Origin of the sequence: Arthrobacter sp. 754 (genome assembly GCF_040548695.1) — a bacterium.
In the GTDB taxonomy this organism is placed as follows: Bacteria; Actinomycetota; Actinomycetes; order Actinomycetales; family Micrococcaceae; genus Arthrobacter.
In genome coordinates, this window is the sequence record NZ_JBEPSC010000006.1 from 171,113 (window position 1) to 286,455 (window position 115,343).

Annotated in this window: 100 protein-coding genes and 1 riboswitch (1 of these 101 cut by a window edge); of the genes, 57 read left to right on the forward strand and 43 right to left on the reverse strand. The window is 64.0% G+C overall.

Translation table 11 applies throughout. The features are described from left to right. Window positions 1-36: 36 nt before the first annotated feature. Window positions 37-1,458, reverse strand: coding sequence for a chromosomal replication initiator protein DnaA (gene dnaA, locus ABIA70_RS17545; protein WP_354148857.1), 1,422 nt, complete (start codon window positions 1,456-1,458; stop codon window positions 37-39). Window positions 1,459-1,925: 467 nt separating this feature from the next. On the opposite strand from dnaA, the gene rpmH reads away from it, so the two are divergent. The 8 genes from rpmH (at window position 1,926) to ABIA70_RS17585 (ending at window position 7,617) form a co-directional block, all read left to right on the forward strand. Beyond that, window positions 1,926-2,063 (forward strand): 50S ribosomal protein L34, encoded by a 138-nt coding sequence (gene rpmH / locus ABIA70_RS17550; RefSeq protein WP_003800212.1) that lies wholly within the window; start codon window positions 1,926-1,928, stop codon window positions 2,061-2,063. A gap of 90 nt (window positions 2,064-2,153) precedes the next feature. Then, window positions 2,154-2,513, forward strand: coding sequence for a ribonuclease P protein component (gene rnpA / locus ABIA70_RS17555; protein WP_502917228.1), 360 nt, complete (start codon window positions 2,154-2,156; stop codon window positions 2,511-2,513). Then, complete coding sequence (gene yidD / locus ABIA70_RS17560; RefSeq protein WP_354148859.1) at window positions 2,506-2,901, forward strand: membrane protein insertion efficiency factor YidD; 396 nt, start codon at window positions 2,506-2,508, stop codon at window positions 2,899-2,901. The genes rnpA and yidD overlap by 8 nt, the downstream gene beginning before the upstream one ends. Window positions 2,902-2,917: 16 nt before the next feature. Beyond that, on the forward strand, window positions 2,918-3,892 hold the full coding sequence (gene yidC, locus ABIA70_RS17565; protein ID WP_354148860.1) for a membrane protein insertase YidC: 975 nt from the start codon (window positions 2,918-2,920) through the stop codon (window positions 3,890-3,892). Continuing rightward, on the forward strand, window positions 3,892-4,455 hold the full coding sequence (locus ABIA70_RS17570; protein WP_354148861.1) for a Jag family protein: 564 nt from the start codon (window positions 3,892-3,894) through the stop codon (window positions 4,453-4,455). Before yidC ends, ABIA70_RS17570 begins: the two co-directional genes overlap by 1 nt. A gap of 21 nt (window positions 4,456-4,476) precedes the next feature. Further along, the gene (gene rsmG, locus ABIA70_RS17575) at window positions 4,477-5,127 is read left to right on the forward strand and encodes a 16S rRNA (guanine(527)-N(7))-methyltransferase RsmG (protein ID WP_354148862.1); all 651 of its coding nucleotides are present in this window, start codon (window positions 4,477-4,479) and stop codon (window positions 5,125-5,127) included. A gap of 87 nt (window positions 5,128-5,214) precedes the next feature. Continuing rightward, entirely contained in the window at window positions 5,215-6,282 is a 1,068-nt protein-coding gene (locus ABIA70_RS17580) for a ParA family protein (RefSeq protein ID WP_354148863.1), read from the forward strand. Between the two features lie 66 nt (window positions 6,283-6,348). Next, window positions 6,349-7,617 (forward strand): ParB/RepB/Spo0J family partition protein, encoded by a 1,269-nt coding sequence (locus ABIA70_RS17585; protein ID WP_354148864.1) that lies wholly within the window; start codon window positions 6,349-6,351, stop codon window positions 7,615-7,617. A 5,060-nt stretch (window positions 7,618-12,677) separates the two neighbouring features. Here the strand turns inward: ABIA70_RS17585 and trxA are convergent. From trxA to ABIA70_RS17610, 5 genes are all read right to left on the reverse strand, one after another. Further along, entirely contained in the window at window positions 12,678-13,004 is a 327-nt protein-coding gene (trxA, locus tag ABIA70_RS17590) for a thioredoxin (protein WP_354148865.1), read from the reverse strand. 38 nt (window positions 13,005-13,042) lie between these two features. After that, a complete protein-coding gene (gene trxB, locus ABIA70_RS17595) occupies window positions 13,043-13,999 on the reverse strand; it encodes a thioredoxin-disulfide reductase (RefSeq protein WP_354148866.1) in 957 nt (318 codons plus the stop codon). Between the two features lie 246 nt (window positions 14,000-14,245). Further along, window positions 14,246-15,838 carry an ABC transporter substrate-binding protein gene (locus ABIA70_RS17600; protein WP_354148867.1) on the reverse strand — a complete coding sequence of 531 codons (1,593 nt, stop codon included), beginning with the start codon at window positions 15,836-15,838 and terminating at the stop codon, window positions 14,246-14,248. A 181-nt stretch (window positions 15,839-16,019) separates the two neighbouring features. After that, the gene (gene murJ / locus ABIA70_RS17605) at window positions 16,020-18,209 is read right to left on the reverse strand and encodes a murein biosynthesis integral membrane protein MurJ (RefSeq protein ID WP_354148868.1); all 2,190 of its coding nucleotides are present in this window, start codon (window positions 18,207-18,209) and stop codon (window positions 16,020-16,022) included. Window positions 18,210-18,269: 60 nt separating this feature from the next. Then, window positions 18,270-18,770, reverse strand: a complete 501-nt coding sequence (locus ABIA70_RS17610; RefSeq protein ID WP_502917231.1) for an NUDIX hydrolase — start codon at window positions 18,768-18,770, stop codon at window positions 18,270-18,272. 207 nt (window positions 18,771-18,977) lie between these two features. On the opposite strand from ABIA70_RS17610, the gene ABIA70_RS17615 reads away from it, so the two are divergent. The 13 genes from ABIA70_RS17615 (at window position 18,978) to ABIA70_RS17675 (ending at window position 35,893) form a co-directional block, all read left to right on the forward strand. After that, the gene (locus ABIA70_RS17615; protein WP_354148870.1) at window positions 18,978-20,519 is read left to right on the forward strand and encodes a CCA tRNA nucleotidyltransferase; all 1,542 of its coding nucleotides are present in this window, start codon (window positions 18,978-18,980) and stop codon (window positions 20,517-20,519) included. Further along, complete coding sequence (locus ABIA70_RS17620) at window positions 20,516-21,100, forward strand: histidine phosphatase family protein (RefSeq protein ID WP_354148871.1); 585 nt, start codon at window positions 20,516-20,518, stop codon at window positions 21,098-21,100. Before ABIA70_RS17615 ends, ABIA70_RS17620 begins: the two co-directional genes overlap by 4 nt. A 135-nt stretch (window positions 21,101-21,235) precedes the next feature. Next, on the forward strand, window positions 21,236-22,702 hold the full coding sequence (locus ABIA70_RS17625; protein WP_354148872.1) for a glycosyltransferase family 87 protein: 1,467 nt from the start codon (window positions 21,236-21,238) through the stop codon (window positions 22,700-22,702). Continuing rightward, window positions 22,695-24,140 (forward strand): phytoene desaturase family protein, encoded by a 1,446-nt coding sequence (locus ABIA70_RS17630; protein WP_354148873.1) that lies wholly within the window; start codon window positions 22,695-22,697, stop codon window positions 24,138-24,140. Before ABIA70_RS17625 ends, ABIA70_RS17630 begins: the two co-directional genes overlap by 8 nt. Before the next feature lie 50 nt (window positions 24,141-24,190). Then, entirely contained in the window at window positions 24,191-26,179 is a 1,989-nt protein-coding gene (locus tag ABIA70_RS17635) for a penicillin-binding transpeptidase domain-containing protein (protein ID WP_354148874.1), read from the forward strand. A gap of 44 nt (window positions 26,180-26,223) precedes the next feature. Then, window positions 26,224-27,906 (forward strand): ABC-F family ATP-binding cassette domain-containing protein, encoded by a 1,683-nt coding sequence (locus ABIA70_RS17640; protein WP_354148875.1) that lies wholly within the window; start codon window positions 26,224-26,226, stop codon window positions 27,904-27,906. A gap of 184 nt (window positions 27,907-28,090) precedes the next feature. After that, window positions 28,091-28,864, forward strand: coding sequence for a DeoR/GlpR family DNA-binding transcription regulator (locus ABIA70_RS17645; protein ID WP_354148876.1), 774 nt, complete (start codon window positions 28,091-28,093; stop codon window positions 28,862-28,864). Continuing rightward, window positions 28,861-30,054 carry an MFS transporter gene (locus tag ABIA70_RS17650; protein ID WP_354148877.1) on the forward strand — a complete coding sequence of 398 codons (1,194 nt, stop codon included), beginning with the start codon at window positions 28,861-28,863 and terminating at the stop codon, window positions 30,052-30,054. The genes ABIA70_RS17645 and ABIA70_RS17650 overlap by 4 nt, the downstream gene beginning before the upstream one ends. Before the next feature lie 40 nt (window positions 30,055-30,094). Further along, window positions 30,095-31,591, forward strand: a complete 1,497-nt coding sequence (locus tag ABIA70_RS17655) for a bifunctional phosphatase PAP2/diacylglycerol kinase family protein (RefSeq protein WP_354148878.1) — start codon at window positions 30,095-30,097, stop codon at window positions 31,589-31,591. Between the two features lie 160 nt (window positions 31,592-31,751). Then, a complete protein-coding gene (locus ABIA70_RS17660) occupies window positions 31,752-32,696 on the forward strand; it encodes an ABC transporter ATP-binding protein (RefSeq protein ID WP_354148879.1) in 945 nt (314 codons plus the stop codon). A gap of 3 nt (window positions 32,697-32,699) precedes the next feature. Further along, window positions 32,700-33,602: an ABC transporter permease gene (locus ABIA70_RS17665; RefSeq protein WP_354148880.1), complete on the forward strand. Its 903-nt coding sequence runs from the start codon at window positions 32,700-32,702 to the stop codon at window positions 33,600-33,602. A 70-nt stretch (window positions 33,603-33,672) separates the two neighbouring features. Then, a complete protein-coding gene (locus tag ABIA70_RS17670) occupies window positions 33,673-34,572 on the forward strand; it encodes an intradiol ring-cleavage dioxygenase (protein WP_354148881.1) in 900 nt (299 codons plus the stop codon). Window positions 34,573-34,582: 10 nt separating this feature from the next. After that, entirely contained in the window at window positions 34,583-35,893 is a 1,311-nt protein-coding gene (locus ABIA70_RS17675; RefSeq protein WP_354148882.1) for a M18 family aminopeptidase, read from the forward strand. 24 nt (window positions 35,894-35,917) lie between these two features. Here the strand turns inward: ABIA70_RS17675 and ABIA70_RS17680 are convergent, their stop codons facing one another. Beyond that, window positions 35,918-37,897, reverse strand: a complete 1,980-nt coding sequence (locus tag ABIA70_RS17680; protein ID WP_354148883.1) for a hypothetical protein — start codon at window positions 37,895-37,897, stop codon at window positions 35,918-35,920. A gap of 467 nt (window positions 37,898-38,364) precedes the next feature. Between ABIA70_RS17680 and ABIA70_RS17685 the strand changes: the two genes are divergently transcribed. From ABIA70_RS17685 to ABIA70_RS17720, 8 genes are all read left to right on the forward strand, one after another. Next, on the forward strand, window positions 38,365-39,180 hold the full coding sequence (locus ABIA70_RS17685; RefSeq protein WP_354148884.1) for a glycosyltransferase family 2 protein: 816 nt from the start codon (window positions 38,365-38,367) through the stop codon (window positions 39,178-39,180). Between the two features lie 13 nt (window positions 39,181-39,193). After that, a complete protein-coding gene (locus tag ABIA70_RS17690) occupies window positions 39,194-40,180 on the forward strand; it encodes a glycosyltransferase family 2 protein (RefSeq protein WP_354148885.1) in 987 nt (328 codons plus the stop codon). Next, entirely contained in the window at window positions 40,177-41,475 is a 1,299-nt protein-coding gene (locus ABIA70_RS17695) for a glycosyltransferase family 2 protein (protein WP_354148886.1), read from the forward strand. Before ABIA70_RS17690 ends, ABIA70_RS17695 begins: the two co-directional genes overlap by 4 nt. A gap of 70 nt (window positions 41,476-41,545) precedes the next feature. Next, window positions 41,546-43,774 (forward strand): hypothetical protein, encoded by a 2,229-nt coding sequence (locus tag ABIA70_RS17700; RefSeq protein ID WP_354148887.1) that lies wholly within the window; start codon window positions 41,546-41,548, stop codon window positions 43,772-43,774. 196 nt (window positions 43,775-43,970) lie between these two features. Further along, window positions 43,971-44,582, forward strand: a complete 612-nt coding sequence (locus ABIA70_RS17705; protein WP_354149037.1) for a glycoside hydrolase family 16 protein — start codon at window positions 43,971-43,973, stop codon at window positions 44,580-44,582. 100 nt (window positions 44,583-44,682) lie between these two features. Then, window positions 44,683-45,993, forward strand: coding sequence for a hypothetical protein (locus ABIA70_RS17710; protein WP_354148888.1), 1,311 nt, complete (start codon window positions 44,683-44,685; stop codon window positions 45,991-45,993). Then, window positions 45,990-46,631, forward strand: coding sequence for a hypothetical protein (locus tag ABIA70_RS17715; protein WP_354148889.1), 642 nt, complete (start codon window positions 45,990-45,992; stop codon window positions 46,629-46,631). The genes ABIA70_RS17710 and ABIA70_RS17715 overlap by 4 nt, the downstream gene beginning before the upstream one ends. A gap of 119 nt (window positions 46,632-46,750) precedes the next feature. Next, a complete protein-coding gene (locus tag ABIA70_RS17720) occupies window positions 46,751-47,644 on the forward strand; it encodes an aminoglycoside phosphotransferase family protein (RefSeq protein WP_354149038.1) in 894 nt (297 codons plus the stop codon). Window positions 47,645-47,675: 31 nt separating this feature from the next. On the opposite strand, the gene ABIA70_RS17725 is transcribed toward ABIA70_RS17720, so the two are convergent. The 7 genes from ABIA70_RS17725 to ABIA70_RS17755 form a co-directional block, all read right to left on the reverse strand. Next, a complete protein-coding gene (locus tag ABIA70_RS17725) occupies window positions 47,676-49,175 on the reverse strand; it encodes a lipopolysaccharide biosynthesis protein (protein WP_354148890.1) in 1,500 nt (499 codons plus the stop codon). Further along, window positions 49,172-50,335: a glycosyltransferase gene (locus tag ABIA70_RS17730; RefSeq protein ID WP_354148891.1), complete on the reverse strand. Its 1,164-nt coding sequence runs from the start codon at window positions 50,333-50,335 to the stop codon at window positions 49,172-49,174. The genes ABIA70_RS17725 and ABIA70_RS17730 overlap by 4 nt, the downstream gene beginning before the upstream one ends. A gap of 123 nt (window positions 50,336-50,458) precedes the next feature. After that, window positions 50,459-51,532 (reverse strand): glycoside hydrolase family 16 protein, encoded by a 1,074-nt coding sequence (locus tag ABIA70_RS17735; protein ID WP_354148892.1) that lies wholly within the window; start codon window positions 51,530-51,532, stop codon window positions 50,459-50,461. 3 nt (window positions 51,533-51,535) lie between these two features. After that, window positions 51,536-51,707: riboswitch (cyclic di-AMP (ydaO/yuaA leader) on the reverse strand. A 131-nt stretch (window positions 51,708-51,838) separates the two neighbouring features. Continuing rightward, complete coding sequence (locus ABIA70_RS17740) at window positions 51,839-52,474, reverse strand: NeuD/PglB/VioB family sugar acetyltransferase (RefSeq protein WP_354148893.1); 636 nt, start codon at window positions 52,472-52,474, stop codon at window positions 51,839-51,841. After that, window positions 52,471-53,634 carry a DegT/DnrJ/EryC1/StrS family aminotransferase gene (locus tag ABIA70_RS17745; protein ID WP_354148894.1) on the reverse strand — a complete coding sequence of 388 codons (1,164 nt, stop codon included), beginning with the start codon at window positions 53,632-53,634 and terminating at the stop codon, window positions 52,471-52,473. Before ABIA70_RS17745 ends, ABIA70_RS17740 begins: the two co-directional genes overlap by 4 nt. 200 nt (window positions 53,635-53,834) lie before the next feature. Further along, window positions 53,835-56,528 carry an AAA family ATPase gene (locus ABIA70_RS17750; RefSeq protein WP_354148895.1) on the reverse strand — a complete coding sequence of 898 codons (2,694 nt, stop codon included), beginning with the start codon at window positions 56,526-56,528 and terminating at the stop codon, window positions 53,835-53,837. A gap of 249 nt (window positions 56,529-56,777) precedes the next feature. Then, window positions 56,778-57,443, reverse strand: coding sequence for a DUF1345 domain-containing protein (locus tag ABIA70_RS17755; RefSeq protein WP_354148896.1), 666 nt, complete (start codon window positions 57,441-57,443; stop codon window positions 56,778-56,780). Between the two features lie 252 nt (window positions 57,444-57,695). On the opposite strand from ABIA70_RS17755, the gene rpsF reads away from it, so the two are divergent. The 4 genes from rpsF (at window position 57,696) to rplI (ending at window position 59,487) form a co-directional block, all read left to right on the forward strand. Further along, on the forward strand, window positions 57,696-58,001 hold the full coding sequence (gene rpsF / locus ABIA70_RS17760; RefSeq protein WP_011693941.1) for a 30S ribosomal protein S6: 306 nt from the start codon (window positions 57,696-57,698) through the stop codon (window positions 57,999-58,001). 72 nt (window positions 58,002-58,073) lie between these two features. Beyond that, window positions 58,074-58,649 (forward strand): single-stranded DNA-binding protein, encoded by a 576-nt coding sequence (locus ABIA70_RS17765; protein ID WP_108597659.1) that lies wholly within the window; start codon window positions 58,074-58,076, stop codon window positions 58,647-58,649. Between the two features lie 128 nt (window positions 58,650-58,777). Beyond that, the gene (gene rpsR / locus ABIA70_RS17770) at window positions 58,778-59,017 is read left to right on the forward strand and encodes a 30S ribosomal protein S18 (protein WP_003800144.1); all 240 of its coding nucleotides are present in this window, start codon (window positions 58,778-58,780) and stop codon (window positions 59,015-59,017) included. Window positions 59,018-59,034: 17 nt separating this feature from the next. Beyond that, a complete protein-coding gene (rplI, locus tag ABIA70_RS17775; protein WP_050057159.1) occupies window positions 59,035-59,487 on the forward strand; it encodes a 50S ribosomal protein L9 in 453 nt (150 codons plus the stop codon). A gap of 185 nt (window positions 59,488-59,672) precedes the next feature. Here rplI and ABIA70_RS17780 read toward each other — a convergent pair whose 3' ends face one another. Next, a complete protein-coding gene (locus ABIA70_RS17780; protein ID WP_354148897.1) occupies window positions 59,673-60,095 on the reverse strand; it encodes a DUF1801 domain-containing protein in 423 nt (140 codons plus the stop codon). 50 nt (window positions 60,096-60,145) lie between these two features. Further along, on the reverse strand, window positions 60,146-61,132 hold the full coding sequence (locus tag ABIA70_RS17785; RefSeq protein WP_354148898.1) for a metallophosphoesterase family protein: 987 nt from the start codon (window positions 61,130-61,132) through the stop codon (window positions 60,146-60,148). A 260-nt stretch (window positions 61,133-61,392) separates the two neighbouring features. On the opposite strand from ABIA70_RS17785, the gene ABIA70_RS17790 reads away from it, so the two are divergent. Continuing rightward, window positions 61,393-62,019 (forward strand): CE1759 family FMN reductase, encoded by a 627-nt coding sequence (locus ABIA70_RS17790; RefSeq protein ID WP_354148899.1) that lies wholly within the window; start codon window positions 61,393-61,395, stop codon window positions 62,017-62,019. A gap of 12 nt (window positions 62,020-62,031) precedes the next feature. Here the strand turns inward: ABIA70_RS17790 and ABIA70_RS17795 are convergent, their stop codons facing one another. After that, a complete protein-coding gene (locus ABIA70_RS17795) occupies window positions 62,032-62,601 on the reverse strand; it encodes a hypothetical protein (protein ID WP_354148900.1) in 570 nt (189 codons plus the stop codon). Window positions 62,602-62,603: 2 nt separating this feature from the next. Continuing rightward, complete coding sequence (locus ABIA70_RS17800) at window positions 62,604-63,059, reverse strand: hypothetical protein (protein ID WP_354148901.1); 456 nt, start codon at window positions 63,057-63,059, stop codon at window positions 62,604-62,606. A gap of 688 nt (window positions 63,060-63,747) precedes the next feature. Here ABIA70_RS17800 and dnaB point away from each other — a divergent pair. Continuing rightward, window positions 63,748-65,130, forward strand: coding sequence for a replicative DNA helicase (dnaB, locus tag ABIA70_RS17805; protein ID WP_131683481.1), 1,383 nt, complete (start codon window positions 63,748-63,750; stop codon window positions 65,128-65,130). Window positions 65,131-65,157: 27 nt separating this feature from the next. On the opposite strand, the gene ABIA70_RS17810 is transcribed toward dnaB, so the two are convergent. After that, on the reverse strand, window positions 65,158-66,126 hold the full coding sequence (locus tag ABIA70_RS17810) for an acyl-CoA thioesterase (protein ID WP_354148902.1): 969 nt from the start codon (window positions 66,124-66,126) through the stop codon (window positions 65,158-65,160). Window positions 66,127-66,281: 155 nt separating this feature from the next. Further along, window positions 66,282-70,682 carry a rhamnogalacturonan lyase family protein gene (locus tag ABIA70_RS17815; protein WP_354148903.1) on the reverse strand — a complete coding sequence of 1,467 codons (4,401 nt, stop codon included), beginning with the start codon at window positions 70,680-70,682 and terminating at the stop codon, window positions 66,282-66,284. A 378-nt stretch (window positions 70,683-71,060) separates the two neighbouring features. On the opposite strand from ABIA70_RS17815, the gene aztD reads away from it, so the two are divergent. Then, the gene (gene aztD, locus ABIA70_RS17820; protein ID WP_354148904.1) at window positions 71,061-72,386 is read left to right on the forward strand and encodes a zinc metallochaperone AztD; all 1,326 of its coding nucleotides are present in this window, start codon (window positions 71,061-71,063) and stop codon (window positions 72,384-72,386) included. 112 nt (window positions 72,387-72,498) lie between these two features. On the opposite strand, the gene ABIA70_RS17825 is transcribed toward aztD, so the two are convergent. Continuing rightward, window positions 72,499-72,933: a DoxX family protein gene (locus ABIA70_RS17825; protein ID WP_354148905.1), complete on the reverse strand. Its 435-nt coding sequence runs from the start codon at window positions 72,931-72,933 to the stop codon at window positions 72,499-72,501. A 124-nt stretch (window positions 72,934-73,057) separates the two neighbouring features. Between ABIA70_RS17825 and ABIA70_RS17830 the strand changes: the two genes are divergently transcribed. The 3 genes from ABIA70_RS17830 (at window position 73,058) to ABIA70_RS17840 (ending at window position 75,519) form a co-directional block, all read left to right on the forward strand. Further along, window positions 73,058-74,410 (forward strand): MATE family efflux transporter, encoded by a 1,353-nt coding sequence (locus ABIA70_RS17830; protein ID WP_354148906.1) that lies wholly within the window; start codon window positions 73,058-73,060, stop codon window positions 74,408-74,410. A gap of 25 nt (window positions 74,411-74,435) precedes the next feature. Further along, window positions 74,436-75,026, forward strand: coding sequence for a hypothetical protein (locus ABIA70_RS17835; RefSeq protein WP_354148907.1), 591 nt, complete (start codon window positions 74,436-74,438; stop codon window positions 75,024-75,026). 121 nt (window positions 75,027-75,147) lie between these two features. After that, window positions 75,148-75,519 carry a hypothetical protein gene (locus tag ABIA70_RS17840; protein WP_354148908.1) on the forward strand — a complete coding sequence of 124 codons (372 nt, stop codon included), beginning with the start codon at window positions 75,148-75,150 and terminating at the stop codon, window positions 75,517-75,519. Between the two features lie 54 nt (window positions 75,520-75,573). Here ABIA70_RS17840 and ABIA70_RS17845 read toward each other — a convergent pair whose 3' ends face one another. Next, window positions 75,574-76,119: a CGNR zinc finger domain-containing protein gene (locus ABIA70_RS17845; RefSeq protein WP_354148909.1), complete on the reverse strand. Its 546-nt coding sequence runs from the start codon at window positions 76,117-76,119 to the stop codon at window positions 75,574-75,576. A 71-nt stretch (window positions 76,120-76,190) separates the two neighbouring features. Between ABIA70_RS17845 and ABIA70_RS17850 the strand changes: the two genes are divergently transcribed. Next, entirely contained in the window at window positions 76,191-77,195 is a 1,005-nt protein-coding gene (locus ABIA70_RS17850; protein ID WP_354148910.1) for an EamA family transporter, read from the forward strand. Between the two features lie 112 nt (window positions 77,196-77,307). On the opposite strand, the gene ABIA70_RS17855 is transcribed toward ABIA70_RS17850, so the two are convergent. After that, entirely contained in the window at window positions 77,308-77,571 is a 264-nt protein-coding gene (locus tag ABIA70_RS17855) for a WXG100 family type VII secretion target (protein ID WP_354147146.1), read from the reverse strand. A 243-nt stretch (window positions 77,572-77,814) separates the two neighbouring features. Between ABIA70_RS17855 and ABIA70_RS17860 the strand changes: the two genes are divergently transcribed. Next, window positions 77,815-78,087 carry a DUF2277 domain-containing protein gene (locus tag ABIA70_RS17860; RefSeq protein WP_354148911.1) on the forward strand — a complete coding sequence of 91 codons (273 nt, stop codon included), beginning with the start codon at window positions 77,815-77,817 and terminating at the stop codon, window positions 78,085-78,087. Between the two features lie 15 nt (window positions 78,088-78,102). On the opposite strand, the gene ABIA70_RS17865 is transcribed toward ABIA70_RS17860, so the two are convergent. From ABIA70_RS17865 to ABIA70_RS17890, 6 genes are all read right to left on the reverse strand, one after another. Next, on the reverse strand, window positions 78,103-80,442 hold the full coding sequence (locus tag ABIA70_RS17865) for a heavy metal translocating P-type ATPase (protein WP_502917232.1): 2,340 nt from the start codon (window positions 80,440-80,442) through the stop codon (window positions 78,103-78,105). A gap of 85 nt (window positions 80,443-80,527) precedes the next feature. Then, window positions 80,528-80,758, reverse strand: coding sequence for a heavy-metal-associated domain-containing protein (locus ABIA70_RS17870; RefSeq protein WP_354148913.1), 231 nt, complete (start codon window positions 80,756-80,758; stop codon window positions 80,528-80,530). A gap of 75 nt (window positions 80,759-80,833) precedes the next feature. Then, window positions 80,834-81,157 (reverse strand): metal-sensitive transcriptional regulator, encoded by a 324-nt coding sequence (locus tag ABIA70_RS17875; RefSeq protein ID WP_354148914.1) that lies wholly within the window; start codon window positions 81,155-81,157, stop codon window positions 80,834-80,836. Between the two features lie 350 nt (window positions 81,158-81,507). Continuing rightward, window positions 81,508-82,026 carry a universal stress protein gene (locus tag ABIA70_RS17880; protein ID WP_354148915.1) on the reverse strand — a complete coding sequence of 173 codons (519 nt, stop codon included), beginning with the start codon at window positions 82,024-82,026 and terminating at the stop codon, window positions 81,508-81,510. Window positions 82,027-82,120: 94 nt separating this feature from the next. Further along, window positions 82,121-82,903 carry a class F sortase gene (locus tag ABIA70_RS17885; protein ID WP_354148916.1) on the reverse strand — a complete coding sequence of 261 codons (783 nt, stop codon included), beginning with the start codon at window positions 82,901-82,903 and terminating at the stop codon, window positions 82,121-82,123. Between the two features lie 143 nt (window positions 82,904-83,046). Beyond that, the gene (locus ABIA70_RS17890; RefSeq protein ID WP_354148917.1) at window positions 83,047-83,715 is read right to left on the reverse strand and encodes an LPXTG cell wall anchor domain-containing protein; all 669 of its coding nucleotides are present in this window, start codon (window positions 83,713-83,715) and stop codon (window positions 83,047-83,049) included. Between the two features lie 277 nt (window positions 83,716-83,992). Here ABIA70_RS17890 and ABIA70_RS17895 point away from each other — a divergent pair, with 277 nt between their 5' ends. From ABIA70_RS17895 to ABIA70_RS17935, 9 genes are all read left to right on the forward strand, one after another. After that, a complete protein-coding gene (locus ABIA70_RS17895; protein WP_354148918.1) occupies window positions 83,993-84,193 on the forward strand; it encodes a hypothetical protein in 201 nt (66 codons plus the stop codon). A gap of 98 nt (window positions 84,194-84,291) precedes the next feature. Continuing rightward, window positions 84,292-85,410, forward strand: coding sequence for a WD40/YVTN/BNR-like repeat-containing protein (locus ABIA70_RS17900; RefSeq protein WP_354148919.1), 1,119 nt, complete (start codon window positions 84,292-84,294; stop codon window positions 85,408-85,410). After that, window positions 85,403-85,690 (forward strand): MoaD/ThiS family protein, encoded by a 288-nt coding sequence (locus ABIA70_RS17905; protein WP_354148920.1) that lies wholly within the window; start codon window positions 85,403-85,405, stop codon window positions 85,688-85,690. Before ABIA70_RS17900 ends, ABIA70_RS17905 begins: the two co-directional genes overlap by 8 nt. 55 nt (window positions 85,691-85,745) lie before the next feature. Continuing rightward, window positions 85,746-87,101 (forward strand): aminomethyl transferase family protein, encoded by a 1,356-nt coding sequence (locus tag ABIA70_RS17910; protein WP_354148921.1) that lies wholly within the window; start codon window positions 85,746-85,748, stop codon window positions 87,099-87,101. Between the two features lie 122 nt (window positions 87,102-87,223). Then, window positions 87,224-88,006 carry an ABC transporter ATP-binding protein gene (locus ABIA70_RS17915; RefSeq protein WP_354148922.1) on the forward strand — a complete coding sequence of 261 codons (783 nt, stop codon included), beginning with the start codon at window positions 87,224-87,226 and terminating at the stop codon, window positions 88,004-88,006. Then, window positions 87,993-88,703 (forward strand): ABC transporter ATP-binding protein, encoded by a 711-nt coding sequence (locus tag ABIA70_RS17920; protein WP_354148923.1) that lies wholly within the window; start codon window positions 87,993-87,995, stop codon window positions 88,701-88,703. The genes ABIA70_RS17915 and ABIA70_RS17920 overlap by 14 nt, the downstream gene beginning before the upstream one ends. A gap of 5 nt (window positions 88,704-88,708) precedes the next feature. Beyond that, window positions 88,709-89,590: a branched-chain amino acid ABC transporter permease gene (locus ABIA70_RS17925; RefSeq protein WP_354148924.1), complete on the forward strand. Its 882-nt coding sequence runs from the start codon at window positions 88,709-88,711 to the stop codon at window positions 89,588-89,590. Further along, window positions 89,590-90,663: a branched-chain amino acid ABC transporter permease gene (locus ABIA70_RS17930; protein WP_354148925.1), complete on the forward strand. Its 1,074-nt coding sequence runs from the start codon at window positions 89,590-89,592 to the stop codon at window positions 90,661-90,663. The genes ABIA70_RS17925 and ABIA70_RS17930 overlap by 1 nt, the downstream gene beginning before the upstream one ends. Continuing rightward, window positions 90,660-91,919 carry an ABC transporter substrate-binding protein gene (locus tag ABIA70_RS17935; protein ID WP_354148926.1) on the forward strand — a complete coding sequence of 420 codons (1,260 nt, stop codon included), beginning with the start codon at window positions 90,660-90,662 and terminating at the stop codon, window positions 91,917-91,919. Before ABIA70_RS17930 ends, ABIA70_RS17935 begins: the two co-directional genes overlap by 4 nt. Here the strand turns inward: ABIA70_RS17935 and ABIA70_RS17940 are convergent, their stop codons facing one another. The 7 genes from ABIA70_RS17940 to ABIA70_RS17970 all read right to left on the reverse strand — a co-directional run bounded on the left by ABIA70_RS17940 (window position 91,920) and on the right by ABIA70_RS17970 (window position 98,791). Next, on the reverse strand, window positions 91,920-92,555 hold the full coding sequence (locus tag ABIA70_RS17940; RefSeq protein ID WP_354148927.1) for a PadR family transcriptional regulator: 636 nt from the start codon (window positions 92,553-92,555) through the stop codon (window positions 91,920-91,922). Between the two features lie 71 nt (window positions 92,556-92,626). Then, complete coding sequence (gene ligM, locus ABIA70_RS17945) at window positions 92,627-94,039, reverse strand: vanillate/3-O-methylgallate O-demethylase (protein ID WP_354148928.1); 1,413 nt, start codon at window positions 94,037-94,039, stop codon at window positions 92,627-92,629. 91 nt (window positions 94,040-94,130) lie between these two features. Beyond that, the gene (gene purU / locus ABIA70_RS17950) at window positions 94,131-95,003 is read right to left on the reverse strand and encodes a formyltetrahydrofolate deformylase (RefSeq protein ID WP_354148929.1); all 873 of its coding nucleotides are present in this window, start codon (window positions 95,001-95,003) and stop codon (window positions 94,131-94,133) included. Between the two features lie 10 nt (window positions 95,004-95,013). Further along, window positions 95,014-95,907: a methylenetetrahydrofolate reductase gene (locus ABIA70_RS17955; RefSeq protein WP_354148930.1), complete on the reverse strand. Its 894-nt coding sequence runs from the start codon at window positions 95,905-95,907 to the stop codon at window positions 95,014-95,016. A 110-nt stretch (window positions 95,908-96,017) separates the two neighbouring features. Continuing rightward, entirely contained in the window at window positions 96,018-97,523 is a 1,506-nt protein-coding gene (locus ABIA70_RS17960; protein ID WP_354148931.1) for an aldehyde dehydrogenase family protein, read from the reverse strand. Between the two features lie 47 nt (window positions 97,524-97,570). Further along, a complete protein-coding gene (locus ABIA70_RS17965; protein ID WP_354148932.1) occupies window positions 97,571-98,536 on the reverse strand; it encodes a VOC family protein in 966 nt (321 codons plus the stop codon). Between the two features lie 45 nt (window positions 98,537-98,581). Next, window positions 98,582-98,791 carry a hypothetical protein gene (locus ABIA70_RS17970; RefSeq protein ID WP_354148933.1) on the reverse strand — a complete coding sequence of 70 codons (210 nt, stop codon included), beginning with the start codon at window positions 98,789-98,791 and terminating at the stop codon, window positions 98,582-98,584. A 231-nt stretch (window positions 98,792-99,022) separates the two neighbouring features. Here ABIA70_RS17970 and ABIA70_RS17975 point away from each other — a divergent pair, with 231 nt between their 5' ends. Together ABIA70_RS17975 and ligM (ABIA70_RS17980) are read left to right on the forward strand one after the other, a co-directional pair. Continuing rightward, on the forward strand, window positions 99,023-100,375 hold the full coding sequence (locus ABIA70_RS17975; protein WP_354148934.1) for an aminomethyl transferase family protein: 1,353 nt from the start codon (window positions 99,023-99,025) through the stop codon (window positions 100,373-100,375). Window positions 100,376-100,421: 46 nt separating this feature from the next. Beyond that, a complete protein-coding gene (ligM, locus tag ABIA70_RS17980) occupies window positions 100,422-101,834 on the forward strand; it encodes a vanillate/3-O-methylgallate O-demethylase (RefSeq protein ID WP_354148935.1) in 1,413 nt (470 codons plus the stop codon). 3 nt (window positions 101,835-101,837) lie between these two features. Here the strand turns inward: ligM (ABIA70_RS17980) and ABIA70_RS17985 are convergent, their stop codons facing one another. After that, window positions 101,838-102,539, reverse strand: a complete 702-nt coding sequence (locus ABIA70_RS17985) for a GntR family transcriptional regulator (protein ID WP_354148936.1) — start codon at window positions 102,537-102,539, stop codon at window positions 101,838-101,840. Between the two features lie 97 nt (window positions 102,540-102,636). Between ABIA70_RS17985 and ABIA70_RS17990 the strand changes: the two genes are divergently transcribed. Further along, window positions 102,637-103,410: an NAD(P)-dependent oxidoreductase gene (locus tag ABIA70_RS17990; protein ID WP_354148937.1), complete on the forward strand. Its 774-nt coding sequence runs from the start codon at window positions 102,637-102,639 to the stop codon at window positions 103,408-103,410. Window positions 103,411-103,519: 109 nt separating this feature from the next. On the opposite strand, the gene ABIA70_RS17995 is transcribed toward ABIA70_RS17990, so the two are convergent. From ABIA70_RS17995 to ABIA70_RS18010, 4 genes are all read right to left on the reverse strand, one after another. Next, on the reverse strand, window positions 103,520-103,756 hold the full coding sequence (locus ABIA70_RS17995) for a hypothetical protein (protein WP_354148938.1): 237 nt from the start codon (window positions 103,754-103,756) through the stop codon (window positions 103,520-103,522). A 133-nt stretch (window positions 103,757-103,889) separates the two neighbouring features. After that, entirely contained in the window at window positions 103,890-105,116 is a 1,227-nt protein-coding gene (locus tag ABIA70_RS18000; RefSeq protein ID WP_354148939.1) for a pyridoxal phosphate-dependent aminotransferase, read from the reverse strand. 104 nt (window positions 105,117-105,220) lie between these two features. After that, a complete protein-coding gene (locus ABIA70_RS18005; RefSeq protein ID WP_354148940.1) occupies window positions 105,221-106,912 on the reverse strand; it encodes an alpha-amylase family protein in 1,692 nt (563 codons plus the stop codon). Continuing rightward, window positions 106,909-107,937 (reverse strand): TIGR03885 family FMN-dependent LLM class oxidoreductase, encoded by a 1,029-nt coding sequence (locus tag ABIA70_RS18010; protein WP_354148941.1) that lies wholly within the window; start codon window positions 107,935-107,937, stop codon window positions 106,909-106,911. Before ABIA70_RS18010 ends, ABIA70_RS18005 begins: the two co-directional genes overlap by 4 nt. Before the next feature lie 103 nt (window positions 107,938-108,040). On the opposite strand from ABIA70_RS18010, the gene ABIA70_RS18015 reads away from it, so the two are divergent. After that, entirely contained in the window at window positions 108,041-109,117 is a 1,077-nt protein-coding gene (locus ABIA70_RS18015) for an ATP-dependent DNA ligase (protein ID WP_354148942.1), read from the forward strand. 130 nt (window positions 109,118-109,247) lie between these two features. Here the strand turns inward: ABIA70_RS18015 and ABIA70_RS18020 are convergent, their stop codons facing one another. Together ABIA70_RS18020 and ABIA70_RS18025 are read right to left on the reverse strand one after the other, a co-directional pair. Then, the gene (locus ABIA70_RS18020; protein WP_354148943.1) at window positions 109,248-110,834 is read right to left on the reverse strand and encodes an HNH endonuclease signature motif containing protein; all 1,587 of its coding nucleotides are present in this window, start codon (window positions 110,832-110,834) and stop codon (window positions 109,248-109,250) included. Window positions 110,835-111,284: 450 nt separating this feature from the next. Beyond that, entirely contained in the window at window positions 111,285-112,604 is a 1,320-nt protein-coding gene (locus tag ABIA70_RS18025) for an MFS transporter (RefSeq protein ID WP_354148944.1), read from the reverse strand. A 233-nt stretch (window positions 112,605-112,837) separates the two neighbouring features. On the opposite strand from ABIA70_RS18025, the gene ABIA70_RS18030 reads away from it, so the two are divergent. From ABIA70_RS18030 to ABIA70_RS18040, 3 genes are all read left to right on the forward strand, one after another. After that, the gene (locus tag ABIA70_RS18030) at window positions 112,838-113,713 is read left to right on the forward strand and encodes an IclR family transcriptional regulator (protein WP_354148945.1); all 876 of its coding nucleotides are present in this window, start codon (window positions 112,838-112,840) and stop codon (window positions 113,711-113,713) included. Between the two features lie 216 nt (window positions 113,714-113,929). Further along, window positions 113,930-114,811: a shikimate dehydrogenase gene (locus tag ABIA70_RS18035; protein WP_354148946.1), complete on the forward strand. Its 882-nt coding sequence runs from the start codon at window positions 113,930-113,932 to the stop codon at window positions 114,809-114,811. After that, a protein-coding gene (locus ABIA70_RS18040; protein ID WP_354148947.1) for a bifunctional sugar phosphate isomerase/epimerase/4-hydroxyphenylpyruvate dioxygenase family protein crosses the window boundary here: on the forward strand, window positions 114,811-115,343 show its start. It continues 1,417 nt past the right edge of the window; 533 of the gene's 1,950 nt are visible here — the first part of the coding sequence; the start codon lies at window positions 114,811-114,813; its stop codon lies beyond the right edge, outside the window. Before ABIA70_RS18035 ends, ABIA70_RS18040 begins: the two co-directional genes overlap by 1 nt.

Genomic DNA, 115,343 nt, shown 5'->3' on the forward strand with positions numbered 1-115,343 from the left:
CCACATGCACCTGTTAATAAGGTAGGAGAGCGGGGGTCAGGAGTCGCGCTGCTGCTGTTTGATCCTGTTCGTGAGCTCGGTGACCTGGTTGTAGATCACACGCCGCTCTGCCATCAGCTCACGGATCTTGCGGTCGGCGTGGATCACGGTGGTGTGGTCCCGGCCGCCCAGTTCCTGGCCGATCTTCGGCAGGGACATGTCCGTGAGTTCACGGCAGAGGTACATCGCAATCTGGCGGGCGGTCACCAGGGTCCGGGTGCGTGACTTACTGCAGAGTTCCTCCATGCTGAGCTTGAAGTAGTCAGCGGTCTGCGTGAGGATCTGGCTGGAGGTGATCTCCTGTGCACCGTCGTCGGTGATGAGGTCCTTGAGCACCATCTCCGCCAGCGCCACATCGACAGTCTGGCGGTTCAGGCTGGCGAACGCCGTGACGCGGATCAGCGCACCTTCGAGTTCCCGGATGTTGCTTGAGATCTTGGACGCGATGTATTCGAGGGCATCATCGGGTGCGGACAGGCCTTCACTGAGGGCCTTTTTGCGGAGGATGGCGATCCGTGTTTCAAGTTCCGGCGGCTGGATATCAGTGAGAAGGCCCCACTCGAACCGTGACTTCATCCGGTCCTCGAACCCTGCCAGCTGCTTGGGTGGCAGATCCGAGGTGATGACCACCTGCTTGTTGTTGTTGTGCAGCGAGTTGAAGGTGTGGAAGAACTCCTCCAGCGTCCGGTCCTTGCCGGCCAGGAACTGGATGTCGTCAATGAGCAGCACGTCCACGTTGCGGTACGTGGTCTTGAAACTGGCGCCTTCGTCGTCGCGGATGGAGTTGATGAAGTCGTTGGTGAACTCTTCGGAATTCACGTAGCGGACCCGGATTCCGCTGTAGAGCCGGCGGGCGTAATGACCGATCGCATGCAGGAGGTGGGTCTTGCCCAAGCCTGAATCACCATAGATGAACAGCGGGTTGTAGGCCTTGGCAGGTGCCTCGGCCACCGCAACGGCCGCAGCATGCGCGAAACGGTTGGACGAGCCAATCACGAAGGTGTCAAAAACATACTTGGGATTCAGCCGGCCGAACTCGTGCGAAGTGCTGGGCAGCATGGGCTGCGGCTTCTGTTCGATCAACTGGTCAGGTGAATAGGCAGGTACGACGACGGGTTCCGGCTCTTGGTAGATGGGAACCAGATCGGTGTCCACATCAATTGCGCAGCGGATGTCTTCGGAGAAGACGTTGTGGAGTGCGTCGTCCAGCGCATCCTTGACCTGGGTCTGGAGCACTTCGCGGGTCAGCTCATTGGGGACGGCGACCAGGAGGGTGGAACCGATCAGGCCCTGGGCCTGGGCCAGGATGACGAAGCCGCGCTGCCGCGGTGAAACGCGGTCGTCCTGCTCGAGAAGGTTCACCACGCGGCGCCAGGAACTTCCGACAGTATTGGCGTGGTTGGCTTCGTCTACTGTCATCAATCAGTTCCTCAAAACTTGCGTGCCTGCATTACGTGCAGCCCCAAGTCCCGAACCAGGATGCTGGTCCAGCTTCATCCACAGGGTTATGCACAGTCCGTGGATAATCGGCTACTGAGCCACTCTAGGGGATCAAAACGCCAGAAGATAGCTGGGAAGTAGCTTGTGGATAATTACATGGTTGTGGTTCTGAAACGGGCCCTGTGAGCCACTTCATCCACAGGCTGCGGGCCCGGGTTAACCACAGCAGGGGCGGGACCGGGAGGGCATCCCGGTTTGACTCAACGGTGCATTTTGCCCTAACGTTGTGAAGTCCTTTGTGTCCGCTTTTCTGCCTCATCTGAATCTCTCAAGCGCCCCGCGTTTGAGCAGTGGGGGAAGCGTGCATATACAAAACTTAGCGTCGGCCAGTTCTTCCCCTTTTACTGATCGGGTGGGCGCACCTTTGATCCACTGGAGTAACTAACGTGAGCAAGCGGACTTTTCAGCCGAATAACCGCCGTCGAGCCAAGAAGCACGGCTTCCGCCTTCGTATGCGTACCCGTGCCGGCCGTGCCATCCTGGCAGCCCGTCGTGGCAAGGGCCGCACCGAACTGTCGGCCTAGATTCTGACTCGTCGGTAGACATGTCTTTGCGAGTTTAAGGTGCTGGCCACCCGTAACCGTCTAAGGACTTCAACCGAATTTTCAACAACTGTGCGTTCCGGCGTCCGCAATGGACGCCGGAACGTAGTGTTATATGCGGCAGCTATTGCTGCCGACGAACCCAGCCGGATCGGGTTCATAGTTTCCAAAGGTGTCGGGAACGCTGTTGTCAGGAACCTCGTTAAGAGGAGACTGAGAGAAGCTGGTGCGGCCTCGCTTCGCGAGTACGGCACAGGGTTCGCTATCGTGGTCCGGGCGCTGCCTGCGTCTGCGGCTGCCAGCTGGGACCAACTGTTGGCGGACTATAACGCCGCATTGGAATCAACCATGAACCGGTTGGGCGGCCGCCTTCCAAAGGCTGCTGTAGACGGTTCAACCGGTACGACACAGGAAGGGACACAGCGTGCGTAAGGTAACTGCCGCCGTCGTCCGCTATCTTAAGCCTGTTGCCGTGACTGTGGCCCTGTTCATCTGGAACCTGCCCAAAAACATTCTCATTCTTTTGCTGACGGCCTATCGCAAGGTGATTTCCCCCTTGTACGGCCAGGTCTGCCGTTTCTTCCCTTCATGCTCGGCCTATGCCCTTGAAGCGGTTACCGTCCATGGCGCAGTGAAGGGCAGCTGGCTTGCCGTCCGCCGCCTGGCACGCTGCCATCCCTGGAATGCCGGCGGTGTGGACCATGTCCCCGCCGGCCACCGCGAATGGCCTGAAGACCGGACACCCACAATTGTTGTGCTGAACAACCCGGACAAGTACCTGGCTGCTCAGACTGATGGAGAAGGCCGCCTTGCGGCCTGACGAATAGGGATATCGTATGGACTTCTTTGAAACAATCATGTTTCCGTTCAAGTGGCTTGTGTCCATCATCATGGTGGGTTTTCATGAGGGCCTGAGCTCCATCGGCCTGCCGGAAGCGTCCGGCTGGACGTGGACGCTGTCCATCATCGGCCTGGTGCTGGTGATCCGGGCCGCGCTGATCCCGGTGTTCGTCAAGCAGATCAAGGCCCAGCGCGGGATGCAGCTGCTCCAACCTGACCTGAAAAAGCTCCAGGACAAGTACAAGGGCAAGACCGATCAGCTGTCCCGCCAGGCCATGGCGCAGGAACAGATGGCCATGTACAAGAAGCACGGAACCAACCCGTTCTCCGCCTGCTTGCCCATGCTCATCCAGATGCCGTTCTTTTTCGCTCTCTTCCAGGTCCTGTCCGGGATCAGTGCCGCCCGAGACAAGGGTCTTGGGATCGGGGCCATGAGCCACGATCAGGTGGTCCAGTTCGATGAGTCCACCATTTTCGGGGCTCCGCTTTCGGCCACCCTGCTGCACAACCCTGAGGGAAATGTAGTTGCGGTTTATGTCCTGTCGATCCTGATGATCCTGGCCATGACGGCTTCGCAGTTCATTACGCAGAAACAGATCATGGCCAAGAACATGTCTGAAGAAGCCATGGCCAGCCCGTTCATGCGCCAGCAGAAAATGATGCTTTACATCCTGCCCATCGTGTTCGGTGTGGGTGGCATAAACTTCCCCATCGGTGTCCTGATCTACTGGACCACCACCAACCTCTGGACCATGGCACAGCAGTTCTTCGTCATCCGCCGCATGCCGACGCCGGGATCCCCCGCAGCCAAGGCGCTGGCCGAACGCCGTGCCGCCAAGGGCCTGCCCGCCCTGCCCATCCTGGGTGGCAAAAAGGCCGACGCCGAAGCGGAGGCAGCTGCCGCGGCTGCGATCATCGAGCAAAAGGCACAGCGCGTCCAGCCCCAACGTAAGAACAGGAAGAAGAAGTAATGTCAGCCGAGAGCACCGAACACGCCCTTTCCGACGAGATCACTGAAGATCACGACGAATCCGTGAGTGATGCAGCTTCCCCGAAGGGCTCGGCCGCCAGCCGGCTCGAGGAAGAAGGCGACGTTGCTGCCGATTACCTTGAGGAACTCCTGGACATTGCTGACATCGATGGCGACATCGATATCGAAGTCAGGAACGGGCGCACCTACATTTCGATTGTCGCCGAGGAAGAGTCCGACAGCCTGGACAACCTTGTCGGCGAAGACGGTGAAGTCCTCGAAGCACTTCAGGAGCTGACCAGGCTGGCCGTGCTGTCCGCGACCGAGAACCGCTCACGCCTGGTGCTGGACATTAACGGCTACCGCCAGGAGCGCGCCGGTCATCTCCAGAAGATCGCCGAAGATGCGGCGGCTTCGGTCAAGGAGACCGGCAAGGCTATCGCACTGGAGCCAATGAGCGCCTACGAACGCAAGATTGTGCACGACGCCGTAGCTGACCTCGGTCTGGTCAGTGAATCCGAGGGCGAAGGTGCCGGTCGCCACATCGTCGTATCCGCCGACTAGAGAATTGCTGATTCGCTAATCATGGTTGACATCACGGCAGCAGAACTGCTCGCGGCTGAAAAGATCTTTGGGGACCGGCTGGATCTTGCCAAGCGGTACGTCGAGCACCTGGCCACGTCCGGAACGGAACGTGGACTCATTGGGCCCCGTGAAATTCCCCGGCTGTGGAGCCGGCACGTTCTCAACTGTGCGGTCATCGAAAGCGAGATCGCCCATGGCAGCCACGTTGCCGACGTCGGGAGCGGTGCGGGGCTTCCAGGACTTTGCCTGGCCATAGCCCGCCCCGACCTTGAGCTGACGCTGATTGAGCCGCTGGAGCGCAGGGTCATCTGGCTTCAGGAAGTCGTGGATGATCTGGGACTGACCAATGTCACCGTGATGAGAAGCCGGGCCGAACTTGCGGTGGGCCACGTCAACGCGGATGTGGTGACTGCCCGTGCCGTCTCTGCTCTGAGCAACCTGGCCGGCCTGACAATTCCGTTGCTCGCCGGCAAAGGTGAAGTGGTTGCCATCAAGGGCCGCAGTGCCGGTGAGGAAATCGAGAAGGCCGCGAAGGTGATCCGCAAGCTTGGGGGCATTCACACTTCGGTAGTAACAGTTGGTGAGAACCTGCTGGAGGAACCCACCACCGTGGTGCGCATCGTCGTAAACAAGTCCGGAAAGATTGCCTAGTCCGGGCCCGGTAACCTTGGTCTGCAGGGCGAAGCGGTTAGGCTAGACAACGGCAGCAACAAGCTGAACGAGAGTGAGTGTGTCCCAGTGACCAGTAGCGAAGCCTCCACACAACGGATCCCCCCGTTTGTGTCTTTGGGGTCAGCACGATCAGTTGCTGGCATGGGTTCCGCACCGGTCCGAACTGCGAATCACCCAAAGGTGGTTGCAGACGCAGCCTCCTTTACGGCTGTTTCACGTGAAACAACGGCTGGTGGTAAAGCCAACGTCATCGACACCATGGATGACTCCAGTCCCATCGCGCGCGAACTGGCACACGAAACGAAACGTCGGGAACGCCTGCTGGGACGTGAATTGCCCAAGCCGGAGAAGACACGCATCTTCACCGTTTCCAACCAAAAAGGTGGCGTAGGCAAGACCACCACCACCGTTAACATCGCCGCAGCCCTTGCAGCCGCCGGCTTGAACGTTCTGGTCATCGACATCGATCCGCAGGGAAACGCCTCCACCGCCTTGGGCGTGGAACACCATGCCGATGTGGACAGCATCTACGACGTCCTGATTAACGATTTTCCCTTGGCTGACGTGGTGGCTCCCTGCCCTGATATCAGCAATCTGATCTGTGCTCCCGCCACCATCCACCTGGCCGGTGCCGAGATTGAGCTGGTCTCGCTCGTCGCCCGCGAACAGCGGCTCCGCAGGGCCATCGACGTCTACGCCAAGACCAGGGCGAAGAACGGCGAGGAACGCCTGGACTACATCTTCATTGATTGCCCGCCGAGCCTTGGTTTGTTGACGGTCAATGCCTTTTGCGCCGCCGGTGAAGTGCTCATTCCCATTCAGTGCGAGTACTACGCATTGGAAGGACTGAGCCAGCTTCTGAAGAACATCGAGATGATCCAAAAGCACCTGAATGCGGATCTGGTGGTTTCAACCATTCTCCTCACCATGTACGACGGCCGGACCAACCTGGCTGCCCAGGTGGCTGCTGAGGTCCGTCAACACTTCCCGGATCAGGTTCTGGGGGCCGTGGTTCCGCGCTCGGTTCGGATATCCGAAGCGCCGAGCTACCAGCAGACCGTAATGACCTATGATCCTTCCTCCAGTGGAGCCCTGTCTTATCTGGAAGCCGCTGCTGAAATTGCTGAGCGCTAAAATCTTCAAGAACTGCAACAACCGGAGTCAGGCTGGGGCCGACTCTTCCATCGGAGGGATTTATCCATGAGCGAGAAGCGACGTGGCTTGGGACGCGGTCTTGGCGCACTGATTCCAAGTTCCCCAGCCGGGAGTGCATCGGGCAACGGTGCCGCTGTGTCGCGCCCAGTGGATCTCTTCTTTCCGGAGGGCCGGAAGAAAGTCTTCCCTCCGGATGACGTGAAGGACGGCGGCGAGGCAAGTTCGGTGACCGACGCTGCTGCCGCGGTAAAGCCGACTGCCAAGGTGCCGGCCGCAAAGGCGCAGGCCGCAAAGGCGCAGGCCGCAAAGGTGGAGGCCAAGAATTCCTCTGCTGCTTCTGCCACAGCTTTTACCAAGCCTTCGGCCAAGGGAACAGCAGTACCCACCGCCGAGGAGGAGGCTGTGGCACCGGAAGTCAAATCCGGTGATACTGAGGCGTCCGCCGTGGTTGACGAAGCAGATGAGCTCGTCGATAACGGCGTGGACCTTGTTGAAGTTCCCGGCGTGCGTTTTGCCGAAATCCCTGTGTCGGACATTCACCCTAACCGGAAACAGCCCCGCTCGGTCTTCGACGAAGACGATATGGCTGAGCTGATTCACTCCGTTCGTGAAATCGGTGTTCTTCAGCCAATTGTGGTGCGTACCTCAACCGAAAAGGGTGGAGAACCCTATGAGCTGGTTATGGGTGAACGCCGCTGGAGGGCGGTACAGGCCGCGGGCATGGAAACTATCCCGGCAATCGTGCGTGACACCACGGATGATGACCTTCTGCGGGATGCCCTTCTCGAGAACCTGCACCGCAGCCAGCTGAACCCACTGGAAGAGGCGGCCGCCTACCAGCAGCTTCTTGAAGATTTCGGGACCACCCACGAGCAGTTGGCCGATCGCATTGGCCGTTCCCGTCCCCAGGTCTCCAACACGCTCCGCTTGCTCAAGCTCCCACCGCTGGTTCAGCGGCGAGTGGCCGCAAGCGTCCTTTCGGCCGGTCATGCCCGTGCGCTCCTCGCTCTGCCGGATGCGGCTGCCATGGAGCGCCTCGCCCAGAAGATCGTTGCCGAGGGAATGTCGGTTCGGGCCACAGAAGAAGCTGTGACCCTGTACCAGGATCCTTCAAAGCCTGCCAAGAACAACATTCCACGCCCTGGCGCACGCCACGAGCGCTTGGATTATTTGGCCTCGTCGCTCTCGGACCGTCTGGATACTAACGTCAAGATCTCGCTGGGTGTCCGGAAGGGCCGCGTGAGTATTGAGTTTGCCAGCGTGGAAGATCTAAACCGCATTATGGATGTTTTGGCGCCAGGCGCCGATAACTAGTTTTCTGGAGGTTGGGGGGCATGTTTCACGTGAAACATGCCTCCCTTTTTCTTTCCGGCATTGAACCCGGGGATGATTCAATCCAGGGGTGCCCGGACTGTTGTGCACGTGCGAGGTGGAGGGTTTCCGCGCAGGATGGTGTGCTTCGGTGGAGCTAGGTCCTCCTCATCAAATGAGGAGCGTGCTGTGAGCAGACGCTGCGCGAAGCCTGCGAGCATTGAATATTGTCTTTCTCATAGCACCAGGTTTGGATGGCTATACGCAGCCTGACACAGTAAGTTGTCTTTGGTCCGCGCGGGGCGCAGGGGCAGTACCGTGCACCGGGCGATCATAGGCGAAATCTTTTCATAGCCACTTGCGTGTTTGCGCGGTGTCTATGACCGGCTCTGGAATGCCTCGAATGCCAAAGGTGCTGAGCTTGTTACCGTTTGAACCCCATGGCCCCGTTGTTTCACGTGAAACATGGAGGCCTGGCGTCTTCGGTCACCGCGGAGGGACTGCCGGCGCGATCGGGCCCCCCTCCCTATTTCCCCAATACGATGAGGGTTTATAGGGTCCGAACTTCTGACTTGCGTCGGGACTTTTCCTAATCCTCGGCACCCGATGCCAGGCTGATTGTAGTTTCACGTGAAACATGAACGGCGGCCTGCAGCTGCACCAACACTGTGTTCGACCGGAAGCTTACAGATGGCCCCAGGGACGGCACAACAGAAACAGGTTCCAGTAAGTCCGAAAACAGGGTGAAGAGCCAATCAACTTATCCAGGTCGGTGGCGGGGCGAAAGCAAAAGTGCCAATGCTGGTCAAAGAACAGCCAGTGGCGACTACCGTGACGTCTACGCAGTTGAACCAGGTTGCAAGGTCCATGGACCCCCTAACTCGGCCCGCAGCGTCGTCAAGGCATCGGTGTCGCCTCTCCGGCGGTGCGCGGTCCTGGAGCCGAGGTCCCCCGGGCTCAGTCGACGCTCAGGTCACGTTGACTACATCACGAACATGATCATCGGTCGCTTCTGTGTTCTGCCGCGACACCCCAATCAAACCTTTCTACGGGCGGCTGGCCGGTTCCTCGTCCATAAGCATTTGCGGGGCAGACATGACAGACAAGGCCCACTCCCGTGCTGTTCATCAGTCCAGGGCCCCTACCCACGTCCAGCCCATGCAGTTCCGTGAAGCTTCTGGCGCTCCTCAGCGTCCGCCTGCGGCTGCGCGGGCTAATGAGCCGGGATGCGGCGCTTTGACGCCCTGCGAGGGCTCAGGGGGTCCTGCAGGCCAGCGGAGTGACTCCCGATCTGCAGTCGCGGCGTCATCGGGGTACCCACCCACTCCCCCTGCAGGTCGCCTTGCCGACGCAGTAGTTGACGGTGCCGGCAGGCGCGGTACGCAGTGTAAAAGGCGATGTGAATCCTCCTGCCTAAAGAAATTGCAGGACACTGTTCTGGGGCCAATAGGTCCTTTAGGGGCGTTACGTCGCGCAACGCGAGCCGCCCCGGGCTAGTTCGCGTTCGGTCGACGGGGCCTCAAGGTGAACTCGTGGGTGCCCCCTCTTGCGGCCAACACGTATCGGCCAACGAAGTGAGATCCATCGGGACACCCGGCTATCCAAGTGGGGCGACGGTTGGCTTGCCGATCGGGCCGTTGGCTCACCGGTGGAAGAGGATTGACTCCGGTCAATAGCTGCCGGATGAAACGACGATGCCGCAGCAAAAACTGCACCGTGAGGCTTGCATCTCGTGGCTGCTTCTAAGGCGAGTCCGGGGGCCGGGTATGTCAATCGGCTCAGCGGCTGCCGTCTCGCCCATTGCAGAGTCCACTTCTCTGCTTCAATGGCGGATCTCTCTGTGATTGGTGGTCTATGTCTCGGAGGGGCAGCTTGGAAGACAACGGGGCCAGCGTTGGAGGGGCGCCTGGTTGGTATTCCTGCTAGTCCTGGTTTCCATCAGGCGGACCGGTGAGTCCGGTGATCCTGAGGCGCCGAGCGTCTTCGCCGTCCGCTTTCCGTATTCTCCCCAAAGGCCAGATTCGGCAGTGGATATCGCTGTGGATAACTCTGTGGACCGCGACGCATCTCACATGCCTCCAAGCGCAGCCGAACATCGGTCGTGATCCTTGCCGCCGGCGTGTGGGGTGATCCATTTGTTCGCATCCAGTGATCTCGACGTGTACGTTTCACGTGAAACAGCGAGGAGTCGATTTCTACTTGCGCGGCGCACCCGGAAATTCCACGAAAATCGTTGATTATTCCGTAAAAAAGCGGCGCCTAGCGCTTCTTCAAACCTGCTACCAGGGTGGGGCGGATCCCCAATACTGGTGACTAACCGATCAGTACAAGTGGTGAGCGTTGGCGTGACTCGAGTCCATAGTCGGCGAAGGTCCCGGAACCACATCGGAACCCGTGGATAAGCCTGTGGATACCACTGTGGATAACATCTGGGGATAACTTGGGAAAAGTAATGTCAGGGGCGTGATCCCCCCACCCTGGGAATCGTCCCTGATGGTTGCTCGTTGTCCGACCTCGATACACACGTTCGAAAATACGCGCCGATGCATGGGAGAGCCTCAGCAGAGAGAGACGAGTGGCCGAATCATCTGAGCACCGCTAGCCCCAAGTACCCTTCGGTCAGGCATAAAAACTAAGTGAGCGCGGTGCAGGTGCGTTTAGACGTCTTGTGGCCCACTCGAGCCGGCCTCGTGAGCGTCTGAGCCTCTGTCTCCTTGCCTGTTGTCGCTTTGTGGGTTGCGCCTGGGCCACCCTACTGGTGGCGGCTGTTGACTGCATTCACTGCCGACAGGGCTTGCCCCCTTTCGTCTAGCCGTTAGAGCCTCTTAGGTCGTGTGGCCGCTAGGCGCCGAGTGTTACGCAGTAGGTCCAGTGTGGCCTGCTGCGGCCGTGCCCGGGTCTGCCTGGTTGATCTGCGATCGGCAGCTCAGGATCGACTTCGCGCCTGCTTCACATTCTCTGTTTGTTTCACATGAAACAGTGAGGAGGTGGATGCATCGCTGCACCCCAGAGGGTGCACCGCGGTGCAATAGCGATAGTGCGACCCTCTGGAGCCCGCGTCCTCGTCGTCCTGCAGGGCTCAGTTCGGCAGGGCCAGGGCGAGCCTGGGGCCGTCATGCCCAGTACCTATGTTTCACGTGAAACATCGAGATCGAGCATACGTGCCGAACGTGGGCAGTTCACTGAGATGCTTGAAGCTAGTCGACCTTCTCAGGATCGTGGGTGAACCACCACAGTGAGGACGCTGAGCAGCAGTCGCCGGTTAAGCCCGGTGTCGGCGACAATGCACGGGTGTTTCACGTGAAACATCGGAGTTCAGTTCACAGAAGTTCGTTAGCGGCTCTCCGCGCCTGGTGCCTCATGTTCTTTGATGCATGTGTTCCCTGAGAAAGCGTCGGCCTGTTCTTAGGTACTAGTCCGGTTACGATGCCACAGCCCCAGTTCTCCGACGACGCAAACGATGGCTCCATGTCAATGTCCTGAGCCAGTACTCGTTCGTGTGCGACGTCGCTGGGGATTTCCTTCCGCTCCTAGATACGCCTAGATGGTCTCCCTCTTGCAACTTTGTGGACGGTGGGCGCTTATCGGTTGGCGTGTGGCGTTGTGCCCGGATTAGCCAGTACGTGAGCCCATGGGCTGGCTGCGACCAGTCCATCCCCTGAGTAGTGGTGCCTGGCCTCAGACACACCTCAGGTGCACGATCCCGGTTAAGGGACGGAGAGGTACCACCTGCAAACGTAGCGGTTTACCAAAGCAGCCGCCATCGACTGGGGATGTTTGGATCCACACAGTGGAGTCAGGCATTACTCCACGTGCTCGGTAGAGCGGTTTGCCGTGGCGAATTGCGACATGGCAGATGTGGACCACGAATCCGGTCGGTTCTGGTGGAACATTTCAGGGCACAATATGCAGTCACGAGTACTGTGAGTTCCCCTTTATTGCACCCATTCGGTGCTCATGAAGCCACAAATGCGGAATTAGGGCTAGGACCAGTTGAAGGAGACGTTCTCTGGGTTCTGCTAAGGGCCGGAACGGTGGTTGTCGCCTGGTCGGCGCATACGTTTGTAGTCCCCCAGTCCAGATGCTGCAGGTCTCAGCCGGGAGCGGTCGGTCGAACTCGCGCTCTGGAAAGGCGTGATGTAGGAGCCTGGCTATTTGCACGGTGACATCCAGACCTGGGCGGGACCATTCTATATTCGGAAGTCTTGAGACTCGCGGTTGAGGTGCTTGGAATGCCGCGTTTGTCGCAAGGGTCGCGCAATCAATTGATGTAGAGGCATGGAATAGGGCCTCACAAAGCGCTCTTAGGCACATGGCCATTCACGAGCGATGTTTCACGTGAAACAGCGGGTCCCCCCTTGTATCGCGGGGCTCGCATTAAAGGGTGGACGACAAAAACCGTGATTGGAGTGCGCTGCACCGCCGCACTCGACCCGTGCTCCGCCCTGTCCCTCGAAGTTAGACGATGAGAGGGAGACGTCCAGCCTCCTCAATACGACTGCCTTAGGTGCAACAGACAAGAGGTGTTTGGCGGGCCGGCCGGAATTACTGAAGCCTGGTCAGGGCGTATTCCTCGTGCGCGAAGATTCACGCATTCCGTTGGCATTGGCATAATGGCCAGCCGCCTGTTTGCCGGGGAGTCTTCCCGAGAACTGGCCGCTGAGGCGCGAGACCTTGTAGCCAGGGGAACTCATGCCCCTGAGCGCGTGCCACAATTCCTTGCATCGTGTTTCACGTGAAACACGACGTCTGCCGCAGTGGGGGTGCGCGGGAGCAAGAGGTGAGCCGTGCCGTTGGCGCTGGGGAAGCTTGAGCCTTCCGCATTCTTCTCTCCTGCCGCAGGGACGTTTCAACTGGAACGGCCGAGTCGAAGCAGATCGGCGGTTCGCTGGCTACATATGGACCGACGCAACCCCGCACGGCGGATGCATTCGCGGATGAAACCTAATACAGTCGACTACCCGAGGAAAATTGCCTGCACGCAAATATGGCCACCGTCTCGTCCGAAACGGTGGCCATATTCAAACCGGTGCCAGCAATGTCAGTCCCGGGTGCACATTTTGTTAGGAGAGGACGTCAGCGAATTCCTTCTCGAAGAACTGCTTTGGCTTGGCGCCGATGACGGTGCTCTTCACCTGGCCGTCCTGGAAAAGGTAAACGGCAGGAATGGATGTGATGCCGTACTCGGCCGCGATGGCAGGGTTGTCATCAACGTTCACCTTGACTACGTCCACCTTCTCGCTGTACTCAACCGAGATCTCGTCCAGGATCGGGCCCAGCTTGCGGCAGGGACCGCACCACTCAGCCCAGAAATCCACAATCACAGGCTTTTCAGCGGACAGGACATCCGTGCCGAAGCTTGCATCTGTTACGTCTTTAGCGTTGCTCATAACCTTGTCTCTCTCTTCGAATGGATGCTAGGTGTTTGTTAGGCGTGAAGATCTGCGAGGTAATGTTCTACATCGATGGCAGCAACGCACCCAGAGCCTGAGGCCGTAATGGCCTGGCGGTAAGTAGGGTCAACAACGTCCCCCGCAGCAAACACGCCGGGGATGGTCGTCCTGGAACTGCGGCCCTCTACGGCGATGGTCCCCGCCGGGGTGATTTCCAGAGTGTCTTTGACGAGCTCCGTCCGGGGGTCGTTACCAATCGCTACGAAGACACCCGTTACCGCGAGGTCGGTAAGGGTTCCGTCCTGAAGGTTCTTGATCTTGAGGCCGGTGACTTTGTTCTCCCCGACGACATCGTCAACGGTGCTGTTCCAGATGAAGGAAATCTTCTCGTGGGAAAGAGCGCGGTCCGCCATGATCTTGGAAGCCTTGAGCGAGTCCCGGCGGTGAACGACGGTGACGGACCTGGCGAACTTCGTGAGGAAGAGGGCTTCCTCCATGGCAGAGTCTCCCCCGCCGATGACGGCAATGTCCTGGTCCTTGAAAAAGAAACCGTCGCAGGTTGCACACCAGCTGACGCCGTGCCCGGAGAGACGCTTTTCATTCGGCAGGCCAAGCTCACGGTATGCCGATCCTGTAGAGAGGATGATTGCACGTGCCTTGAAGGTTTCACCGGTGGCAATGGTGACAGTCTTAACGTCACCGTCCAGGTCCAAGGACGTGACATCCTCGAACTGGATCTCGGTCCCGAAGCGGGCTGCCTGCTTCTCGAAGTTCTCCATGAGGTCCGGGCCCATGATGCCTTCGGGAAAACCTGGGTAGTTTTCGACGTCAGTGGTGTTCATCAGTTCGCCGCCGGCAGTGACGGAGCCTGCCAGCATCAGGGGCTTCAGGTTTGCGCGCGCCGTATAGACCGCGGCCGTATACCCGGCCGGGCCGGAGCCTACGATGATGACATCACGTACTTCGGACGCGGTGTTTTCTGCGTTGGTCACTGAACGGTGAACCTCTTCCTTAGTCGATGCGCCGGCTTTCGGGGCCGGCCACATGGCACAACTGAATCCTGGTGGTGAATATTCCGGGCGCCGCGCGAACGGAGAACCACGAGCGGTCATGACAGAGCCGGCTCGGCAGGACGCCTTACCAGATTACCGCCTCCAAACCGCCGAGCCGCGCCTGTTACTGCAGGAGCAGGGCGCCATGCAGGACAGCCGCGGCCCAACAGGCAGCGAGTGGTTTTCCTACTGAACCTTGACTTCGGCCAGCCGGATACCGAAGCCGTACCGGGTCTTCGGGGCAGCCAGCTTGGGGAGCGTCTTGATGGAAACAATCACGTACTGGGCCTGGACCGGTTCGGCCAACGGCAGAGTGAGGTCCGTTGAGGTGAAGCTGTTGGTTCCCACCAGCTTGGCCCCGTCCAGGGAAGGACGGTCATTGCTGAAGACGCTGATGTTTCCGCCTGAAGCGCCGAGCTGGGTCAACGTGACAGAGGAGACTGTGGATGGGCTCTTGAGCTTGACGATCAGCGGCACGCCATTGGCCGCGAGACCTCCCCAGCCCTCGGTGGCAAACTCCATGTCGGACCAGTAGCTGGCCGCATTGCCGTCATACGCTTTTACCAGGTCCACGTCATAGTTGGCTGCGAATTCGAAGGTGCCCTGCCGCGTGATGCTTTCGATGGCTGGCGGCACTACGGGGGCTACAGAGCTCTGGTTGGGACTTGGCGCTGCGGTGCCCGCAGCAGTTGTGCCGTCCGTGGCAGGGGTCGGATTGGCCTGGGGAGCAGGCCGGAACAGTCCGCCCAGGCCGGTCAGTGCGAACACGAGACCGGCAATCAGCAACACGGCAAGGAGGCCGCCCACCAACCACCGCATGGACTTGGGTTCACGCTCGGGCTCGTCATCGTCGTCGTCGTAATAGTCGTCCGATCCTCCGGACGGGGGGACGGCTGCCGCAGGCGCCGTCTTCCTCGTCAGGGAGGGAAAGGCTCCGGCAATGCGGCCGGGCCGGGTGGCCGGCTCCGCCGCAACGTGCTCTTCATGGCCGGTTTCCTGCGCGTCGTGGGAGTAGTCGTCCTCAGACCATAGTGAAACCTTGGGTGAATCCGCTCCCTGGCGGCCCTGCCCGGCCTCGGACGTTGCCCCGAGTCCGGAACCGGGCCGGCTTGCGCCTTGGACGGGCTGTGGAGCAGTGGTGTGCTGCCCCGCAGCGGCTCCGGCCGCGGCAGCTCCAGCGGCGGCAGCGCCGGCGGCGGCTCCAGCTCCCGCACCTCGTCCGGACCCCACAGCAGGAGCGGACGGCGGACGGACCGGCTGGCGCGGTGGAACTACGGGCCGTGCGGCCGGCGGGGCTGCCGGTGACGCGGACCGGTAGGGGCTGACCTGGCTGGGGTGGTTGTCGGCGTAGTTGATGTAGCCGGCGTCGACGTTCTCTTCGTCGTCGTAGGGTTCAGGTTCGTTTGAACGCGCCTGACCGAAGATTTCACTCCCCAGGGTGTCCGTGAAGAACGGCTCAACATAGGGCGGGTTGGCGGCAACCACGAGGTCCAGCAGGTCAGCAGCTGACGTGTGGTTGGTGATCAGGTATGTGGCGTCCTCGGTGACCCCAAGATCGAGAACCTGCATGGTGCCCGGGCGTTCGCCGGTGGCCACCTCGCGGGCGCTCTGGGCGACCTGATCGGTGTTGTCCGGGCCGGCGACCAGAATGCTGACCGGACGGTTCAGAACCTGGTCCACCCCGTCCAGCACCAGATCATGGTCGTGTGAGGTCAATACGGTGGCTGTTACCTTGTAACGGCCGCCGAGTACTGATCCAACGTCGATCGGGTGGGACACGGGTTCCTCCTAGACTGTCAGGGAATTGATGGCGTGCATGATGCCGCCGCCTGCCGGCGAGCGGTCAAAGTCAGCCAGCGGGCCGGCTGACGCCTGCCTGCATATGCCCTTGTTCACTGTCGATCCTAGCCGATTGGCCCTCGCCGCCGCGGGCGACAGGCGACCTTAAAGGCTCGGAAGATCACTTTTTCCGGGGCCTCCGCGGCTTGAAATGGGGGTTCTGGCCAGGCTTGCCTTGGAAGGTGCGACGGCCCGGCAGGGGGATCTCGTCGTGCAGCAGCCCGCCCCTGGCGGTGCTGGGAACATCCTCGGCCGGAAGATATCCTTCCGCAGGTTCTGTGCGCCTGCCATCCTCGGCGCCGCCGCCTGCCGGTCCCACGTTCGACACAGCAGGTGCCGCCGGGCGTTCCGGCACGGGCCCGGCACGGAAGGACACGGCGTCGAATTCGCCTGAAATCCGGGGGATCAGCCCGGTGTCCACCGAGACCGTGGCGCGTTCCGGCGTCGGGCGTTCCCTTCCGGAGTCACCGTCTGCTGCAGGCGACGACGGCGTCCCACCGGATCCGCCCGATGACCCGGGTCCTCCGCGGCCGAGCCGCGCCATCAGGGGCCGAAGCAGGTCACGGAGCTCCGCCACGCGGAGGATCCTGAGGAGGAAGACGTAGACGATCAGCATGACCGGCCCGACAACGATCACCGTAATCAGCGCTGCGATCCGGTCCTGCCAGGCGAAGCCGTCCGGGCTGTAGCTTCCCATCAGCCAAAGGGCCCCGGCCCCGGCCACCGCGGATCCGAGCGCCGCGTAGCCCATTCGGATATACGAGTTGGCAATCCGCGGCCCGTCGAGGTGGCCCAGGAGCCGGCGCAGGAAATAGGCGCTGATGACCACGGAGAGGATGTTGCCCACCATGTAGAGAATGGCGATGGCGTAGATGATCTGGCCAACAGGCAGGAACTGGATGGCAAAGGCGCCTGCCACATAGACGAAGGCGAGCAGCAGCTGGACATAGAACGGCGTCCGGGCGTCCTCGTTGGCGTAGAAGACACGCGACATCATGAAGTTGGCGCTCATGAAGGGCGTGCTCAGCGCCAGGATGGTCAGTGTCTGGGCCAGCATCACGCCGTCCTGGCGCGGGCCGCCCGAGAAGAACATGCCCAGGGGCCCTGCCAGTGCAAAAAGTGCCATCGCACCGAAGACAGTTGCGACAGCCATGGTGCGGAGTCCGTGCGAGAGGGCCTCGCGCAGCTCAGCCCGGTTGCCGTCCTGGGAGGCGCGGGTCATCCGGTTGAAGAGGACAGTGGCTAGCGAGAGCGCAATGATCGAGTGCGGCAACAGGTAGAGCTGGCTGGCCACCTCCAGGACAGCGTTGCCCGGGAGCATGGCTGCGGCCGGATCCCCCGCAGCCTGCAGCCGCAGGCGCTCGGCGCCGGGAATCGTTGCGATGCGCATGACGTACAGGAAGGCCAGTTGCCCGACGGCGGCAGTCAGGAGGGTCCAGACGCTCAGCTTCGCTGCCTGTCCAAGTCCCACTCCCCGCCATCCGAACCGCGGCCGGAGCCCCAGCTTCAGTCGGAAGACCGGAATAAGCAAAATGGCTGTCTGCGCAATCACGCCGATGGTGGAGAAACCGGCCACCAGCAGGGTCTGGTCGGGACCCCAGTTCTCCAGCGTGTGCGGGTTGGCCGCATTTTCGCCGAAGATCCAGATGAACATGCCGAGGCCGCCGATGCCCACGAGGTTGTTCAGGATGGGCGCCCACATGGCAGGGCCGAAGGCGCCGTTGGCGTTGAGGATCTGCGTGAGCAGGGCGTACAGGCCATAGAAGAAAATCTGCGGCAGGCACCAGAAGGCAAAGGCCACCGCCAGCGCTTTCTGCTGCGGCGAATACCCCTGCGTTGTCAGCTCAATGACCCACGGCGCGGCCAGGGTGACCAGCGCCGTGAGGCCCAGCAGCAGCAGCACGGCAAGCGTCAGCAGCCGGCTGATGTAGTCCGATCCCCTGTCCGGGGCCTTGCTGGCCTTGATGATCTGCGGCACCAGTACGGCGTTGAATACTCCGCCGGCCACCAGGAGGAAGATCAGGTTGGGCAGGTTGTTGGCGTTGATGAACGTGTCGTTAACTGTGGAGCCAAGTCCCAGGGCTGCTCCGAGCATCCACGTCTTGCCGAACCCCAGGAAGCGCGAAACCAGGGTCCCGGCAGCCATGATGGCGCTGGAGCGGGTTTCGCTCGCGCCGGTGGGTACTGAGGGATCGGCGTCGGGTTCGACGACAGGTCCGGTTGCAGGGCCGGCAGGAACCGTCGGATCGGCGTCCGGCCCGGTTTGCCCGGCGCGGTCTGCTTTATCGGAAGGGAAATTGGTAGCTGACATCGAGTTCATCGTCTCACCCGGACGCTGTTTGTTCGGCAACGGACAGGCTGCTTACAGGCGTCAGAGGTGTTCGGGCAGGACGTCCCGGGCCAGGTCCGCAATGCGGCGTTCGTTGGGAAAGGAAAGTTTCCGCGCCAGTTCCCGGATGGGTACCCACGCCACATCCACCGCTTCCTGGTCGGGATCGTTTTCAATGGTGAGTTCGCCGCCCGTGGCCCGCAGCAGGTAATGGTGGACGGTCTTGTGCACGCGGTGGCCGCTGACGGTGAACCAGTAGTCGATGCTGCCCAGCGGCGCCAGGATGTCTCCCTCGATGCCGGTTTCTTCGGCGATCTCGCGGACCGCGGCCCGCTCGTTGTTTTCCTTGCCTTCCGGGTGGCCCTTCGGAAGGCACCACTCCAGCCGTCCGCCCCGATTAAGGCGGGCAATGATCGCAACCCTGAGTTCGCCGTCGGACGTGTCCACTACGACCCCTCCGGCGGAAATTTCCTCAACCGTGGGCAGCGAGGCCGGTGCCGAATGCAGGGAAGGCGCGACATGGGCACCGATTGCCGACGGCAATGGTGCGTTTGTCCTCCTGCCGGGAGCGCTCGGTACGGGATGGGCCATGCAGTCCACTCTAACGACTCTTGCCCGTTCATGATGACTGGAACATGACATCAAGATGGACGGCGCATGACGCACTTTGCGGGCCTGTGAGCGAATACGCGTGATCCGGAGAAGATTTTGGCCTGCCAAGCCGCTGGTTTCTGACAAGCTTAAGTAACTATGGCGCACGTACATCACAAGACTGAATCCCACCCCGTCGATTTCCAGGTAGACCCGGTGGTCCTGGAGCTGGGGCAGCGCTTTGTCGACGCCGGCCACGAGTTGTCGCTGGTGGGCGGTCCGGTGCGGGACCTCTTCCTGGGCCGGACGTCGCCGGACCTGGATTTCACCACCGATGCCACCCCTGACCAAACGGTGGCCCTGATCAAGCGGTGGGCCGACAACTACTGGGAAATCGGCCGCGCCTTTGGCACCATCGGCATGCGCAAGGCCGGATTCCAGATCGAGATCACCACCTACCGTGCTGAGGCCTACGACCCGGAGTCGCGCAAGCCCGTGGTGGCCTTCGGTTCCTCGCTCACGGACGACCTGCTGCGCCGGGACTTCACCATCAACGCCATGGCGTTGAAGCTGCCATCCCTGGAACTCGTTGATCCGTTCGGCGGTGTCCGGGACCTCCACGCCACGTTGCTCGCCACCCCCGGCTCGCCCGAGGACTCCTTCTCGGATGATCCTCTCCGCATGATGCGGGCCGCCCGCTTCGCCTCGCAGCTGGGCATATCAGTCCACGACGACGTGCGGCTGGCCATGACCCAAATGGCGGAACGGATCACCATCATCTCGGCGGAGCGTGTGCGCGACGAACTGGTCAAACTCATCTGTGGCAAACATCCGCGCGTGGGCATTGACCTGCTGGTGGACACCGGCCTGGCCGAGTTCGTGCTGCCCGAAGTCTCCGCCCTGCGGCTTGAATCGGACGAACACCACCGCCACAAGGACGTCTACCAGCACTCCCTGCAGGTGCTGGAGCAGGCCGCAGACCTTGAAACCGATGCCGACGGCGCCGTGCCGGGCCCCGATTTTGTGCTGCGGTTTGCTGCACTGATGCACGACGTCGGCAAGCCGGCGACGCGGCGCTTCGAACCGGGCGGTGCGGTCAGCTTCCGTCACCACGACATGGTGGGGTCCAAGCTGACCGCGAAGCGCATGAAGGCGCTGCGCTTCGACAACGACACGATCAAAGCGGTGGCCCGCCTGGTGGAGCTGCACATGCGCTTCTACGGCTACGGCGAGGCCGGCTGGAGCGACTCCGCAGTCAGGCGCTACGTCACGGACGCCGGGCCCCTGTTGGAGAGGCTGCACCGGCTGACCCGCTCGGACGTCACCACCCGCAACCAGCGAAAAGCCGAACGCCTCGCTTTCGCCTATGACGATCTGGAAGCCCGGATCGCCACCCTCCGGGAGCAGGAATCCCTGGATGCTGTCCGGCCCGACCTGGATGGCGCCCGGATCATGGCCATCCTGGGCCTGAGGCCCGGTCCCGTGGTAGGCCGTGCCTATAAGTACCTCCTGGAGGAACGGATGGAGCACGGACCCCTTCAGCCGGAAGTCGCCGAAGCCAGGCTGCTGGCGTGGTGGGCCCAGCAGCCCGAATCAGCCCCCCTTGCCGAATCGGCACCCCCTACCGAATCACCCCAGGCAGCGAAGGCGGAAACGTCTCCTGCCGGCGTCGAACTTTCCCCCAACGAGGAGTCCAAATGAGTGTCCCGATGTTTGCGCCGCGCCCCCAGCTCTGGATCATGCGTCACGGTGAGACGGAATGGTCCAAGAGCGGTCAATATACGGGACTCACTGACCTGCCCCTGACCGTGGAGGGCGAGCAGCAGGCGGTGGAGGCCCGCAAGGTGCTGGACATGGTGGATTTCGACCTCGTGCTGACCTCCCCCCTGCGGCGCGCCCGGCGGACCGCGGAACTGGCTGGCTTCCCTGATGCGCAGCACGAGCCGCTGGCGGTGGAGTGGAACTACGGCGACTATGAGGGCATCAGCTCGGACCTGATCCGGAAGGACAACCCGGACTACCTCATCTGGACCCACGGTGTGCCCAACGGCGAGAGCCTGGATGAGGTGGCTGCCCGCGCGGACAAGATCGTGGCCCGCGTCCTGGAATCGGGGCTGGATAACGTGCTGATCGTGGCCCACGGGCACTTTTCCCGGATCCTTACGGCCCGGTGGCTCGAATTGGCACCCGCCGAAGGCCGCCATTTCATTCTGGGCACGGCAAAAGTCTGCACGCTTGGATGGGACAAAAAGACCCCCGCCATTGTCCGCTGGGGACTATAAACGCCCATTCATAAACTTTGTGGAAAAGTCTCTCAAATAACCATCAGATGGCCGGTTTGCACTGAAGCCGGAACCGCGGTTGCCCGGAGCCCATTTCAGGGTCTCCCCGCGCACCATCCCGGTAAGCTCTGAATCATGCAGGAAACGAAGCCGCCGCGACAGCCGCGGCGTGCCCGTTTGGTTGTCCCGAGCCGCAGTGACCTGCTGCTGAGGAACTTCACGGAGCTGATTGGCGGACCGATGGGCGCCAGGTCGGCGCCGGGCATCGTCTCCCCCGGCGTGTTTACGGTGGAACGCGTGCTGATCATCCTGACCGTGCTTGCAGCATTGACGGGCCTCGCCATCAAGGGTTACTGCCGCGCCAACGGCTGGGAGACACCGGGCCAGTTCTATTCCACCTGCTACTCGGATTTTCCGGAGTACTTCCGGAACCGCGGACTGGGCGAGGGCTCGTTCCCGTTTCTGAGCCAGGGAAGCCCTTTTGACGATCCGGTCCTGGTGGGATTCATTGCCGGCGCAACTGCGTGGCTGATCCCCGGCGATGGTGTCACGGACGCACGGGTCCTGGGCTACTTCGACACCAATGCCACCCTGGTCGCGGCTGTCTGGATCGTCACCGTGCTGGCCACGGCGCGGATGTCGCGGCGGCGTCCGTGGGACGGGGCAATGGTTGCTTTGGCTCCGGGGATCGTTCTGGCCGGGACCATCAACTGGGACATGTGGGCAGTGGGTTTCCTGGCCCTGGCCATGCTGTTCTTCTCGCGCAGCAGACTGGTGCTGGCCGGCATCCTGATCGGTCTTGCCGCGGCCTCGAAGCTCTACGCCGTCCTCATTTTGGGCGCAATCCTCCTGTTGGCGCTGCGTACCGGGCGGATCCGCCCCTTCCTGGTGACCTCAGCCGCAGCGGCAGCTACGTGGCTGGCCGTCAATGCCCCGGTTGCCGTCGTCAATCCCTCCAGCTGGGGTCATTCCGTCAGGTTCCCCGAGACCCGGGACGCCGGGTACGGATCGCTTTGGTTCGCCTACAACCTGGTGGCCCGGCGCCTTCGCTGGCCCGTTCCGGATGCCGGGACCATCAACTGGCTGGCAGCGTCACTCTTTGTCCTCGGCTGCGTCCTGATAGCCGTGGTGGCCCTCACGGCATCACGCCGGCCCCGGCTGGCGCAGTTGCTTTTCCTGATCGTCGCGGCCTTCGTGCTGACGAACAAGGTCTACTCCCCCCAGTTTGTGCTGTGGCTCGTCCCGCTCCTTGCCCTGGCAAGGCCGCGCTGGAGGGACTTCCTGATCTGGCAGGGCATAGAGGGCTTTCACTGGGCCGCGATCTGGATGTACCTTGGCCAAGTGACCAGCCAGGGGACATCGCAGCACAACATTGACATGCCCTACTATGTCCTGGCGGTCGCGGCACATATGCTCGCTACGGCATATCTAATGCTCCGGGTTGTGTGGGACATCTACGACCCCAATTACGACCCCATTCGTCGCCACGACCTCGATGACCCGCAAGGCGGCCCGTTTGAGGGGCTGCCCGACTGGCTGCGGTTCAGTCCCCGGCACCCCTCACGGGCGGTCCTTCCCTGGCGGGAGAAGAAACATGCCTGACGTCGCCGTCGTCGGGGCCGGGCCCAATGGCCTTGCCGCCGCCGCTGTCATGGCCCGGGCCGGGCTCTCCGTGGAGGTCTTTGAAGCGGCCGAAACAATCGGCGGCGGCACACGCACGGCCGAGCTGATGCAGCCGGGGCACCTCCATGACATCTGCTCGGCAGTGCATCCCATGGCACTGGCGTCGCCCTTCTTTCAGGCCTTCGAGCTTGCCCGGAGAATAGAGCTGGTGGTCCCTGAACTCGCGTTTGGATCACCGCTCGACGGCGGCCGGGCAGCCCTCGGCTATCATTCCCTGGAGCGGACGGTTGAAGGCCTGGGAAGGGACGGTGCGGCCTACCGCAGGCTTCTTGGCCCGCTGGTAAGCCGAATCGACGGCGTCATGGAGCTGACCCAGCACCAGCTCCTGCGGCTCCCCCGCAAGCCCCTTGCAGCGGCCCTTTTCGGGATACGGACGCTGGAACAGGGTTCGCCGCTATGGAACGCACGCTTCAGGGAGCCACTGGCGCCTGCCCTGCTGAGCGGTGTGGCCGCCCATGCGATCTCGCAGTTGCCCTCGCTGGCAGCCGCGGGGGCAGGCCTGATGCTGACAGCGCTGGCACATGCCCAAGGCTGGCCTATTCCACTGGGTGGCTCGGCCGCAATCGCGGCGGCACTGGCAGATGACATACGGGCCCACGGCGGGGTAATCCACACCGGTGAACCGATCGACGGCCTGGAACAACTGCGCGGTGCCCGCGCAACGTTGCTGGATGTAGCGCCACAGGGACTGCTCAACATCGCCGGCGGCAGACTGCCGGGGAAGTACAGGACGGCTCTGGAGTCGTTCCGCTACGGGAACGGTTCCTGCAAGGTGGACTTCATCCTGTCCGGGCCCGTCCCGTGGGCAGCCAAAGAGCTCGCCGACGCCGGAACAGTCCACGTAGGGGGCACGCGTGCGGAGGTGGCGCAGGCAGAGAACGAGGTGTCCGCAGGGAAGTACCCCGAGCGCCCCTACGTGCTGGTCGCCCAGCCCTCCCGCTTTGACGCGAGCCGGGCACCCGCAGGACGGCACATACTCTGGGCATACTGCCATGTTCCGGCCGGTTCCACCCGTGACATGGGCGAGGCCGTGACCGCCCAGCTGGAGCGTTTCGCACCGGGTTTCCGCGACGTGGTGGTGCAGACCCATGTGACCACCGCGGCCGGTCTTGCCAGCTACAACCGGAACTACGTCGGCGGCGACTTCAGCGCAGGGATCATGGACATGCGCGGACTTCTCCAGCGGCCCGTGGTGTCCCCTGTTCCGTGGCGGACGCCGCTGCCGGGGGTGTACCTCTGCTCGTCGTCCACGCCGCCCGGCCCCGGCGTCACGGGTATGCCGGGTTTCTTCGCCGCAAAGTATGCCTTGAAGGACATATTCGGACGCACAGTCCCGGCGCTGGGGCTCCAGACCTGACCCCTGCACGGTAGCAGCAAGCGCATTCCGAAACGGGGCATAATAGCGCCGTGGGGAACTCAAAAAAACTGTCACTTGCCATAGCTGGACTCATCCTCGGCGCCTCGCTGGTTGCCTGCGACGACGGCAGGGGAGGTGCCGAAACTGCAGCGAAAGAATTTGCGGCCGCGCTTTCCGCCCTCGACGTCGGCTCTGTAGCATTTGATGGCAAGGACTCGGGGGTAGCCAGGCAACAGGTCCAGGACGTGTTCAAGGCCCTGGCGCCCGACCGGCCGGCCGTAGTGGCCGGGGAGCTGACCCTTGACGGCGACAGGGCCTCCGTCCCGCTGAACTACACCTGGAAGATTTCCTCCGCAGAGTGGAAGTACACGGTCTCTGCAGAACTCACCAAGTCCGGTGACAAGTGGCTGACCGTATGGAACCCGGCGTCCCTCGTGCCGGGACTCGCGGACAACGAAATCCTCAGCAAGGGGAGCCAATCACCGCAGCGGGCCGACATCCTTGGCGCGGGCGACGCGAAGCTGGTCACTTACCGCCCCGTGGTGAACGTGGGGATCGACAAGCCGCAGCTGGGCTCTGCGGATCCGGCGGCGTCAGCCACCCAGCTGGCTCAACTGGTGGGGGTGGATCCCGCTGCCTACGCCCAGCAGGTTGCAGCTTCCGGTGCCGAAGCGTTTGTCGTAGCCATCACCCTCCGCGAAGAGGGCCGCACTATTACGGATCAGCAGATCCAGGCCATTGCCGGAGCCCGCGCCATTCCGGCAACCCAGCCCCTGGCGCCGAGCCGGACCTTTGCCCGGGCAGTGCTCGGCACTGTGGGTGAGGCCAGCGCCGAACAGATCGAAGCCTCGGCCGGCGCCCTCACCGCCGGAGACGTGACCGGCGTCGGCGGACTACAGCAGCAGTACGACGCCCAGCTTCGCGGCACGGACGCCGTGGTGATCCGCGCGCAGCGGGCCGACCTCACCCGCGAACAGATCCAGGCGGCGGGAACCGATCCCCGCCGCGTGGTGTTCGAAGTCGCGCCCACGCCCGGAACGCCCCTGAAAACGACACTGGACCCGAACCTCCAGGCGCTTGCCGAGAGCACTCTGGCAGGGGTGGGCCCGGCGTCGGCCATTGTTGCCCTGCGCCCCTCAACAGGAGCCGTTCTGGCGGCAGCGTCGGGCCCCGGAAGCAACGGCTACAACACGGCGATGCTCGGGCAGTACGCCCCCGGATCGACCTTCAAGATGGTGGACTCGCTCGCGATGCTCCGCAACGGCCTTACCCCTGATTCGAAAGTGGAATGCACCCCCACCCTCACCGTGGATGGCCGGACTTTCAAGAACGCGGAAGGCTACCCGGAAAGCTCACTGGGCTCAGTCACCCTCCGCGACGCCTTCGCCCACTCGTGCAACACCGCCTTCATCGCAGCCCGCGACTCGGTATCCCAGGCTCAGCTCGAGGCTGCGGCGACTGCCATGGGTGTCGCCGTCGAGACGCCGTCACTTGGCGCCGTCGCCTTCCTCGGCTCAGTGCCCGGGGAAGCCACGGGAACTGAACACGCCGCTTCGATGATCGGCCAGGGCAAGGTCCTCGTGTCCCCGCTTGCCGCGGCCATCATGGCCGGATCCGTGGCCAAGGGGTCCCCCGTCTCGCCCCAGCTTGTGCTGAACCCCGACGCCGGAGCCGCCAAGGGAGGCACCCCCGGTGAGCCGACGGCGGACGCCGCGGCGCCGTCGTCGAGCGTTACGCCCGAAGCGCCGGCGCAGGCTTCCGGCCAGCCAATCACGGCCGCAGAGGCGGCTGCCCTGTCCGACATGATGCGGGCCGTGGTCACTTCCGGCCACGCCGGATTCCTGGCCAGTGTTCCGGGGGCGCCCGTGGGGGCCAAGACCGGAACCGCAGAGTTCGGCAACGAAAACCCGCCCAAGACGCACGCGTGGATTGTTGCTGTCCACGGCGACCTCGCGGTGGCCGTCTTCGTGGAGGACGGCGGGCTCGGCGCCACCACATCGGGGCCGTTGCTCAAGCAGTTCCTGACCGCAGCCGGCTGACCCGCCGGAGAGCGCCGGCAGCCGGGCGTGGGAAGATTGTTGGCGTGGCCCACATAGACATTTCCGGTATTGACTACTTCCTTTCCGACGGCACCCAACTGCTCAACGGAGTGACGTTCAAAGTCCCCGACGGCACCAAAACTGCCCTGATCGGCCCCAACGGCACCGGAAAGACCACGCTGTTCCGGATCGTTTCCGGGGACCTCGTACCGGACGAAGGCGTGATCGGACGCTCTGGAAACATGGGCATCATGCGCCAGTTCGTGGGCCAGGTACGGGACGAATCCACGGTGCGCGACCTGCTGGTTTCCGCTGCACCGCCGGCGTTGGCCGCCGCGGCCAGGGAAGTGGACGAGGCTGAGCTCGCCATGCTGGAGCACGACGACGAACCCTCCCAGATGCGATATGCGCAGGCCATTGTGGACTGGGGGGACGCCGGCGGTTACGACGTGGAGACCGTCTGGGACGAGGTCTGCATGGCCGCAATCGGACTGCCGTTTGACCGTGCACAGCACCGCCCGGCGTCGAGCCTCTCCGGTGGCGAGCAGAAGCGGCTGGTGCTTGAGGCCCTCTTCGCCGGACCCGACGAACTCCTGCTCCTGGACGAACCTGACAACTACCTCGATGTCCCCGGCAAGCGGTGGCTCGAGGACAAGCTCAACGAGTCCAAGAAGACTGTGTTCTTCATCAGCCACGACCGCGAACTGCTGAACAACGCGGCGGGACGCATCGTCACCCTCGAACCCGGCATCAACGGCGCCGGGGCCTGGGTTCACGGCGGCGGCTTCGGCTCGTATGTGGAGGCCCGTGCGGACCGCAACGCGCGGTTCGAGGAGTTGCGGAAGCGGTGGGACGAGGAGCACATAAAGCTCAAGGAACTCGTGAACATGTACAAGAACAAGGCGGCCTTCCGCTCCGACATGGCCAACCGCTACCACGCGGCCCAGACCCGGCTGGCAAAGTTCCTGGAGATCGGCCCGCCGGAGGCTCTCCCCATTGAGCAGAACGTGAAGATGCGGCTCAAGGGCGGCCGGACCGCGAAACGCGCCATCGTGGCGGACAAGCTTGAGCTGACCGGACTGATGAAGCCGTTCTCGACCGAAGTGTGGTTCGGCGACCGCGTAGCTGTGCTGGGCTCGAACGGGTCCGGCAAGAGCCACTTCCTGCGTCTTCTCGCCACAGGTGGCACGGACCCTGAACGGGAACACGTCCCCGTCTCCGACGTCGAAATCGCCGAAGTGCCGCACGAAGGCACCGTGAAACTCGGCGCCCGCATCCGGCCCGGCTTCTTTGCCCAGACCCACGTCCGGCCCGACCTTCTCGGCAAAACGCTGCTGGAGATCCTGCACCGCGGCGACGAACACCGGTCCGGGCTTGGCCGCGAGGCTGCCGCCGGTGCCCTGGACGGCTATGGCCTGGCGGGCCAGTCCGAGCAGAAGTACGAATCCCTCTCCGGCGGGCAGCAGGCCAGGTTCCAGATCCTGCTGCTGCAGCTTTCCGGCGCCACGCTCCTGCTTCTCGACGAGCCGACCGACAACCTGGACCTGCACTCGGCCGAGGCGCTGGAAAAGGCCATCGACCACTTCGAGGGCACGGTTCTGGCCGTCACCCACGACCGCTGGTTCGCCCGCACGTTCGACCGCTTCCTGGTCTTCGGTTCCGACGGCCGCGTGTACGAGTCCCCCGAGCCGGTCTGGGACGAGAAGCGCGTCCAGCGCGCCCGCTAGCCTCGACGCTCTTGCACTTCCTGCACGTTTTGGGCCGACGCTCTGGCACCGGGTGCCAGAGCGATTGCGGTTTTGGCGCAGGAAGTGCCAGAGCGATGGGGATCTGACTGCAGGAAGTGCCAGAGCGTCGGGTCAGGTGATCATGGAAATGATTAAGTGATCAAAAATTGCTAGCATACAGACAATGAAGACTGACGAGCGGCACAGGCTGATCGGTGAGCTGTTGCGGCACCGCTCTGAGGTGACCGTGGATGAACTGGTGGCAGCCTGTGACGCGTCGGGTGCCACCATCCGCCGCGACCTGGAGGTGCTCGCGGCCAACGGAGTCCTCCGCCGGGTCCATGGCGGTGCCAGGAGCCTGATCGGCCGCGGCGAGAACCCCGGTTACGGGCAGCGCGAACTTGAAGACCACGACGTCAAAGTCCGGATTGCAGCGGCGGTGTCAGGGCTGCTCAAGGACCGGGAACATGTCTGGCTGGATGCAGGAAGCACGGCAACCGAGATTGCCCGGGCGCTGCAGGGCCGGGAACTGACCCTCATGCCGACGTCGTTGCCCTCGCTCAATGCGGTAACCGGCGACGCCGGCGAGGCGGGCCATCGCCCCGCGCTGCTTCTGCCCGGCGGCAGCCTGATCCCGGGGGAACTCTGCTTCCGCGGCCCGCTCGCCGAAGCCAACATCCGCTCGCTGCGTTTCGACACGGCAGTTGTCACGCCCTGTGCGCTGAACCTCAAGGACGGGCTCCTGGCCCATGATCTTGAGGATGCGGCAGTGAAGCGGGCAGGACTCGAATCGGCGGCCCGGCTGATTATTGCCGCTGCGGGGTCAAAGTGGAATGCCACAGCGGTGGCCATGGTGGCCGCCCTTGATGCGGTGGACGTAATTGTGACGGACAAGGATTTCAGTGCGGAAGAACTCGCGCACCTCAACGCACTCCCGGTGGAAGTAGTCAAAGCATGAGCATCAACACCAGTACCTCGGCCGGTCCGTCCCTCCGGGCAGCCGCCGCCGCCACATTTGTGGTCTTCGGAGTCAACGGCTTCGTTTTTGCCAGTTGGGCAGCACGCATTCCTGCCGTCACTGAAACGCTGCACCTGACCTCCGGCCAGATGGGCACGCTGCTCCTCTGCACGGCCATCGGCTCGCTGTTGGCACTTCCGACGGCGGGACTTGTGGTGGGAAGGATAGGCACCGCCAACGCGGTACGTTTCGCCGGGGTATTGGCAGCACTGGCCGGCGTCGGGATTGCACTCTCCCTGTCGGGCGAATCGGTGGTGGGCACGGCCATCTCCCTGTTCTTCTTCGGCATCGGCATTGGCCTGTGGGATGTTTCCCAGAACATTGAGGGCGCCGATGTGGAGCACAAGCTGCGGCGGACCATCATGCCCCAGTTCCATGCTGCCTTCAGCGGCGGGGCCTTTGTCGGGGCGTTGATCGGCGCAGGGCTGTCGAGCGTCGGTGTCGGCCTTCCGTTGCACCTGCTGGTCATCGCCGGCGTTGTGGTCATCGTTGCCCTGGTCGCCCCCCGCTACTTCCTCCCCCACCTGCCGGAGGCAGCGCCTGCCGACGGTGAACCCGTGGCACCGAAGGGATCCGCCTGGCGTGACGGCCGTACCCTGCTCGTAGGTGTTGTGGTCCTTGGTGCCACCCTGACCGAGGGCGCCGGAAACGACTGGATCGCCAAGGCCACGGTTGACGGGTTGGGCACGTCCGAATCCACCGGTGCCCTCATGTTTGCCCTGTTTGTCCTGGCGATGACGGCCATGCGGTTCTTCGGCGGCCGCGTGATCGATGCCTACGGGCGCGTCGCAGTGCTCCGCGCGAGCATGGCTGCGGCGGCTGCCGGGCTAGGCCTGTTCGTGCTCGCCGGAAACGTGTGGCTGGCCGGTGTCGGAGCTGCCCTGTGGGGCGTCGGCGCGGCGCTGGCCTTCCCCATGGGAATGTCCGCAGCCGCCGACGACCCGAAGCATGCCGCCGCCAGGGTTTCTGTGGTGTCCACACTGGGCTATATTTCGTTCCTCGCCGGGCCGCCGTTGCTGGGCTACCTGGGCGACCTCACGGGAATCCATCTGGCTCTGCTGGCCATCCTGGCGCCGATCGTAGTCGCCCTCCTGCTTGCCGGCGCCGCGAAGCCGCTCGCCGCCAAGTAGCTTCACCAGGCCCCACCCGCCCGCGCAGTAGGGTGGGGAGATGCACAGAGTATGGCGCAAGGGACCAGGGCTGATCACCCGCTTTGACCGGCACCTGGTCCGCAGGGTGTCCTCCCTCCCAAGCGGCGGCCACGACACGTTCTTCCGCCGCCTGTCCGCATCCGCCAATCATGGCAAACTGTGGATGGGGGCCGCTGCAGTGATGGCCGTCTTTCCCGGAAAGCCACGCCGGGCTGCGCTGCACGGGCTGATCGCCCAGGCGGTTGCATCTGCCGTGACCAACATCGGGTTCAAGACCCTGCTCCCACGCACCCGCCCGCTCCCGGAGCACCTGCCGGTCTTCCGGTTCGTCCATCCGCAGCCCACCAGTTCCTCCATGCCGTCCGGGCACTCCGCCTCAGCCGTGGCGTTCGCGGTGGGTGCGGGCATCATTCAGCCTGCCCTGGGGGCTGCGCTGGCGCCAATGGCCGCGGGCGTCGCCTATTCCCGGGTGCATACCGGAGCCCACTGGCCGTCCGATGTCCTTTTCGGATCGGCCATCGGTGCGGGGGCGGCGTTGATCACCAGGAAGTGGTGGCCGGTCCGTCCCCCGTTTCCGCCCACCACCCGAAGCTGGACAGACGCACCCGAACTCCAGTACGGCGCGGGCCTCGGCATTGTGGTGAACACCCTGGGCGGATCCTTCACCGAGCAGACCGCGGCAGCGCTCCAGGAAGTATTCCCCAAGGCGCATATAGAGACGGTCAAACCTGACGAGTCCCTTGAAGAGGCCATCCTGGAGATCGTCGGCCGCCCGGAAACGGTGGCCCTGGGCGTGTGGGGCGGCGACGGGACCGTGGGCACCGCAGCCGCTGCCGCCGTCGAGCGATCCCTTCCCTTGCTGGTCCTGCCCGGCGGCACGCTGAACCATTTCGCCCGCGACGCCGGAACCGGGACCCTCCAGGATGCAGTGACGGCGGCAACCCGCGGGGAGGCCGCCCGGGCGGACGTTGGCATTGTCACAGTGGAACGCGGGCTGGCCGGTAACCCGGAGACTGCGGAACACATCATGCTGAACACGGCGAGCATCGGCCTTTACCCCAACCTGGTGCGGCGGCGGGAGCAGCTGCAGCCCGCCCTCGGCAAACCCCTTGCCGGTGTGGTGGCCATGTTCCGGACCTTCGCCGCGGGAACGCCCACCACCCTGACGGTGGACGGTGTGAAGCACAAGGTGTGGATCGCCTATGTGGGGCGGGGCCGCTATTATCCCCGGGACCACGCGCCGCTGTTGCGGCCAGTGCTCGACGACTCGGTGCTGGACGTCCGCATGATCACGGCCGACGAGCGCCTCGCCCGGCTGCGGCTGCTGTGGTCGGTGCTGACCGGCACGGTGGCGACGTCCAGAATCACGCACCTGAGGGAGACCTCGGAGGTCCGGATCGAGGCGGACGGGTCCCCCATGGTTCTGGCGGTCGACGGCGAAGCGGTGGCGGGAGTGCGCAGCGTGCGGATCCGGGTGGAACGGCAGGCCCTGACTTACTACTCCCCCCGGACGTGAGAACTCCCGGCCCTGATACTTTCGTTCGACAAACCCTGATTGGACCCTGATTCATCCCTGAAACGGACGAAATGGGCGCCGGCCGTCGGTAGCGTGGAGAGTACCAGCCACTCATCCCGCATCCCGCGGCCGCCACGCTGCCATTCGAAGGAACACGTCCATGATTGAGGCAAAAGGCCTGACAAAGGTTTTCGGTGAGAAGACCGCCGTCGCCGGAGTCAACTTCACGGTCGAGGCCGGCCGGGTCACCGGTTTCCTCGGCCCCAATGGCGCCGGTAAGTCCACCACCATGCGCATGATCATGGGACTGGACCGGCCGACGTCGGGCACGGTCACCGTCAACGGTGCACCGTTCACCCGGCACGCCGCTCCGCTCCGCGACGTCGGTGCGCTGCTCGATGCCAAGGCCGTCCACACGAGCCGCACGGCGTACAACCACCTCCTGGCCATGGCCGCCACGCACAGCATTCCAAAAAAACGTGTGCACGAAGTCATTGAGATGACAGGGCTCACGGAGGTGGCCAGGAAGAAGGTGGGTGGCTTCTCGCTCGGCATGGGACAACGGCTCGGGATCGCCGCCGCCCTGCTCGGCGATCCGCAGACCGTCATCCTGGATGAGCCCGTCAACGGCCTGGACCCGGAGGGTGTTGTTTGGGTCCGAAACCTGGTCAAGTATCTGGCGTCCGAGGGCCGCACGGTGTTCCTCTCCAGCCACCTGATGAGCGAAATGGCGCTCACCGCAGACCACCTGATCGTGATCGGCCGCGGCAGGATCATCGCCGATGCGCCGATCAAGGACATCATCAACGGCAAGGGCCGGATCCGCACCAGGGTCCGCACCGACCAGCCCGAACAGCTGATGCGCCTGCTGGCCGGCGAGGGTGTAGCCGTGGAGCTCAAGGACCATGAACTGCTTGAGGTTTCCGGCCTGGATCCCCGGCAGATCGCCCGGACCGCGCTCGAGAGCCGCACCATGATCTACGAACTAACCCCGCTGCAGGCCAGCCTTGAGGAAGCCTATATGGAGCTGACCAAGGATGAGGTCGAATACCACTCGCTGATCACCACGGGCGCCGACGCTCCCGTCCAGGCCGGAGGAAACTAAGCCATGAGCTCAACCACCCTCGAACCCAAGCCCTCCCGCGGCGGCGCCCACGCCGGCACGGCACGGGCAGGTCAACTGCCGGGCGATGGCACCAGCGCGGGCCCCGGCCCCTCGTTCCCGCGAGTACTCAATTCGGAATTCATCAAGTTCCGCACCCTCCTTTCCACAGTCATCCTCCTCGGCTGCACGGTCCTGGTTGTGGTGGGCTTCGGTGCCCTCTCCGCGTGGGGGACCGGCCAGTTCTCCGAGCAGGCGCTGAACGACCCCGAGGCTGCCGCTGCCTTTGCCGCCCAGGGCGGAGACATCGCCGTCGGTGTGCCCACCTCCGGCATCGCTTTCGCCCAGCTGATCCTGGGCTCCCTCGGCGTGCTGCTGATGAGCTCGGAGTTTTCCACCGGGATGGCCCGCTCCACCTTCGCCGCAGTACCGAAGCGGACGCCGGCCTTCGTGGCGAAGCTGCTGGTGGTTATGGTCACCGCGTTCATTGTCACCGCGGTCTCCGTGTACATCGCCGGCCTGGTGTCCGTGCCGATCCTTGACAACTACGACCTGAAGCTGGACCTTGCCAGCTCGCAGTCAGTGAAGATGCTGCTGATCAACAGTGCCTATGTGGCTGCTGTGGCTGCCATTGGCATGGCGCTCGGCACGCTGCTGCGCAACTCCGCCGGCGGCATCATGACGCTGGTGGGCCTGTTCTTCGTCGCTCCCATCGCCTTCCAGCTGATTCCGGGCGACTTCTTCGTCCAGACCCGCAAGTACCTTCCCGGCAACACGGTGGAGCCCATGACCGCGGTGCAGCACGTACCTGACACACTTGAGGCCTGGCAGGCGGCCCTGGTCCTCGGCGCCTGGGTTGTCGTCCCGCTGGTGCTCGCCGCGCTCGTGCTGAAGAAACGCGACGTCTAGGAAACAGCACACAGGGTCCTCACAGGAACCGCCTATGCAAGGGATAGGCGCGGCGGGTTGGATGGGGAACATGACCAATCGTGTTCCCCATCCCAACCATGACCGTGGCCTTGAGTTTGATCTCTCCACCATGATGAGCCGCCGTTCGCTCGGCATGTTCTTCGGCGCCGGAGGCGCCGTTGCCGCCCTGGCGGCGTGCACCCCCACGGGGCCGGGCAGCACAGCCGGCACGACGACGTCGGCCGCCACCGAAAGTGCCACCGCCAGTGCTGCCGCGACTTCTGCGGCGACGACGGCGACGCCCTCCGCATCGCCAACGCTCACCCGGGCGATCGCGGAATGCGGGGTTGAGATTCCCGCGGAAACGGCAGGTCCCTACCCCGGTGACGGCTCCAACGGCCCCAATGTGCTGACCGCCTCCGGGGTGGTGCGTCAGGACATCACCACCAGCTTCGGAACAGGCAGGGCAAAGGCAGAGGGTGTTCCGCTGACCTTCACCCTGACCCTGTTGGACAACGCCAACGGGTGTGTTCCACTCGCCGGCGCCGCGGTATACGCCTGGCACTGCGACCGGGACGGGCGGTATTCGCTCTACGATTCCGGCCTGAAGGGCGAGAACTACCTTCGCGGCGTCCAGGAGGCGGATGCGAACGGGCAGGTGACCTTTACGTCCGTCTTTCCTGGCGCCTATTCGGGACGCTGGCCGCATATCCATTTCGAGGTCTTCGAATCGATGAGCAACGCGACGGCGGCAGGCCAGGTGCTGGCGGTGTCCCAGATTGCGCTGACCAAGGCCGCCTGCGACGACGTCTATGCCACCCCCGGCTACGAGGCCAGCGTCACCAACATGAAGCGGACCACCCTGCAGTCCGACAATGTCTTCCGGGACGACGGCGGCATCTACCAGCTCGCGACTATGACAGGATCGGCCGCAGCCGGCTACACGGCAGGGCTCAACGTGACCATCTAGACTCGGAACCATGCCTTCACCCGCCGCAGACCACATCCAGGACCTTGGCGCGTACGTCAGCGCGTCGCCGTCGAGCTTTCATGCCGTCCATGAAGCCGCCCGGCGGCTGGACGGGGCGGACTTCACCCGCCTGGACGAACTGCAGCCCTGGGACGCCGGCGCCGGCCGGTTCTACATAGTCCGGGACGGGGCCCTCATCGCCTGGGTGGTTCCGGATGCTGCAGGGCCCACCACAGGGTTCAACATCCTGGGCGCGCACACGGACTCGCCGTCCTTCAAGCTCAAGCCCAAGCCAACCACCGGCGCGCACGGGTGGCTCCAGGCCGGCGTCGAGGTCTACGGCGGACCGCTCCTGAACTCCTGGCTGGACCGGGAGCTGCAGCTTGCCGGCCGGCTGGTGATGCTTGACGGCACGCAGCACCTGACGGCTACCGGGCCGATGCTGCGCTTCCCCCAGCTCGCCATCCACCTGGACCGCGCCGTTAACGACGGCCTGACCCTGGACAAGCAGCGGCACATGAACCCCGTGTGGGGGCTGGGCAACCCCGCCGATTTTGACCTGCTTTCCGTACTGGCGTCGCATGTGCCCGGCGCTTCGGTCGATCCTGCACTGATCGGCGGGTACGACGTCGTCATTGCGGATACGCAGGCGCCCGCGGTTTTCGGGGCCAACGGTGAGTTCTTCGCCTCCGGGCGGTTGGACAACCTTTCAGCGACCCACGCGGGGCTGGCGGCGCTGATCGCGTCCTCGGCTGCGTCAGGCGCGGGCTCAACGGCCGCGGACGCTCCGATCGCGGTCCTGGCGGCGTTCGACCACGAGGAAATCGGCTCGAACTCCCGCTCGGGAGCATGCGGCCCTGTCCTCGAAGACGTGCTGGTACGGATCTCGGACGGCCTGGGCGCGTCGGTGAGCCAACGGCGGCAGGCGCTGGCGGCGTCGTTCTGCGTGTCCGCTGATGCAGGGCACGCCGTCCACCCGAACTATGCCGAACGGCACGACCCAGCCAACCATCCCGTCCTTAACGGCGGCCCGCTCCTGAAGATCAACGCCAACCAGCGCTACGCCACCGACGCCAACGGTGCGGCGTTCTGGGCGCGGCTCTGCCGTGAGGCCAACGTTCCCTATCAGGAATTTGTGTCCAACAACACGATGCCCTGCGGCTCCACCATCGGCCCGCTGACCGCCACCCGCCTGGGGATCCGGACAGTCGACGTCGGCGTTCCGCTGCTCTCGATGCATTCCGCCCGGGAGCTTTGCGGCGTGGATGACCCGCACCGGCTGGCCACAGCCACGGAGCTGTTCTTCCGCACGGCGGCGTAACCTGCCTGTGTCAGGCTCTCGGCATCAGCTCGCGGGTTTCAATGCCGTGCGCCATACTGCCACGGCCCGCGCCGCGCTCATCGTCCACGTCGCGGTGCCGCTGGCCCCTGCTGTCGCCTGGACCGCGTCCGCTTCTTCAGCCAACTGGTTGGCGGCCGCCTCCCAACGCTCCGTCCAGCCCGACGGGGCGGAGAAGACAGGAGTGCCGCAGTCACACGCTGCCCCACCGATCAGCATGGCACCGTCGCTGGCGGTGTTGATGCTGCCCAAGCTGATGCTCGTGGCCGCGTACGTGGTGTCGACTGCGGTCATAATGGTGCTGTCGAGCGGGGTCGTGGTGTTCACCCCGCGGTATGCCGTAACGCCGGCTCCCCACTTCACGGCGGAACTGAGGGTCCATGCGTAGTTGGCTGGGTCCGCCGCTCCGACGACGTGGTAGTAGGCAAAAGTCCGTGCACCGCTGCTTATGGACAAACCGTTCACCATTGCCGTCCATCCCGGCGGGACAGAGGCCATGCTGGGGCTCAGGTCGGCGGTGATTGCCGCCACCAGCACATCGCCTGAATCAGTGCCTGGCGGGGCAGCCAGGGCTACACCCGCAGACGCTGCGGCATTCGTAGTGCTGGAACCCACTACCGAGATCCCTCCGGAGGAAGGCGGAGGGGGCGGGGGCACCGCTCCGAGCGGCCGATCGGAGAACCAGTAGCGTCTGGCAACGTTGTCGCTCGCCATCACCACTATGCCCGTGGTGCTGTTCACACTCTGCTTCGAGGTGGTTACATCGTTCATATTCGACGAGGATGCACTCTGGATGACTGGCGTACCACGGCCTGCCGCAAACACCGGATTATCCATGGACGCGGTTTTCTCGTAAATGCTGCCGGCAACACCCGAGTATGCGCATCCGGTGACCGATGTCGGCGGCGCGGTCTGAAAGGCCCGGATGAGGTTGTTCTGCGTATCCAGAACAATTTGGGGCCGGGACACACAGTCGCCCGCAACGGAAATCGTGGAACGGGAGAAGGCCCCGGTGCCGGGCTTGAAAACAAGCAGGAGCAGCTGGGGCAACGTCGGGTCCGGCGAGATGTCGTTAAGACTCGTCTTCACTGCTGCGAAGACCCGGCCGGTGCTGTCAGCCTGAAGGGTTTTGAGGTTCAGATGGTCGTCTGACTGCCCCTTGCCTTGGATCGCTGGCTGGACCTTCCAGGAGGATGCTGCGTTCGGTGCCGTCCCGTCTGTGCGCGTTGCCCACCACATCGCCCCGGTGAGGTGGTCACTCCACATCACTCCGAGCTTATTGTTTCCATACGCCACCACCGCTGAAATATCATCAGGGGCGGGATTCGGGTTCGCGACCGGGATGACATACGGAGTAGCCCAATTGGCACCTTCGTTGTCGGCGTTGTTGACGTAAACGGTGTTGGTGAACCCGGATGTCGCATCGCCGGCGACCTGTGTCCAGGTGGCCCAGACCACGCCCGTCGAGTCGATGTCGATAGTCATCGATTCGCTGGAGTTATTGGTGATCTGGGTGGGGAAGCCAGAATCCAGCGTGTACCTGCCGCCCGAGTAGCTGTACCTGTACAGCTTGGCGGGCTGTCCGGAAAGCGATGGCTTGGGTGTTCCGTCTCCGGTGATTGTCACCACATGTGAGGCAATATAGAGGTGGCTACCGTCCCAGAGTGTGTCGGCCAGGGTGCTGCCGCGTACGTCGTTCACCACCCCCGTATCCACCCACGTTCCGGAGGCACGGTCAAGTCGATAAATGCTCCATCCGGTACCGGTCTTCCACATGTCCGCCCACCAGGTCCCGTCATTCCACCACAGTTTGCTCTGCGGTTTATCGGACGTCGGAGGGTTACTCACACCGGAATAAGCCATGCTCTGGGTGCCATAGACGGGGTCCGCCGAAGCTACTGGAGCCGTAGCAACCAAGGCTGCTGCCGAGATAAGGGCAAGGACCACTGCCCGAACAAGCCAGCTGTTGTGGCGTCTGATCTTCATGGGAAACTCCTGGGCGTGAGTGACATCGCTATTGACCTTCTGGAGGCATCCAAACTGTCAGCCCAGAACGACAGAAAACCCCAGTTAGTCCAAACATAGACTGCGATCCGCCCCCGGGCAAGCAAAAGGCAATTACCCCTAACACCTAAGAATTTGGCCTGCCAGGTATCCCCTATCCCTAAGGTTCGCGCTGATCCGCCACCCCAGTACTTGTCTAAGAACAGGGGCGGACTTCGGGGAAAAGTGAGTACCTACTACTGGTGACACCGGTTTAGGGCCGGCCGTAGGCTTTTCCCTACGGCCAGAGTCAAAGGCAAATGAGAGCTGGGGCCAGAGACCAGACCATGACCGGATAGAGCGCTTAAGCCGCACTCGACCCGTTGTTGAGCGCGGTTGTCTACATCCGCAAACGTCCTGAAGTGGTGAGTTATTTGTCCATTTCCATCCAGCTCCCAATTACATTAACTATGCCAGCCGTCGAGACCGCCAGGGCCTCAGTCAGCGTCGTCATTCCAACTTTGAACGAAGCGAAGAATATTCCGTGGGTTCTTCGCAGAATGCCCTCGTACGTTGACGAAGTGGTTATCGTCGATGGCCGTTCCACCGACAACACCGTGGGCGTAGCCCAAGCAATCCGAGACAATCTGGTCATTGTCAATGAGCAACGCAAGGGAAAGGGCGTGGCCCTTCGCTCCGGGTTTGCGGCGGCCTCGGGAGACATCATCGTCATGCTGGACGCGGACGGCAGCATGGATCCCCAAGAGATCGGCTGGTTCGTTTCCCCGCTTCAGCACGATTACGACTTCGTAAAGGGCTCCCGCCACGTCACCGGGGGAGGGTCCGAAGACCTCACCCGCCTGAGGAAGGCCGGTAACCTCGCGCTGACCGGGTTGGCCAATGCCGTCCTGCACAGCAACTACTCCGACCTTTGCTATGGCTATATAGCCTTTCGACGGGAATGCCTGGAAATCCTGCAGTTGGAATCCGACGGCTTCGAGATTGAGACGGAGTTGATCGTCCGCGCAGCCCGGGCTGGTCTTCGGATCGCCGAGGTGCCCAGCATTGAGCTTGACCGTATATCCGGCGCCTCGAACCTGCAAACCTTCCGCGATGGGTGGCGGGTCCTTGGCACTCTGGCCCGCGAATGCACCATGTGGGAGGCCCCCACAGCGGGTGCCAGACCCGAAGCCCTCCGGCGGGTGAAATACGCGTATGCGAACGTCAGCGTCCCGCGGACGCCCGCGGATCCCCAGACAGTCCTCTCCGTGGTTCGGGGAGGCTAGCATGCTTAATCGAATGGTACGACCTACGGTGACGATCGTCATTTGTGCCTACACAGAAAGGCGCTGGGACCAGTTGCTGGACGTCATTGAGTCCGTCCGGGCGCAAACCGTCGCCCCCGAGGAGATCCTGGTGGTGATTGACCACAACGAGGACCTCTACGAGCGGCTCATCGAAATAGTCGACGACGTGACGGTGGTGGAGAGCAGCGGCCCCCGCGGGCTTTCCGGAGCACGCAATACAGGCGTAGGGCTGGCGGATTCAGACATTGTGGCCTTCCTCGACGACGACGCAGAGGCGGCGCCGGATTGGCTCGAACGCTTGCTTGTCCTCTATGACGACCCTGATGTGATGGCAGTCGGCGGGCGCGTCGAACCGGTGTGGGATAAGGGCCGTCCAGGATATTTCGGTGAAGAGCTCGACTGGATAGTTGGATGCAGCCACCGCGGAATGCCCAAGGTGGCTTCTGAAGTCCGAAATGTCATTGGGGCAAATATGTCCTTCCGGCTTGAGGTCCTCCGCAAGGTTGGCGGCTTCAACCTCTCTCTGGGCCGGCAGGGCACCTTGCCGCTGGGCTGCGAGGAGACAGAGATCTGCATCCGCTCCAGGATGGGCGCACCGGGTTCGCGGATCGTCTACGAACCTGCCGCACTGGTACGCCACCACGTTCCGGAGGAGAGGGGCACCTTGCGGTACATGCTGTCGAGGTCCTGGTCCGAGGGGATCTCTAAAGCGCATGTCAGCCACATCGTGGGCCAGAAGCGGGCCCTCGGCCCGGAACGCCGGTACGTCCGCAGTACGCTGCCGCGTGCTGTGTTTTCCGGGATCCGCGACTGGAGCCGGGGCGACAACCCCCAGGGCCTGGGACGCGCGGGGGCTGTCATTGCCGTCCTAGCCTGCACGGCCGCCGGGTATGTTCGCGGCCGGCAGACCGCCCACGTCGAAGGCCGGCCGTTAGATGGGACTGCCCTGGTGGGCGCGCCCTGGAGGGAAGTCCAGTGAGCGAACGTGTTGACGAACTGACTCCCGTCTGGGAGCGGCCTGCCTACGAGCTGGCCCCCGCTATGGAGAGCGCTGGCTGGCCGGACTGGTCCGGAGCCCGGTGGATCGGTGCTGTGGACCTTGATTGCCTCGCGGATCACACCCAATTGCAGCTCCTTAATCATGATGGTTACCACCGCGCGCGCTTGTTGGTACGTCAGGGGACGGCGGTTCGTGGTTTCGTCGATGTGGAGGCCCCGCTGGGCAGGGTCCAGCGCGGGGTCCTCGAGAAGGCCGCCGCAGGGCTTCCTGCCGCAGCACCGGTGACCGGAGGAGCATCAACGCCGTCGGTTACGGTTGTTGTCTGTACGCGGGACCGAGCCTCTTTGCTCAGGGGATCACTGGGCGCCATTCAGAAGCTGGACTACCCCAATTTCGATGTCCTGGTGGTGGACAACGCGCCAACGACGGCTCAAACCGCCACTATGGTGCGCGACGAGTTTGATGATTCCCGGATCAGGATCATCACCGAGCCGGTCCCGGGACTTTCCCACGCGAGAAATGCCGGCCTTCGCAATGCCGAAGGCGACATTGTCGCCTTCACCGACGACGACGTTGTTGTCGATGAGGCGTGGTTGAGCGAAATCGCCGCCGGTTTCGAACGGATGCCCGGCACAGCCTGCGTTACGGGACTCGTGCCGGCAGGGGAGTTGCGTTCGCCGGCCCAGGGGTATTTCGATGCCCGCGTCAGTTGGTCCAAGACCTGGGAACCAAAGGTGTACTCCCTTGCCGAGCCGCCTGCCGAACTTCCAACGTTTCCCTTCTGCATCGGTGCGTTTGGAACCGGGGCCAACTTTGCGTTGGACCGACGCGCGGCGCTTGACCTGGGCTCCTTCGATCCAGCCTTGGGGGTTGGAACCCGCACCGGGGGAGGCGAAGACATCGATATGTTTACGCGGGTGGTTCTGGCGGGCTACTCCCTGGTTGTTCAACCGTCGGCAATTGTCTGGCATAGGCACCGTGACGACATACAGGCGTTGCGCCTCCAGGCGAGGGGGTACGGCCTGGGCCTCGGTGCCTGGCTCGCTAAGGTCCTGTCCAACCCGGAAACGGCAAAGCTTGCCCTGGCACGAAGTCCACGGGCTGCCCGAAACTTTCTGCGGAATGCACGCGTCAAGAATGGGCTCTCAGAAGAACGCCCAGTCGGCGACGACTTATGGGATGCCCAACTCGCTAAGGTGCTGCGCGTGGAGCTTTACTCGGTTGCCCTTGGACCGCTCAATTACATGCTTGAACGACGCTTCGGGGGCGGCTAGGTCCACGAAAACGATTCGCCCGCAGTCAACTGGACAGTCACGTAAGGCAGCTTAGGAAAGGTCTCATATCATGGCCCTGCTGATGAAGAACGACGTTTCCACGCCAATGCCACTAAGATTCCGAACACGCTCCAGGTTTCGGTATGGCGAACTCGCCTTAGCCGCCTGCGGGGTTGCCACCGCCTTTCTCATTCTGTTGGACGTGGGCGGGGCGCCATTGGCTGTTCTAAAGCTATTAGTTTGTCTTGTTATCCCTGGATGGGTGGCTCTTTCCCGGATCCCTGCTTTGGATCCCGCATCGCGGTTAGTCTGCATTGTGGCGGTGAGTGCAGTGGTCTACGCGACGGTCGCGGTGGTGTTGGCATGGACCGAGTCCTGGCATCCCCGCCCGGTTGCAGCCATCCTCGTGCTCGCTGCCTCCGTGGCGATAGTGTCCCTGGCCCCTAGTGACGGCTGGGATCCTGGTGCGCCGTCGAGGCGTTACAAGTTGCCCCGACAAATCAGGGCTTACGTTCCTTGGCTGATCCTTGCGGTCGCTGTTCCCCTGTGGATAGCGGGGCTGGGTACGACCAGCGACAGAAAGCTGGACGGTTTCGGTCTGCTGCGTGCATTCCCCCCCATATGGTATGCAGCGGTCGCTCTCACCGTGGGGCTCTGCATATGGGGCGTCGCGGCCCGAAAGCAGTTTTCGAACAGGTTGATGAGCGTTTCGGTAACCGCTCTGGTGCTCATGCTGTACTCGTCGGCCTCGCTTCTGGCGAGTGTTCCCCGCTTGCCCTGGACGTACAAGCACATAGCCGTCACGGACTACATTGGCACGTTCGGCCACGTTACACCGTCCGTGGACATCTACAACCGGTGGCCCGGATTCTTTTCCCTGAGCGCCTTTCTGGGTGAAGTTATGGGTTACAAGGACGCGCTCGACTATGCGGGCTGGGCTGAGACTGGATTCGCCCTCGTAGACACGGTGATTGTTCTTGCTATCGCACGGAGCATCTCCAAGAATTCCCGCGTCTGGTGGACAGCTACACTGGTCTTCGTCCTGGCAAACTACGTCAACCAGAATTACTATGCCCCCCAGGCTTTCTCCTACTCGCTTTACCTCATTATGTGCCTGATAGCTCTGACTTTTCTTCGTGGTACGCCGGCGAAATGGGTAGCGGTGTTCGAAGACCGCTTGCGGGACAGGCCAATGGTGGCTCGCCTGCGTGCGCGAACGGCGCCTGCGCTTGCGGAAAAGTGGGAGCAACCGGCCCTGAAGTTTCAGATACTGGCCGTTGCCGCGATCGTGATGATACAGATCGTGATCGTGGTGAGCCACCAACTTACTCCGTACTTGGCCGTCCTGGCACTCTGCCCACTCTTCCTCCTTGGCTATTTCAGGCCACGATGGCTCGGCCCCTCGCTTCTCGTCATCGCGCTGATCTACCTGATTCCCAACGTCGCCTACATTCGGAGCAAGTACGGGTTGTTTAGCGGCTGGAACTTTTTCAAAAACACAGGATACAAGGCAGGGCCGGCGGAACCGCTGATCTTTGGTGAGTGGACGCTGACAGGGCAGACCCTTGCCCATGGCGCTGTCGTCCTGACGGCTATTACAGGCCTGTTGGCGATAGCCGGGTTCGTTCGCCGCATGCTTCATGGGGAAATACGGACGACTCTCGTGGTGGCATGGCTGGCCTTCGCCCCCATACTCGGGCTTTTGGGTCAGTCATACGGCGGTGAGGCACGGTTCCGTGTCTACCTTTTCGCCTTGCCCTGGCTGGCCGTCGGTGTGGCGTGGCTCTTCTTTTCAGGACCCATCCGCACCACGAAGGCAGCGGTGGGAGCCACTGCGAGCCTCTCTGTCATGGCCCTGCTGTTTACCCTTGTGTACTTCCAGCCCGAGGCAGACTACCGGGTGTCCAAGGAGGATGTCGTCGCTGGTAAATGGCTTGATTCACGCGTGCAGCCAGGGGACTCCGTTTTCGAGACCAACTATTTCTTCCCGCTGCTTATAGGACCGAATTATCCCCAGTATCTTCAGGCTGGCACCGTAACCTCCCTCGCGGATTACCTTAAGGATTCAGCGGCAAACATTTCAGTGGAGAGTATCAAGGAGTATGCCCAACAGGTGCGTGACGCAGACAGGACCTACATCGTCCTTTCGGATGGACAGCGCCAACGTGCCATCCAGCGCCAACTTTTTGAGGCAGACCTTCTGCCTCAGCTGGAAAAGAAGCTCATGAAGGCGGATGACGTCGAGAATGTTTTCAACAACGGCGCAGTCCGAATTTACGAAATCCGCAAAGCGGATTAGGCCACGGTCCGCGTCAACCATTTGGCGATATGTCACGGGAGGCCTTTTGATGGGAGTGTTGATATTGTCGGTGGTAGTTGGAAACGACACGGAAAAGATGCCCGTCGGTGACCTTCCGGGTTGGCGCCAGACCGGTTTCCAGGATTTCGTTCTCCCGGCCGAGTATGGCAAGGTCGGCGAAGTTTACGGACCGGATATGCGTGGGTACTCCGGATTTCCTGATACTTCCACGCACGGAGCATATGCCCCGGATTCCGTTTTGTCGGTTTCCGATGGAATTCTCCGGTACTTTCTCCATGAAGAAAACGGTCATCGCAAGGTGGCCAGTGTAGTTCCCTTCGGATATTCGGGGCAGCTATACGGGCGGTACTCTATCCGGTTCCGTTATGATTCCCTGCCTGGCTACAAGATCGCCTTTATGCTTTGGCCGACGAGGGATCAATGGAGCGAGGGGGAAATCGATTGGCCAGAGGGCCAGTTGAACGGGCCTCTATACGGGGTCTCGGCAATTAGGGGCTCGTCGGCTTCAGGGACTGTTAAATTTGACCCCCCGCATCGGATCTACTCGCCGACCGGTCCCGGGGACTGGCATATCGCAACGACAGAATGGACACCCGGGAAAGTGAAATGGTTTTGGGACGGTGCCCTTGTCGGTCAGACAGCCGTACCTTCCGGGGTTCCCGTGAGCCCCATGCGTTGGACGCTCCAGGCAGAAACCGCGGATGAGGCCTCTGTGGCGTATCCCGCCCAGTCAATCTCAGGGCAGTTGGAAGTCGACTGGGTGGTGCAGTATGCCTACGCACCGTAACACCCGTATAGACCCGCTGCCCGCGGTATGGGGGACTAAGGCCCGGCAGCGAGGTTCGGCACGAACTGACGCGGCGGCACTGGCTGACGATGCTTCTGAATTGCAGGCAGAACAGGCCGGCGTAGCAATCCCGACCCATCCCAGCCTGACGGCCGTCTTTCAGACTCTCGACAGATCGGGCCCATGGTTGCTCCTTCGAGGTGAGGAGGATCTCATCCGTCCATCTGGAGATGTCGACATCCTGGTCTCCAAGGCGCAGTTGCCTGGCTTGGACTCCTTGCTTAAGGCCGCAGGGTTCGCCCGTGTTCTGGCACCTGGTCATGGGAGCCACCGCTTCTATTTCAACTATTCCCGGGCCGATGATCTGTGGCTGAAGCTGGATATCGTCTCCGACATCAGTTTTGGGACTAATCAGCAGTGGAAAACCTCCTTCGCGGGCCGCTGTCTTGACGCCCGAACAAGGCGAGGGCATATTTGGTTGCCGGCGGCGGCCGATCAGGCCTGGCTGCAATTGCTCCACCTATTTCTGGATAAGGGAGAAATCGTGCCAGCTCGGGCAGAGTTGGCACTGCAGGCAGGGAATTTTGCCTCTGCTGAAGATGATTTGGCGAGGAGAATTGATCGGTACGTAGGGCCGGGCAGTGCTGTCGAGTTGCTAAATGTTGTCCGTTCCGGGAATTTTGACGGGGTGCCGGCGGTCTCTGCGAGGCTAAGCGCTGCCTGGACTGCTCGGTCTGTGCTGAGCACCACGGTCCGACGAGACGTCAGCCGCGTCCTTCGGACTGTCTCGCCGGTCCTGCAAGACAAACCCGGAAGGGGACTAGCGGTAGGAGTGATGGGGCCGGATGGTGCCGGCAAAACGAGCCTTTTGAGAAGCCTGTCCGACACTTTGCCTGTTAGCGGAAAGTACGTGTACATGGGACTGTGGTCGGCGGGCCCATGGGACGACCTGTTGCGGCGTATTCCTGGGGGAAGGCTGGCCAAGAAAGTGGTCCGTATTCTCGGCGGCTCCTTCGACGCCAGGTATCAGCGCCTGTTCGGCTGCGTGGTCCTCCTTGACCGTGTGCCGCACGACGCGCGTCTGCCCGGATCAATAGACAATAGCTTGGGTGGCAGGATCTCGGCTGCCCTTGCCCTTGCCCTCGCGCCGGAACCCGATGTTCTACTTGTGCTTGATGCTCCCGGTGAGATGATGTTTGCCCGGAAGGGAGAGCACTCCGTCGAAGTTTTGGAGGAGTGGCGGCGAGCCTATCTGGACCTGGCCAAAGGGCTTCGCGGTGCCGCTGTCCTTGATGCCAGTCAACCGCAGGACTCGGTACGTCGAACGGCGACGGCAATCGTGTGGAACGCAGTCGTGGGCGGCGCGACTTCCCGGTACAGCCACGCAAATCCGCGGAAAGAACGGGTATGACTGACCTCAATCCCCGACCCAACGGCCATCAAGATGGGCTGGGCACTGAGTCGGATCCCTTGGTTCTTCAACGGTGGAAGCTTCTTGACTGGCGGTTCCTGCTTCCCAATCCGCAGCCGCGGACCGTGGGGTTCGGTGGTGCCATGGATTCCGGAATGGAAGAAGCGCTCCGGCTGCTGGACCCAGGTGCGGTCCGTATCGGGATGGAAGACGGCGCTGCCCGCCAGCTCTTTGAGATGGTGTTGCTCTCGGAACCGGATGCCCGTCTTTTCAAGGCCGGAGCTGAAGCGGTGCAGCCCGGTGGCTGGTTATGTGTCCGCATTCGCCGTTCTTTTCGAATCCGTAGTGGACCGAGGACTTTGCTGGGGTGGCAGCGGAGTCTTAAGCGACGAGGTTTCCAGGAGGTGTCCGTTCAGTGGTACGCGCCCGGCCTTGACTTGCCTTCACGAATCGTCCCGGTTGGCTCCCGGACAGCAGTTCTCGAGACTCTGCGCAGACACGAGGCGATCCGCTTCGGAAAGACAAAACAGTTCATTGGCCGCGTTGCGCTGGACCTGGGGTTGTTCGCCGCCGCAATACCTGAGGGCGTGGTTACAGGCCAGCGCGGTCATACGTGTATGCCGGTGGGAGAACATTGAACTTTATTGACGCGGTCCTAAGGGCGCGCTACGAGGAGCTCGGACTCGACCAGTACGGGGTTGGGCGGGAGTGGACCACGGTGATCCTCACTCCCCAGTTCGCTACATCTCGGCACCTTGTGGCTCTCATCACGCCCAAGAATGCCCAGCGGCCGCGGCTGGTTGTCAAGGTACCCCGGCAGCCCGGGGACAACGGAGGTGTGCGGCGTGAAGCCGCTATGCTCCAACAGCTGTGGGCAATGAGTCCGGACAGGGCAGAGGCAACGCCGGCGATCGTGGGTGTCTTCGACATCGGGAACCATTGCGTGCTCGTGGAAACAGCCATGACTGGTCGCCCGTTGGACCCGGCTTTGGTAACACTAAACCTTCCCGGTGCCGTGAGGTCGGGCGTTGAGTTCGTTGCGGGACTGCCAAGTACTGAACGGGCCTCCACTAATGGGGATTGGTACACCCGGAAGTTAAGCCAGCCCCTGAGTGAACTTTCCGAGCTCGTGACAGGACATTCCGAGGTTGTATCCCTGGTGGAGCGGACGCATGAACGGTTGGAGGTGCTCCGTACAGCAGAATTGCCGGCTGTGTTCGAACATGCTGACCTCAGCCATCCAAACATCCTTGTGCGACCGGGTGGCACGTTGCAGGTTGTCGATTGGGAGCGTTCATCCTCCGATGGACTTCCCGGACACGACCTTGTCTTCTACCTTCAGTACTTGAACGAGTCTGTACGGAGAGCCTTTTCCCGGACTGAACAGGTCGCGGCCTTCACCGACGCATTTTCTCCTGGAGGCTGGGCGCGCGGGCCACTACGGAAGCACCTGGAGGCCAGGGACGTAGACCCCGGGCTGCTTTCCTCACTCATAGTCGCGACGTGGGCACGTTCCGCGGCCACCTTGGGCGAACGGTTGGCGGGTGAGCGATCGTCCGGCCAACAGCGCCATCTTGTCCGGGAGGCAGTTCTTGCCGACCGCGACTTTTGGCTGTGGCGCCATGCCATCGAGACAGCCGGACAGTGCTGACGGCGATGGCGGTTCCCGCGCCCGTACTGCTTTACCTGCGGAAGGCCAGCGCCAGAAGTTCGCGATAGAGAGATGGGAATCCGAGCCGGAGTGCCGCGAAGACGGCGGCTACGCACGCAGCCACAACCGCGCTGACGGTTAGAAGTTCGTTTCCCAGAGGCAGGGTACGTACACCGAGGCCCACCAAAGTGACAATGGCCCCGCATACCAGTCCCGGAAGCACTGCACGCATCAACTGGCCGCCCCTGACGCCTATCACTTTCGCCGCTACTGTTTGCATGCCCGCCGCAAACAGCAATGTGACCCCGAACTGGGCAGCGGCCACGCCTGCAATTCCCCACTGAGTGGCGAACAGGAGTACCGGTATCAGGACGGCGAGCCGCACAATCGAGATCCAAATCGACAACGAGGGGCGTCCAATCGCCTTGTAGACGTCGTTGGCCCCGGCACCAAGTGAGCGGGCGGAAGCGTAAAGGGCGAGGAAGACCAAGGGCAGGACCGCTGCGTCCCATTGATCTCCGAACAGCACCGGAACGAGCGCCGGAGCCACCACAGCGAGGCCGACGCCAGCGGTTACCCCGTAAAGCGCCTGCATCTGGACGCTTTTCAGATAGCCATTTTGGAGCCGAACCGGCTCATTGCGGACGCGCGCGTAAAGGGGAAACATCACAGAGGACAGGACGAAGAAGACGTTGATAATGAGCAGTTCGGGAAGTCGGAACGCCAGGATGTAAAAGCCCAGAGCTTGGGCCCCCAGCATCCGCCCGATGATGAGATAATCGATATCAAAGATGAGCCTCGCGAGCAGATTGCTTCCCGCGACGGGGAAACCGTAGGTCAAATTGGCCCTAAAGGATTGCGAATCAACGTGCCAAATACGCCAAGACACGTGCTCAGGCAACAAAACCCAGCACGAAACTGCGTACATTATTGAGCCAGCTGCCGTACCAATTGGCAATGACCACGCACCGTATCCGGCGAAGGCGAGGCTCATGCTCAGGGCACCGGTTACCACTGCGCGGATCACGGTAGCGGCAGTGAGGCGTTGAAAGCGCAGTTCTCGCCGGAGCAATGATTCCGGGACGGCGGCCAAGGCAGTGGCCAGCAGGGAGACTGCCAGTACCTGGACCAGGGACGTCACTTCCTCGCGGCCGAAGAATTCTGAAATTAGCGGTGCTCCGACCAGCGCCCCTGCGGCGAGCACGCCGCCCATGAGTATCGAAATCAACAAGGCCGAGCGTGCAATCTCGGCTGAACGCGGCAGATACACCAGGGCCTGCGCCACTCCTGCGTCGGCCAAAGTCTCTGCGTACGCCATCACCACGAGGGCAAGTGCAATCAGGCCGTACTCTTCCGGGGACAGGAGCCGGGCCAAAACAATGGTGGTGAGCAGCACGATGCCCTTGCCCACTACCTGAGCAAAGCCCTGCCACATGGCTCCACGCGCGCCCAAGTTGGCCAGGGTGCTGGGGGCGAGCAAATCCGCGGGCGTGCGAGCTTCCGTTAGCGGCCGGGGCTTGCCGAATCTCACGGGGAGGGCTCCTCTGCTTGAAACTCGAGTTGAGCACCGATGGCTTGTTGCAGTTCATCCAGGTACTCTCCAGCAACTTCCTCCCATGTCCGCTCCTGAGCGTTTGTGTCGACGGGGGACGAATCCGAGGTCAGATGGTGAACGATGTTCCGGGCGAACAGCAAGATATCCCCTTCCACCGTCAGCAGCGGGTGCGGTTCCTGCTCCCGGGCGGCAACTGGAGTAGCCACTACCGGGAGCCCGGCAGCAAGGGCTTCGCGCACGGAGTTCCGGATTCCGACTCCATGTTCGTCCGGAAAAGCTGCCACCTGTGCGGCCTGCAAGACCGCGCTCACGGACGGCACGTTGGCGAGAATGTCCACCCTCGGCCCGGCCAGTGAGAGGATCTCCTTTGTAGGTTGACGGCCAGCAACAACGAACTTCGCTGTGGGAACCTCCTTCCAAACGAGGGGGGCAATCTTGTTGATAAGGACGTCCGCGCTTGCAATGTTTGGTCCGTAGTTCAGGCTGCCAACGAAGCAGACTATGCGGCTGCTCTGCTTTTGAAATGTATGAGCCAAAGGTTCTGCTCCGTTTGGGATGCTGCGGACAGGCCGCGCCAGGAGGCGCGACCACTCAGCGGCATCCTGCGCTCCAACCGTCAGGAGCCGGGCCCTTGCGGGCAACTGACGCTCTGCGCTGAGGATCCTCCGGCTCCTTCGCGCGCGGTAGGCGGCTCTCCATCCGCGGGCCAGCACACTCTCTAAGCCAACCCTCTTCGACCATGGATCCACCGTTTGGAGGACTAAAGGTCCCTTTAGGTGGGAAGCAAGGAAAAGAACATGAGGCCCGTGTAGCAAAACCGCGTCGCACTCTTCCGATAGCTGCTCTGCCCGTCGGAACGCCAGCCGTGTAGCCCGTTCCTGAGCGCCGACGTCATGGCTGCTGGCAAGGGACCTGACCAGAGCTGCTGAACGACGCCGTGTAGGTAAGACATGTACTTCGTGACAGCGCGCGCGAATTTCGTACGGTAGTTCAACCGGCCCGGTGAAGGTGAGGAGCGTCACTGCCACGTCCAGGGGAAGATTCCGCAACACCTCGAACGGAATCATGGAACTGCCATCCCCGAGCATGGGGTCCCTGTTGGGCACGCTTTCTGTCACGTACAGAAGCCTCATCATAGGAGTTTACGGGAGCGTCCCACCGTTTAGCCGTTACTGCACCGAAAACTGCGGGTTCACACATCGTTAAAGACAGGGGACGACGGCGGAGGGTACCGCCGTCGTCCCCTGTCTCAGGGGAGGTTACTGCCAAGCCCGCACATAGTCGACGGTCATCTGTGAAGCCGCCCCGTACGCGGCCGGGCCTCGGCCGGAACCGGTGTTCAGGATGAGGTAATGCGGATGAGTCGCCGGATTGTCACTGCTAAATGTCTTAACTAGTACGCCGTCCATGTAGATGTCCGTGGTCGACGCCTTTCGCTGCATGCCGAACACGTGCCATTGGTTATCCCAGGAGCCTCCCGGCTTGAACGTCTGCCACTGTCCGGCCCCGTTCATGTAGTTCGACGTCATGGGACCCTTGGGCTCCGCTATGTCAATCTCGTTATCCGTGGGCCAAGACTGTCCGGAAGACCACCATGCCGGCCAGTTGTAGATGTCTGTGCCGTTTCCCGAGAACTTGATTCGGGCCTCGACGTAGCCGGTGGTGAACTGATAGCCCGTTGTGGCTCCGCCTTTGGGATTTGTGGAAATCAACGCGCCAGAAGTTGATGAGCTGAGCGTGAGTGCGAGGGTGCCATTGGACACGGCCACGTTATTAGGGTCGGTCTTAACGTTGTTCATCGTGCCGCAGGTGGAGGAGAACCAGCAGTTTGACCATTTGGCGGTGTCAAGGGCGGTGCCGTTGAATTCATCGGCAAAAGCCATCGTCCACGCGCCGGGGACACCGACCGGCACTGTGCCGGTCGTCCCGGTTGTGGCCAGCGGTGCCACTACAGGCGCCGGTTCGGGCGCAACCGTCGTTGTCGTTGCCGGAGCCGGGGCAGGTGCGGGAGCAACCGTCGGCTCCGCTACCACCGGGTCCGGGGCCGGCAGCGGCGCCGGGTCCGTAATTCGCTTCAACTGCCCGGGCGCCTGGTTATTGGACGTGTCCGCGACGCGGCTCAACTCGGCGCTTTCGGGTGCGTGGCCGGAGCCTTGGCCGAGGGAAACGACTCCCAGGAGGGCGACAAGTGACGCTGCTGTCAACGTCATGTTGCGCCGGCTCTTGACCCGGTTGAGGGACTTCTTCAGCAAAGATCGTCGCTCCGTGGGCGCGGCGGCTTCGTCGGAATAAGGGCGCGCGTCAGGGCGCGGCTGATCATGGGGTGCAGACATGGGTGATTACCTCTCAACGCCTGCGGAGTTAGCTGTCGGGTTCGGATGAGGTCATCCGGCCGCACATTGAATGCGCGGCTTCACCCCGAGGGCATTCTTCTTCCATGCCCGAGACACTCGGGTCCCCCGCCTCTGCCTGAAACCTAGTGGACCCCGAACGCGGCAGAGTTAGACGTCATTCGGGATTGGGGCCGGCTGGGGCGGCCCACTGATCGACCGTACAGTACCGGACGTTGATAATCACAATCCGGTAACAGGAATCACAGCGACGGAGCGTCCCCTTGCGCTCGGCGTTCCAGGGGCCGATTATCCCTTTTCGATGGGGTGGGCCGGGACGCCGACCCAGGTTTCGCCGTCGGGCACGTTGCTCAAAACTGCCGCCCCCATGCCCACCGTGGCGTAGGACCCCACTGACGTCCGTTCACGGACGCTGCAGTTCAGCCCCAGGTAGGCCGCCCGGCCGATCCGGACTCCCCCGCCCAACGACACACCGGCCGCGAACGTCGCGAAGTCCGCCACGTCGTCGTCGTGCGTGAAGGTCACGGACGGCATGGCCACCACATGGGCACCGAGCGTGACGGACGCTGTCAGGGTCACGTTCTTCAGCAGTATGCTGCCACGGCCGATCCGGCAGCCCTCAGGGCATTCCACGCTGGGATCGATGGCGGTGGCGTAACGGGCGTCGCGGAGGCCCAGGGCAGCCAGCCGTTCCACCACAGCTTCGCGGGATTTCCCGGAGGCCAGGCAGACCAGTACCAGCGCATGGGTGAACTTTGGCGCATCGTCAATGGTCCCCAGCACAGGCGCGCCGTCGACGGTGACGCCGGCCATTTCCCTGTCGTCGTCGAGCAGTCCGAGGACGTCATACTGCCCGCTGGCGCGGACCATGGTCAGGACTTCCCGGGCCAGCCCGCTGGCGGAGATCAGGATCAGTTCGCTCACCGGTGGACCCCGGCGGCCGCCCGGATGCTGTTTATGACGCGGTTCAGGCCCACGTTGTCCAGCCTGTGGAACATCGGAAGAACCAGGGTCCGGTCGGTCAGCCGTTCGGTGGTCTGCAGCCCGGCGTTTCCGGTATCACGCCACCGGTAAGCCGGCTGGCGGTGTGCAGCCATGGCGCCGCGGCGCGCCGAAATCCCGGCATCGGCGAGGCGGCCCAGGAGCCCTTCCCGGTCAGTGGCAAAGCCTGGGAGGACTTCAAGCCAGAAGGACTGGAAGTTACTCGCCCCGTACGGTGGGTCGGCAACCAACCGCAGCCCGGCCACGGCGGAAAGGCCTGCCTCGTAACGGGTGGCGATCTCCCGACGGCGGGCCACGATCTCGCCCAGCCTGCCCAGTTGAACAATGCCGACGGCAGCCTGCAGATCGGTCATCCGGTAATCGAAGCCGACCTCGACGCACACCTCCGGCGTGGCCATGCCCGCTCCGCGGCGGTCCCCCACCGGCACGTTCAGAGAATGCCCGCGGAGGCTCCGTGCCCGTGCCGCCCAGTCTGCCCGGTGGGTTGTCAGCATGCCGCCTTCGCCTGTGGTCAGCACATTGTCCGGGTGGAACGACCACACGGCAACGTCCGCCCCGGTGCCCACAGGCCTGCCCTTGTAGGCAGAGCCGACAGCGCAGCCGGCGTCTTCGGTCACAATGATTTCGTGGCGCTCGCACAGTTCGCGGACGGGGTCCAGGTCAACCGGAACGCCGGCCTGGTCCACCACGATCACGGCCCGCGTGTCCAGGGTCAGTGCCGCCCGGACCGACGCCGCAGTCACCGTGCCGGTGACAGGATCCACGTCGCAGAACACGGGCCGGGCGCCGACGTATGTCACCGCGTTGGCGGTCGCGATGAAACCCAGCGATGGAACCACCACGTCATCGCCGGGACCAATGCCGGCCACCACCAGTGCCAGGTGCAGCGCGGAGGTTCCGCTGGATGTCGCGACGGCGTGGCGCACCTCCTGCAGGGCGCTGAACCCCGCCTCGAACGCCTTCACCTTCGGCCCCTGCGTGAGCACCCCGGAGGCCAGGACCTCCGCCACGGCGCGGATTTCGTCGTCGCCGACCCAGGGTTCCATGACATTGATGCAGGCCAGGAAGGTTTCCGCAGTCACCTGGCACCGGCTTCGCTGGCGACCGTTCTCATTGTCCGCGTCCTTCCCACGTTCCGGCCCCCGGGGACTTGCCTTCCTTACTGCCAAATTAGTCGGCGGCGTCCCCTCCGGGCACGGGCAGCAGCCGGTTGTGTGGGCACCGGCAGGGAACAGTGCGGGAATTGCGGGAACCTGCAGCGGCACGTGCCCGAGCGGATGGCCTAGAGGACGGGAAGGACGAACTGTTCCTTTGCCTGGATGGCGTCCTTGCCCGTCGCGAGGGCTGTCAGCTGGGCCCGTGATTCGACTCCGAGTTTCCGGTAAATCGCGGTCAGGCGCACTTCCACGGTCCGGACGGACACATAGAGGGTGGCCGCGATTTCCTTGTTCCGCATGCCGCGGGACACCATGCGCGCCAGAACGCGTTCGTGGTCCGCAAGCATGAGGATTGCGGGGTTGCCGGGGGCGCCGGCCAGCTCCACCCGTTCGTCGAGCAGCAGCGAGTCGACGTGCTGGGCCCAGGCGTCCGCACCGGCCTCATCAAACATGACCTTCGCCCGCATCAGCCCGTCCTTGGCCTCCCGCTGCCGGCCGAAGGCGCCCAGCCGCTCCCCGTAGCAAAGCAGGGTCCTGGCGCGCTCCAACACCGATTCCTGGGAGTTCCGGGATTCGAGGGCATGCCTGAACAGTTGAAGTGACTGCTCGCCGTCGGCAAGCATGGCCCGACTGCGGGCCACGGCCGTCACCAGCCAGGGAGACCGCAGTCCCACGGCACGGCTCTCCAACCGGTAGAGGGCCTGGGCCGCTTCGCGGTGGCGGCCCAGCCTGACGAGGACCTCCACCAGATCCGCCTCACAGCGGAGCAGCGTCGGGTTTCCGTACGCCGCACCGATCTCGGCGGCACGTGAGAGTTGCGCCAAGGACTCCGCCAGGTTGCCTCGCATGAGTGCGAAGTGCCCCTGGCAGGCGACCAGCTGGGCGGTGATGGCCGGGTGGCTGTCCGCGCCGGAGAGATGCTGCGCCTCGGCCACATACAGCCGTGCCAGGGCCTCATCGCCCAGGGAATGGGCCCGCCAAACCCGGAAAATGTGCCGCATCCCCCGGTGGTATTTAGATTCCGGTTCGCTGAGTTCCAGGTCTTCAATGAGCCGGATCGCCTTGCCGACACGACCGGCCCTGATCTCATTGTCAACGGCGAGGTAGGCTGCGGTTTCCCGCCAATTGACGCTGCTCGCTTCCGCCGAGTTCCGAACTATGGCGAAGGCCTCCTGGGCAAGGTCATATTGCTCGGCGTAGCTCAGGGCCCTCCCCTGCACCAGGAGCATGGCCACGGTGCTGCCGGCAGCCTCATGCTTGCGGCCAACGTAGTCCGCGTTCCCGCTGATCGCTTCGATCAGCAGTTTGGCCCGGTCTGCCACCGCCAGGCAGTCCTTGGAGGCGGCATCGTTGAACTTTTCGGCATGCTCGAGCAGCGCTTTCGCATCCTCCAGTTCCCACCGCTCGGCGTAATAGAGCGAACCGACAGCCAGCAGCAGGGCAGCGTACGCAGGATCGTGCTGCCCGAACTCCTTCACCAGGCGCAGCACCATACTGGACCGAACGGCGGCACCCTGCATGAATTGGATTTCGAAGGCGAGCCCTGTCAGGCGAAGGATCAGCGGAGGGTTGCGTGTCACGCGCTGCGCCCAGTCCAGGTAACGCCGGGCGTAGACGAACTCACCCCTGTTGAACAGCAGTTCCGCCACCGTGGTGAGCCGGGCCGCCGTCTCTGCTTCCCACGGATTGATGGTGAGCGCGCGCTCGATGAATTCCACGGCGAACGGCACCTCCCCGCTGCGGATCAGGTCAACAGCGAACCTCAGCAGGCCAAACGGTGTCTGGCGCTCAAGTGCGGTGAAACTCTGGTGCCACCGGCGTGCGTACGGGTCTGTTTCCCCGGCGGCATCTGCCAGCGTACGGTGGTTGGCTGTCCGGACGGCCGGTGTCATGCTGGCGAAGGCGTAACCCCTGAGCAGCTGGTCCTGGATCCGCAGGTGCGGACCGGACCTGCTGACCATGCCGTTGGCCATCAGCTCGTCCACCCCCGCCCACAGGTCGCCATACACCTCTTCCAGGGTGGCGATGTCACTGCGGCAGGAGAGCGACATCAGGTCAAGTACGTGCCGCGCGGCCGGGGTCAGGCCGCCGACCGTTGCGGCGAATTCGGATTCGAAACTTCCCTTGCAGGGCAGGGGAATGGGAAGGGCGTACTTCCCTTCCGCCTGGCGTTCGAGCAGGCAACTGTAAAGTTCGACGGCGGCCAGCGGGTTGCCCTGGGTGGCTGCGGCAACGGCGTGGACTGCCGCCGTCGCGGTTTGCCGGGCGGGAATCGCTTCCAGCATCCGGACCGTGTCGTTGTAGCTGAGAACTCTCAGCTGAAGCGCGGGGAGGCTGTTGAACGGGCTGTCCGCTGACCCTCCCCGGACGCTGGTGAAAAGTGCGATGTCCGTGCCGGACAGCCGGCGGGCGAGGAATCCGATCACAGCCTGGCTGCTGGGGTCCAACTGGTCAGCATCGTCGATCACAATCACAGTCCGCGACGATGAGCGCTGGTGCAACCCGTTCAGCAGCATGGTTGAAACGGTGGGGACGTCCATGGTGCCGGTGGAATCCCGCAACAAATTTTCGGCGAACCGGTTGAGGACAGGATCGTCTATCCCATTGAGCAGTGCAGTGAGGCCTGACAGCGGCCAGTCCGACTCGGAGGCGCTGGCCCGGAGGAAGACCGTCCGGTATTCGGAGAGTCGCGGGATCTCGGACAGGAGGGCAGATTTGCCTACGCCCCTCCGCCCGACGACTGTCAGCGCGGATTCCTTGGGTCCCCGGATCACCGAGAGGATCCGCTGCAACTCCATGTTTCTGCCAATTAAAGACATGCGGCCCCCATCCAAGAAGGAGACCGATTTCCCTTTACATCAAGCACTGCATTTTATGGAGTCCGCTTTGTCACGGGTGTGACGAAAGCGGTCAGAAGTTCCTGGCCGCTTTATTTGCTTCCAGCACGGTACCCAGCCGATGGATGCCAATATAGCTTCGATCAGGCCCCGGCACCAGAGAAATTCGAGGTCAGGTGTACTCGACTTTAACGTCCTTCATACGGAGCATTTGCAGGTACCAATTACGCCTTAGACCGCAAGACCCAGGACCAGGTTGATGGTCGCCGCAAGGATGACCGTGCCAAAAAGGTACGAGAGCAGGCTGTGCTTAAGCGCCTCGCGCCGGATTTGCGGATTCTCCAGATTGGTGTCCGATACCTGGTACGTCATCCCGATGCTCGTGGCCAGGTAGGCGAAGTCCGTGTATTGAGGCGGCTCGTCCTGGTTGAAGCTGACGCCGCCGTCCTTCTGACCGCCGTAATAGTGCGCCGCATACCTGAGGGTAAAGAGCGTCTGGACGAGCATCCAGGACAGTGCCACGCTGGCGAGCACCAAAGCCGCCCCGCCCACCTGGGTGGCGTCGTCGCGCCCTCGCGAATAGGCCACGACGACGGCGACTGCGGCCAGGGACGCAACGTTCGCCGCCAGGATGAGCAGGTCTGTGGTGCCCCGGGAGGGGTCTTCGGCGACGGCATGGGCCTTGGTTTCCGCGGGATCCATGCGTCCGACCACCAGCCATACCCAGGCGACGTAGACAAGGGCCGCCGTCGCCCACCCGGCGGCCGGCGCCTGCACCCACAGGCCGGCGGCACCGGTGGCTGTGCCCGCACTGATTCCGGCCACCATCATGGCCACGAACCTGAGCCGGCTGCGCCTCACCTTGGGCTGGCGGGCATCGTGCGGGGCGGCTTCCATGCCCTGTACTCTAGCTTCGGCCCGGCGGCGGCCCGTTTTCCACATACGCGGCGGCCGGCTTCCGGCGCTCCTGATCCGGCGATAGCCTTGAGTCAAGCGCGAATCGCCTATCCGGTCCAAATGCACTAAGATATTGAAGTCTGTGCTGCGCCCTGCCTCCGTTCTGTTGGCGGGGCTTTGCATGGCATCGCAAATGAACCTCCTGTTACGGAAATGCCGTAACCGCTTAGCCCAAAGGAGGTGGGTTCACATATGCGTCCTTACGAATTGATGGTAATCATCGACCCCGAGGTCGAAGAGCGTACCGTTGAGCCGTCGCTTCAGAAGTTCCTGAATGTCATCACCAACGATGGTGGAACCATCGAAAAGGTTGACATCTGGGGCCGTCGCCGGCTTGCCTACGAAATCAAGAAGAAGTCTGAAGGTATCTACGCTGTGGTGAACTTCACCGCCAAGCCGGACACCGCCAAGGAACTTGACCGCCAGCTGTCTCTTAACGAGACCATCATGCGCACCAAGATCACCCGCCCCGAAGAGCAGAAGGTTGTTGCTGAGTAATTCAGCCCCAATTTTCATTCTTCACCCCGCAGGATCGAATTCTTCATCCAGGATCGAACAAGGAGGCAGTAGATGGCAGGCGAAACCACTATTACGGTCATCGGTAATCTCACCAATGACCCGGAATTGCGGTTCACACCGTCAGGTTCGGCAGTAGCGAACTTCACCATCGCTTCCACCCCACGCACCTTTGACCGCCAGTCCAATGAGTGGAAGGACGGGGAAACCCTGTTCCTCCGCGCTGCCGTCTGGCGTGAAGCAGCCGAGAACGTCGCCGAGTCCCTCACCAAGGGCATGCGCGTGATTGTTTCCGGCCGGCTGAAGAGCCGTTCCTACGAAACCAAAGAAGGCGAAAAGCGCACCGTAATCGAGCTCGAAGTCGATGAAATCGGCCCGAGCCTGCGCTACGCCAATGCCAAGGTCAACCGCACCCAGCGCTCCGGCGGTCAGGGTGGACAGGGTGGCTTCGGCGGCGGCAACGGCGGCGGAGGCTTTGGAGGCGGCAACTCTGGTGGAAACCAGGGCGGCAACTCCGGTGGATTCGGTGGCGGCAACCAGCAGGCTGCACAGGAAGACCCCTGGGCAACGCCCGGAGTTTCCAACGCAGGCGGCTGGGGCAACGGCCCCGATTCCGAACCTCCCTTCTAAACACCAAAAATTAAGGCCCGACGCCGGGACCGCCCAGGTGCCGAAAGGCACCCAGGTGACTGCCGCCGTCGGACCACCACCATCCCGTGGATCAACATCCACGGGCTCCATAGAATAGGAGCTCCACGATGGCTAAGGCTGAACTCCGTAAGCCCAAACCAAAGTCCAACCCCTTGAAGGCCGCTGACATCACTGTCATCGACTACAAGGACGTAGCATTGCTGCGCAAGTTCATCTCCGACCGCGGAAAGATCCGCGCCCGTCGCGTCACTGGCGTCACGGTTCAGGAACAGCGCAAGATCGCCCAGGCAATCAAGAACGCCCGCGAAGTTGCTCTGCTGCCTTACTCCGGCGCTGGCCGCGGCTAAGGAAGGGATTAACTAACATGGCAAAGCTCATTCTGACCCACGAAGTAACCGGTCTCGGTGCTGCTGGCGATGTTGTCGAGGTCAAGGACGGTTACGCACGTAACTACCTGCTGCCCCGCAACTTCGCCCTGACCTGGTCCAAGGGTGGCGAGAAGCAGGTTGAGTCCATCAAGGCTGCCCGCGCCGCCCGCGAGCACGCTTCCCTGGAAGATGCTCAGAAGCAGGCCGCTGCACTCTCCGCCAAGCCGGTCAAGCTCGTCGTCAAGGCTGGCGAGACCGGACGCCTGTTCGGCACCGTCAAGCAGGGCGACGTAGCCGACGCTGTTGAGGCCGCTGGCCTTGGCCGCATCGACAAGCGCAAGGTTGAACTGCCGGCACACATCAAGTCGGTTGGTTCCTACCAGGCCAACGTCCGTCTGCACGACGACGTTGCTGCTGTGATCGAACTCGACGTAGTCGCAGGCAAGTAGCACTTCCGGCCCTTTGGTCAGAGCGTTACGCAGTACTGAACTACCGGAAGACCCCCGTTGCCGTAACCGGCGACGGGGGTCTTTCTGCTTCCCCCCACAAGCAACGCGGGGTCACTCATGGCCCAATAAACGGCTTCCCAGGGGCACAGAGTGACCCCGCGTTGCTGTGCGCGCGGGGTGGGCTGTCAGGGGCTGTGGAGCACGGTGATGGCGTGACGGTACCCCGCCCGGATCAGCCCGGCCAGGACCTCCTCGTCCACGTCCTCGAGTTTGTTGATGTACAGGCAGCCGGCACCGGTTTTGTACTTACCCAGCCGGGGAAGCAGCCCTCCGGCCTCCGGGCCGTAGGTGAGCCCGTAGAGTGAGAGGCTCGCCTTTCGGGGAGAGAAGCCCACCGCGGCCGAATCGCCCTCCCTGCCGGTGCCGTATCTGTAGTGGTACCGCCCGAATCCGACGATAGTGGGTCCCCACATCTCCGCTTTCTCGCCGGTGATCCCACTCATAAGCTCCAGCAGGCGAAGACCGTCCCGACGCCGGATGGGGTGTTCCACGGCGGCGAGGAATTCGTCTACGGACGCTCCGGTTGCCTGGGTCTTGTTTTCAGCCATGCAGGCAGTCTGACAGAGCCAACCCGGCTTGTCAGCGGCGCCGCCGGCACTTACTTCGGTGCTGATCGCGTCCCTGAGTCCGTGCTCGGGCCCGACGTTGGAACGAAGTTCCAGTCGAAAGACCCGTTGCCGTGAAGCGTCAACCGAAGGAACCCGTGTGTGTCGCTGAACCGCTTCAGAATGTATGTCGGACTGTTGGTGAAGGGCCGGAGGCCGATACCTCCCGTGGAAACCTGGAACGCTGTCATCCCGTCACTGACGCACCGGTCAGCGTTGTTCACCGGACAGGACCGTTCGTAGTTGTGTTGTGATCCTGACAGGGTGAGGCGGACCCGGTGCTTCCACATCACGTCGATCCACGGCTTGTGGTCAGTGGCCCGCTCATGTTCGTCCGTGTTTGATGTGAAGTAGGGCTCGTGGTAAACGACCGCCAAGTGCTTACCCACCGCCTGCGCGGCAGCGAGGTCCTGGTCCAGCCACGTGGTCAACTCCCGGGCCTTCGGCGGATCGTAGCGCCAGTGCGCGGACGACAGGAAAGCGAAATGCCAGTTCCCGAAGTCCTTTGAGTACGGTTCCCCGTTCCCGATGAACCCACGCTCCAGGTTGATCGCAGCCTTCGCGGTAGACCCGGGGCATTCGCCATTCATAAAGTTGTCGAGGTCTTCGTTCCGCCCGGGCTGCCAGTCGTGGTTGGGGGCGGACACCCAATACAACTTTGGCATCGTCCCACTCCACAGCCGCGTCCAGTACTTCACGTAGTCATCGCAGGTCGGCCTGTCGTACTGGAAGTCGCCGAGCCCCAGGAACGCGTCAATCTCATTGTTCTCCACGAGTCGGGTGATGGCCGCACCGTTCTTACCGGACGGGCTGTCAGGCTCGTAGGCCCTCACGCCGTTCATGTCACCAACAGCGGCGATCCGAACATCGGGCACAGGCTCAGGAGGGCTGGTGCAACCCGCGAGGGAAACCGCCAGAAGGGCGGCGGCCGCCGTGGCCACGCTCCGGAAGAATCCGGGACGGGGGAGTGCTGACTGCATCCGATTACCCTTCGAGAAGCCGGACGGCTGGTCGGCTCCCGAGAGACAGCCAGCCGCAACGGCATGCTGTGATACTCCTCAAGCCCCGACTGGCTGTCAAGGCACGCGGTGCTCATGAAAGATGCCCGTAGATGCTATCGAACCACACGTTCTGTTGCAGGGCCATGTGACGGTGTGGAATAAACGCAGGCTCACTCCGGTTACCCAGGTACATGCATATACATGTACCCTTGATATCAACCGAACCTCAGGAGTCCATAGTGGAAACCCGCCGCATCACCGTCCTGTCCGCCGGCCTGGGTGTGCCGTCATCCAGCAGGCTACTCGCCGACCAGCTTGCCGCCGCTGCAGAACGCCGGATAGCTGCGGCAGGCTATGGCGTGACGGTGGACGTTGTTGAGCTCAGGGATTTTGCCGTGGACATCGCAAACAACTTTGTCACCGGCTACGCGGCCCCGCGCTTGGCCGACGTCATCGCCGGCGTGGAGGCATCGGACGGCATCATCGCCGTCAGTCCGGTCTTCAGCGCGTCGTACAGCGGCCTCTTCAAGTCCTTTATCGACGTCCTGGACCCCAAGTCCCTCGACGGCAAAGCCGTCCTGCTGGGCGCCACCGGCGGAACGGACCGTCACCAGATGGTCCTGGAGTACGCCATGCGCCCGCTGTTTAGCTACCTCCGGACCCGGATGACTGCCACCAGCGTCTTTGCCGGCCCCCAGGACTGGGGGAATACGGACGACGGCGGCTCGCCCCTCTCGGCCCGGATCGACCGGGCGGCAACTGAGTTCGCGGGTCTGCTTGCCGGCGAGCAGCCCGGCCGCCGGCACGCCGCGGCCCGGTCACTTCCCTTTGAGGAGCTCCTGGCAGGGATCTCGGGCGGACGGTGATCCGGCGGGCGGCTATTCGTCCAGCAGGGCGATGAACTCGCGCGCCTGCTTCAGGGTGATGTCCGAGTGCCGGATGAGGGCGTTCGCAGCGGCCTCGGTGTCGCCGCTTTTCGCCAGGGTGCGGATGCGCCCATAGATTTCGTCGTTGAGCATGTTGCTGCTGACCTCGCGCGTGACATCGCCCTTGCTGGCAATGGCGCGGTACCTGTACGGGAAACGCTGCGGCGCGTCGTCATCGGCCTCCACCTCTACCGCTTCAGCCGCAGGGCTTCGGTAGGGCTGCGGGCGGGCGGCCAGCGCCGCCACAGCGTCACGGGCTGCACGCAGGCCGTCCCCCGTTGATTCGTAATAGAGTTTGATGGCCGCCATCGCCTGTCCCTGCGCGATCAGTGCGTAAAGTCTGCGGTGCTGGTCCTCGGTGAGTTTTGCAGCGGCGCTCCGGGCGAGCTCAACGGGATCCGGCGGGGGAACACTGCCGGCTTCCTTGACGGACGACTGGCGCCTGCTGAACGCGCGGGCTGCCACTGCTACTCCGGCGGCAACAACCACCAGGATAATGATGGGGATCACTAGCGATTCCATTTCTAAAGCCGATCTACATACTCTTTGGCGGTGGCCAGATCTGTTTGGGTTGCTTGGCGAAGGAGCTTGATGGCTTCGATTTTATGCCCGTTGCCGGCCAGGGTCTTCAGCTGCAGGGCCAGCTGCGGATTCAGTTGCCCGCCAAATGCTGACGCGTGACCGTGGTGGCCGGATACCGTTATTGACTGTGCACGCCGGGCCGCCCGGGCGTTGTCTTCCTGCTGGCTCTGCTGCTGCTCGTTCTGGCTGGGACGGGTATTGGCTTCGAGCCTGGCACGTGCGGCCGTCGCCACCCGCACCTGCTCGGCGTAGTGCTCCGCCGAGCGCCTGGCCAGGTCCTGCTGGTATTTTTCCGCGTCCGAGATACCGGAATCGCGTGGCCTCAGGGCTGTTGAGAGCGCCCAGATAACGCCCCCAAGGATTATGGCCGGCAGCAGCATCATCAGTATGTCGCCCATGTCTAGAGCTTATGCCAGATGCGGCGTTATCCACAGCACATTCCTTGCCTCGCATACGTCCCCTCGAGGGCTGCGTCAAACCAGGGCGGTCAGTGTGGCGTGCATCACGAAAAGGGCATGAATCATTCCCCTCAAAGGGCCAAAAGCGGCGCCGCAGCAGCACCACGCCACCGCAAGCTGTGGATGAAGGTTTGACCAAAGAATATTTAGTCCACAACCTCGATGAAGAGTTTTAGCAGGTCAGACGCATCTGAGCGCTGAAAGTATTTGGGTTTCCACAGGGTCACCCACAGGCTGTGCACAAGCTATGCCCTTTAGTGCACAGGTTATCCACAGACGGGCGGGGGGACGGGCTTGGATGGCGGAGCAGGGCCGGATACCGTAGCGGGAGACCTGTTCCATGGGGTGCGATCCGCGCCGCCGAAAGACAGGTTTGGTGCACTGCGGCAGGGGTCCCGGCCCGGCTTCAAGGCTTCCTCTGTGGATAACTTGTGGATTGTGGGGATAACTCCCGCGCCCGCGCCCCGGACTGCCTGGCCTGACGGCCTGCGTTGTCAGTGGCGGCTGATAGACCTGTGATCACAGCCGTGCTGTGAAGGCCTGTCAGGAAGACCCACAGGCCGGCATCCGGCAGATATTGGCTTTACGCGCCGCGACGTCACGCGGTACATAACGGAGGACGGCAGCTTTGTCAGTAACGCACCTGGACTCGATCGAGGGAACCCGCGGATCAGAAACCAGCCGAAAGCCGCCCCAGGACATTCCCGCTGAACAGTCAGTTCTCGGTGGCATGATGCTGTCCAAGGATGCCATCGCCGACGTCGTGGAGATCCTTCGCGGCCAGGACTTCTACCGGCCGGCGCACGAAACCATCTACGAAGCCATCATCGACCTCTATGGCCGCGGCGAGCCCGCTGACGCCGTCACCGTATCGGACGAACTTACCAAGCGTGCCGAGATCAACAGGATCGGCGGCCCGGCGTACCTGCACGAGCTCATCCAGACCGTTCCCACCGCGGCCAACGCCGGCTACTACGCGGAAATCGTGGCGGAAAGGGCGATCCTTCGCCGCCTGGTCAATGCAGGCACCAAGATTGTGCAACTGGGCTACGGCTCGGACGGCGAGGTCGAGGATCTGGTCAACCAGGCGCAGGCCGAGGTCTACGCAGTGGCCGAGCGCCGCACGGCCGAGGACTACGTGGTCCTCAAGGACGTGATGGAAGCAACGGTGGACGAGATCGAAGCGTCCGGACACCGCGGCGAAGGCATGACAGGGGTGCCCACCGGGTTCTACGAGCTGGACGAACTCACCCACGGACTGCACCCGGGACAGATGATCGTCATCGCGGCCCGGCCCGCAGTGGGTAAGTCGACTTTTGCCCTGGACTTTGCCCGTTCAGCGGCGATCAAGAACAATCTGGCCACCGTGATGTTCTCGCTCGAAATGGGCCGGAACGAGATTGCCATGCGGCTCCTCTCCGCCGAAGCCACCATTGGCCTGCAGGATCTCCGCAAGGGCACCATCAAAGACGAGCAGTGGTCCAAGATCGCCACCACCATGGGCCGGATGAATGATGCCCCGCTGTTCATTGACGACAGCCCGAACATGTCGCTGATGGAAATCCGTGCCAAGTGCCGGCGCCTCAAGCAGCAGCATGACCTCAAACTCGTGATCCTCGATTACCTGCAGCTGATGAGCTCGGGCAAGAAGGTGGAGTCGCGCCAGCAGGAAGTCTCCGAATTCTCACGCGCGCTCAAACTGCTGGCCAAGGAACTGCAGGTTCCGGTCATCGCCCTGTCACAGCTGAACCGTGGCTCCGAGCAGCGCCAGGACAAGCGCCCCATGGTCTCTGACCTTCGTGAATCCGGCTCCATCGAGCAGGACGCTGACATGGTGATCCTGCTGCACCGTGAAGACGTCTATGACAAGGAGTCACCGCGTGCGGGCGAGGCTGACATCCTGATCGCCAAGCACCGTAACGGACCCACCAAGGACATCGTGGTGGCCTTCCAGGGCCACTACTCGCGCTTCGCCAACATGGCGGCCGACGCCGGCGGCGGCGGCTTCTGAGGTCCGCCCACCTCTGGCGGAACGGGCTTAGGCCCGCGGCAGCAGGTGGTTGGGGAGACGGTTCCCGGGCGCTGTACCCCGGATCTCAAGCAGCTCACGCGCATGCGCATGCAGCCGCTTGTCCTCCTCGGTGACCGGCACCCACTCGGGGATGGGCACGGAGGTGCCTTCGGCGTCGCGCGCCACCATGACGGTGAGGCAGTACGTGGTGAGGTTCAGTTCCCTGGTCTTCGGGTCCCCTGAGCGCACGTGGACCGCGATGTGCATCCCCTTCGTTCCCGTGTAGACGAGCCGGGCCTCCACCTCCACCACGTGGCCGATCAGCAGCGGCCGGTAAAAGCGGACGCCGCCGGAGAAGACGGCCACGGTGTCCTTCCCGCAGTAGCGGGTTGCACAGACATAGGCAGCCTCGTCGATCCACTTCATGACGATCCCGCCGTGGACCTTCCCGCCCCAGTTCACGTCGGTGGGGGCGGCCATGAACCGCAGCGTCACGCGTTCGGCAGTCCCGGCGTCGGTATATTCCTGTGCGTTCATGGCTTCGACGATCCGTTCGCGGACCTTGATCCGGGCCAGCGCGTGGTCCCGCTGCTCAATCTCTGCCGGGGTCGCCGGTTCAAACTGCTTTACGGGGATGGGCCTGCCGTCGTCGCCCACGGCTACGAAGATCACCATGCACTGGCTGCGCATCGTGGCCGGCCCGCCCTTGGGGTCGCCGGAGGAGACCACTGTGCGGATGTGCATGGAGGAACGGCCGGTGTACACGATGGTGGCCTCCACCTCCACCATGTCGCCGCTGTTTACAGGGTCCGCGAAGTGGATGTTGCCCACGTATGCCGTGACGCAGTAGGACTTGGCCCAGCCGACAGCGGCGGCGTAGGCGGCCTTGTCCACCCATTCCAGTACGGTCCCGGCGTCGACGGAGCCGCTGTGCCCCACGTCCATCGGGGCGGCCAGGAAGCGGAGGGTCACGGAGTTGGCCGGGGTCTCAGTCATGCTGCGATCTTACTGAGCCGCCGGGTTACCGAAGGGTTGGGGAGGACACAAACCCGCAACAGGAACAGCCCTGCCCGCCAAAGGGCGGACAGGGCAGTTCCTGAAGCGGTGTGCTGTTCTACTGACGGCCCACTGGCCACCAGATGTTTCCGCTGTTACCGGGCGGCGGTGTACGTAATGTCCGGCTGAGCGGGCAACTCCATGCCAACCCCGATGAAGAAGCTGGGGTGCGGCGGCTGGTTGTAGGCGATGTTTTCCCGGGCAACCGACTGCCGGTAGACCGGATCGTGCATCAGGGTCCGCAGCCGGACGTCGGTACCCGCGGTGGTGGTATAGATCCGCAGTTCCGTGCTGTCCGACGACGGCCAGGCAATCTCCTCGCGCCAGTCGCCCAGGAGGTCGGCCTGGATGGCCGGTGTTCCCTTGGTGCCGTTGTTCGACTTCGCACCACCGGCCGTCACCAGCCTGTCGCTGGACGCGGTTTCCCAGTTCCACTTCGAGATGGTGGGCGTTCCGCTGCCGCTGGTGGCATCCCAGTCGTGGTCCACTATTTCGCGGAGCAGGTCACCATCCCACCAGGCCAGGAAGTTGGCTGCGGGGATCTTGTTGGCAATCAGTTCTCCCTTCACCGAACGGAGTTCACCCACGGGGGAGTTCCAGGCCGCATCGCCGCCGATGGCCCAGCCCTCGGCGCCGGCATAGCGCGGATCGATGTCGCCCATGGCTCCACGGCCGGTGTCTTTGACGGCAGGAATGCTCCAGAGGACCTGACCGGTCCTGGAATCGCGGAAGGTGGCACCGAGATTCTTACTGGAGCCCATCTCCTCATGGACCGCAAACGTCTCCAGACCCGGCCTTGCCGGATCGAAGTCGCTCGTGTGGATCGCATCGCCGTGGCCGAGGCCGGTGCTGTAGAGCGGCTTGCCGTTGTCGTCGATGGTCATGGAACCGAAGACGAACTCGTCCTTGCCGTCCGCATCCACGTCGGCCACGGACAGGTTGTGGTTGCCCTGGCCGCGGTACTGGGCGCCGGCGATATCTGAATCGAACGTCCAGCGTTTCACGATCTTGCTGGCCACCAGGTCGTAGGTGGCCAGTACCGTGCGGGTGTAATACCCGCGGCTGAACATCATGGAGGGGTGTTCGCCGTCGAGGTAGGCAACTGCGCCGAGGAAACGGTCCACGCGGTTGCCGTAGGCGTCACCCCAGGCTGCCACGTCGCCCCGCGGCGGATCGTAGGCCACGGTGTCCATGATGGTGCCGGTGGCGCCGTGGAAAACGGAGAGGTATTCCGGTCCCGTCAGGATGTAGCCGCTGCTGTTGCGGTAGTCCGCAGTGGCGTTCCCGACGACGGTGCCGGCGGCGTCACGGGTGCCGTCCGCTGTCTTCATGGCGATTTCGGCCTTGCCGTCGCTGTCGAAGTCGTAGGCGAGCAGCTGCGTGTAGTGCGCGCCGGCGCGGATGTTCGGGCCCATGTTGATGCGCCAGAGCTTGGTGCCGTCCATCTTGTAGGCGTCCACGTAGACGGTGCCGGTGTAGCCCGCCTGCGAATTGTCCTTGGAGTTGGAGGGCGACCACATCTGGATGACCTCGTACGTGCCGTCGCCGTCGACGTCGGCAACGCTGGAGTCGCCCGCCGAGTAGCTGTAAGGCTGGCCGTCCTTTGTGTAATCGTCGGCAGGCTTGTCCAGCTTGACCGCCAGGTAGTCCCGGGCCACCGGTGTGAATTCGGCGGTGAGCTGGTCCGCGCCGTTGCCCACTGCCTTGATGACGTACCTGGAGCCGGCGGTCCCGTCGGCATCCAGGAACGTGGTGCTGTTCCTTATCGGGTCCACGGTGAGCTGGACGCCGTCGCGGATGACATGGAAACCGGTCTGCTCCGGATCAAGGCCCAGCATGCGCCAGCCCACCCGGACGCCGTCGCCCGTCAGGAGCGCCACAGGGGCACGGTCCAGTTTTTCCATCTGCCGGTTCACAATAGTGACCCTGTCGGTCCCGATGACCGCAGAAGGCGCGGATTCGCCGCCCTTGTTCACGGTGGTCACGCGGTAGTAGTACTTGATGGTGGTCAGGACCGTAGTGTCCGTGTAGTTGACCTCGGTGGCCCGGCCAACGTATTCGAACGGCCCGTCCGGGGACGTGGAACGGTAGACCTGGTAGGCCGCAGCCCCGGCGACCCTCTGCCATTTGAGGCTGATGCTGGACTTTTCGATGGCCTTGATGTCAACCTTGCTGGTTGGTGCGGGCACCGGGGTGGTCGGATCCACGAGGGCAACGTCCACGGTGTTGGAGGCAACCGACTCCAGGCCGGTGTGGTCCACCGCGGTGACGAAGTACTGGTACTTCAGGCCGGCAAAGGCGCTGCTGTCCTGAAAGGACGCTGCGGTGACGTTCTCTGCGATCAGCTGTGGTTCAGCTTCATGGGTTGCCTTGCGGAACAACTTGTAGCTGGCGGCGTCGGCCACGGCGTCCCACGCGAGATCAACGACGGGCGGCTCGGCTGCCGCATCCACAGCCGTGGTGCGCAGGTTGGTGGGTCCCACCAGGAGTGGGGTGACTTCAAGGCCGTTGAGCCGCTGGCCCGAACCGCTGATGGTCAGGTTGAGCTGACCGTCGGAGACCAGGACCTGGTTGATGATCTTGGTGGCGGAAGAGGCCTTGCTGGAGGCTACCTGGCCGTAGGGCGTGCCTTCGGCGGCAACGTCGGTCCGGGTGGAGCCGATCCAGTCGCTGTGATACGTCTTCAAGGCGTAGGTGCCGTTGGGGACGTCGAGCTGGAATTCAAAGCTGGTGCCGCTGAGGACGAAGTCCCGCAGCAGGTTGGTTGTCACGGCGCCGCGATCGCGGTCGCTGAGGACGCTGATGTCCTTGAATCCGAAGCCGCGCTCCTTCGAGTAGGCCATGGTGCGGTTGACCTCGGTGTAGCCGGGTTCAACCGGCGCTCCCACAGGGCCGAAGTCGAACTTGTACTTGGCCTCCTTGGTGGTCAGGTTCAGGGTGTCGCTCGGCTCGGAGAGCCCCTTGCCGTTCAGGGCAGCGACGCGGACGTTGTAGGCCCTGCCTTCGGCCAGCCCGGTGAGGTTGGCGGTGGGGACGGTCGCAGTGGTGGCCAGCTTCCAGGCGGTGTCCGGTTCGGAGGCCAGCTTGCGGTAGACCTTGTAGATGTCCGCGCCTTCAACCGGCTGCCACTTCAGAAGGGCGCCGGCGTTGGAGACACTTCCGGCCACCAGTCCCTGCGGCTTCGCGGGAACGGCCGACGGCGGCGTGATCTCCTTGACGTGGACGGCAAGCGGCACGCTGAGCTGCTTGACGCTGCCAGCGACCAGACGGGCAATCTGGATGGCGCCGTACTCCTGGAAGTGGGTGTTGTCCACCGTGCCGGTAGGCCGGTTCGGGTAAACCCCGGCGTCGACGTGCAGGAACACGGACTTGGTGTCCTCCGGGCCGATGGCGTCGTAGTAGGCACGGCTCAGGGCGGAGAGATCAACCAGTGCCACGTTTTCCTCGGTAGCCAGTTCCTGCATCTTCGCCACATATTCGGGGAAGCTCACCCGGAATTTGCCGGTTGCTTCGTCGTAGTCGCGCCGTCCCACGGGGGTCACCAGGACGGGGGTGGCGCCGCGTTGCCGGGCACCATCGACGTAGGTCCGGAGGTATTCCTTGTAGTCGGCCGGGGAGGCGTAGCGGTCGTCCACGCCAAAGGTGGCGTCGTTGTGGCCGAACTGCACCATCAGGTAATCGCCGGGGTTGATGACCCGGAGGATCTCGTCCAGCCGTCCCTGGCTGATGAAGTTCTTTGAGCTGCGGCCGCCGATGGCGTGGTTCCGGAACGCCACCTTGTCATCGAAGAAGCGGTCGATCATCTGGCCCCAGCCCGCCTGCGGAACGTAGCCGGCGTCGTAGGTCTGGACCGTGGAGTCTCCGGCCAGGTAGACGCCGGGGTCGGTAGTGGCAGTCCGCGGCGCGCGGGCGGCGATCACGAGTGAGTTGATTTTCGCAGCCGAACCGCTGAAGTCCAGGTTCAGCTGCCCGTCGACCAGGGAAATGGGAAATTCCATCTCCAGGTACTGGCCCGCTGGTTTGTCTGTGAGCTGGACCTTGGCCATCTTTTCGGCCGTAATGGCGATGTTCGTGGCTTCCGTGGCGTCACCGGCAATGAGCTTCACGGTGTAATCGCCATTGGGCAGATCCACCAGGAAGCTGCTGCCCTGGGCTTGGACGAAGTCCGAGCGGAGGGCGTCGCCGGTGCCGCGGTCCACACCGGAGGTGACGGCGGTGTCCGTAAAGCCGAATTTGCCGTCGGCGGAATAGGCGGTGGCGGCGTCGACACGGGTGTAGCCGGTCTCGGTGCTGCCTGGCCCGAAGTCGAAACGGAAGCCGGTGCCGACGGGCGGCAGAGCCGTCTCCGCCTGGACCGCCGGCAGGCCCGTAAAGGCAAGTGCAGCGGCTGCGACGGCGGCCGTAACGGCTTTGGTGCCCGGGGAAAGGCGGGTCCGGCCGGGGTGAGGCGGAGGTTCCGCCAGGTTGAGCGGACTGTTTTGGGGAGGATGAATCACGGACATCTCCTTTGATGAGCGGTGCGGAAGCCGGCCATCATGGCCAGCTTGTATCGTTTCAATGCGAACGGAAGCTTGTAGTGCGCAGGTCGTGCGGTGGACGGGAGTGCGTGGACGGCCTGGAATGGCCGGCGGGCTCGTAGCGGCAGGTGGACGCCTCGTTGACTGGCAAGCGTGGCGGTGCGGGCCTGCGCTTGTTATCGCTCACAGGTTTATCAGTGCAACGTTGTAGACGTCAAGGGTTTCCTGATTGTTTTCTGGGAGTTACTGATGCTCGTTGTGAGAGTTTGATCGCAAGACCACGTCATCGCAGGTCGGCCGCAGCGCAGGAAGGGGCCAGGTGCCGTCGCTGGTAATAATAATGAGTATCATTAGCGCATGACGAAACATACGCTGCGGGCCGCTCCCGCCAACCGCCAAACCCCTGCATTCCCGGCCATTCTCGCCGCCTCGTTGCTTCTGCTCTCAGCTTGCGGAGCTGCTCCCGGCGAGAGCGCCGTGCCGCCGTCGGGGGCTGCAACCGACCCGGCCGGCAGCAGTCCAACCGGCGAAGGGGGCGAGGCAAAAGAGTCCCGAGCGCCCGTCCCGCGGCTGGTCCTGACGCATTCGGCAGGGGTGTCTGTTCTTGATGCCAAGACTTTGGAGACTGTTGCCGAAGTGCGGCTCGAAGGCTTCAACAGGTTGAGCCAGGCCGGCGACGGCAGGCATGTCCTGATATCGACGGGAGATGCCTTCCGCGTGTTCGATTCCGGCGTGTGGACCGAGCGGCACGGGGACCATGGCCACTCCTATGCTGGGCCGCCGCAGCTGACGGGCCGCGCGTTTGCTGCCGGCGAGGCGGGCCATGTGGTCAACCACGCAAAGAGGACCGCACTGTTCAGTGACGGGACGGGAAAAGTGGAGATCTTTGACCCTGCCACGCTCTCGGATGCGCTCAAGACCGGGTTGCCGGCAACCACCGCCTACACCGCGCCCGAGGCCCACCATGGCGTTGCCATCCCGCTGGAGGGTGGAAAGTTGCTCGTGACGCTCGGCAATGAAGAGAGGCGCAGGGGGCTTGCGCTGCTGGCTGCTCCCGCCGGCGAGGAGGGCCGGGAGCGTGCGGAACTGCTTCGCAACGAGGAGTGCCCCGGCGTGCACGGCGAGGCGGTGGCGGCCGGTGGGACCGTGGTGGCGGGCTGTGAAGACGGCATGCTGGTCTACCGGGACGGCGCCTTCACCAAGGTAGCCAGTCCTGACCCGTACGGCCGGATGGGAAACCAGGCAGGAAGCCCCGCATCCCCGGTGATCCTGGGCGACTACAAGGTGGACCCGAAGGCTGTGCTGGAGCGGCCCACCCGGATATCGCTGGTCGATACTGCCACCGGGGCGCTGCAGCTCGTGGACCTCGGGACCAGTTACTCCTTCCGCTCCCTGGGCCGCGGTCCGGCAGGGGAGGCGCTGGTATTGGGGACGGACGGCGCGCTTCACGTCCTGGATCCGGAGACGGGCGTTGAGATTCGTTCGATTCCGGTGGTTCCTGCCTGGGAGGAGCCGGAGATCTGGCAGGATCCCCGTCCCGCGCTGTTTGTCCAGGGCTCCACGGCCTACGTGACGGAGCCGGCGACGTCCAGGATCCACGCCGTGGACCTTACGTCCGGCAGGGTGGTGAAAAGCGGCGAACTGCGGGATGTTCCCAATGAGCTGACGGGCGTCACTGGCTAACGGCACTGATCACACACGGGACGATCAGGGGATTATTAACTGCCGACGGCGGGCAGGCACCTGGGTGCCTGTCCGCCGTCGGGCGTTTACGTCTGTTGGGAAAGAGTCCGCCCTAGGCGAGGACAGCCAGCCGGGAGTTCCTGCGGCCGAACAGTGCGCGGTCCACGGAAAGCCGTCCGGCGCCTGTCAGGGCGAGGGCCAAGGCTGCGGCGGCCAGCAGCAGGACCAGCTCATAGCCGCCTTTGTCTGCGAAGACGCCGGCCGCAGCGTGCACCAGGACCAGGGCACCGAGCATGTTCAGGGCCAGGAGCGCTGCAACAACCCGGGTCAGCACGCCCAGGATCAGGGCGATGCCGCCAGCCAGTTCGAGGCCGGCAACGAGGGGGGCGGAGATCTGGGCGGCGGGGACACCCATTTGGGCGAAGGCTGCCTGGGTCCCGGCGACGGTCCATTCGTTGAACTTCTGCCAGCCGTGGGCGGCGAAAAGGAAGCCGAGGACGACGCGCAGGACGGTGAGTGCGGTGGTGGTGAGGCGTGACTGATTCATATTTAGAGTGTCCCTGACAATTGGTTGAAGTGTCAACTAAAGGCTCTGAAATGTGTCCCCTGTCATGACTCGGGACGTCACGGAAGGCCGACCCGCCCCGGGCGGGCCGCATTAAGCTGTCATTGTGCCCCGTCAAACCGCTCCCTCCGCCGTGGCGAGGCCAGCCACCCACGCCCGGGAGATTCTGCGGCTTGCAGTTCCGGCGTTCGGTGCGCTGATTGCCGAGCCCCTCTTCCTTCTGGCTGATTCGGCCATCGTGGGCCATCTGGGGGTTGCCCAGCTGGCGGGAGTGGGGTTGGCGTCCGCTGTGCTGCACACCGCCGTCGGGCTCATGGTTTTCCTCGCCTACTCAACGACTCCCGCGGTGGCCCGCGCCGTCGGCCACGGTCAGCTGGGAAAGGCACTCGCCGCCGGGCGCGACGGCGTCTGGCTGGCACTGCTGCTGGGCGTTGCCCTTGCTGTGGCCGGTTTCTGGACTGCCGATCCGCTGGTTGGACTGATGGGCGCGCAAGGCGAAGTGCGCGCCTTCGCCGTCGACTATCTCCGGTGGTCCATGCCGGGGCTGGTGGCAATGCTGCTCATCTTTGCGGGCACCGGAGTCCTCCGCGGACTGCAGGACACCCGGACGCCGTTGCTGGTCGCCACAGCCGGATTTGGCCTGAATGTTGTGCTGAACCTGTGGCTGGTCTACGGGCTGGGCTGGTCAGTGGCAGGCTCCGCCGCCGGCACCAGCCTGGCCCAATGGGCCATGGCGGCCGTCTATTTGGTGATGGTGCAGCGGAATGCCGCCCGGCACGGCGTCAGCCTGTGGCCGGACTGGAGCGGCATCCGTACGATGACCCGGGTCGGTTCATGGCTCATGCTCCGGACCCTGAGCCTGCGCATCGCCATTCTCGCAACTGTGTTTGTGGTGACGGGGCAGGGTGCCGTCAACCTCGCCGCCCACCAGCTGGCCATGACCATCTTCTCCTTCCTCGCCTTCGCCCTTGATGCCCTCGCCATTGCTGCGCAAGCGCTGATTGGGAAGGAACTGGGCGCCTCCCGTCCTTCACGGGCACGCCTGCTGACACGGACAATGACCCGCTGGGGCACCGTATTCGGCGTCGTGACCGGAGTCCTGCTGGCCGTGGCTGCGCCATGGGCCGGCGCCTTGTTCACCACCGACGCCGGAGTCCAGTCCGTCCTGACGTACGCTCTGTGGATTCTTGCCGCCGGGCAGCCCCTGGCCGGGTACGTCTTTGTCCTTGACGGCGTGCTGATCGGCGCCGGCGACGCCAGGTACCTGGCACTGGCCGGGGTGGTCAACCTCGCGGTCTACCTGCCCCTGCTCGGGGCTGTAGCTGCCGCCGGAATGTCCCCGGACGCAGGACTGGTTTGGCTGTGGGTTGCCTTTGCCCTGGGTTACATGGGCGCCCGGGCGGTCACTCTGGGCCTGCGTGCCCGGTCCGACCGCTGGATGGTGCTGGGCGCGCCATAGCGGCCGGGGCCACTAAACTGGACCGGTGAACCCACCACTGACACCCGCCGATACCGCTGAAGGCACCACCCAGCAGACTGACTTGTGGCAACCGGTACTGCTGCGGGCACTCGCCGCCCTGGCGTTCGGAGCGCTGACCGTTTTCTGGCCCGGGCCGTCAGTCGAAGTCATGGGCATTTCAGGCGGACTCTACCTTCTGGCCACAGGCCTGCTGCTGCTATGGGGACTCCCCAGAACAGGGTTTGCACGTGACGGCCTTCCCGGCAAGATCCTCTCCGCCGGAGGGGCCGCACTGACCGGGGCCGGAGCCGCAGCGCTCCTGCTTCACGGTGATGGCGTGTTCGGGACCGTCGCGGCGCTGGGGCTCGGAATCGCTGGAGCTGCGGAACTGTACTGCGGTCTCCGATGCCGCGGGCGGCACGTGCTGGCCCGCGACTGGGTGGCTTCCGGAGTGATTGGCCTGGGCGCCGCGGCTGCCCTGCCCTTTTTCATCAGCCTGGGAGCCCACGCCTTGCTCGGCGTTGCCGGCGGCGGGGCCATCATCTCCGGTGTTCTGTGGGTGCTGTCCGGGCTGAGCCTGAGGCACGATTCCCGGCCCGCGTCCCCGAAGCCGTAAACTAGAAGCGAACGGGTTCTACCCGGCGTAGAAATGCCGCGGTTCACAACCCGCCGGTTCGCGGGCCAACCGCATACATCAGACCAGCAGCCTTCGGCGTGGCTGGAGGAGAGGAACTACCTTGGCAGACCAAAAACCAGGAAAACCGCGCAAGTTGCGGACCTCGGTGAAGGGGCCGCTGATGTTCTCCGCGTTCTGGGCCGTGCTCGCTTTTGTTGCTGTCCTGGTCTTCGCGTCCGGTGGCAGCGCGCGGGCTCCGAGGTTTGATCTCGCCTTCACGGGCGCCGGAATCGCGTTCATTGTCACCCTGGTGATCGCTGCCATGCTTTCCATGAGCTACAAGGAAAACGCCGAACACCTGGGTAAAGGCTCCGGCGTCAACCTGAGCTCAGCCAAGAATGCTTCGCATGGATTCGGTACCCGGGCCCAGGACAAGCAAAGCGGACAGCCCGAGGCGCCGGACGCCGACAGCCAGGGCCCCAACAACCAGTAGGATTCGCCGGGCCGGATCAGCTGACCCGGGCTGGATCAGCCGATCCCGGCTGGATCAGCCGGTTGTCACCCTCCGCGCCCGATAGGCCGCTACGTGCGCGCGGTTGGCGCAGTTCCCGGTATCGCAATACCGCTTGGACCGGTTGCGGCTGAGGTCCAACACCACAGCGTCGCAGTCAGCCGCCGCGCATACCAGCATCCGGTCCATCTCCTTGCTGCGGATGACGTCCGCCAGTGCCATGGCAGCCTCCGTGCCCATCCGCTCGGCCAGCGGCGCTTCCCTGGTGGTGGCGTGCAGATGCCAGTCCCACTCATCATGCTTCATCAGCTGGGGCAGGGCGTTGGCCTCCCGCAGGAGGCTGTTGACCGTAGCTACTGCGGTGTCCTCGTCGGCAGTCCACAGCCCGGCCAGCCGGCCCCGGAGTTCCCGGACACTGGCCACCTCGGCCTCATCACCGGTCCTCGACCCGCTGAAGCCTTCCGCCTCGAGGAAGCCGTCCAGGTCAGCCACTGAAGCCAGCATTTCCCTTCCGTTGGCGGCGGTGTTGATCAGATTCACCACGGCGCGCAGGGCGATCTCGGTGTCAGGGGCAAAGACCATCTTGACTCCTTACTGGGGTCGGGCGTAATGTCAGGACCATTACCCCACTTTACTCCTGACAGGAGGTCACGGTGTCTGCCGCCCGCAATCCAGCAGCCGTGCGCTCGATCCTCGGCTCCGGCCTTGGCATCGCGCTCTTTTCATCGGCGGTCTTCGGACTCTCCGGCTCCTTCGCCAAAGCCCTCCTTGAAGCAGGCTGGTCACCGGGTGCTGCCGTAACAGCCCGCCTGACCGGTGCCGCACTGATCCTCGCCGTCCCTGCCCTTCTGGCATTGCGGGGCCGCTGGCACCAGCTGCGGGACAACTGGGTCACCATAGGTCTCTTTGGGCTGATCGGGGTGGCCGCGTGCCAGCTGTTCTACTTCAATGCGGTGGCCCGGCTCTCCGTGGGCGTTGCACTGTTGCTCGAATACCTCGCCCCCGTCCTCATCGTGCTGTGGCTCTGGGCTGCCAGCAGGAAACGGCCACGGGCATCCACGTCCGCCGGAACACTCCTGTCCCTCGTCGGCCTGGTCCTGGTGCTGGACTTCACCGGAGCCGTCAAAATCGACCTCATCGGGGTCCTCTGGGGAATGGCCGCCGCGGTCTGCCTCGCCATCTACTTCTTCATCACGGCGAAGGAGAACGAGTCGCTGCCGCCCATCGTGCTTGCATCGGTCGGGCTGATGGTGGGTGCGGCCGTGATGTGGCTGACCGCAGCCACTGGCCTGCTTCCCATGGCCTTCAGCACCGCGGACACAAGGCTTGGACCCTGGATCACGCCCTGGTGGGTCTCGCTGGCCGGCCTGATCATCCTTGCCACCGTCCTGGCCTACGTCTCCGGCATCATGGCGGCCCGCGCCCTCGGGTCCAAGGTGGCATCCTTCGTCTCGCTGACGGAGGTGCTGTTCGCAGTCATCTGGGCCTGGCTGCTTCTGGGCGAACTTCCCGGCGCCATCCAGCTCCTGGGCGGTGTCCTCATTGTGGGCGGCGTCATCCTGGTCCGGCTCGATGAGCTGCGCGGGGACGGCGAACCGGCCGCTGCCGCAAGGACTGCCCCGCTGGACCACGCGAACGACGTCGAACCCGTCCCGTAGGTCCGGCGGTCAACTGCCCCGCGGTGCCCGGGCATTGACCGCCGGACAACGCGGGAGGGCCCGGACACTGTGCTGTGTCCGGGCCCCCGCGGTGAATTTGTGGTGCTGGTGGCTAGCGTGAAGCCTGGTCCTGCTCGTTGGCGTTCTTGGTGGCCTTCTGGCCGGCTTCGTTCAGCGCCTGGATGACCTGGTTCAGCGCGCTGGTGTGGGCGCCGTTCCATTCGCTGCGGAAGTGCTGTGCGTCCGGGCCTTCCCAGTTGGTGCTCTCCAGCACGCGGCCAAGGTTGGTCCGCTGCTGCTCGATCTCCGAAGCACCGGCCTTCAACTTGTTCCCCAGAGTCCTGAGCTGCTCTACATCCGCGCCCCAAATAGCCATCAGTTTCTCCTCATATTCTTGGATCCGAACTCGTCGGCATCCCCAGCGGCCCCCGGCTCATCCGGAAGATCCATTGCCTAGAACCTATCCCGGCCCCCGAACTACTGTCGATGGGCACCGCTGCCCATCCAGCACTCCCCATCCACACCGCCCCGCACTCATCAGAAACTGCTGACGGGCAGACGGCCGGCAGGGCCAGGGCAAGGGGTCGATTCCAGGCGCTCCAGAGCCTAGCATGTCCATATGTGCCGGAATATCCGAACCCTTCACAACTTCGAACCGCACGCCACCTCCGAGGAGGTGCACGCCGCAGCCCTGCAGTACGTGCGCAAGATCAGCGGAAGCACCAAGCCGTCCAAGGCCAACGAGGACGCGTTCGAGGAGGCGGTGCACGAGATCGCCCACATCACTCAACACCTGCTGGACTCGCTGGTTACGCACGCGCCGGCCAAAGACCGCGAGGAAGAGGCGGTCAAGGCCAAGGCGCGGGCTGCCGTGCGGTTCGGTACGGCCTGAAGCTCTGTTCCCGGGCTACTTACCGAAGCTGTGCAGCCTGAGCGAGTTCGCTACCACCAGGACTGAACTGGCTGCCATCGCGGCCCCCGCGATCATGGGGTTCAAAAGCCCCAGCGCGGCCACCGGAATGCCGATGGCATTGTAGAAGAAGGCCCAGAACAGATTTGTCTTGATGGTGGCCAGCGTCCGCCGGGACAATTCGATGGCCTGGGCCACCTGGCCCAGATCGTTGCCCATGACGGTAAGGTCAGCCGCTTCGATGGCCACGTCGGTACCGGACCCCATGGCGATGCCCAGGTCCGCCTGGGCCAGGGCGGCGGCGTCGTTCACGCCGTCGCCTGCCATCGCCACGATTGCGCCGCTGGCCTGGAGCTTCCGGACCGCTTCGACCTTTCCGGCGGGCAGGACGCCGGCGTAAACGTCGTCAGGCGATATCCCGACGGCGGCGGCCACCTGCTGCGCCACTGCCGCATTGTCCCCGGTCAGCAGGATAGGCCGCAACCCCAGCGTCTTCAGCCTGGCGATGGCGGCCGCAGAGCCGGGTTTGACGGTGTCACGGAGGCTGATGATGCCGGCAGGCGCGCCGTCCACCGCCACCCAGATCGCGGTGGCGCCGGTCGCTTCCGCCGCTGCGAGGGCCTCCCGCTGGCTGGCCGAAATGCTGATTCCGTTCTCTGTCAGCCACCCGGTCCGGCCCGCCAGGACGGTCCGCCCTTCCACGGTACCTTCCACGCCGCCGCCGGGGGCTGAACGGAAGCGTTCGACGGCGGGGGCGCGCCCGCCGTCGAACGCGGCGGCAGCTACCGCGTGCGCTATGGGATGCTCCGACGCCGCCTCGACGGTGCCGGCGAGGCGCAGCACGTCGCGGTCCTCATAACCGTCGAAGGCGAGGGTGGTGTCGAAGGCGAGTTTGCCGCTTGTCACCGTCCCCGTCTTGTCCAGCAGGATGGTGTCCACCGTCCGCGTATCCTCCAGGACCTGGGGACCCTTGATCAGGATGCCCAGCTGGGCGCCGCGTCCGGTTCCGGTCAGCAACCCCACCGGGGTGGCCAGGCCGAGGGCGCAGGGGCAGGCAATGACCAGCACGGCAACGGCAGCGGTGAAGGCGGCGCGGAGTTCGGCGGATTCGATCACTGGGGTGTTGAAGGCAAGCCAAAGGACAAACGTGAGCACGGCGATGGCCAGCACCACGGGGACGAAGACCGCGCTGATCCGGTCGGCGAGGCGGGCAATGGGGGCTTTGCCGGTCTGGGCCTGCGACACCAGCCTTGCCATCTGGGCCAACGTGGTTTCGGAACCCACCCGGGTGGCCCGGACCAGCAGCCTGCCGGAGGTATTGATGGTGGCTCCGGTGACCTTGCTCTCCGGCCCCACCTCCACGGGAACCGATTCGCCGGTCAACAAGGAAGCGTCGACGGCGGAGCTGCCCTCGATCACCACTCCGTCGGTGGCGATCTTCTCGCCGGGACGGACTACGATGACGTCGCCTACCTGGAGCTGATCAGCGGGGACTTTGTATTCCGAGCCGTTGTTCAGGACGGTGGCATCCTTGGCGCCGAGGTTCAGCAGCGCCTTCAGGGCGTCGCCGGCTTTCTGCTTCGCATTGGCCTCCAGGAAACGGCCCAGGAGCAGGAACGTGGTGACCACCGCGGCCACCTCGAAGTACAGGGCGCCGGACTCCATCCCGGCCATGGCCGGGTGTTCGGTCATCCGGGGATCCAGCAACAGCTGCCACAGGCTGAAAAGGTAGGCCGCCGAGACGCCGATGGAGACAAGGGTGTCCATCGTGGAGGCAAGGTGGCGCGCATTGACGGCTGCCGCGCGGTGGAACGGCCAGGCCGCCCAGCTGACAACCGGAAGCGCCAGCGCCCCCGCAACCCAGCCCCAGTTCGGGAACTGCAGGGCGGGCACCATCGAGATCAGGAAGACCGGGACCGTCAGGACCGCGGCCACGATCAGCCGCGGCCTTAGCCGGGACCCAGCGACACCGGCGACTTGCTCTGCATGCTCGCTCGTGCCTCCCCGGTGGCCCCCTAGCCTCGCAAGCTCGGCCAGGGAACCCTGCCCCCGTGGGCCCACCTTGGACGCATGCTGCCGCATGCCCCCGACGTCGCCACTGACGGGCGGCTCGCCGCGTGTGCCGGTCTCGCTGCTGGCACTTGCGCCCGGGTAGCGGGGTGGGCGGACCTTTGCCTTATAGCCTGCCGCTTCCACGGTGGCCGTGATTTGTTCATCCGTGATGCCCGGCGGAACGGTTACGTGGGCCGACTCCAAGGGGAGGTTGACCGTCGCTTCCACGCCGTCGAGCTTCCCCAGTTTGCGCTCCACGCGGTTGACGCACGAGGCACAGGTCATGCCTTCAATATCCAGTTCAAGCACCCTTGTGCCCTGGTGCTGGAGGTGGTCTGTGCTCACTGCAGGCTCCCGGATCGACAGGTTCTTACGCCTCGTTGGCGACTACCAGGTAGCCCGCTTCTGCCACTGCTTCGCCGATCTCGGACGGTGAGAGCTCCTCGGTTGAGGTGATGGTGACGGTGGAGATCCCCCCGGCATTGAGTTCGACCTCGACAGCTTCAACTCCGGCGAGTGATTCAAGCTCTTCGCTGACGGACGACACACAGTGCCCACAGGTCATGCCTGAAACGTTGACAACGGTGGAGGTGGTGCTCATGGCGTGCTCCTTTGTAGGTGCCGGCGGGTGGCCGGCAGCGGTTGGTTACTGCTGGTGTGCTTGTGGGTGCGTGCTTCAGCGGAGGAGGCGGCCGATGGCCTCTGCCGCTTCCTTGACCTTGGCGTCAATTGCCTCAGCCCGGAGGCCGGCGTCCGGCTCTGCTGCTGCGCCTACGACACAGTGTCCGATGTGTTCTTCCACGAGGCCCAGGCTCACGGCGTGAAGTGCCTTGGTGGCCGCGGCGACCTGCGTCAGGATGTCGATGCAGTATTTGTCCTCATCCACCATCCGGGCGATCCCGCGCACCTGGCCCTCGATCCGCTTGAGCCGGCGCAGATACGCTTCCTTGTTCGCGGTGTAGCCATGAACCGCGGCCGCGGTTGCCTGTGATGTCTCCATACGGCCAAACTTATACCCTGTGGGGGTATGAAGCAAGTACCCCCTGGGGGTATAAAACCACCCCGGACTAGGCTGGCAGCTCCCTGCCGCTGGCCTAAAGTGGCCACAAAAAAGCTCCGGAGTGCGTTATTGGGGGATACGCACTCCGGAGCAGTCTTTGGGCAGATTCTCCCCGTCACGTTGGCCGGATCGCTCTGCTTGAACCAGCTTACTTGCCGGTATGCCGGTTCGCTACCACCTCGAATAACTACTTTCGCTTTATTATTCCGGCCGCTTCGGGAAGCACTTCGGGCAGCGCTTCAGGCAGCCCGCAGAGCCTCTCCCAGGTCACCCGGCCCTTTACGACGGTCTCACTCGCGGTCCTCGTGCGCGGGGCGCCGGTAGGGAACCAGCAGCACCGGCCGGCTTTGGTGGTGGGCAAGCCAATGACCCACCGAACCGCTTAGCGCCTCGGCGATCCTGTGGGACAGCCCCTTCTCGGACGTTCCGACGATGATCATGGGGGCGTTGCATTCCGCGGCCAGACGGGCCAGGGCCCGGGCGGGATCTCCGGCCAGGGTCCGCAGGGTCCACTCCACGGGCGTGCTGCCGGCGGCGGCGTCCGCGAGGGCTTCCCCGATGACCGCTTTGAGGCCGTTGGTCACTGCCCGGATGTCGTCGTCGTTCTGGTCGGGGTGAAGCGAGAGCCGGTGGGCGGACCTGGCAGGATCCCACTCCACCAGGTAGCTGGCCTCATCGACATAGGCGAATACGAGCGGTGCCGACAAGCGGGCTGCCAGCGTTGCCGCGGTCTGCAGCACCTCAGGATGCTGTTTGGGCATCACCCCGACCAGCAGCGGGGCGGGGCCAGTGAATCGTTCCGGCGTCATGAACCCATTCTCAGCCCGTATGCCGCGCTTGAACAGGGCATTTGCGCCGGATCGGTTCTTTCCTGTGCTGAACGGGCTGTGCTGGCCGGATGTCTTAGGGAACAGCCGGCGACGCCGAGACCACCACGTTCTTCCCCCACGGATCCTCCGTGTAGCAGCTGATCAGAACAACGCGGTCGGGAACGATGTCCCAGACAGGACTGTCCTTGAGGCCGGACTTCACGTAGGTGGTCACACTGTCCACGCGGTATCTGATGCTGCCCGTGGCTGTGACGACGTCGAAGACGTCACCCACTGTGGCGGCCGCGCTCAGGTGGTTGAAGGGGGCATCGCGGCCCTCCCAGCTGTGCCCGATGATGTACGTCGTGTTTCCTGATCCGTTCCCCGGCGTCCCGAACGGAGTCAGCCAGTAGCCGTCCATGGTGGTGGGCGGAACGAGGGTCCGGCTGGACACCGCCGAGGCGTCCGGCTCCAACGGATGGATGGCCGTATCTATTGCCGCGGAGGGATACACGATCCGCACGGGTGCGGACGCCTCGGGGAGGACGGGAGCCGCCGGGGTGGCTGCGCCCGGCGCCGGTTCGCCAACCGCCGTCGGTTCCGCGACGGCATCCGCCAGGGAACCCGTGACGGACGACGGCGGTGCGAGCGCTGCTGCCGGCGTAGCTGCTGCCGGCACGGCGGGTTCCCCGTGATTGAGCAGGGGAGCGCCGAAAGTGAGGGAAAGGAATCCCAGGATCCCGCACAACAGGATGGCAAGATCTCCCCGGTTCCAGCCACGGCCAAGCGACACCCGGCCGAGGAGGCCGCGGCGGAGCGACACACTGCTGATCAACACACGCCCGAGGAAGCCATGCGGTCCGGAGTGCTTAGCCATGTTGCCCCCTTGGTGATCGGCCGGCTTTGCCCGGTGGATTTGTATTCAGGACGGTTGCGTTGTGAGGGCAGGAGGTGCGCCGAGGGCGTCCCGCCAGGTTCGGCGGGACGCCCTCGGGATGGATCTTCGAAAAGCCGGCGGGGTCAGCCCGCCGTCGGAGATTCCGTGCGTGACCTCCGGCGGACCGCCACCATGGCGCCGGCGCCCAGCAGGAGGCCCAGGCCGGCCATCCACGTGGAGCTTTCCTCTGCCCCGCCCACCGCGGTCTGCGCGTTATAGCCCTGGTTGGTGCCGCGGACTGCACTGGCTGCCGCTGCGGGAACCTTGGCTGCAGGCTTTGCGGCCGGCTTGGTGGCCGGTTTGGTGGCTGAGCGCTGCGGCGCTGCCGACTGTGCTGCCGGCGTCTGCGCTGCCGGAGCCACCGCACCTGCCGCAGGTACCACTGCCGGCTGCTCAGCTGGCGGCGTTTCCTCGGCCGGGGGTTCTTCTTCGACTGGCGGCACGACGACTGGCGGAACGACGATAGGCGGCACGACTACGGGTGGAATGACCACGCCGCAGTTTTTGAAGGCATCAGCGGCCACCCAGTTCAATCCGTTAGGCAGAACGTCGTTTGGCTCGATGATGTCGTCAGGGTGTCCACTGTGGCCGTTGGGCCCGCCAACGCCCTGAGGCGCCAGGCTGATGATGCTCCCCTCGTGACAGATTGAGACAAGCTTTTCTTCTTGTTTATCGTTATCCGCGGAGGCCGGTACTGCGACACTGAACAATGCCAGCCCCACGACCCCCAAAGTTGTGATGGCTCGTTTCATGGTGTTTCTCCCCGTCAGTTTTGAAACGGACCACGGTTGGAGGGAGTAGCGACGGCTCTCGATGCCCCAACGACATGGCCAGCTTGCTTACCACTTCAGGCTAGGGGTGGGGGTACATCGCGGTCGCGAGTAGGGGGTACTCGTCTTTCCTCGGCTTTGACCTGCGACGATACCTGCAAGTACCCGGAAAAGGCCAAGTACTACTTGGACGTAGTGGGCCTTGAAGGAAGGCGGGACCGAGCATAACGTTGGAGCATATGAAAGGTGCGTGAGGGTCATGGAAATCTTCATGTGGTGGCTGGATCTGGACCTGCAAAGCAAGGAATGGCTCCGGGAAAACCTCCGCGCGGAGGAGTTGCCGCTCTTTGTCGTGCAGGGCATCGCCGAAGCCGGTGGGCCCCACCCGGACACTCCCGTCTCTGTCCTGACAGAAGCCGACTGGGATTTTGTCGAAACACAGTCGGAATTTGTGGACTGAATTCGTGGACCGGCGGGCAGCCGGGGGCCGGCTCAAGGGGTGGCGCCCGTCCACCTAGGTGAAGAAAAGCGTTGCGGCTGCCGGGCCCTGATGGTTGCATGGGGTGCATGGCAACCGCAGAGAGTTTTGTCTTGGCAATCGGGACCAAGAAAGGCCTGTGGCTGGCCACCAGCCAGGACAGGCAGCAATGGTCCTTCTCCGGCCCGCATTTCCTGATGAGCGAAATCCCCAGCATCGGAATAGACACCCGGGAGGGCCGCACGCGCATCATGGTGGGTGTCAGATCAGAGCACTGGGGACCAACGGTGGCCCACTCCGATGACTTTGGCGCCACGTGGTCCGAACCGGAACATGGCGCCATCACCTTCCCTGAAGACACAGGAGCCGCGGTGGAACGCATCTGGCAGATCTATCCGGACGCAGCGTCGCGCCCCGGCGTCGTCTGGGCGGGAGCCGAACCGATCTCCGTCTGGAAATCAACGGACGGCGGCGAGCACTTCGAGCTCAACCGCGGGCTCTGGGACCACCCCCACCGCAGCGACTGGGGTGCCGGCTACGGCGGCGCTGCTGCCCACTCCATCGTGGTGAACCCGGCCGGAGACAACGTCCACATCGCCATGAGTACGGGCGGGGTGTACCGCTCGCTCGACGGCGGGAGCTCCTGGGAGCCCAGGAACAAAGGGATTTCGGCCTACTTCATGCCGGACCCCAACCCCGAATTCGGCCAGTGCGTCCACAAAATTGCGGCAGATGCCGCCGTCGAAGGCCGGCTCTACGCGCAGAACCACCACGGCGTCTACCGCACGGATGACAACGGCGAGAACTGGAATTCCATCGCTGAGGGGCTTCCCGCCGATTTCGGCTTTGTGATGCTGACGCATCCGCGGCGCGAGGGAACGGCGTGGGTGGTTCCGCTGAAGGCCGACGGCGAGCGGATCCCGCCGGAAGGAAAGCTCGCGGTGCACCGCACCGACGACGCCGGAGCCAACTGGAAGAGGCTGGATACGGGCCTGCCCGAGCACGAGTACAACAGCGTCCTGCGCGACGCCGCCGCGGTGGATACGGCAGAACCGGCGGGCGTCTACTTTGGTACACGCGGCGGCACGGTCTACGCCAGCCCGGACGAAGGTGAGACGTTTGCCGAGGTGGCGGCCCACCTGCCGGATGTCCTGTGCGTTCGGGCCGCCGTCGTAGCTGGTGCTGCTGCCCTTGCCTGACATCAGCGTGGTGCTGCCCAGCATCCTCCAGCCCCTGGCCGGCGGGCAGTCGGTGCTGACTGCGTCCGCCGACGCGCCGCGGACAGTTGCTTCCCTGCTCGATGCGGTGACAGGGGATTACCCGGTGCTTGCCAGGCGCCTGCGCGACGAAACCGGTGCCCTTCGCCGGTTCGTGAACATCTACGTGGACGGCGACGAAGTGCGCCGGCTCCACGGCCTGGAGACCGAGGTGGCCCCGGGCCAGGAAGTGCTCATTATCCAGTCTGTGGCAGGGGGATAGGCAGTACCGCGGTGCCGCCCCCGTCCGGTACGGCCCTCAACAGGAAGGAACCGTCATGACCAACCAGAGCCTTCAGTCCGCCATCGACCAGCAGGGGGGCAGCGCGGTCGAAGTGTTGCGCAATGCCAAGTCCCGGCCCTTCACCTTTCCGGTGACGCCGGAGTTCAGCAACTGGCGCAGTGAGCAGGCGTCCTGGCGGGACTCGTGCGCGTTGCTGGACCAGTCGCACCACATGGCGGACCTCTTCGTCAGCGGCCCCGACGCGACGAAGTTCTTCACCTGGATCGGCACCAACTCGGCGGCCGCCTACCACGTGGGCCGGGCGAAGCAGCTGGTCGCCGTTAACCATGATGGCTTCCTCATCGGCGACGGCATCCTGTTCCACCTGGGCGAGGACTCGTTCGACCTCGTGGCCCTGCCCATGCTGAGCGACTGGGTGGAGTACAACATCATCACCGGCGACTGGAACCTTACCTTGGAGCGGGATGACCATTCGCTGATCCGCAAGGGTGATCCGAAGCTCTACCGCTACGAACTGCAGGGGCCGAACGCACTCGCGATCATCGAGAAGGTCACCGGCCAGCCGGCGCCGGAGCTTAAGTTCTTCCACATGGGCGAAGTGGCGATCGACGGGCGCCGCGTGGGCGTGCTGCGGCACGGCATGGCCGGGCAGCCGGGCTTTGAACTGTGGGGACCCTGGGCCGACGCCGCGGCCGTGCATGCGAAGCTCCTGGCGGACGGCGGGGAGTTCGGCATCACGCAGGTCGGTGCGAAGGGATACTCATCGGCGAACCTCGGGTCCGGCTGGGTCCCGTCACCGCCGCCGGCGATCTTCCAGCCCGAGCTAAAGGCGTACCGCGAGTGGCTGGACCTTTCGAAGGCGGGCTCGTTTGGCGGCAGCTTCTACTCTGCCGATGCCGCCGACTACTACGTCACGCCCTACGACATCGGGCTCGGCCGTTCAGTGTCCTTCGACCATGATTTCCTGGGCAAGGAAGCCCTGCATCGTCACTCGGAAAACCAGCGGCGGACCAAGGTCACCCTGTTGTGGAACAACGAAGACGTGACGAATGCCCTCGGCTCCATCCTGGGCGGCGGCATCCCCGCCAAGTACATCGAGCTGCCCAAATCGCGCTACGCGCTGTACCAGACTGACCGGATCCTGAAGGACGGCAAAACCATCGGGATGTCGCTCGACGTCGGCTACCTCGCGAACGAGCAGGCCTTCCTTTCCCTGGCCACGATCGACGTCGAGCATGCCCGGACCGGAACCGAAGTAGTGGTGATCTGGGGTGAAGAACCCAATTCCCGCAAGGCCCAGGTAGAGCGCCACCGCCAGGTCGAGATGCGCGCCAAGGTGGCTCCCGCACCATTCACCGAGTACGCGCGGGCCGGCTACCGCACGTCCTGACGAAGGGCGGTGAAGACTCGTTCCAAATCGTTGACAATTTCGTTTCAGATCCGTACCGTCGGTTTCGTGCGGACGTGACGGACGCGTCTATCCCGAGCAATGATGCGACAGGAAGGTACAGGGTGGCCGCAAGCCTGAGCCTGAAGGACGTGAACCTGCATTTCGGCGGCGTCAAGGTGCTGCAGGAAGTGAGCTTCGACGTGGAGCCGGGCGTCATCTTCGGCCTCGTGGGCCCCAACGGCGCCGGCAAGACCTCGCTCTTCAACTGCATCAGCGGTCATTACAAGCCCAACTCCGGTTCAATCACCATCAACGGCACCGAAGTACTGGGCAGCGCGCCGTCCCACCTCTCGCGCCTCGGGTTGGCGAGGACCTTCCAGCATCCGGCACTGCAGTTGCATTCAACAGTCCTGGAGAACGTCCTCCTCGGCGGCCACACCCGGCTCCCCGGAGGGCCCGTCTCATGGGCGCTGCGGCTCCCCAATACCGCACGTGCTGAACAGTCGATGCGGGTTGAGGCGCTTGAGCTCCTCGACCGCGCAGGCCTGGGATGGGCCGCGGACCGGCCCGCCGATGAGCTCTCGCACGGGCTCCACAAAGGCGTTGAGCTGTGGCGCGCCCTGCTCTCCAGGCCCTCCCTGCTGCTGCTCGATGAGCCGGCCGCCGGACTGTCCCACGCTGAGGTCCAGCAACTCATCGACACTGTGAAGCGCATCCGCGCCGAGCAGGACATCACCATTGTCATTGTCGAGCACCACATGGGGCTCATCTCGGCCCTCACCGACCAGGTGGTGGTGCTCGATCACGGCCGCAAGCTCATGGCGGGCACTGCGGCCCAGGCACAGTCGGACCCCCGCGTCATCGAGGCCTACATCGGGAAGGACGCCGCGGATGACGCTGCTTGAACTCGCCGACGTGACCGCGTCCTACGGGCCTGTGCAAGTGCTCGACGGCGTCTCGCTCAGCGTGCCGGAGGGCGGTTCCGTGGGCATCCTCGGCGCGAACGGGGCGGGCAAGACCACCACGCTGCGCGCCATCAGCGGCACGGTTCGCACCGGCGGGCGGATCATGTTCGACGGACGGGATATCCGCGGACTCCGCCCTGACCGGGTCGCTGCCCTGGGGATCGCCCACGTACCGGAAGGCCGCGGCACCCTGGGCCAGCTCAGCGTGCGCGAAAACCTCCTGGTGGGCGCCTACCTCCGCAAGGGCCGGCAGGAGATTTCCGCCGACGTCGACTACTGCCTGGACCTGTTCCCGCAGCTCCAGGACCGCATCGGCTCCCGGGCGGCGGCGCTGTCCGGCGGCGAACAGCAGATGCTGGCAGTTGCCCGTGCGTTCATGGCCAAACCGAAGCTGCTTCTGCTGGACGAAGCGTCCCTCGGGCTGGCGCCAAGCACCGCCAAAACAGTGTACGAGGCCATCCGGCGGCTGCGCCTTGAATCAGGCATCGCCATGGTGGTGGTCGAGCAGAACGCCAACCTCGCCTTCTCGCTCGTCGACACCGCCACCGTGCTGGAAACAGGACGCAACGTGCTGACTGGATCCTCGGCCGAACTGAAGGGCATGGACGAGATCCGCCGTGCCTACCTGGGAGGCTGACGACCATGGGTACCTTCATCCAGCTCGTGGTCGACGGCCTGGCAACCGGCTCCGTCTACGCGGCCCTGGCCCTGGCCATCGTGCTGGTGAACCAGGCGACCGGGCTGATCAACTTTGCCCAGGGCGGCCTGGCCGTGCTGTCCGCTTACCTCGCCTATGCTTTCCTGCAGCTCGGGCTCCCGCTCGTCCTCGCCATCCTCGCAGCCGTGGTGCTCTCGTTCTTCATCGGCGCGCTTGTGGAGCGGTTCCTGGTCCGCCGGTTCGAACGTGGCGACCCGGACACAGCAGTTGTGGTGACCATCGGTCTGCTGACCCTTGTCACCGGCATTGCTGCGATCATCTGGACCTATAACAACCTCAGCTTCCCGTCACTGTTCCCCCTGACAAGCGTTGAGATCCTCGGCGCCGTGGTGAGTGTGCGGTCGCTCGCGACGACGGTGTCCATCGTGGTGATCATGGTGGTCCTGCAGGTGCTCTTCCTCCGCACCAAGCTGGGGCTCGCGCTGCGGGCGGTGGCCGATAATCCGGACTCTGCTGCGCTATCGGGCCTGCCGGTGGGCCGGCTGCTGATGGTGGGCTGGGGCCTGGCCGCCACCCTTGGGGCGATCGCAGGCATCCTGGTCGCTCCCCAGCTGACGCTGACTCCCGGCATGCTTGATACAGCGCTCGTCTACGCGCTCGCCGCCGTCATCCTGGGCGGGCTGAGCAGCCCGGTCGGCTGTGTCGTCGCCGCATGGGCAATTGGCGTGCTGGAGAACCTCGTAGCCGTTTACGTCCCCCTGATCGGCCATGATCTGAAGATCGCAGTGCCGTTTGCCCTGATTTTCGTCATCCTCATCCTGCGTCCGCAAGGCCTGTTCGGGCGAAAGCTCGTGGTGAGGGTCTGATGAGCAAGGCATCAACGGTCCTCAGCAGCCGGTCAGCCCGGATCGCCATCATTGCGCTGCTCGCGATTGTGCTGCTTGCCGCGCCGCTCTTCCTCCCGCAAATTGCAAACCTGACCCTGGTCCGCATCGGTGTGTACGCCGTCGCGGTACTGGGTTTGAACATCGTGATGGGCTACACGGGGCAGGTCAACCTCGGGCAGATCTTCTTCGTAGGGCTCGGGGCCTACGTCACCGCCTACGGGGTCAACCAGGAATGGAACATCGTGGTGGTGTTCCTCGCTGCCTGCACCGTCGCGGGCCTTGTGGGTTTGCTGGTGGCTCTCGCGGCTGCCCGCCTGGGCGGCCTCGCGATCGCGATGGTCACTATCGCCCTGCCGATCGTCGGCGTCCCCCTGGCCAAGCGCCTGGATGAATTCACCGGTGGCTCGCAGGGTATTTCGGCCCGCTTTTCTGATGCACCCGAGTGGTCGAATCTCTATAACGACCAGTGGCAGTTCTACATCATCCTGCTGGTAACGGTCATTGCCTTCCTCCTGGCCCGGAACCTGGTACGCGGCAAGTACGGCCGGGCGTTCGGAGTGGTCAAGGAAAACGAAGCCGTGGCCGCATCCATGGGTGTCTCGCCGTACCGCACCAAAGTGTTGGCCTTCACCATCGCCTCGATCTATGGAGGGGCCAGCGGCTTCCTCTACCTGGCCGCCGTGCAGTACACCTCACCGGAAACCCTCAGCTTCGGCCACTCCATCAGCCTCCTCGCGGCCATGGTCATCGGCGGCGCCGGAAGCATCGTCGGCTCGCTGATCGGCGGGGCCTACTACGTCCTTGTTCCGCAGTGGACGAACGCGATCGACCCAAGCTTCACCACGCTCAGCCAGGGTGCCATCCTCCTTGTGGTGTTGTTCCTGCTGCCTGAAGGACTGGTCAGCCTGCCGCGGGTGCTCCGCAGGCTGGCCCGGCGGCCTACGGCCCGCCCCGCACAAGGTAATCCCCCGCAGACCACTCCGGCGCCTCATCCAGTCACGGAGGCAGCGCCGGAGCGACTCGAAAAAACAGAGAGGCAAGATCGATCATGAAGAGTAGAAAAAAGTCAGGCGGGGTTCTCGGCATCGTCGCGATGGCATCGATCGCCGCGCTCTCCCTCACCGGATGCACCCGGACGGCCCCCGGTGAAGGCGGCGGCGGCTCGGCAGCGGCACCGGGCATCACAGACACCGCGATCACACTCGGCGTCACAACCCCGCTCAGCGGCGCCACCGCCGGCCCCGGCACCTGCACAGTTGCAGGCGTCACCGCCTACTTCGGCTCCGTAAACGCGGCCGGCGGGGTGAAGTTCGGCGACGGCAAGACACGCACGGTCAACATCAAGGCCTACGACGACGCGTACGATCCGCAGAAATCGCTGGCGAACTTCCAGCAGATGGTCTCCGACAACATGTTCGCCGTGACGGCCGGGCTGGGCACACCGACCAACCGGGCCTTCCGCGACGCTGCCATCAGCGCCAAGGTCCCGCAGGTGCTCGTGATGACGGGCGACCCCCTGTTCAGCGACCGGAAGAAGAGCCCCTGGCAGCTCGGTTTCGTGCCGATCTACCAGAACGAGGGCGCGGCCTTCGGCAAACTGCTGGCGGAGTCGAAGGCCCAGCACAAGGTCGCCTTGCTGTCGCAGAACGATGACTACGGCAAGGGCTACGTTGCGGGCTTCAAGGAGGCCATCAAGGGTGCGTCCAATATCTCCGTCGTCGGGGAACAGACGTACGAGGCCACCGACACGTCGGTGGATGCCCAGCTCACCCAGCTGGCGTCGTCGGGCGCGGACGTCTTCTTCAACGCGATGTCCATCACTCCGCTCGTGATCTCCTCGCTGCAGAAGGCACAGCAGATCGGCTGGAAGCCCAGCTGGTTCCTCCCCTCGAACACGTCTAGCCCGACGGCCATCCTTGAGCCCGGCGGTGCCGTCGCCTATCCCGGCGTCTACACCGTTTCATTCGCCAAGGCGCCGCAGAGCCCGGCATTCGCCAAGGACGCCGACGTCGTGAAATTCCTTGCCGATCTGAAGCAGTACGGCAACTATCCCGACGTGCCGGCATTCCCGCACTGCATGTGGAGCTACATGGTGGGGGCCACGCTGGAGCAGGCCTTCAAGGACATGAAGGAGCCCACCCGCGACAGCTTCATGACCTCGCTGCGGAACATCAAGGGCCTGAAAGCGCCGCTGATGCTCGAAGGCACGGCGGTGGATACCACTGCCGACGGCCAGCCTGCGGTGTCATCGGTCCTCGTGCAGAAGTACAACGGGAAGGGTTACGCCACGGCAGAGAACTTCGGGTAGCTACACGCGGGCGGAGTTCGGGTCAGACCGGACTCCGCCTCCGGGTACGCCGCCGGAGTGTTCCAGCTCATCGATGAGCCGGATTCCGCGTTTTGCCCACGCGATCTCGCTGCGGGCACGGTCAACCAGGCCCTCATACGTGAACCGTTTGAACGCGATGGTGCGTTCGCGGTCCTCCGGTTCAGTGACGGCGAGGCGCCGGACCAGCATCGGGTTGGCGACTTCGTCAATCCTCAGGAGCTCGCCTTCCCATTGAGCCAGTTCACGTTCCCACTGGGCGATATGGGCACGGAAGAACTCACGTCCGGCATCCGGGGTCGCCGCTTCCAGGTAGGCGGCACGAAGGTGGGCGGGATCCCGGACCCGCGCATACTCCAGCGGCGTGTGCATCCAGGTGATAAAGGCCCGGTCGCCGGCAGCTGTCACGTGATAGACGCGCCGGGTGGCCCGTTGGCCGCGCGGCTGCTCCTCACCCTCGATGAGGTTCTCGGCCTCCATCTTGCGCAACTCGGGGTAGATCTGGGAGTCGGGCGCATGCCACACGTGCCCGACGGACAGGGAGAACTGCTTCTGCAGCTCATAGCCGGAGAGCGGCCCCACCCGAAGCAGCGCAAGCAGCGCGTATCGCAGGCTCATGGAGGACTCCTTTGGTGGCCGGACACGGGTATCAGGGGACGGAACCGCCCCCTGATACGCCGGCTTCCAGCCTAGGCCGACTTGTAGTTCGTACGCCAGCCGCCGTGGTACGTTGCGCGGGCAACGGAGGAGTAGGGCACCGGGCTGACGACGGCGCGCACTTCAGTCTGGACGTGCGGCTCGACGGCGGCCTTGGCGGTTCCGCCGTCCGGCTCCCCCCAGATGACCTTCAGTTCGGTTCCCTCGGGAACGTTGGGATCGATCGTCGCGAGCGAGAGTGCCCGGCGTTCGTTGGCACTGTAGCCGGTGAACATGGAGTACCCGACGACGGTGCCGTCGGCGTCGACCACGGAGTCATAGTTCGCCGACCCATAGTTTGCCAACGGCAGGTCAAAGAACTTGTAGCTTGGGCCTTCGACGTTGAACAGCGACGCGAAAATCGACGTGACGTCAGCGCCGTCCCAGGCCAGGGTGACCTTCTTGCGCTGCGAGGCGGGATCGACCTTCTCCAGGGCGTCGCGGCCGATGAAGTCGTGGTCGAACTTCACAAATGAGCCGTAGCCGAGCTCCCAGGGCGTCAGGTAGTAGTCCTCGATGTTCGAGGACACGAAGGACCCCGCGAGGGTCCCGGTGGCTTCGTAGCCGTCGGCAGGAAGCCATTCGCGGTAGCCGCGCTCGGCCTCGCCTGAGTAGATGGCCGGCAGTGGCGACGGGATCCAGCCCGACTCCAGGGTGTTGGAAGGATATGCGCGCGACCCCACCGGAACCAGCCCGAACTCCGCGCCGGCCTCCACGATCGCGTCGCGGATGCGGCCGTGATCGGCGTACGGTCCCCAGATCTCAAGGCCGGGTGCACCTGCCATGCCGTGGCGAAGGGTGCGGACAGTGGTGCCCGCGATCGTCATGGTGGACATGTTGAAGAACTTGAGCTGCTCGAGCGGGCCGTCATTGAGCTTCTCGATCACCTGCCAGGCGTTCGGTCCCTGGATCTGGAACCGGTAGTACTGGCGGGTGACCTGCTCGCCGTAGGGCCGGGACGGGGAACGCCGGTCCACGCTGATGTCAAGGTTCGGGTAGCCGCCGGTTTCGCCGTGGTACCGCAGCCAGTTCGCTGCCGGGGCGCGTCCCACATAGGTGTACTCGTCCTCGCCCTCGCGGAACAGGATGCCGTCGCCTATGACGTGCCCGGACGCGGTGGTGGGCACGTACTGCTTGGCCTTGTTCACCGGGAACACGGCAGTGGAATTGATGGCCGTCGACGAGATCAGCTTGATCGCATCGGAGCCCCGCATGAACAGGTTGTCCATGTGGTGGGACTGGTCGTACAGCACCGCGGTTTGGCGCCAGGCGGTCTGCTCCTTGATCCAGTTCTGGAAGTCGGCGGGAACCACCGGGTAGATGTAGGACCCGATCTGGGAGTTGCGGAGCAGGTCCACTGCGCCGCGGGATGAGTCGAGTACTTCCTGCAGATTCCTGGGTGCCACGATGAACCTCTTGTCCTGTGTCGATGGGTACTGTGTCGGTGGGTACTGGTCGATGGGTACTGTGTGTCGGGTTGGGGCGGTGTTGGGTGCATCAGAAAACGATGGTCTGGTTGCCGTGCCGGATCACGCGGTCTTCGGCGTGCCACTGGACGGCGCGTGAGAGCACGGCCCGCTCGACGTAGGCTCCGCGCGCCTGGAGGTCGGTGGCCGAGTGCGCATGCGTCACCCGGGCCACGTCCTGTTCGATGATGGGGCCCTCGTCCAGGTCCTTGGTCACGTAGTGCGACGTGGCGCCGATCAGTTTGACCCCGCGCGCCTTCGCCTTGCGGTAAGGGGCGGCACCGATGAACGCGGGCAGGAAGGAATGGTGGATGTTGATCAGCGGCACCCCTGCCCGGTCCAGGAAATCCCGCGACAGGATCTGCATGTAGCGCGCAAGAACCACGAAGTCCACGTTCCCCGCCAGCAGCTTCAGGATCTCAGCCTCCGCGTGGGACTTGTCGGCGTCGAGCGAGGGCACATGGAAGAACGGCACGCCAAAGGACCGGACGTCTTCGGCAGTATTGGTGTGGTTGGAGATCACCATCGGGATGGTCACTGGCAGCTCACCCCGGCGGTGCCGCCAGAGCAGTTCCAGCAGGCAGTGGTCCGACGTCGAGACCAGGATGGCCATGCGCTTGGGAACGGACTGGTCGGTGAGGGTCCAGGCCAGCCCCAGCGGGGACAGGGTCTTTTCGAGGTCGTCCTCGATCCCGGGCATGGCGACCGCCAGGTCTGGCCTGCTGAAAACCACCCGCTGGAAGAAATCGCCCCCGGTGGGATCGGACGAATACTGGTCGAGGGTGATGATGTTTCCGTTGTTGCGGGTAACCAGGGCCGCGACGGCGGCGACGATTCCCGGCTGGTCGGGCCCGTGGACTATCAGGCAGGCCTGGTCCCGCTTGGCCTGGGTGTGCACAGCCATGGCTGCCGCCTCACTCCTGCCCGGAGTTGAAGCGGCGGACCCAGCCGGCGGTTTCCGCCAGTCCACCGAAGGTGTAGAAATGCAGTCCGACCTGTCCGACCAGGCCGGGGCCGCGGCCTGCAGAGTGTTCGGCGAGCACGGAGGCGAGGTCGTTGACGAAGTTGTCCGGTCCGGCAACCCCCATCAGGTTGGTGAGGGAGAAACCGTACTTCTTCACGATCATGGCGTTGGCGCCGATGCCGAAGCGGCGGGCGAAGCCCAGGAGCCGCTTGACCCCGGCCGGGCCTGGCGTGCCCACGCGGATGGCCGCGTTGATGCCCCTCGCCCGGACGGCGTCTATCCAGTCGGCAACGGGATCGGTGTCGAACGCGAACTGGGTGACGATGACAGTGTCAAGGCCATGCTCCTGCAGCGCCGCCGTCTTGTCTTCCAGCGCCCGCCACAGGGTCTCCCGGGGGATGTCCGGGTGGCCTTCAGGGTAGCCGGAGGTCCCCACTTCGCGGACTCCGAACTGCTGCAGGAGGCCGCTGTTGATCACGGACAGCGAGTCACTGAAGGGACCCTCAGGCTGGGCAGGATCACCGCCGATCACGAACAGGTGTCCTGCGGCATCGACCTCCTGGAGGCGTCCGAGGAACTCCTCGAGTTGCTGACGGGACTTCAGGCGGCGGGCCGAGATGTGCGGGACGGGGACGAAGCCGAGTTCGCGCACGGCCCTGGCTGCGGCGACCCGCATTTCCAGGTCTTCGTTGCCAAGGAAGGTCACATTGATTCTGGTGCCAAGGGGGATCAGCGGCCTGGCCTCGATGAGCGCGGGGATGTCCTTCCCGGTCATCTCAAGCGAAAAATCCTTCATGAGTTCCAGCGATGCGGCACGGTTGGTCGCGTGCGAGATTTTAGTCACGATCGCAAATCCTTTCGGCGGGACGCAACGTTGCGCCCACCCACCACTTTACCTATGCGTATAGGGAATGTACATAGGTAAAGCGGTGGGTGCCAGGATGCGCCGGCGACTCAGCCTTCCCGTGGGGCTGGGGGTGCGGCCTCGGGCTCCAGGTGGGCGATCGAACGGGTGTCCTGGAACGCCCGGACGCCCTCGATCCCCTGCTCCCGGCCCATGCCGGACTGCTTCATCCCGCCGAAGGGGGCCCGCAGGTCCAGCCGGGTGGCGCCGTGGTCATTGACCCAGACGTAGCCGCAGACCAGCCGGGCGCCCACACGGTTTGCCGCGTCCGGATCGGCGGTCCAAACCGAGCCGCAGAGCCCCGACCACGAATCATTGGCGGCCTGGATGGCCTCATCCTCGGCGTCGAACGGGATAAGCGGAATGACCGGGCCGAACTGCTCCTGGGTGACAACGCGCAGCGACGGGTCGGGGTCAATCACCAGGGCGGGGCGCAGGAAGTTGCCGCCTGCCAGATCCGGATCAGCCGGCAGCGTCCCGAACTCCCGGACGTCTGCTCCGGCCGCCTTCGCCTCTTCGATGATCTCGCTGACGAACGCCTTCTGGACTGGGGAGTGCAGCGGGCCCATCGTGGTGCCCTCGTCCAGGCCGTAGCCGATGACGGCCTTGTCCAGCCGATCCGAGAGCCCCGCGACCACCTCGTCCAGGCGGGACCGGTGCACATAAATCCGCTTGGCGTTCATGCAGATCTGCCCGGTGGTGTCGAAGATCGCGGCGTACAGTCGGTCCAGATGGGTGTCGTCCAGGACTGCGTCCTCCAGAACGACGGCGGCGTCGTTTCCGCCGAGCTCCAGGGTCACCCGCGTCAGGGACTTCGAGGCCATCTCCATGATCCGTTTGCCGCCGGCCACACTTCCGGTGAAGCAGACCTTGGCAATATCAGGGCTGGTAATGAGGGCTGACACGTCAGCGTCCTTGCCCGTGACGACGTTCAGCACGCCGGCCGGGAGCTTCTCCGCGATCCTTTGGACCACGCGGGTTGTGGCGAGCGGAGTGGTGGGCGGGGGCTTCACAATGGCGGTGTTGCCTGCCAGGAGTGCGTGCGGCAAGGAGGCGGCCAGGATCGCGATCGGCCAGTTGAACGGCACGATGACCGTCACCACGCCCAGCGGCTGGTACGCGACGGTGGTGGAGACGGGGATCCCGGGTGCCGGCGGGAGCACCTTGGTGGCATCCACTTCGTCGGCCAGCGCGAGTGCAAGGTTCCAGCGGATCTCGAACACGAGGGAATCAACCCACGCCTCCATCCGGATCTTCCCGTTCTCCTGCGACAGGATGGCCGCATCCTCATCACGGAAGTCAGCGATGCCTTCCAGGGCGACGCGCATCTGCTCGGCGCGTTCCCGTGCACTCAGTGCAGACCAGCCGGGATAGGCGGCCTTCGCGGCGGCAATCGCATCGTCCACGTCACCGGGACCTGCCGCTGCCGCGTACCCGACGACGACGCCGGGCTTTCCGGGATCGGCTACCTCCAGGACGCCGGCGGCCTGCCGCTCCACGCCCCCGATGTACAGCCCCGTTGTCACCGGGGCCGCTGTGTTCACTGTGTTGGTCATGACTCAAGCACCTCTCTGTGCAGTACTGCCGGATAACTTCATTCTCGTCACTGGACGTTCGGCGTTCCATGGGTGTGGAACGTCTCGATCGTTTTCATGCCCCAGGCCTGGCCCTTCCTGCGCTCCTCCTGGGTCCACTCCACCACAGGCGAGTCCGGGTCCAGCAGGAGCCGGGCGCCGGCATTGGCGAGTTCGATGCGGTTTCCGCCCGGCTCCCAGACGTAGAGGAAAAAAGTCTGGTTGATGGCATGCTTATGCGGGCCGGACTCGATGTGGATGCCGTTCTCGAGGAAGATATCGGCTGCCTTGAGGATGTCCTCCCGGGTGTCCGGGGCGAAGGCGACGTGATGGAGGCGGTTGCCGTGCTTGAGCCAGTCATCCGAATACACGATGTCGTAGGACTTGTTGTTGAAGTGGAACCACCACGCGGCGTAACCGCCGTCGTCGAGCTTGATCCGCTCACTTTCACGTCCCCGCAGTGTCGAGGCGACGAACTCGCCGTTGGCCACGACGTCCTTGGCAAGGAAGTTGATGTGGTCCAGGCGCCGGGCGTTGACGCCGCGGCCCGGAAAAGCGGAAGCCTGGTTCTTCAGTGCCGGCTTGTCGTCCGTGGCCACGTACCGTTCGGTTTCGTAGTAGATCGCCAGATCGTGCCCGTCGGGGTCGCGGAACGCGTAGGTGGGACCCGTGCCCACCTCGCCGTCAACCCAGCCGACGCCGAGGCCCGTCGCCTCGATTGCCGCAACCCTGCGCTCAAGCGCTTCCTGGCTCGTTGTCCGGAATGATGTCCGCCCCACGCCGGCATCAGCTGATTCAGTCAGCTTCACCGTGTAGAGCTGGTATTCGTCCCACGTTCGCAGGTACACGGAGCTGGGCTTCCCGGCACCGCCGGTCTCCGCCACCACCCGCATGGCAAGCAGATCCCTGAAGAACCACAGGCTTTTCTCGAAGGTGGGAGTCAGCAGCTCCACGTTCCCCAGGTGGGCGATGTCGAACGAGGTGAACCCGGTCATGGACTTGTCCTCTCTCAGGGATGGTTGTCGGAGGTCTCAGAGGTCTCAGTGGTCACAGGCAGCGGCCGGATGATGGGCGTTGTACGGGTCCACCAGCGGGTGGGTCAGCACCACTGTCGGCTGCACCCGCCGGTAGATCCGGACGAGCTTATCGAGCAGTTCGCGGCTCGGCAGCAGCGGGTAGTCGCCGCCGGCCCGCCATACGGAGTCGCACCCATGAGCCCCCACCACGAGCACAGTGCCCTTCGTGGCCATGATGTGGTCCTCCCCGGATCGCTCCGCATCCCGTGATGCTCCCGCATCCTCGAACAGCACGGCACCAGCGGACAGTGCCAGACAACCACGCTCTGGCACCTTAATCAAGCCTCCGGCTACAATTTTGTTACCAATCCTGACATGCATGTTCTAGACTCACGATTCAGGAGCCTGCCGTCCATTTCCGTGGCGGGCCCGAACAAAGGAGTTCACCGTGACGGAGACACTGCAATGACCGAAACCCTGCACGCCGCGATCGGTCGGCTGGGCTCTCCGGTGGAGTTGCTGAGGAACTCGCAGGCACGGCCCACCGTCTTCCCGGTGACCCTCGAGTTCAGCAACTGGCGCTCCGAACAGCACTCCTGGCGGACCAGCTGCGCCCTGCTTGACCAGTCCCACCACATGACCGATCTGTTCGTGCGGGGGCCCGGTGCGGGGCGCCTGCTCAGCGGGCTCGCCGTGAACTCCTTCGCCAGGTTCCCGGTGGACCGGGCCAAGCAGTTCATCGCGGTAAACCACCAGGGGCAGCTGATCGGTGACGCCATCCTGGCCCACCTCGAGGAGGACTCCTACAACCTGGTGGGGCACCAGATGGTGATCGACTGGGTGCAGTTCCATGCCGAAACAGGGGGCCACGACGTCGAGGTGGAGCGGGACGGGAACTCCATTGTCCGTCCCGGGGACCCGCGGCTGTTCAGGTACGAGCTGCAGGGACCAACCGCCCCTGCAATCGTCGAGAAGCTCATTGGCGGCCCCATTCCGCAGATCGGCTTTTTCCACATGGGCCGCTTCCCGATCGCAGGGCTCGAGGTCCGCAGTATCCGGCACGGGATGGCCGGCCAGCCCGGCTACGAGCTCTTCGGACCGTGGGCCGACGGCGCCCGGGTCAGGGACGCTTTGCTGGAGGCCGGCGAGGAGTTCGGCCTGACCCAGGTGGGGGCGAAGGGATACTCAACCGCGAACCTAGAATCGGGCTGGGTGCCTTCGCCGGTGCCGGCGATCTTCTCCGATGACGCGCTCCGGGCCTACCGCGAGTGGCTTCCGGCCCCGGCCGCAGGCTCGCTGGGCGGCAGCTTCGATTCGGCGGACATCGAGGATTATTACCTGACCCCGTACGACCTGGATTACGGGCGATCGGTGGCCTTCGATCACGACTTCGTCGGCAGCGACGCGCTCAAGGGCCTGCCCCAGGGTTCGCACCGCCGCAAAGTGACGCTGGTGTGGAACCCGGACGACGTCCAGGAGGCGATTGGCTCGCTCCTGCGGCCGGGCCTCCCGGCAAAGTACATCGAACTGCCCAAAGCACGGTACGCCCTATACCAGGTGGATCATGTGCTCCAGGACGGTGCCGGTATCGGACAGTCCTTTGACTGCGGCTATATCGCCAATGAGCAGTCCTTCGTTTCGCTCGCCAGCCTGGATCCGGGCACGGCGGAGATCGGTGCTGAGGTGAGCGTGCTCTGGGGCGAAGAACCCAATTCGACCAAGCTCCAGGTGGAACCGCACCGCCAGGTGGCCGTGCGCGCCACGGTGGCCCCTGCGCCGTTCGTGCAATTCGCGCGAGAGAGCTACCGCGCCGCCTAAGGGTGCGCGGCCAAGGAACCCGACCAGTACCGAAGGAGAAAACCTGATGGCAAGCAAGTCCCTGCAGGATGTGCTCGACGAGGCAGGCAACACCGTCGAACTGCTGCGCAACTCCCAACTTGGCACCTACATCTACCCTGTGGTCCCGGCGGAGTTCACGAACTGGCGCCGTGAGCAGCGCGCCTGGCGCGAGACAGCGGTGCTCTATGACCAGTCGCACCACATGGTGAACTTCTTCATGAAAGGCCCCGGCGCGCTCAAGCTCCTCTCGGATACCGGCATCAACAGTTTCGCCAACTTCCCCGTGAACACGGCAAAGCAGTTCGTGCCGACGGCTTCCAATGGCGGCGTGATCGGTGACGGCATCCTTTTCCACCTCGCTGAGAACGAGTTCGTGTACGTGGGACGTGCTCCCGCCGCGAACTGGCTCCAGTTCCACGCCGAAACAGGCGGGTACGACGTCGAATGCACCTATGACGACCGGTCGCCGTCGCGCCCGTATGGCCAGGCCGTCCGGCGGGAGTTCTTCCGCTTCCAGATCCAGGGCCCGAATGCGTGGCAGATTATCGAGAAGCTCAATAACGGGAAGCTTGAACAGGTGAAGTTTTTCCACATGGGGCACCTGAATATTGGCGGGGAACAGGTACGCACCCTGCGCCACGGGATGGCCGGAGCCCCGGGGCTGGAGATCTGGGGGCCCTACGAACAGCACGGGAAGATCCGCGACGCGGTACTCGAGGCCGGTACAGAGTTCGGCATCGAACCCTGCGGTTCCCGTGCGTACTCCTCTAACACCTTGGAATCTGGCTGGATCCCGTCACCGCTGCCGGCGATCTACAGCAGTGACGCCGAGCTCGCGTACCGGGAGTGGCTGCCGGCCACGAGCTACGAAGCGATCAATGCGCTGGCCGGTTCCTACGTTTCCGGGAACATCGAGGACTACTACCTGACGCCATGGGAGCTCGGCTACGGCTCGTTCGTGAAGTTCGACCACGACTTCATCGGCCGCGATGCCCTCGAAAAGTTGGACCCCGCTTCACAGCGCAAGAAGGTCACGCTCGCCTGGAACGACGAGGACCTCGCAAAGATCTGGGCCTCATTCCTTGACCGTGACAAGCCGGGCTACCAGTTCTTCGACATCCCGAATGCGAATTATGGCTCATCGAACTACGACTCCGTGGTGGACGCTGACGGCACGGGGGTGGGGCTTTCCCTCTTCACCGGTGTCACCGCCAACGAACGGCGCGGCCTGTCCTTGGCGACGGTGGACCCCGACGTCGAAATTGGCACCGAAGTCCGCGTCATTTGGGGCGAACCGGACGGCGGATCGCGCAAGACCACCGTGGAGAAGCACGAGCAGCTCAGCGTGCGGGCGGTTGTGAGCCCGGCGCCCTACGCCGTGACTGCCCGCACGGAATACCACGGCGGCTGGCGCACGGCGGGGGCCGCCGCCAGCTGAGGATCAGGGTGCTGCGGGCGGACCGGACTCAGAGGATGAAATATCGCGAAGTGCGTCGATGACGCTCAGCAGGTGGCTGCGCACTGCCTGCTCGGCAGCGTCCGGATCGCGGGCCACGACGGCGTCGATGATGGCCGCGTGCTCCCACACCGAGACTTTCGCCCGCTGGGGCCGGGAGGACAACTTGAACTGGTGCCGGACGCTCTGGGCGTGCAGCCGGGCCAGCACATCGGAGGCGGTGGCATGATTGCTCAGTTCACGGACCCTGACGTCGAGGTAGCGGTTCAGCCGCGCATATTCGACAAGGTCACCCTCGGCGACCGACTCGATCATCGCAGCGCGGAGGCGGCCGAAGGCTTCGGCGTCCTCGTCGGTGAGGCTGGCGGCGGTCTTGGCGGCGCACAGGCCCTCCACGCCAATCCGGACCTCGAGAATTTCGATGGCCTCGTCCACGGAGATTGCCCGGACCCGGGATCCACGGTTCGGCAGCCGTTCCACCAGGCCTTCCCCGGCGAGCTCCAGGAGCGCGGTGCGCACAGTGGCCCGGCTCGCAGAGAACGCCGCACTGAGGTCTGCTTCGACGAGCCGCTGGTTCGGTACGTACTCGCCCCGGATGATGGCGTCGCGGATGACGTCGGTGACTCTCTGGTCCGCACCGGCCTCCGCGTCGGCCGGCCGTAAAGCATTCTCAAGCGTTGACGACATGTGTACTCACACTCCCAAAATCGCCGGAACATCGGGACCACGGGCGGTGGCCACCATTTTGTCTACAATCTTAGGAGCAACGGAGGGAAGTTTCCCCATGCGCGTCGCCGTTTTAGGTCTCGGGGAAGCCGGGAGCATTTATGCAGCCGACCTCGCCCGGCTGGGGTTGAGCGTCACGGCAACTGATCCGCTTGTTTCCGCCGTGCCCGCCGGCGTCCGTTCCGCGGACGACGTCGGCACTGCAGTTCGCGGGGCTGCGCTCGTGCTGAGCCTGGTGGGCGGCCGTGCGGCGGGCGCTGTCCTCGAAGAGGCGTTGCCGGTGATGGAACCGGGGGGAATCTTCGCCGACATGAACACAGCCGGCCCGGCTGACAAGCGGCGGCTCGCGGAACGTGCGGAGGAGCATGGCATTGCGTTCATCGATGTGGCCATCCTGGCGCCGGTTCCCCGCTCGCGGATCGGGACGCCCCTGGCTCTGAGTGGTTCGGGGGCAGGGGAGTTGCAGTCGATCCTTAGGGGGCTGCAGATTCCTGCCACCAGCGTGGGTGGCGAGGCCGGCGATGCTGCCGGGCTGAAGTTGCTGCGCAGTGTTTTCATGAAGGGCCTCGCCGCGGCGGTCCTGGAATCCGTCACTGCCGCCCGCGCGGCAGGGGCGGAGGACTGGATCATCGACCAGATCGCTTCGGAGCTCGGCCCGTCGGGTCCTGCCGTGGTGTCACGGATACTTGAGGGCACGCCCGTTCACGCCGAACGGCGCGCGGCCGAGATGTGCGATGCCCGCTCGTTCCTTGAAACGCTCGGAGTGCCCCATCCGATGACAGACGGCGCGATCGAATGGCTGCACTCGCTGTCGCGGCCTGGTCCGGGGTGAGGTGGTTCGGCCGGCTGCTGGCCGGCGGGCAGTCCTTACTGACTACACCCGCCGCTGGCCAGCGCCGCTGCCTTCACCCGCACACGAAGCCCCTGCGCCCGAAGCCGGGTCAGACGATCCGCCAGATCCTGCATTCGTCTGTGTTGATCGCTTTGCGCATTCCCGTGTGATGGTCCATGATCCACACCACTCCGATGCCGGGTGCGGTTTCCTGGACGCTGCCGCGCCGGATGACCACGTCATCGTAGCTGGGGCCCACCGACAGGCGGGCCTCGATTTCGTCGCCGCGGTGGAGCTGGTCCAGGGCGCGGACTCGTGTTACATGGGCTTTGGCTTCCTTCAACATGGCGGCCTCCTGGCTGGAGCTGGTGCCTGCGCTTGCCGGCTCTTCCAGTGTGGCGGGGCAATGTTGCGGCCGGGTTTCCTCAGCGTTAGGTGCCGGTTAGTTCTCGGGCCGAAGTGTTGCCGGGCCGTTGCCCTCAGGCCGCCAGACGGGTGCGGTAGGCCGCCAGGAACGTCGAAATCCTGCGGACCGCTTCCTCAATTTCCAGCACGGTGGGAAGGATCACAAAACGGAAGTGGTCCGGCGCAGGCCAGTTGAACGCGGAGCCGTGCGAGACGAGGATCTTCTGGTCCTGGAGGAGGTCAAGGACAAACTCCTCATCACTGCGGACCGGGTAAAGTCCAGGATCCAGGCGGGGAAAGAGGTACATGGCGCCTGCGGCGGGGACACATGTGACGCCGGGGATTGCCGTCAGGAGGTTGTAGGCGAGGTCGCGCTGTTCCCGCAGCCTGCCGCCGGGCCGGACCAGCGCATCGATGCTTTGGTAACCGCCGAGGCAGGTCTGGATTGCATGCTGGGCGGGGACGTTCGCGCAAAGCCTCAACGAAGCAAGCAGTTCGAGCCCTTCCCGGTAGTTCGCCGTGGCCGCCAAGGGGCCGGTGACGGCCACCCAGCCCGCCCGGTACCCGGGCATGCGGTAGGCCTTGGACAGTCCGCTGAAGGTCAGGCAGCAGACGTCTTCCGCCACCGACGCCGTATGGATGTGCTGCGCTTCCTCATAGAGGACCTTCTCGTAGATCTCGTCGGAGAACAGGACAAGGTTGTGCTTGCGGGCAAGGGCCGCGAACTGCTCCAGGATGCGCCGCGGGTACACGGCGCCGGTGGGATTGTTCGGATTGATGATCACGATGCCTTTGGTGCGTTCGGTGATCTTGGCCTCGACGTCGTCCATATCCGGCCACCACTGCTCGGCCTCGTCACACAGGTAGTGCACCGGCTTGCCCCCGGTGAGCGTTACGGCGGCTGTCCACAGCGGGTAGTCCGGGGCGGGGACGAGGATCTCATCGTCGTTTTCCATGAACGCCTGCAGGCACATGGAGATCAGCTCGCTCACGCCGTTGCCGATGAAGATATCTTCCACGCCGATCTGCATCAGGCCGCGGGTCTGGTAATACTGCGAGATGGCGGTGCGGGCCGAGAAGATGCCTTTGGAATCGCTGTAGCCCTGGGCGCCGCGCAGATGATAAATCATGTCCACCACCACCGATTCGGGTGCTTCCAGTCCGAAGGGGGCGGTGTCCCCGAGATTCATCTTCAGGATCCGGTGCCCCTCGGCCTCCATTTTCTTGGCCGCCTGGAGAATCGGCCCACGGAGTTCGTACCGGACATTCTGGAGCTTGCTGGACTGCTGCATCGTGCGCATGATTGATCATTTCACAGGGTGATTTCACGCGGCGATTTCTCGGGGCGTGCCAGTGAACGGCCCGCCGCAGGCTGCGGCAGGCAATCCGGGGCAAATGCGTCGCATCAGATGCGGCGATCCCCCGGCCGCTGGATCCTGTACCAGCGGTAGCCGTAACGGCCCAACTCAACGGTGAAGCCGCCGTCGGCCGCCAACGGCACGTTGTCGCCGCCGAGCAGATCCAGCAGGATGGCACCGTCAAACGTCGCCTGGGGATCTTCGGGCGAGGAGACCTTTGCCGTGACCGCGGCGGGCTGGGCAGCCAGATTGTGCGCCAGGACCATTGTTGACCCGGCGCGCGTGCAGCTGTGCAGGAGCACACCCGGATCCGGCTGCTTGATGAGCTCGAAGTCTCCCCAGCTGAGCTCGGGGCTCTCCCGGTAGCGCCGGATGAGCGCGGCAATGAAATTCCACAGCGAACCGGGGTCCCTGACAGCCTGTGCTGCATTGATGTTCTTCGGCCCGAAGTAGCCGTCCACCACTTGCGCCACCAGCTTGTCCGCGGGCGCGGTGGAGAATCCGCCGTTGTCGGTTTCGTTCCATTGCATGGGGGAACGTACGGCCGAGCGCCCCTCGGCGCGCAGGTCCTCACCCATGCCGATCTCCTCGCCGTAGAAAAGAACCGGTGTTCCGGGCAGGGAGAACATCAGCGAATAGACCATCCGCAGCCGGGCGGGATCGCCGTCGAGCATCGGCGGGAGCCGGCGCCGGAGGCCGCGTCCGTACATCTGCATGTCCGGGTCCGGGCCAAACGCCGCGAAAACCTCCTCACGCTCCTCGTCGGTGAGCTTGTCCAGAGTCAGCTCATCGTGGTTGCGCACGAAGACTGCCCACTGGTTGTCCGGATGGATGGCTGGCCTGGCGGCGAGGGTTTTGGCCAAGGGGCGGGCATCCTCCCTGGCCAGGGAGAGGTACAGGTTCTGCATGCTCAGGAAGTCGAACTGCATGTTCAACTCGTTGCCCTCGGGCCCGCCGAAATACTTCACCTGCTCCTTGTAGGGGAGGTTGACCTCGCCCAGGAGCACTGCGCTACCGCTGCGCCGGTTCAGGAAGCTGCGCAGGGCGGACAGGTAGTCGTGCGGATCAATCTTCGCCGCATCCTCCTTGGACACCCCCTGCAGCTCCAGGAAAAACGGCACGGCGTCCAGCCGGAAACCGTCGAGCCCCATCTGCAGCCAGAAACCCATGGATTTGGCGATCTCATCCCGGACCTTCGGGTTGGCGACGTTCAGGTCCGGCTGGTGCTTGGCGAACATGTGCAGGTACCACTCGCCGGTGGCTTTGTCCTGGGTCCAGATGGAGGTTTCCTCGCCGGGGAAGACCACCTGTTCGGACGTGTCCGGGGGAGTATCTTTCCGCCACACGTAGTAGTCGCGGTAGGGGTTGTCCACGGACTTCCGCGATTCCTTGAACCAGGGGTGCTTGTCCGAGGTGTGGTTAATGACGTAGTCCGCAATCACCCGCATGCCTCGGTCTTTTGCGGTGCGGATGAATTCCACCACGTCACCCAGAGTGCCGAGGCGCGGATCCACGCCGTACATGTCGGTGATGTCGTAGCCGTCGTCCCTGTCCGGGGACGGGTAGAAGGGCATGAGCCATATACAGGTGACACCCAGGGCTGCGAGATAGTCCACCCGTTGGGTCAGGCCCGCGAAATCACCGGTGCCGTCGCCGTCGTCGTCGAAGAAGGTCTCCGGGTCCAGGCAGTAGATGACGGCGTTCTTCCACCAGAGATCCGACGTTTCTGCGATTCTCACAGGGTGCTCTCCTTGACGGGTGACTCCGGAACGGATGACTCAGGAACGGCCGGCCCCGCAATTGCCGTGGAGCGCAGCTGCGGCAGAACGTCAGCCGCGAATGCGTCGATGAACGGGGCCTGCTCCTGACCCACAAAGTGCAGGTAGAGCTCGTCGAAGCCCAGTTCCGCGTACCCGGCGAGCCACTCCGTGTGCTGCTGCAGGCTGGCGGAGACGTTCACGGATTTGCGGACCTGTTCCTCGCCAATGTGGCCGCTGACGCCGTCAAAATGCCCCGCCGTGGGGAGATCCCAGGGGACGGGCGGGGCGAAGGTGTTGGTGCGCCACTGGTCCATTGCGATCGCCACGGCGTCCTGTTCACGCGGAGCCCACGACAAATGGACCTGCAACACCGCCTTGCCCCGGCCGCCATGGTCCCGGTAGGCGGCCAGCATGTCTTTCAGCTTTTCGGGAGGTTGGTTAACCGTCACCAGGCCGTCGGCCCAGCCGGCGGCACGCCGCGCCGTGTCCACGCTGATGGCAGGCGCGATCAGCTGCGGGGGAGGCTCCGGGACATCCCAGATCCGGGCCTGCTCCACGGCCACCAGCCCGTGATGGGTCACTTCCTCGCCGCGGTGCAGGCGGCGGATGACGTCCACGCATTCTTCAAGGCGCTGCTGCCGCGTTTCCTTGGGCGGCCAGGCATCGCCGGTGACGTGCTCGTTCATGTTCTCGCCGCTGCCCGGGGCCAGCCAGAACCGTCCCGGGAACATGCCGGCCAAGGTGGCAGAGGCATGCGCGATGATGGCGGGGTGGTACCGCTGACCCGGCGCTGTCACGACGCCGAACCGCAACGATGTGGTTGCCAGCGCAGCGCCCAGCCAGGACCAGGCAAAGCCCGAGTGCCCCTGCCGGGCGGACCACGGCTCGATGTGGTCCGAGCACATGGCAGCGTCAAAGCCCGCCTGCTCCGCGTGCTGGACGTCCTTGAGCAGCTGTCGGGGACTGATCTGTTCATGGGAAGCGTGAAATCCGATTGTGGGCATCGTTAAGGTCTACCGTCCCCCGTGGGCAGTGTCGAGGCCCTCAACTGGGCTTTTGCCGGGGAAGGCCTTTCGCAGGGGCCGTGGCCGGGCAAGAATGGGCACTATGCAACTTCCCGTGATGCCTCCCGTTTCGCCCATGCTCGCAAAATCCGTCAGCGGTGTGCCGGAGGGCGACCTGAGCTACGAACCAAAGTGGGACGGCTTCCGGTCCATCATTTTCCGCGACGGTGATGAGGTTGAAATCGGCAGCCGGAACGAGAAACCCATGACCCGGTATTTTCCTGAGCTCGTGGAAGCCCTGAAGGAGAACCTGCCGCCGCGCTGTGTGGTGGACGGCGAAATTGTCCTGGTGGGTGCCTCCGGGGACCGGCTGGATTTCGACGCCCTCCAGCAGCGCATCCACCCGGCCGCCAGCAGGGTCAAGATGCTGGCGGAGCAGACCCCGGCAAAATTCGTGGCTTTCGACCTGCTGGCCCTGGGCGACGACGACTACACCGGCCGGCCCTTCGCAGAGCGCCGCGCCGCATTGGAGGAGGCACTCGCCGGCACCAAGGCACCGGTCCACCTCACGGCCGCGACCCGGGACAAGGCACTGGCGGAACAGTGGTTCCAGCAGTTCGAGGGGGCGGGCCTGGACGGGATCGTGGCCAAGCCCGTGGGCGGCAGCTACCAGCCGGACAAGCGCGTCATGTTCAAGATCAAGCACGAACGCACTGCCGATTGCGTAGTGGCCGGCTACCGGGTGCACAAGAGCGGTCCGGACGCGATCGGTTCGCTGCTGCTCGGGTTGTACAAGGACGACGGCGCCCTGGCCAGCGTGGGCGTGATCGGCGCCTTCCCGATGAAGCGCCGGCAGGAACTGTTCGAGCAGCTTCAGCCGCTGGTCACCGACTTCGACGAACATCCCTGGGCATGGGCGAAGCAGGAGGAAGGTGAACGGACGCCCCGGAACGCCGAAGGCAGCCGTTGGAGCGCCGGTAAGGACCTGTCCTTTGTGCCGCTGCGGCCCGAGCTGGTGGTGGAGGTCAGGTACGACCACATGGAGGGCGAGAGATTCCGCCATACAGCCCAGTTCAACCGCTGGCGGCCGGACCGCGACCCGGAATCCTGCACCTACGAACAGCTCGAGGAACCTGTGAACTTCGATCTGGCTTCCGTGCTCCAGACCGGGCAGCCGTAGGCCGGGGGGGTAAGAGCGGCCAACCGTAGGCAAGCGTAGGCTGGCCGGCCAGAGTATGCGGTCCGGCCAGCCGCCGCGGCTAACAGGCCCGGACACCCCGGGACGGACTCCCTGGCGCGTGAGTGATCCTTCAGCTGGCGGCGTGGAGGAACCGCTCGATGCCGCCTTCTCCGAGGGAGAGGCCGACATGGATGAAGTCGGGATGGCCGGGACTTGGACCGTGTTTTTGTTGGGCTTCGGGTTGTTGGGGCCGGTGGGGTGGCTCCCAGTCGTGGGGTTCGGCTTTGTAGTGCCTGCCGGTGGGTGAGGTCCAGCCGGGTGGTTGGTTTTTGGCGGCGGCGGTGGGTGTCCAGCCGCTGCCGTGTTTGAGCTGATGGTGTTTGGGGCAGAGCTGGGCGAGGTTGCTGATGCCGGTGGCTCCACCGTGTTGCCATGCGGTGAGGTGGTCGGTGTCGTTGTCCAGGGACTGGTTATTGCAGCCGGGGAAGGTGCATTTGCCGTCCCGGAGGTGAAGTGCGTGTTTCATGGCTTTGGTGAGCCGGTAGCTGGTCCGGCCTATCTCCAGGGGTGCCCCGTCGCGGGGGTCAACGAGGACCCGGTAGAAGGATTCGGCACCGTTGGCGACCAGTTCCCGGGCCATGGAGGCCGGGATCGGTCCGTAGCCGTCGAGCATTGCGGGTTCGTCGGTGGCGCCGAGCAGGGCGAGCAACGGCACGGTGACCAGTACCTGGGCCCGCGGGGTGGGGACCCTGCCCGGGTTCACCGCTCCGCCGCCGCCGCTGGCGCTGCGGTCTTTCCCGTTGCAGGGCTCTTCCCCGTTGCCGGGCTGGTTCCCGGTGGCGAATGGGGTTCCGGTGTTCAGGAGGGCGGCGGCGAAGGTGTCGGCGCGGAGTTGGGTGAGGGTGCGGGATTCGTCGGGTCCCTGGAGTCCGCGGGCGATGGCGGTGGTGCGGTTCCAGATCGCTGCGGTCTGGTGGGCGGGGAGGTGGGCGGAGAGCCAGGCCATCCCGTCCTGGTCCGGGGTGTATTCGACCCTGCGGTCCTGGACGCTTTTGGCGTGGCGTTCCTCGATGCTGTCGGTGTGGTGGCGTTCGCGCCAGGTCCGGGCCTTGTGCCGGAACCGGAATGCGGGCATTTGCCCTGCAGTACAGGTCCGGGCAGGATCCGGGGCGGCGGGGTCCGGGGCGTCCGGGCCGGGGTTCAGGAAGTGTGCTTCCAGTCCGGCGGCACCTTGGGGGTCGAGGGTGGCTGCTTCCTCGATCATGACCCGGGCGTGCTGCCAGGAGATGATGCCTGCCTGGAGTGCTGCAAGGGTCAGCGGCAGGGTAGTGGTGAGCATCTGGGCCTGGCCCAAGAGGGCACCGGCGGCGCGGTCGCCGATGGTCAGGACGCAGCCGATTTCTGCCCGGACCGTCATTTCCTGGCCTGCGGCGTCTCCGGGGGCAGTGCAGGGACCGGCGATCAACGCTGCTGTTCCCGCGTATTTGGCGGCGGCGAGGGCCTTCACGGCGGCCATCCGCGGCTCTGATCCGGCCAGCCCGGCGAGGATCTCCAAGCAGTCTTCGGCCAGGCAGGCCGCCGGATCAGCACCGGAATCAGAGCCGGAATCCGTCCCGGCAGCCGGCGCTGCGCGGGTCTCGGTTACCACGGAAGCAAGCACAGCGTAGCCGGCGTTGATTGCCGCTAAAGCCTCCACCACCACCGCGCTTGTTCCCATGAATTCATCATCACAGGTGGGTCTGACAATAACGTCTGGGCGGATGGCGGCCGGGCCCGGAAGGCCGGGCTCCGCGATTCAGAGCAACCGGCCCTGGTGCACATGGAGGGTAGAAAGGGGCAAGTGCAAGGGCGAGGCGTCGGGTGCAAGAGCGCGGATATGCGAAAGCGCGAGGCGCAGTGAGAATAGCCAGGGACGGTTAAAAGGTCGAACGATAGGCACTTGCGGACCGTACGCCGTCGTACTGTTCTACTTTCCCGGGCGTCTCTCCTTTCCCTGCGGAGCGGCGGCCAACCGCACATTCCTGCCGAGCGCGCCTGCCCTTTGGTCCCGCCCGAACCGGCGGAAACCGCGGAAAAGCCCGGCGCGTCCGTGGACACGCCGGGCTTTCCGGTAAAGCAACTGGGCAGGAACGTACGGAAACGTCCGGGCTGCCGGTTCCCGCAGGGCCTACTTGAGGCCGAGCTGCTTCGTGGGGACCTTGAAGGTTTCCTTGGCGGTGAGGGCGGAGATGGCTGCCACACCGCAGATGACGGCGGTGAAGATGCTGATCTGGACCCAGCCGCCGGGCTTGATGCCGCCCATGGCTGCCACGATGGCCGGGGCGAACCCTGCCATCAGGAAGCCGAGCTGGGTGCCGATCGCCAGGCCGGAGAACCGGACCTTGGTGCTGAACATCTCGGCGTAGAAGGACGGCCAGACCGCGTTCGAGGCTGCATAGCCGAAGGAGAAGAAGCCGATCGCCGCGAGGAACATCAGCGGCACGCTGCCCGACTCCAGGCTCAGCAGGAACACGGGGGTGAGGATGGCGCTGGCCACGGCGCCGTAGATGAAGACCGGCTTACGGCCGATCTTGTCGGCCAGCATGCCGAACAGCGGCTGGGTGCCGAGGGCCACCAGGTTGGCGCCGACAACGAGCCAGAGCGTGGTGGTGCCGTCAACGCCGGCGACGGTCTTGGCGTAGCTGATGGCGAGGGTGCCGAACACGGTGGACACTGCGGCGATGAATGCGCAGGCAATAACGCGGAGGACATCGCGCCAGTGGCCCTTGAGCAGGTCGGCGACGGGGAGCTTGGAGATCTGGGCGGTCTTCTGGGCTTCCTCGAAGGCCGGCGGTTCGTGCAGGGTGCGGCGGATGAAGAACGCAACGATCACGACGACGGCGCTGAGCCAGAACGGGATGCGCCAGCCGATGCCGTACTTGATTTCGTCCGGGAGGGCCAGGACGGGGATGAAGACGAGGGCGGCGAGGATCTGGCCGCCCTGGGTGCCGGTGAGGGTCCAGGAGGTGAAGAAGGAGCGGCGGTTGTCCGGTGCGTGTTCCAGCGTCATGGACGAGGCGCCGGCCTGCTCACCTGCGGCGGAAAGGCCCTGGCAAAGCCGTGCCAGTACCAGGAGGGCCGGAGCCCACCAGCCCACCGTGTTGAAGTCGGGGAGGCAGCCGATCAGGAAGGTCGAGGCACCCATGAGGAGCAGGGTGAACATCAGGACTTTCCGGCGTCCCACCCGGTCACCGAAGTGTCCCAGGATAACGGCGCCGACGGGCCGGGCCACGTAGGCAAATCCGAAGGTGGCGAAGGACATGACCGCCGCGTTGGCCCCCGAGTCCGGGAAGAAGACTGTGGGGAAGATCAGGGCTGCTGCTGAACCGAAGATGAAGAAGTCGTAGTATTCGACGGCGCTGCCCAGGAAGCTGGCGAGGGCTGCTTTCTTAGGCGTCCCGGCCGGGGCAACTGTGCCCTGCCCGGCGGACGGAAGTGTCTGGCTCATGAAGTTCCTTAGATGTGACGACATTGTCGCGGATGGATCGGGGGGTTCGCAGCCGCAGCTGCCGGGGTAAGGCGGGGCGCGGTGCGGCTGGGAGTCCAGTGAAAGACCCGGACCAGTAGCCACATGGTGGAAGCTACTTGTGCGATACAGCAATGATGACCGTGATGATGGTCACTTGTCAAGAAAATAATCACCATCTAGAAATTACTTCCACGATGTGGCAACATCGAAGCATGAGTGTGAACCAAACCACAGCGGCCGATGACGTCATTGCTGACATGAATGAAGCTTCCGCCGACGCCGGGGCAAAGATCAAGACTGCCGGGGTAAAGGCCGGGGTGAACGCTGCGAAGGCCGACCGTACTGACATGGTGGGCAAGGCGCTGGGGCTCCTGGTTCTCCTCGGGGATGAGCCCCGCGGAGCCAGCGCAGCGGAGATCTCGCGCCGCGCCGAGCTTCCCTTCAGCACCACCTACCGCCTGCTGGGGTCCCTGACGCGGGACGGATTTGTGGACTACGAACCGGACGGCCGCCGCTACCACCTCGGCCTCCGGATCTTCCAACTGGGCCAGCGGGTCTCCAACCATCACGGGTTCGCCGGCACCGCGATGCCGGTCCTGCGGCGCGTCACCGAACAGACGGGCGAGGCCACTATCCTCAGCGTCCGCGACGGTCACCACCACCTCACCGTTAACAAGGTGGATGGACCACAGACCTTCCGGGTCACCAGCGATCCTGGACACCTGGGTGCCTTGCATGCCACTGCGGTGGGCAAGGCCCTGGTGGCCTTCGCCGAAGATGCGGAGCGCGAGAGCCTGATCGACGGGCTGGAACTTGAACCGCTGACCGAGCACACCATTACCGACCGCGCAGCCTTCCGGGCGGAAATGGAAAAGGTGCGCCGCCAGGGCTACGCCGTCATGGATGAGGAAAACGAGAACGGGATGCGTGCCGTGGCCGTGCCGCTGCTCAATTCCCAGGGGCACGCCTTCGCCTCGCTGGCTACTGCCGTGCCGGTCTTCCGGCTCAGCATGGAGGCGTTGCTTGCGCACGTCCCCTTGCTGCAGGAGGCTGCCGCCGAGCTGGCGGCCCGCCTCCCGCAGCGGTGAGCGCCCAGCTGCCGCGGCGCCGGCAAGGCTGCCAAAGCAGCCGCTGCTGGGCGTAACCGGCGCTCCCCACCGGGTGTCGCCGTCGTACTTTGTTCGCAGGTCGAACAAGAGTGCAAGAAGTGAACAAGTGTTGTACTGTAATCCCTATCACCCAGCCCGCCGCGTCCGCCCAGTGCGCCGCCGCCCGCCAGGTGCCGTATCAAAGGAGCTGCCCGGATGAGCAATCGAACTGAGTCCTACCTCGTGGGACTGGTCGGCGATGGCGTGATGCCGTCACTCACCCCGCCCATGCACGAACGCGAAGCTGATGTGCAGGGCCTGCGCTATCTCTACCGCCCCATCGACCTGCTGGAGCTCGGCCTTCCGGGGGAGGCCGTGGGCGACCTGCTCAAAAGCGCCCGCAGCCTCGGCTTCAACGGCCTGAACATCACCCACCCCTGCAAGCAGCTGGTCCTGGCGCACCTGGATGAGATTTCCCCGGACGCCCTCAAGCTGGGCGCCGTGAACACCGTGGTCATCGAGGACGGCCGCTTCATCGGCCACAACACGGACTTTTCCGGCTTCGCTTCCGCCCTTGCCTCCGGGCTCCCCGGAGCGAAGCTTAACCGGGTGGTCCAGCTGGGTGCGGGCGGTGCCGGTTCCGCCGTCGCCTACGCCCTGCTGACCGCCGGGGTGCGGGAACTGGATCTGGTGGACGTCGACCCCGCCCGTGCCGCGGCACGAGCTGAGGAACTGGCCGGCTTCTTCCCCGGCAGTACCGTGACGGCGCGTACGACGGCGGAGCTGCCGCAGTTGATGCCGCTGGCCGACGGTCTGGTGCACTGCACCCCGGTAGGCATGGCCGCCCACCCCGGCGCCCCGCTGGACCTTGAGCTGCTCGAACCCCGGCACTGGGTGGCCGACATTGTCTACCGCCCCATCGAGACCGAACTGGTGCTCGGCGCCCGCGCGAAGGGCTGCGATGTCCTGGACGGCGGACGGATGGCCGTAGGGCAGGCTGCCGATGCTTTCCGGATCTTCACGGGGCTGACGGCAGATGCGGACCGCATGCGCGGCCACTTCCTGGAGCTCGTGGCCGCTGAAGAGGTGGCTGCCTGATGCGCACCGGAATCGCCACAGTCTGCCTCTCCGGCACGCTGAAGGAGAAGATGCAGGCGTGCGCCATAGCAGGCTTCGACGGCATAGAAATCTTCGAGCAGGACCTGGTCACCTCCCCGCTCGCGCCCGAGGACGTCCGGAAGTTGGCCGCAGACCTTGGCCTGACCCTTGACCTCTACCAGCCCTTCCGCGACTTCGACAGTGTGGAAGAGGACCTCCTCGCCGCCAATCTCCGCAGGGCCGAAGCCAAATTCAAGCTCATGGCGCGGCTCGGCATGGACACCATCCTGGTCTGCTCCAACGTGGCAACGGCCAGCATCGACAGCGACGACCTCCGTGCCGAACAGCTGGGCCGCCTGGCAACCCTAGCGGGGGACCACGGCGTCAAGGTTGCCTACGAGGCCCTCGCCTGGGGCAAGTACGTCAGCGACTACGAGCACGCCCACAAGCTGGTGGAGGCCGTGGACCACCCCAACCTGGGCACGTGCCTGGATTCGTTCCACATCCTTTCCCGCAACTGGGACACCGCCCC

Bases quoted from the DNA above. Each gene is read 5' to 3' on its own strand.
- ABIA70_RS17810 (WP_354148902.1), bottom strand. From the start codon at position 66,126: ATGACTGAGACCCCGGCCAACTCCGTGACCCTCCGCTTCCTGGCCGCC.
- ABIA70_RS17625 (WP_354148872.1), top strand. From the start codon at position 21,236: ATGCAGGAAACGAAGCCGCCGCGACAGCCGCGGCGTGCCCGTTTGGTT.
- ABIA70_RS17995 (WP_354148938.1), bottom strand. From the start codon at position 103,756: ATGTTGAAGGAAGCCAAAGCCCATGTAACACGAGTCCGCGCCCTGGAC.
- ABIA70_RS17735 (WP_354148892.1), bottom strand. From the start codon at position 51,532: ATGTCTGCACCCCATGATCAGCCGCGCCCTGACGCGCGCCCTTATTCC.
- aztD (WP_354148904.1), top strand. From the start codon at position 71,061: ATGACGAAACATACGCTGCGGGCCGCTCCCGCCAACCGCCAAACCCCT.
- ABIA70_RS17990 (WP_354148937.1), top strand. From the start codon at position 102,637: ATGCGCGTCGCCGTTTTAGGTCTCGGGGAAGCCGGGAGCATTTATGCA.
- ABIA70_RS18025 (WP_354148944.1), bottom strand. From the start codon at position 112,604: ATGAGCCAGACACTTCCGTCCGCCGGGCAGGGCACAGTTGCCCCGGCC.
- ABIA70_RS17780 (WP_354148897.1), bottom strand. From the start codon at position 60,095: ATGGCTGAAAACAAGACCCAGGCAACCGGAGCGTCCGTAGACGAATTC.
- ABIA70_RS17885 (WP_354148916.1), bottom strand. From the start codon at position 82,903: ATGGCTAAGCACTCCGGACCGCATGGCTTCCTCGGGCGTGTGTTGATC.
- ABIA70_RS17965 (WP_354148932.1), bottom strand. From the start codon at position 98,536: ATGACCGGGTTCACCTCGTTCGACATCGCCCACCTGGGGAACGTGGAG.
- rpsF (WP_011693941.1), top strand. From the start codon at position 57,696: ATGCGTCCTTACGAATTGATGGTAATCATCGACCCCGAGGTCGAAGAG.
- ABIA70_RS17895 (WP_354148918.1), top strand. From the start codon at position 83,993: ATGGAAATCTTCATGTGGTGGCTGGATCTGGACCTGCAAAGCAAGGAA.
- ABIA70_RS17925 (WP_354148924.1), top strand. From the start codon at position 88,709: ATGGGTACCTTCATCCAGCTCGTGGTCGACGGCCTGGCAACCGGCTCC.
- ABIA70_RS17785 (WP_354148898.1), bottom strand. From the start codon at position 61,132: ATGCAGTCAGCACTCCCCCGTCCCGGATTCTTCCGGAGCGTGGCCACG.
- ABIA70_RS17585 (WP_354148864.1), top strand. From the start codon at position 6,349: ATGAGCGAGAAGCGACGTGGCTTGGGACGCGGTCTTGGCGCACTGATT.
- ABIA70_RS17870 (WP_354148913.1), bottom strand. From the start codon at position 80,758: ATGAGCACCACCTCCACCGTTGTCAACGTTTCAGGCATGACCTGTGGG.
- ABIA70_RS17960 (WP_354148931.1), bottom strand. From the start codon at position 97,523: ATGACCAACACAGTGAACACAGCGGCCCCGGTGACAACGGGGCTGTAC.
- ABIA70_RS18020 (WP_354148943.1), bottom strand. From the start codon at position 110,834: ATGGGAACAAGCGCGGTGGTGGTGGAGGCTTTAGCGGCAATCAACGCC.
- ABIA70_RS17655 (WP_354148878.1), top strand. From the start codon at position 30,095: ATGCACAGAGTATGGCGCAAGGGACCAGGGCTGATCACCCGCTTTGAC.
- ABIA70_RS17865 (WP_502917232.1), bottom strand. From the start codon at position 80,442: ATGACCTGTGCCTCGTGCGTCAACCGCGTGGAGCGCAAACTGGGGAAG.
- ABIA70_RS18015 (WP_354148942.1), top strand. From the start codon at position 108,041: ATGCAACTTCCCGTGATGCCTCCCGTTTCGCCCATGCTCGCAAAATCC.
- ABIA70_RS17935 (WP_354148926.1), top strand. From the start codon at position 90,660: ATGAAGAGTAGAAAAAAGTCAGGCGGGGTTCTCGGCATCGTCGCGATG.
- yidC (WP_354148860.1), top strand. From the start codon at position 2,918: ATGGACTTCTTTGAAACAATCATGTTTCCGTTCAAGTGGCTTGTGTCC.
- ABIA70_RS17705 (WP_354149037.1), top strand. From the start codon at position 43,971: ATGCGTGGGTACTCCGGATTTCCTGATACTTCCACGCACGGAGCATAT.
- ABIA70_RS17795 (WP_354148900.1), bottom strand. From the start codon at position 62,601: ATGGAATCGCTAGTGATCCCCATCATTATCCTGGTGGTTGTTGCCGCC.
- ABIA70_RS17680 (WP_354148883.1), bottom strand. From the start codon at position 37,897: ATGAAGATCAGACGCCACAACAGCTGGCTTGTTCGGGCAGTGGTCCTT.
- rplI (WP_050057159.1), top strand. From the start codon at position 59,035: ATGGCAAAGCTCATTCTGACCCACGAAGTAACCGGTCTCGGTGCTGCT.
- ABIA70_RS17615 (WP_354148870.1), top strand. From the start codon at position 18,978: ATGGCGCACGTACATCACAAGACTGAATCCCACCCCGTCGATTTCCAG.
- ABIA70_RS17910 (WP_354148921.1), top strand. From the start codon at position 85,746: ATGACCAACCAGAGCCTTCAGTCCGCCATCGACCAGCAGGGGGGCAGC.
- trxA (WP_354148865.1), bottom strand. From the start codon at position 13,004: ATGAGCAACGCTAAAGACGTAACAGATGCAAGCTTCGGCACGGATGTC.
- ABIA70_RS17765 (WP_108597659.1), top strand. From the start codon at position 58,074: ATGGCAGGCGAAACCACTATTACGGTCATCGGTAATCTCACCAATGAC.
- ABIA70_RS17975 (WP_354148934.1), top strand. From the start codon at position 99,023: ATGACCGAAACCCTGCACGCCGCGATCGGTCGGCTGGGCTCTCCGGTG.
- ABIA70_RS17665 (WP_354148880.1), top strand. From the start codon at position 32,700: ATGAGCTCAACCACCCTCGAACCCAAGCCCTCCCGCGGCGGCGCCCAC.
- ABIA70_RS17970 (WP_354148933.1), bottom strand. From the start codon at position 98,791: ATGGCCACGAAGGGCACTGTGCTCGTGGTGGGGGCTCATGGGTGCGAC.
- ABIA70_RS17630 (WP_354148873.1), top strand. From the start codon at position 22,695: ATGCCTGACGTCGCCGTCGTCGGGGCCGGGCCCAATGGCCTTGCCGCC.
- ABIA70_RS17940 (WP_354148927.1), bottom strand. From the start codon at position 92,555: ATGAGCCTGCGATACGCGCTGCTTGCGCTGCTTCGGGTGGGGCCGCTC.
- ABIA70_RS17690 (WP_354148885.1), top strand. From the start codon at position 39,194: ATGGTACGACCTACGGTGACGATCGTCATTTGTGCCTACACAGAAAGG.
- ligM (WP_354148935.1), top strand. From the start codon at position 100,422: ATGGCAAGCAAGTCCCTGCAGGATGTGCTCGACGAGGCAGGCAACACC.
- ABIA70_RS17825 (WP_354148905.1), bottom strand. From the start codon at position 72,933: ATGAATCAGTCACGCCTCACCACCACCGCACTCACCGTCCTGCGCGTC.
- ABIA70_RS17900 (WP_354148919.1), top strand. From the start codon at position 84,292: ATGGGGTGCATGGCAACCGCAGAGAGTTTTGTCTTGGCAATCGGGACC.
- ABIA70_RS17800 (WP_354148901.1), bottom strand. From the start codon at position 63,059: ATGGGCGACATACTGATGATGCTGCTGCCGGCCATAATCCTTGGGGGC.
- rpsR (WP_003800144.1), top strand. From the start codon at position 58,778: ATGGCTAAGGCTGAACTCCGTAAGCCCAAACCAAAGTCCAACCCCTTG.
- ABIA70_RS17845 (WP_354148909.1), bottom strand. From the start codon at position 76,119: ATGGTCTTTGCCCCTGACACCGAGATCGCCCTGCGCGCCGTGGTGAAT.
- ABIA70_RS17920 (WP_354148923.1), top strand. From the start codon at position 87,993: ATGACGCTGCTTGAACTCGCCGACGTGACCGCGTCCTACGGGCCTGTG.
- dnaA (WP_354148857.1), bottom strand. From the start codon at position 1,458: ATGACAGTAGACGAAGCCAACCACGCCAATACTGTCGGAAGTTCCTGG.
- ABIA70_RS17860 (WP_354148911.1), top strand. From the start codon at position 77,815: ATGTGCCGGAATATCCGAACCCTTCACAACTTCGAACCGCACGCCACC.
- ABIA70_RS17890 (WP_354148917.1), bottom strand. From the start codon at position 83,715: ATGAAACGAGCCATCACAACTTTGGGGGTCGTGGGGCTGGCATTGTTC.
- ABIA70_RS17620 (WP_354148871.1), top strand. From the start codon at position 20,516: ATGAGTGTCCCGATGTTTGCGCCGCGCCCCCAGCTCTGGATCATGCGT.
- ABIA70_RS18030 (WP_354148945.1), top strand. From the start codon at position 112,838: ATGAGTGTGAACCAAACCACAGCGGCCGATGACGTCATTGCTGACATG.
- ABIA70_RS17645 (WP_354148876.1), top strand. From the start codon at position 28,091: ATGAAGACTGACGAGCGGCACAGGCTGATCGGTGAGCTGTTGCGGCAC.
- ABIA70_RS17715 (WP_354148889.1), top strand. From the start codon at position 45,990: ATGACTGACCTCAATCCCCGACCCAACGGCCATCAAGATGGGCTGGGC.
- ABIA70_RS17670 (WP_354148881.1), top strand. From the start codon at position 33,673: ATGACCAATCGTGTTCCCCATCCCAACCATGACCGTGGCCTTGAGTTT.
- ABIA70_RS17855 (WP_354147146.1), bottom strand. From the start codon at position 77,571: ATGGCTATTTGGGGCGCGGATGTAGAGCAGCTCAGGACTCTGGGGAAC.
- ABIA70_RS17755 (WP_354148896.1), bottom strand. From the start codon at position 57,443: ATGGAAGCCGCCCCGCACGATGCCCGCCAGCCCAAGGTGAGGCGCAGC.
- ABIA70_RS18035 (WP_354148946.1), top strand. From the start codon at position 113,930: ATGAGCAATCGAACTGAGTCCTACCTCGTGGGACTGGTCGGCGATGGC.
- ABIA70_RS17570 (WP_354148861.1), top strand. From the start codon at position 3,892: ATGTCAGCCGAGAGCACCGAACACGCCCTTTCCGACGAGATCACTGAA.
- rsmG (WP_354148862.1), top strand. From the start codon at position 4,477: ATGGTTGACATCACGGCAGCAGAACTGCTCGCGGCTGAAAAGATCTTT.
- ABIA70_RS17685 (WP_354148884.1), top strand. From the start codon at position 38,365: ATGCCAGCCGTCGAGACCGCCAGGGCCTCAGTCAGCGTCGTCATTCCA.
- ABIA70_RS17730 (WP_354148891.1), bottom strand. From the start codon at position 50,335: ATGATGAGGCTTCTGTACGTGACAGAAAGCGTGCCCAACAGGGACCCC.
- ABIA70_RS18010 (WP_354148941.1), bottom strand. From the start codon at position 107,937: ATGCCCACAATCGGATTTCACGCTTCCCATGAACAGATCAGTCCCCGA.
- ABIA70_RS17675 (WP_354148882.1), top strand. From the start codon at position 34,583: ATGCCTTCACCCGCCGCAGACCACATCCAGGACCTTGGCGCGTACGTC.
- ABIA70_RS17700 (WP_354148887.1), top strand. From the start codon at position 41,546: ATGGCCCTGCTGATGAAGAACGACGTTTCCACGCCAATGCCACTAAGA.
- ABIA70_RS17660 (WP_354148879.1), top strand. From the start codon at position 31,752: ATGATTGAGGCAAAAGGCCTGACAAAGGTTTTCGGTGAGAAGACCGCC.
- purU (WP_354148929.1), bottom strand. From the start codon at position 95,003: ATGGCTGTGCACACCCAGGCCAAGCGGGACCAGGCCTGCCTGATAGTC.
- ABIA70_RS18000 (WP_354148939.1), bottom strand. From the start codon at position 105,116: ATGCGCACGATGCAGCAGTCCAGCAAGCTCCAGAATGTCCGGTACGAA.
- ABIA70_RS17875 (WP_354148914.1), bottom strand. From the start codon at position 81,157: ATGGAGACATCACAGGCAACCGCGGCCGCGGTTCATGGCTACACCGCG.
- murJ (WP_354148868.1), bottom strand. From the start codon at position 18,209: ATGTCAGCTACCAATTTCCCTTCCGATAAAGCAGACCGCGCCGGGCAA.
- ABIA70_RS17930 (WP_354148925.1), top strand. From the start codon at position 89,590: ATGAGCAAGGCATCAACGGTCCTCAGCAGCCGGTCAGCCCGGATCGCC.
- ABIA70_RS17750 (WP_354148895.1), bottom strand. From the start codon at position 56,528: ATGTCTTTAATTGGCAGAAACATGGAGTTGCAGCGGATCCTCTCGGTG.
- ABIA70_RS17880 (WP_354148915.1), bottom strand. From the start codon at position 82,026: ATGACGCCGGAACGATTCACTGGCCCCGCCCCGCTGCTGGTCGGGGTG.
- ABIA70_RS17650 (WP_354148877.1), top strand. From the start codon at position 28,861: ATGAGCATCAACACCAGTACCTCGGCCGGTCCGTCCCTCCGGGCAGCC.
- ABIA70_RS17985 (WP_354148936.1), bottom strand. From the start codon at position 102,539: ATGTCGTCAACGCTTGAGAATGCTTTACGGCCGGCCGACGCGGAGGCC.